The 115343-nt window shown below is 66.9% G+C and carries 93 protein-coding genes, 1 tRNA gene, 2 pseudogenes and 2 riboswitches (2 of these 98 only partly in view); of the genes and pseudogenes, 40 read left to right on the plus strand and 56 right to left on the minus strand.

What is annotated here, in order from left to right; genetic code table 11:
* The 5 genes from AC5ZH6_RS20390 to AC5ZH6_RS20410 form a co-directional block, all read left to right on the plus strand.
* Positions 1 to 193, plus strand: the end of a protein-coding gene (locus AC5ZH6_RS20390; protein WP_006368362.1) for an ABC transporter ATP-binding protein. 989 nt of this gene lie to the left of the window's left edge; the window shows 193 of its 1182 coding nt (coding positions 990-1182); the start codon falls outside the window, past its left edge; the stop codon is at positions 191 to 193.
* Positions 190 to 1575 carry an ABC transporter substrate-binding protein gene (locus AC5ZH6_RS20395; protein WP_006368361.1) on the plus strand — a complete coding sequence of 462 codons (1386 nt, stop codon included), beginning with the start codon at positions 190 to 192 and terminating at the stop codon, positions 1573 to 1575. The genes AC5ZH6_RS20390 and AC5ZH6_RS20395 overlap by 4 nt, the downstream gene beginning before the upstream one ends.
* A gap of 12 nt (positions 1576 to 1587) precedes the next feature.
* On the plus strand, positions 1588 to 2448 hold the full coding sequence (locus AC5ZH6_RS20400) for a metallophosphoesterase (RefSeq protein WP_006368360.1): 861 nt from the start codon (positions 1588 to 1590) through the stop codon (positions 2446 to 2448).
* A 152-nt stretch (positions 2449 to 2600) separates the two neighbouring features.
* Positions 2601 to 3491, plus strand: coding sequence for a carbohydrate ABC transporter permease (locus AC5ZH6_RS20405; protein WP_006368359.1), 891 nt, complete (start codon positions 2601 to 2603; stop codon positions 3489 to 3491).
* Positions 3478 to 4320, plus strand: a complete 843-nt coding sequence (locus AC5ZH6_RS20410) for a carbohydrate ABC transporter permease (protein ID WP_210739428.1) — start codon at positions 3478 to 3480, stop codon at positions 4318 to 4320. Before AC5ZH6_RS20405 ends, AC5ZH6_RS20410 begins: the two co-directional genes overlap by 14 nt.
* 40 nt (positions 4321 to 4360) lie before the next feature.
* Here the strand turns inward: AC5ZH6_RS20410 and AC5ZH6_RS20415 are convergent, their stop codons facing one another.
* The 9 genes from AC5ZH6_RS20415 to AC5ZH6_RS20455 all read right to left on the minus strand — a co-directional run bounded on the left by AC5ZH6_RS20415 (position 4361) and on the right by AC5ZH6_RS20455 (position 20930).
* Positions 4361 to 5929, minus strand: a complete 1569-nt coding sequence (locus AC5ZH6_RS20415) for a PfaD family polyunsaturated fatty acid/polyketide biosynthesis protein (protein ID WP_006368357.1) — start codon at positions 5927 to 5929, stop codon at positions 4361 to 4363.
* Positions 5926 to 8124, minus strand: a complete 2199-nt coding sequence (locus AC5ZH6_RS20420) for a hotdog family protein (RefSeq protein WP_006368356.1) — start codon at positions 8122 to 8124, stop codon at positions 5926 to 5928. The genes AC5ZH6_RS20415 and AC5ZH6_RS20420 overlap by 4 nt, the downstream gene beginning before the upstream one ends.
* Positions 8121 to 14837 carry a type I polyketide synthase gene (locus tag AC5ZH6_RS20425; RefSeq protein WP_168436281.1) on the minus strand — a complete coding sequence of 2239 codons (6717 nt, stop codon included), beginning with the start codon at positions 14835 to 14837 and terminating at the stop codon, positions 8121 to 8123. The genes AC5ZH6_RS20420 and AC5ZH6_RS20425 overlap by 4 nt, the downstream gene beginning before the upstream one ends.
* A gap of 68 nt (positions 14838 to 14905) precedes the next feature.
* Positions 14906 to 15517 (minus strand): GDSL-type esterase/lipase family protein, encoded by a 612-nt coding sequence (locus AC5ZH6_RS20430; protein WP_006368354.1) that lies wholly within the window; start codon positions 15515 to 15517, stop codon positions 14906 to 14908.
* The gene (locus AC5ZH6_RS20435; protein WP_006368353.1) at positions 15514 to 16749 is read right to left on the minus strand and encodes an NAD(P)/FAD-dependent oxidoreductase; all 1236 of its coding nucleotides are present in this window, start codon (positions 16747 to 16749) and stop codon (positions 15514 to 15516) included. Before AC5ZH6_RS20435 ends, AC5ZH6_RS20430 begins: the two co-directional genes overlap by 4 nt.
* 185 nt (positions 16750 to 16934) lie before the next feature.
* Positions 16935 to 18536: an AMP-dependent synthetase/ligase gene (locus AC5ZH6_RS20440; RefSeq protein ID WP_006368352.1), complete on the minus strand. Its 1602-nt coding sequence runs from the start codon at positions 18534 to 18536 to the stop codon at positions 16935 to 16937.
* A gap of 86 nt (positions 18537 to 18622) precedes the next feature.
* The gene (locus AC5ZH6_RS20445; protein ID WP_014361138.1) at positions 18623 to 19543 is read right to left on the minus strand and encodes a LysR family transcriptional regulator; all 921 of its coding nucleotides are present in this window, start codon (positions 19541 to 19543) and stop codon (positions 18623 to 18625) included.
* A gap of 109 nt (positions 19544 to 19652) precedes the next feature.
* Positions 19653 to 20393 (minus strand): tyrosine-protein phosphatase, encoded by a 741-nt coding sequence (locus AC5ZH6_RS20450; RefSeq protein ID WP_006368350.1) that lies wholly within the window; start codon positions 20391 to 20393, stop codon positions 19653 to 19655.
* A 9-nt stretch (positions 20394 to 20402) separates the two neighbouring features.
* Positions 20403 to 20930 carry a TIGR04338 family metallohydrolase gene (locus tag AC5ZH6_RS20455; RefSeq protein WP_006368349.1) on the minus strand — a complete coding sequence of 176 codons (528 nt, stop codon included), beginning with the start codon at positions 20928 to 20930 and terminating at the stop codon, positions 20403 to 20405.
* Positions 20931 to 21004: 74 nt separating this feature from the next.
* Between AC5ZH6_RS20455 and AC5ZH6_RS20460 the strand changes: the two genes are divergently transcribed.
* Complete coding sequence (locus AC5ZH6_RS20460; protein ID WP_006368348.1) at positions 21005 to 21958, plus strand: hypothetical protein; 954 nt, start codon at positions 21005 to 21007, stop codon at positions 21956 to 21958.
* Between the two features lie 4 nt (positions 21959 to 21962).
* On the opposite strand, the gene AC5ZH6_RS20465 is transcribed toward AC5ZH6_RS20460, so the two are convergent.
* The gene (locus AC5ZH6_RS20465; protein ID WP_006368347.1) at positions 21963 to 22805 is read right to left on the minus strand and encodes a DUF2786 domain-containing protein; all 843 of its coding nucleotides are present in this window, start codon (positions 22803 to 22805) and stop codon (positions 21963 to 21965) included.
* A 141-nt stretch (positions 22806 to 22946) separates the two neighbouring features.
* Between AC5ZH6_RS20465 and AC5ZH6_RS20470 the strand changes: the two genes are divergently transcribed.
* From AC5ZH6_RS20470 to AC5ZH6_RS20485, 4 genes are all read left to right on the plus strand, one after another.
* The gene (locus tag AC5ZH6_RS20470) at positions 22947 to 23411 is read left to right on the plus strand and encodes a hypothetical protein (RefSeq protein WP_006368346.1); all 465 of its coding nucleotides are present in this window, start codon (positions 22947 to 22949) and stop codon (positions 23409 to 23411) included.
* Complete coding sequence (locus AC5ZH6_RS20475) at positions 23408 to 23740, plus strand: winged helix-turn-helix domain-containing protein (protein ID WP_006368345.1); 333 nt, start codon at positions 23408 to 23410, stop codon at positions 23738 to 23740. Before AC5ZH6_RS20470 ends, AC5ZH6_RS20475 begins: the two co-directional genes overlap by 4 nt.
* A gap of 121 nt (positions 23741 to 23861) precedes the next feature.
* A complete protein-coding gene (locus AC5ZH6_RS20480; RefSeq protein WP_006368344.1) occupies positions 23862 to 25430 on the plus strand; it encodes an amino acid permease in 1569 nt (522 codons plus the stop codon).
* Between the two features lie 119 nt (positions 25431 to 25549).
* Positions 25550 to 25966, plus strand: coding sequence for a hypothetical protein (locus tag AC5ZH6_RS20485; RefSeq protein WP_231386606.1), 417 nt, complete (start codon positions 25550 to 25552; stop codon positions 25964 to 25966).
* 31 nt (positions 25967 to 25997) lie between these two features.
* Here the strand turns inward: AC5ZH6_RS20485 and AC5ZH6_RS20490 are convergent, their stop codons facing one another.
* Positions 25998 to 26951, minus strand: coding sequence for an L-lactate dehydrogenase (locus tag AC5ZH6_RS20490; RefSeq protein ID WP_026919912.1), 954 nt, complete (start codon positions 26949 to 26951; stop codon positions 25998 to 26000).
* A 278-nt stretch (positions 26952 to 27229) separates the two neighbouring features.
* Between AC5ZH6_RS20490 and mdo the strand changes: the two genes are divergently transcribed.
* From mdo to AC5ZH6_RS20510, 4 genes and pseudogenes are all read left to right on the plus strand, one after another.
* A complete protein-coding gene (gene mdo, locus AC5ZH6_RS20495; RefSeq protein ID WP_006368341.1) occupies positions 27230 to 28501 on the plus strand; it encodes an NDMA-dependent methanol dehydrogenase in 1272 nt (423 codons plus the stop codon).
* A gap of 172 nt (positions 28502 to 28673) precedes the next feature.
* Positions 28674 to 29849, plus strand: a complete 1176-nt coding sequence (locus AC5ZH6_RS20500) for a MadB family AAA-type ATPase (RefSeq protein ID WP_006368340.1) — start codon at positions 28674 to 28676, stop codon at positions 29847 to 29849.
* A gap of 13 nt (positions 29850 to 29862) precedes the next feature.
* Positions 29863 to 31416, plus strand: a complete 1554-nt coding sequence (gene madC / locus AC5ZH6_RS20505; protein WP_035727136.1) for a MadC family VWA domain-containing protein — start codon at positions 29863 to 29865, stop codon at positions 31414 to 31416.
* Between the two features lie 608 nt (positions 31417 to 32024).
* Positions 32025 to 33314 (plus strand): annotated as a pseudogene (locus AC5ZH6_RS20510) (HNH endonuclease).
* Between the two features lie 316 nt (positions 33315 to 33630).
* On the opposite strand, the gene AC5ZH6_RS20515 reads toward AC5ZH6_RS20510, so the two are convergent.
* From AC5ZH6_RS20515 to AC5ZH6_RS20560, 10 genes are all read right to left on the minus strand, one after another.
* A complete protein-coding gene (locus tag AC5ZH6_RS20515; protein WP_006368337.1) occupies positions 33631 to 34278 on the minus strand; it encodes a DUF5336 domain-containing protein in 648 nt (215 codons plus the stop codon).
* A 138-nt stretch (positions 34279 to 34416) separates the two neighbouring features.
* Entirely contained in the window at positions 34417 to 35076 is a 660-nt protein-coding gene (locus AC5ZH6_RS20520; protein ID WP_006368336.1) for a TetR/AcrR family transcriptional regulator, read from the minus strand.
* 66 nt (positions 35077 to 35142) lie between these two features.
* On the minus strand, positions 35143 to 35763 hold the full coding sequence (locus AC5ZH6_RS20525) for a nitroreductase family protein (RefSeq protein ID WP_006368335.1): 621 nt from the start codon (positions 35761 to 35763) through the stop codon (positions 35143 to 35145).
* A 58-nt stretch (positions 35764 to 35821) separates the two neighbouring features.
* On the minus strand, positions 35822 to 36517 hold the full coding sequence (locus tag AC5ZH6_RS20530) for a methionine ABC transporter permease (RefSeq protein ID WP_006368334.1): 696 nt from the start codon (positions 36515 to 36517) through the stop codon (positions 35822 to 35824).
* Positions 36514 to 37575, minus strand: coding sequence for a methionine ABC transporter ATP-binding protein (locus AC5ZH6_RS20535; protein ID WP_006368333.1), 1062 nt, complete (start codon positions 37573 to 37575; stop codon positions 36514 to 36516). The genes AC5ZH6_RS20530 and AC5ZH6_RS20535 overlap by 4 nt, the downstream gene beginning before the upstream one ends.
* Complete coding sequence (locus tag AC5ZH6_RS20540; protein WP_006368332.1) at positions 37565 to 38434, minus strand: MetQ/NlpA family ABC transporter substrate-binding protein; 870 nt, start codon at positions 38432 to 38434, stop codon at positions 37565 to 37567. Before AC5ZH6_RS20540 ends, AC5ZH6_RS20535 begins: the two co-directional genes overlap by 11 nt.
* Positions 38435 to 38638: 204 nt before the next feature.
* Positions 38639 to 39073: a hypothetical protein gene (locus AC5ZH6_RS20545; protein ID WP_006368331.1), complete on the minus strand. Its 435-nt coding sequence runs from the start codon at positions 39071 to 39073 to the stop codon at positions 38639 to 38641.
* 97 nt (positions 39074 to 39170) lie between these two features.
* A complete protein-coding gene (locus AC5ZH6_RS20550; protein ID WP_006368330.1) occupies positions 39171 to 41105 on the minus strand; it encodes a carboxyl transferase domain-containing protein in 1935 nt (644 codons plus the stop codon).
* Positions 41102 to 41578 (minus strand): RDD family protein, encoded by a 477-nt coding sequence (locus AC5ZH6_RS20555; protein WP_014361155.1) that lies wholly within the window; start codon positions 41576 to 41578, stop codon positions 41102 to 41104. Before AC5ZH6_RS20555 ends, AC5ZH6_RS20550 begins: the two co-directional genes overlap by 4 nt.
* Positions 41579 to 41582: 4 nt before the next feature.
* Positions 41583 to 42416 carry a hypothetical protein gene (locus AC5ZH6_RS20560; RefSeq protein ID WP_006368328.1) on the minus strand — a complete coding sequence of 278 codons (834 nt, stop codon included), beginning with the start codon at positions 42414 to 42416 and terminating at the stop codon, positions 41583 to 41585.
* Between the two features lie 147 nt (positions 42417 to 42563).
* Here AC5ZH6_RS20560 and AC5ZH6_RS20565 point away from each other — a divergent pair, with 147 nt between their 5' ends.
* Positions 42564 to 43025, plus strand: coding sequence for an SRPBCC family protein (locus AC5ZH6_RS20565; protein WP_006368327.1), 462 nt, complete (start codon positions 42564 to 42566; stop codon positions 43023 to 43025).
* 66 nt (positions 43026 to 43091) lie between these two features.
* Here the strand turns inward: AC5ZH6_RS20565 and AC5ZH6_RS20570 are convergent, their stop codons facing one another.
* Positions 43092 to 44033 carry a universal stress protein gene (locus AC5ZH6_RS20570; RefSeq protein ID WP_006368326.1) on the minus strand — a complete coding sequence of 314 codons (942 nt, stop codon included), beginning with the start codon at positions 44031 to 44033 and terminating at the stop codon, positions 43092 to 43094.
* 80 nt (positions 44034 to 44113) lie between these two features.
* On the opposite strand from AC5ZH6_RS20570, the gene AC5ZH6_RS20575 reads away from it, so the two are divergent.
* A complete protein-coding gene (locus AC5ZH6_RS20575; protein ID WP_006368325.1) occupies positions 44114 to 45073 on the plus strand; it encodes a 1-phosphofructokinase family hexose kinase in 960 nt (319 codons plus the stop codon).
* A 97-nt stretch (positions 45074 to 45170) separates the two neighbouring features.
* On the opposite strand, the gene sucD is transcribed toward AC5ZH6_RS20575, so the two are convergent.
* The gene (gene sucD / locus AC5ZH6_RS20580) at positions 45171 to 46073 is read right to left on the minus strand and encodes a succinate--CoA ligase subunit alpha (RefSeq protein ID WP_006368324.1); all 903 of its coding nucleotides are present in this window, start codon (positions 46071 to 46073) and stop codon (positions 45171 to 45173) included.
* Between the two features lie 14 nt (positions 46074 to 46087).
* Positions 46088 to 47251 (minus strand): ADP-forming succinate--CoA ligase subunit beta, encoded by a 1164-nt coding sequence (sucC, locus tag AC5ZH6_RS20585; RefSeq protein WP_006368323.1) that lies wholly within the window; start codon positions 47249 to 47251, stop codon positions 46088 to 46090.
* A gap of 406 nt (positions 47252 to 47657) precedes the next feature.
* Here sucC and AC5ZH6_RS20590 point away from each other — a divergent pair, with 406 nt between their 5' ends.
* The gene (locus tag AC5ZH6_RS20590) at positions 47658 to 48857 is read left to right on the plus strand and encodes a M23 family metallopeptidase (RefSeq protein ID WP_006368322.1); all 1200 of its coding nucleotides are present in this window, start codon (positions 47658 to 47660) and stop codon (positions 48855 to 48857) included.
* A gap of 24 nt (positions 48858 to 48881) precedes the next feature.
* On the opposite strand, the gene AC5ZH6_RS20595 is transcribed toward AC5ZH6_RS20590, so the two are convergent.
* The gene (locus AC5ZH6_RS20595) at positions 48882 to 51389 is read right to left on the minus strand and encodes a UvrD-helicase domain-containing protein (RefSeq protein WP_006368321.1); all 2508 of its coding nucleotides are present in this window, start codon (positions 51387 to 51389) and stop codon (positions 48882 to 48884) included.
* Positions 51390 to 51704: 315 nt separating this feature from the next.
* On the opposite strand from AC5ZH6_RS20595, the gene AC5ZH6_RS20600 reads away from it, so the two are divergent.
* Positions 51705 to 53309, plus strand: a complete 1605-nt coding sequence (locus tag AC5ZH6_RS20600) for a hypothetical protein (RefSeq protein WP_006368320.1) — start codon at positions 51705 to 51707, stop codon at positions 53307 to 53309.
* Between the two features lie 24 nt (positions 53310 to 53333).
* Here AC5ZH6_RS20600 and AC5ZH6_RS20605 read toward each other — a convergent pair whose 3' ends face one another.
* A complete protein-coding gene (locus AC5ZH6_RS20605; protein WP_006368319.1) occupies positions 53334 to 55292 on the minus strand; it encodes a hypothetical protein in 1959 nt (652 codons plus the stop codon).
* Between the two features lie 152 nt (positions 55293 to 55444).
* Here AC5ZH6_RS20605 and AC5ZH6_RS20610 point away from each other — a divergent pair, with 152 nt between their 5' ends.
* Both AC5ZH6_RS20610 and pgi read left to right on the plus strand, forming a co-directional pair.
* On the plus strand, positions 55445 to 55813 hold the full coding sequence (locus AC5ZH6_RS20610; RefSeq protein WP_006368318.1) for a chorismate mutase: 369 nt from the start codon (positions 55445 to 55447) through the stop codon (positions 55811 to 55813).
* A gap of 51 nt (positions 55814 to 55864) precedes the next feature.
* Entirely contained in the window at positions 55865 to 57538 is a 1674-nt protein-coding gene (pgi, locus tag AC5ZH6_RS20615) for a glucose-6-phosphate isomerase (RefSeq protein ID WP_006368317.1), read from the plus strand.
* A gap of 22 nt (positions 57539 to 57560) precedes the next feature.
* Here the strand turns inward: pgi and AC5ZH6_RS20620 are convergent, their stop codons facing one another.
* Positions 57561 to 58094, minus strand: coding sequence for a hypothetical protein (locus AC5ZH6_RS20620; RefSeq protein WP_006368316.1), 534 nt, complete (start codon positions 58092 to 58094; stop codon positions 57561 to 57563).
* An 18-nt stretch (positions 58095 to 58112) separates the two neighbouring features.
* Here AC5ZH6_RS20620 and AC5ZH6_RS20625 point away from each other — a divergent pair, with 18 nt between their 5' ends.
* On the plus strand, positions 58113 to 58853 hold the full coding sequence (locus AC5ZH6_RS20625) for a hypothetical protein (RefSeq protein WP_244421107.1): 741 nt from the start codon (positions 58113 to 58115) through the stop codon (positions 58851 to 58853).
* A 7-nt stretch (positions 58854 to 58860) separates the two neighbouring features.
* Here the strand turns inward: AC5ZH6_RS20625 and AC5ZH6_RS20630 are convergent, their stop codons facing one another.
* From AC5ZH6_RS20630 to AC5ZH6_RS20640, 3 genes are read right to left on the minus strand one after another with little or no spacing between them, the layout of a single operon-like run.
* Positions 58861 to 59604 (minus strand): SDR family oxidoreductase, encoded by a 744-nt coding sequence (locus AC5ZH6_RS20630; RefSeq protein WP_035727127.1) that lies wholly within the window; start codon positions 59602 to 59604, stop codon positions 58861 to 58863.
* Positions 59605 to 59630: 26 nt separating this feature from the next.
* Positions 59631 to 60464 (minus strand): class I SAM-dependent methyltransferase, encoded by an 834-nt coding sequence (locus AC5ZH6_RS20635; protein WP_020170307.1) that lies wholly within the window; start codon positions 60462 to 60464, stop codon positions 59631 to 59633.
* Positions 60461 to 61360, minus strand: coding sequence for an Fpg/Nei family DNA glycosylase (locus AC5ZH6_RS20640; RefSeq protein WP_094600939.1), 900 nt, complete (start codon positions 61358 to 61360; stop codon positions 60461 to 60463). The genes AC5ZH6_RS20635 and AC5ZH6_RS20640 overlap by 4 nt, the downstream gene beginning before the upstream one ends.
* 25 nt (positions 61361 to 61385) lie before the next feature.
* Here AC5ZH6_RS20640 and AC5ZH6_RS20645 point away from each other — a divergent pair, with 25 nt between their 5' ends.
* Positions 61386 to 62129: a 3'(2'),5'-bisphosphate nucleotidase CysQ gene (locus AC5ZH6_RS20645; protein ID WP_006368311.1), complete on the plus strand. Its 744-nt coding sequence runs from the start codon at positions 61386 to 61388 to the stop codon at positions 62127 to 62129.
* A gap of 1 nt (position 62130) precedes the next feature.
* Here AC5ZH6_RS20645 and cobF read toward each other — a convergent pair whose 3' ends face one another.
* From cobF to nicT, 4 genes are all read right to left on the minus strand, one after another.
* Positions 62131 to 62913 (minus strand): precorrin-6A synthase (deacetylating), encoded by a 783-nt coding sequence (cobF, locus tag AC5ZH6_RS20650; protein WP_094600940.1) that lies wholly within the window; start codon positions 62911 to 62913, stop codon positions 62131 to 62133.
* 5 nt (positions 62914 to 62918) lie between these two features.
* Entirely contained in the window at positions 62919 to 63737 is an 819-nt protein-coding gene (locus AC5ZH6_RS20655) for an SDR family oxidoreductase (RefSeq protein ID WP_006368309.1), read from the minus strand.
* Between the two features lie 268 nt (positions 63738 to 64005).
* Positions 64006 to 64078: transfer RNA gene (locus AC5ZH6_RS20660), tRNA-Arg, on the minus strand.
* 100 nt (positions 64079 to 64178) lie between these two features.
* Positions 64179 to 65330 carry a Nickel transporter NicT gene (gene nicT / locus AC5ZH6_RS20665; RefSeq protein ID WP_094600941.1) on the minus strand — a complete coding sequence of 384 codons (1152 nt, stop codon included), beginning with the start codon at positions 65328 to 65330 and terminating at the stop codon, positions 64179 to 64181.
* A 263-nt stretch (positions 65331 to 65593) separates the two neighbouring features.
* Here nicT and AC5ZH6_RS20670 point away from each other — a divergent pair, with 263 nt between their 5' ends.
* The 3 genes from AC5ZH6_RS20670 to AC5ZH6_RS20680 all read left to right on the plus strand — a co-directional run bounded on the left by AC5ZH6_RS20670 (position 65594) and on the right by AC5ZH6_RS20680 (position 70016).
* Positions 65594 to 67291 (plus strand): GMC family oxidoreductase, encoded by a 1698-nt coding sequence (locus AC5ZH6_RS20670; protein ID WP_288338406.1) that lies wholly within the window; start codon positions 65594 to 65596, stop codon positions 67289 to 67291.
* 216 nt (positions 67292 to 67507) lie between these two features.
* Entirely contained in the window at positions 67508 to 68782 is a 1275-nt protein-coding gene (locus tag AC5ZH6_RS20675) for an HNH endonuclease (protein ID WP_020170301.1), read from the plus strand.
* Positions 68783 to 69290: 508 nt separating this feature from the next.
* Entirely contained in the window at positions 69291 to 70016 is a 726-nt protein-coding gene (locus AC5ZH6_RS20680; protein WP_020170300.1) for a M24 family metallopeptidase, read from the plus strand.
* A gap of 6 nt (positions 70017 to 70022) precedes the next feature.
* On the opposite strand, the gene AC5ZH6_RS20685 is transcribed toward AC5ZH6_RS20680, so the two are convergent.
* Genes AC5ZH6_RS20685 through AC5ZH6_RS20715 form a run of 7 tightly spaced genes read right to left on the minus strand, consistent with a single transcriptional unit; the run spans position 70023 to position 78884 of the window.
* On the minus strand, positions 70023 to 71393 hold the full coding sequence (locus AC5ZH6_RS20685) for an NtaA/DmoA family FMN-dependent monooxygenase (RefSeq protein ID WP_020170299.1): 1371 nt from the start codon (positions 71391 to 71393) through the stop codon (positions 70023 to 70025).
* Positions 71394 to 71405: 12 nt separating this feature from the next.
* Complete coding sequence (locus AC5ZH6_RS20690) at positions 71406 to 72599, minus strand: LLM class flavin-dependent oxidoreductase (protein ID WP_020170298.1); 1194 nt, start codon at positions 72597 to 72599, stop codon at positions 71406 to 71408.
* Positions 72592 to 74193, minus strand: a complete 1602-nt coding sequence (locus AC5ZH6_RS20695; protein ID WP_020170297.1) for a dipeptide ABC transporter ATP-binding protein — start codon at positions 74191 to 74193, stop codon at positions 72592 to 72594. Before AC5ZH6_RS20695 ends, AC5ZH6_RS20690 begins: the two co-directional genes overlap by 8 nt.
* Positions 74190 to 75074, minus strand: a complete 885-nt coding sequence (locus AC5ZH6_RS20700; protein WP_288338068.1) for an ABC transporter permease — start codon at positions 75072 to 75074, stop codon at positions 74190 to 74192. Before AC5ZH6_RS20700 ends, AC5ZH6_RS20695 begins: the two co-directional genes overlap by 4 nt.
* Positions 75067 to 76056, minus strand: a complete 990-nt coding sequence (locus AC5ZH6_RS20705) for an ABC transporter permease (RefSeq protein WP_288338067.1) — start codon at positions 76054 to 76056, stop codon at positions 75067 to 75069. Before AC5ZH6_RS20705 ends, AC5ZH6_RS20700 begins: the two co-directional genes overlap by 8 nt.
* Before the next feature lie 6 nt (positions 76057 to 76062).
* Positions 76063 to 77691, minus strand: coding sequence for an ABC transporter substrate-binding protein (locus tag AC5ZH6_RS20710; RefSeq protein ID WP_288338066.1), 1629 nt, complete (start codon positions 77689 to 77691; stop codon positions 76063 to 76065).
* Entirely contained in the window at positions 77691 to 78884 is a 1194-nt protein-coding gene (locus AC5ZH6_RS20715) for an LLM class flavin-dependent oxidoreductase (protein ID WP_288338065.1), read from the minus strand. Before AC5ZH6_RS20715 ends, AC5ZH6_RS20710 begins: the two co-directional genes overlap by 1 nt.
* A 7-nt stretch (positions 78885 to 78891) precedes the next feature.
* Positions 78892 to 78976, minus strand: a riboswitch (SAM riboswitch).
* Positions 78977 to 79183: 207 nt separating this feature from the next.
* Here AC5ZH6_RS20715 and AC5ZH6_RS20720 point away from each other — a divergent pair.
* Complete coding sequence (locus tag AC5ZH6_RS20720; protein WP_288338064.1) at positions 79184 to 80143, plus strand: ABC transporter substrate-binding protein; 960 nt, start codon at positions 79184 to 79186, stop codon at positions 80141 to 80143.
* Positions 80144 to 80164: 21 nt separating this feature from the next.
* Here the strand turns inward: AC5ZH6_RS20720 and AC5ZH6_RS20725 are convergent, their stop codons facing one another.
* The 3 genes from AC5ZH6_RS20725 to AC5ZH6_RS20735 all read right to left on the minus strand — a co-directional run bounded on the left by AC5ZH6_RS20725 (position 80165) and on the right by AC5ZH6_RS20735 (position 83007).
* Positions 80165 to 81571 (minus strand): NAD(P)/FAD-dependent oxidoreductase, encoded by a 1407-nt coding sequence (locus AC5ZH6_RS20725; protein ID WP_020170292.1) that lies wholly within the window; start codon positions 81569 to 81571, stop codon positions 80165 to 80167.
* A gap of 19 nt (positions 81572 to 81590) precedes the next feature.
* A riboswitch (ZMP/ZTP riboswitch) is annotated at positions 81591 to 81669 on the minus strand.
* A 57-nt stretch (positions 81670 to 81726) separates the two neighbouring features.
* Entirely contained in the window at positions 81727 to 82560 is an 834-nt protein-coding gene (locus AC5ZH6_RS20730) for an SDR family NAD(P)-dependent oxidoreductase (RefSeq protein WP_026919908.1), read from the minus strand.
* 9 nt (positions 82561 to 82569) lie between these two features.
* The gene (locus AC5ZH6_RS20735) at positions 82570 to 83007 is read right to left on the minus strand and encodes an SRPBCC family protein (protein ID WP_006368294.1); all 438 of its coding nucleotides are present in this window, start codon (positions 83005 to 83007) and stop codon (positions 82570 to 82572) included.
* 157 nt (positions 83008 to 83164) lie between these two features.
* Here AC5ZH6_RS20735 and AC5ZH6_RS20740 point away from each other — a divergent pair, with 157 nt between their 5' ends.
* A complete protein-coding gene (locus AC5ZH6_RS20740) occupies positions 83165 to 83743 on the plus strand; it encodes a TetR family transcriptional regulator (RefSeq protein WP_006368293.1) in 579 nt (192 codons plus the stop codon).
* Here the strand turns inward: AC5ZH6_RS20740 and AC5ZH6_RS20745 are convergent.
* Complete coding sequence (locus AC5ZH6_RS20745; RefSeq protein ID WP_496167755.1) at positions 83732 to 85327, minus strand: GMC oxidoreductase; 1596 nt, start codon at positions 85325 to 85327, stop codon at positions 83732 to 83734. The genes AC5ZH6_RS20740 and AC5ZH6_RS20745 overlap by 12 nt on opposite strands.
* 89 nt (positions 85328 to 85416) lie before the next feature.
* Positions 85417 to 85944 carry a MarR family winged helix-turn-helix transcriptional regulator gene (locus AC5ZH6_RS20750; protein WP_172398760.1) on the minus strand — a complete coding sequence of 176 codons (528 nt, stop codon included), beginning with the start codon at positions 85942 to 85944 and terminating at the stop codon, positions 85417 to 85419.
* Between the two features lie 50 nt (positions 85945 to 85994).
* On the opposite strand from AC5ZH6_RS20750, the gene AC5ZH6_RS20755 reads away from it, so the two are divergent.
* The 3 genes from AC5ZH6_RS20755 (at position 85995) to AC5ZH6_RS20765 (ending at position 91190) form a co-directional block, all read left to right on the plus strand.
* Positions 85995 to 87131, plus strand: coding sequence for an FUSC family protein (locus AC5ZH6_RS20755; protein WP_006368290.1), 1137 nt, complete (start codon positions 85995 to 85997; stop codon positions 87129 to 87131).
* Between the two features lie 137 nt (positions 87132 to 87268).
* Positions 87269 to 89440 (plus strand): glutamine synthetase III family protein, encoded by a 2172-nt coding sequence (locus tag AC5ZH6_RS20760; RefSeq protein WP_496167757.1) that lies wholly within the window; start codon positions 87269 to 87271, stop codon positions 89438 to 89440.
* Between the two features lie 115 nt (positions 89441 to 89555).
* Positions 89556 to 91190, plus strand: a complete 1635-nt coding sequence (locus AC5ZH6_RS20765) for a PucR family transcriptional regulator (RefSeq protein ID WP_496167759.1) — start codon at positions 89556 to 89558, stop codon at positions 91188 to 91190.
* A 115-nt stretch (positions 91191 to 91305) separates the two neighbouring features.
* Here AC5ZH6_RS20765 and AC5ZH6_RS20770 read toward each other — a convergent pair whose 3' ends face one another.
* The 4 genes from AC5ZH6_RS20770 to AC5ZH6_RS20785 form a co-directional block, all read right to left on the minus strand.
* On the minus strand, positions 91306 to 92937 hold the full coding sequence (locus tag AC5ZH6_RS20770; RefSeq protein ID WP_496167760.1) for an HNH endonuclease signature motif containing protein: 1632 nt from the start codon (positions 92935 to 92937) through the stop codon (positions 91306 to 91308).
* Between the two features lie 73 nt (positions 92938 to 93010).
* A complete protein-coding gene (locus tag AC5ZH6_RS20775; RefSeq protein ID WP_496167762.1) occupies positions 93011 to 94249 on the minus strand; it encodes an ISL3 family transposase in 1239 nt (412 codons plus the stop codon).
* A gap of 411 nt (positions 94250 to 94660) precedes the next feature.
* Entirely contained in the window at positions 94661 to 95359 is a 699-nt protein-coding gene (locus AC5ZH6_RS20780) for a GntR family transcriptional regulator (protein WP_006368285.1), read from the minus strand.
* Entirely contained in the window at positions 95343 to 95918 is a 576-nt protein-coding gene (locus tag AC5ZH6_RS20785) for an HD family phosphohydrolase (RefSeq protein WP_496167764.1), read from the minus strand. The genes AC5ZH6_RS20780 and AC5ZH6_RS20785 overlap by 17 nt, the downstream gene beginning before the upstream one ends.
* A gap of 126 nt (positions 95919 to 96044) precedes the next feature.
* On the opposite strand from AC5ZH6_RS20785, the gene AC5ZH6_RS20790 reads away from it, so the two are divergent.
* From AC5ZH6_RS20790 to AC5ZH6_RS20815, 6 genes are all read left to right on the plus strand, one after another.
* On the plus strand, positions 96045 to 97088 hold the full coding sequence (locus tag AC5ZH6_RS20790) for a 2-aminoethylphosphonate ABC transporter substrate-binding protein (protein WP_006368283.1): 1044 nt from the start codon (positions 96045 to 96047) through the stop codon (positions 97086 to 97088).
* A gap of 1 nt (position 97089) precedes the next feature.
* Positions 97090 to 98268, plus strand: coding sequence for an ABC transporter ATP-binding protein (locus tag AC5ZH6_RS20795; RefSeq protein WP_496167766.1), 1179 nt, complete (start codon positions 97090 to 97092; stop codon positions 98266 to 98268).
* Positions 98265 to 99149 carry a 2-aminoethylphosphonate ABC transporter permease subunit gene (locus tag AC5ZH6_RS20800; protein ID WP_006368281.1) on the plus strand — a complete coding sequence of 295 codons (885 nt, stop codon included), beginning with the start codon at positions 98265 to 98267 and terminating at the stop codon, positions 99147 to 99149. Before AC5ZH6_RS20795 ends, AC5ZH6_RS20800 begins: the two co-directional genes overlap by 4 nt.
* A 3-nt stretch (positions 99150 to 99152) precedes the next feature.
* A complete protein-coding gene (locus AC5ZH6_RS20805; protein ID WP_006368280.1) occupies positions 99153 to 99950 on the plus strand; it encodes an ABC transporter permease in 798 nt (265 codons plus the stop codon).
* Between the two features lie 88 nt (positions 99951 to 100038).
* Positions 100039 to 101670: an L-glutamate gamma-semialdehyde dehydrogenase gene (gene pruA / locus AC5ZH6_RS20810; RefSeq protein WP_496167768.1), complete on the plus strand. Its 1632-nt coding sequence runs from the start codon at positions 100039 to 100041 to the stop codon at positions 101668 to 101670.
* Positions 101670 to 102632 (plus strand): proline dehydrogenase family protein, encoded by a 963-nt coding sequence (locus tag AC5ZH6_RS20815; protein ID WP_006368278.1) that lies wholly within the window; start codon positions 101670 to 101672, stop codon positions 102630 to 102632. The genes pruA and AC5ZH6_RS20815 overlap by 1 nt, the downstream gene beginning before the upstream one ends.
* Positions 102633 to 102647: 15 nt before the next feature.
* Here the strand turns inward: AC5ZH6_RS20815 and AC5ZH6_RS20820 are convergent, their stop codons facing one another.
* The 6 genes from AC5ZH6_RS20820 to AC5ZH6_RS20845 form a co-directional block, all read right to left on the minus strand.
* Positions 102648 to 103190 carry a hypothetical protein gene (locus AC5ZH6_RS20820; RefSeq protein WP_006368277.1) on the minus strand — a complete coding sequence of 181 codons (543 nt, stop codon included), beginning with the start codon at positions 103188 to 103190 and terminating at the stop codon, positions 102648 to 102650.
* Positions 103191 to 103221: 31 nt separating this feature from the next.
* Complete coding sequence (locus AC5ZH6_RS20825; RefSeq protein WP_006368276.1) at positions 103222 to 104805, minus strand: AAA family ATPase; 1584 nt, start codon at positions 104803 to 104805, stop codon at positions 103222 to 103224.
* Positions 104806 to 104850: 45 nt separating this feature from the next.
* Positions 104851 to 105726: a catechol 1,2-dioxygenase gene (gene catA / locus AC5ZH6_RS20830; protein ID WP_006368275.1), complete on the minus strand. Its 876-nt coding sequence runs from the start codon at positions 105724 to 105726 to the stop codon at positions 104851 to 104853.
* Positions 105727 to 105799: 73 nt separating this feature from the next.
* The gene (gene catC / locus AC5ZH6_RS20835) at positions 105800 to 106084 is read right to left on the minus strand and encodes a muconolactone Delta-isomerase (protein ID WP_006368274.1); all 285 of its coding nucleotides are present in this window, start codon (positions 106082 to 106084) and stop codon (positions 105800 to 105802) included.
* Between the two features lie 9 nt (positions 106085 to 106093).
* On the minus strand, positions 106094 to 107197 hold the full coding sequence (locus AC5ZH6_RS20840; RefSeq protein ID WP_006368273.1) for a mandelate racemase/muconate lactonizing enzyme family protein: 1104 nt from the start codon (positions 107195 to 107197) through the stop codon (positions 106094 to 106096).
* Positions 107194 to 108117, minus strand: a complete 924-nt coding sequence (locus AC5ZH6_RS20845; protein WP_006368272.1) for a LysR substrate-binding domain-containing protein — start codon at positions 108115 to 108117, stop codon at positions 107194 to 107196. Before AC5ZH6_RS20845 ends, AC5ZH6_RS20840 begins: the two co-directional genes overlap by 4 nt.
* Before the next feature lie 234 nt (positions 108118 to 108351).
* On the opposite strand from AC5ZH6_RS20845, the gene benA reads away from it, so the two are divergent.
* From benA to AC5ZH6_RS20865, 4 genes and pseudogenes are all read left to right on the plus strand, one after another.
* A complete protein-coding gene (gene benA, locus AC5ZH6_RS20850; protein WP_006368271.1) occupies positions 108352 to 109776 on the plus strand; it encodes a benzoate 1,2-dioxygenase large subunit in 1425 nt (474 codons plus the stop codon).
* A 50-nt stretch (positions 109777 to 109826) separates the two neighbouring features.
* Entirely contained in the window at positions 109827 to 110369 is a 543-nt protein-coding gene (gene benB / locus AC5ZH6_RS20855; RefSeq protein ID WP_014361207.1) for a benzoate 1,2-dioxygenase small subunit, read from the plus strand.
* A gap of 16 nt (positions 110370 to 110385) precedes the next feature.
* Complete coding sequence (gene benC, locus AC5ZH6_RS20860; protein WP_020170275.1) at positions 110386 to 113187, plus strand: benzoate 1,2-dioxygenase electron transfer component BenC; 2802 nt, start codon at positions 110386 to 110388, stop codon at positions 113185 to 113187.
* Between the two features lie 720 nt (positions 113188 to 113907).
* A pseudogene (locus AC5ZH6_RS20865) lies at positions 113908 to 115343 on the plus strand (HNH endonuclease signature motif containing protein) (it continues 150 nt past the right edge of the window).

Consider the following 115343-nt stretch of genomic DNA (forward strand, 5'->3'; position numbering starts at 1 on the left):
CGTCGCGCGTCCGTGCGGCGTCCGGGAAGGCGATTCCGTGCGGCTCGCCATCGCCCCGCAAGACGTGCACCTCTTCGACCGGGTGTCGGGACGCCGACTGCACTGGGACCCCACCCCCTGCCCTCCACCCACCCGGACATCCGATCTCACCGAACCCGCCACACCATTCGTCTCCCAAGGAGCACTGTCATGAGAACCCATCTCCCCCTTCGTCATCTGGTGAGTGCCGTCGCCGTGTGCTCGGCGGTGACGCTGTTCGCCTCCGCCTGCAGCATGGGCAGTTCATCGGACGACACGACGACCTCGGCCGTCCCCGAGCTCGGTCCCGATCAGAAGGTCTCCATCGTTTTCGAGAGCTACAACTACGGTCTGGCCGGCGCCTGGACCGACACCTTCAACACGTTGATCGCCAACTTCACCAAGCAACACCCCAACATCACCGTCAAGGCGCAGAAGCCGCAGGGCAACAGCCCGAATCCGGCCGGTGACGCCGTGTCCAGCGTGCAGAGTCAGACCGTCGCCGGTTCTCCGCCCGACGTCGCCCAACTCGGCTTCGGCGATTTCGACTTCACCATCCATCAGCTCGGCGCGAAGCCGTTGTCCACGCTCTTCGGCGAGGCAGCCGTGCAGGCCAACTTCCAGGGCGACAAGTACCCGTATGCATCGGCGGTGCGGACGTTGGGCGACTCCGGCGGGGTCACCTACGGCATCCCGTTCGTCATGTCCACACCGGTGCTGTACTACAACGCCGACCTGTTCCGAGCCGCCGGGCTCGACCCGGCCAAGCCGCCCACCACCTGGGACGAGGTCGCCGCCGACGCCAAAGCCATTGCCACCAAGACCGGAAAGGGTGGCGCCTACCTCGACTGTCTGACGAAGTCGGCGACCGATTGGTGCTACCAGAGCCTCGTTCGCTCCGCCGGCGGACAGGTGATCTCCGACGACCGCAAGACGTTGTCGTTCGCCGATCCCGCCGCACTCACCGTGACCACGATGGCGCAGAACATGGTGAAGTCCGGTGCCACCCCCGTCTACACGCAACAGCAGGGATACGAGGCCTTCGCGCGCGGCGACATGGGCATGATCCTGGAGAGCAGTTCGCTGCAGGCCACCTTCCTCAAGGGCGCCAAGGGCAAGTGGGAGCTGCGCGCCGCACCCCTGCCGGCCTTCGCCGGACACACGCCGGTACCCACCAATTCGGGTGTGGCGCTGTACACCTTTGCGAAGGACCCGGCCAAACAGCGCGCTGCCTGGGAACTGATCGAATACCTCACCGGCAATGAGGCGTTCACCACGATCGCCAAGGGCATCGGCTACCTTCCGTTGCGCACCGGACTGGTGAATGATCCTGCCTACCTCGCCGATTGGGCCTCGAAGAATCGAGCGCTGTTGACCCCGAATCTGGAGCAACTCGAGAAGATCAAGCCCTGGATGTCGATGCCGGGCAACAGCTACAAACAGATTCAGACCAATCTGATGACCGCGGTCGAGTCGTCGGTGTATCAGGGCGCCGACCCACGTGTCGTGCTCACCGACGCCCAGAACCAATCGACGCGCCTTCTCCCGGCGAGCTGAGGACGGCTTTTGATGACACCCGACTGCACCATCGTCCACCTCACCGATACCCATATCGTCGCGCCGGGTTGCCTGGTCCGCGATGTCGTCGACACCGCGGACAACCTTCGCACCGTCCTCGATCGCATCATCGCGACCGGGCGCACCGTCGATGTGCTCCTGCTGACCGGCGACCTCACCGACAACGGTGATCCACTCGCCTATCGTCGGCTTCGCGAGATCGTCGAACCGGCCGCCGCGACTTTGGACGCACAGATCATCTATGCGCTGGGGAACCACGACTCACACAGCGCTTTTCGGACTGAACTGGTACCCGAGCCGAGCAGCTCCGACCCGTCGGGGCCCTCGTTCGACACCGTTGCCGACCTCGCGAACGTGCGTGTGATCACGATGGACAGCACCCTTCCGGGCCGACACGACGGCGGACTGAGCGCCGATCAACTGTCTTGGCTGGCAGCACAATTGGCAACACCGAGCCGCTCGGGCACCACGGTGCTCGCGATGCATCACCCGCCGCTGCGATCGGCGATCGATCCCGTCGACGCGCTGCGACTGCGTGATCCCGAAGATCTCGCCGAGGTGATCGCCGGCAGCGAGGTTCGGATGATCCTGTGCGGCCACGCACATCTCACCGGCACCGGGGCGCTGGCGGGTGTTCCGATCTGGATCGGTCCGGCGATGTCGTACCGGATCGATCCGTTCGCTCCACTCGGTCGGCACCGCGGTTGGGTCGGTTACGGATTCACCAGGGTCGATGTACTCGACGGCTCGGTGGTGGCGACCGCCGTCGAGGAGACGCCGACCACCGCCGTCTACGACACCGACGAGGAGCAGACACTGGCCACACTGCGCGAACTCGCGCACGAGGTGTGAGGAGAGTGTTCGTCGAGTCACCGCCCGCGCCGAGCACCTCAGAACCCACCGACACCCGGCCCACGGACATCCGGCCCGATCCCGCGCCCACCGATCCCGCGCCTGGCGCCGACTCCGTTCCTGGCGCCGGTTCCGCAGGAAGGCGCTCGGGGGTGTCCGCGCGCGCACGACGCGTGATCGGTTCGGCCACCCCGTATCTGTATCTCACCCCCGCGCTCGCGATGCTGGTGATCTGGACCTACCGGCCGCTGGCGCAGGCCGTGCAGTTGTCCTTCTATTCCTGGAATCTCTTGCCCACCAGCCCGATGGTCGCCGTGGGCACCGAGAACTACCGACGCCTCGTCGATGTGCCGGAGGTCGGCGACTCACTCTGGCGCACAGTGGAGATCATCGTCGGGCTGCTTCCGTTCTCACTCATCCTGCCGGTGATCGTGGCGTTGGCGACCCGTCACGTGACCGGCCGGATGCGGGTGTTCTATCAGGCGATCATCTTCGCCCCGTTCCTCGTCGCGCCGGTCGCCTCGGCCGCGGTGTGGCGCTGGCTGGGCGAGCCCGAGTCCGGCGCGATCAATCGCGTTCTCGGTCTGCACGTGAACTGGATCAACGACACCCGCACCGCGCAGCTGGCGATCATCGTCATCACCGGTTGGCATGTCCTCGGTTTCGCGGTGCTCGTGGTCTCGGCCGGCATTTCCGGCATCAACCCCGACTACCACGACGCCGCCCGGGTCGACGGCGCCACCCGCGGGCAGATCGACCGCTGGATCACCCTGCCCCTGTTGTCGCCGTCGCTGGTCCTACTGGCATTGCTGACCGTGTTGCTCAGCGCCCAGTGGACCTTCCCACTGGTCGACACGCTCACCCAGGGTGGCCCATCGGGAGCCACCACCAACATCTATTACCTGCTGTGGGAGTACGGCTTCCAGACCTTCGACGCCGGCATGAGCGCGGCGGTCGGGATCGTTGTCTTCTTGTGTTTCGGCGTCCTCGCCGCCATCCTCGTCCGCCTCTCCGAACGGGTCACCTTCCATGACGACAAGTAGTCACACCACACCACACCACGACCGGGGCACCGGTGCCCGCGTGCGCGGACATCTCGTGCTCGCGAGTATCGCGCTGGTGTGCGGATTTCCCATCTATTGGCTCGTGGCGACGTCATTGCGCCGCCCCGAGGACCAGTACTCCCTGCGCCCGGTACCCTGGCCGCTCTCGTTGGAGAACTACGCCGATGCCGCCGCGCAAACACATGTGGTCACCCTGCTGGCCAACACGTTTGCCGTCGCCGCCGGGTCGACGATCGCCCAACTGCTCATCGCCCTGCTGGCCGCCTACGCCTTCTCGATGTACGAGTTCCGCGGGAAGCGCCTGCTGTTCGTTGCCTTCGTCGGGACCTGGCTGGTCCCCTTCCAGGTGACCATGCTCCCCAATTACGTTCTGCTCCAGCAGCTCGGCATGCTCAACACCCTTGTCGGCGTCATGATGCCCACCCTGTGTTCGGCGCTGGCGGTACTCATGTTGCGCCAGCACATGGATTCGTTCCCGAAGGAATTGATCGCCGCGGCCCGCATGGACGGCCGTACGTCGTGGACCATTTTGTGGACCGTCGTCGTCCCCAACCTCCGGCCGGCTCTCGCCGCCCTGTCGATCCTGCTGTTCATCAACGCCTGGAACGAGTACTTCTGGCCTGCGGTTGTCCTGCAGCGTACGAGTTCGGTTGTCCAGCTCGGGCTTCGGAGCTTCATGACCGCCGAGGGCACCGACTGGGGTGCGATGATGGCACTCGCCGGTATGTCGTGCCTGCCGGTGTTCGTACTCTATCTGCTGTTGCAGCGCCACATCGTCAACGCGTTCGTGCGCTCGGGCCTGAAGTAGACCCGAGCGCCAGCGATGTCACCGCGAGTGCGGCGACGCCTCACACCTGCGGCCGTACCGCCGTCACCGATCCGGGCAGCCGTACCCCGGCGGTGCGCAGCGCCGCCACCCGCGTGACGATCGCGGTGCCCCGCATCAGCTCTGCGGCCACCTCGGCGACCCTCCGTTCGCCGACATCACGGAGCCGGGTGTCGGCCACCCAGCGATTGAACGCCCCGAGCGCCGGACCGCACCAGATCTGATAGTCGGCGACCCGCTCGGCGTCGCCACGGATCGCCCAGCCCGACGACAGTCCCAGATACCAGCGGAAGATCAGCGCCATCCGTCGTTTCGGGTCGTCTGCGGCGCCGGCGAGTTGGCGTGGATCTCGTTGCGTGAAGTAGTCGACGCACTCTGCCCACACCTCGTCACACGGGCGTCGGAGAATGGTCTCCTCGATCTCCCGGCGTGTCTCGGGCGGCATCGACTCGATCCCGTCATGGTCACGATAGAACTCGAAGAGCCGGTTGGCCCGGGCCGCGAACATCGTTCCGCGGCGCAGGACCTGCACCTGCACGCCCATCTCGAACATGTCCGAGGAGGCGGCCATCGCCACATCGGCCACATCGGCGGTGCCGAGAAAACGCTTGGCCGTTGCCGATTGGTCGGCTTCGACGCATGCCTGGTTGATCGATCCGGTCACGACGTAGGCTGCACCCATCGCGAACGCGCCGGCCAGCGCGGTCGGGGTTCCGAGCCCGCCTGCGGCACCCACTCGGACCGAGGCGGCGGCGGGGAACTCCGATGCCACGCGATCCCGAGTCGCGATGAGGTCGGGCAGCAATACCGGTAGCGGCCGACGATCGGTGTGTCCGCCGGAGTCGGCCTCGGCGGTGATGTCGTCGGCGACCGGGATGCGCCGCGCCCACTGCCCCTGTTCGGCCGTGATGTGGCCGTCGGCGACGAGGGCGTCGATCATCGTCGGTGGCGCCGGACGGAGAAACAATTCGGCGACCTCCGAGCGGGAGACCTTGGCGATCAGACGATGTCGTGGCGTCACCCCGTCGGGGCCGAGGTGGAGTCCGGCCAATCGGTACCGGAGGATCGCCGGGGTCAGCGACATGAATGCCGACGCCTCGACGCAGCGCACCCCGTGTCGCAGGCAGGCATCGACGATGGCGTCCTCCAGAGCCGGCTCGCTGGGGCTGTGGATCAGGTTGCACGCGTAGGGAGAGTCACCGAGGGTGGCCGACAACTCGGCCAGCGCGGCGTCCACGCGTCGCGGCAGCACGCCGGCCGCGCCGTACGAGGCGAGATAACCGGCGCGCGACATCGCCACCACCATGGACACCGAGGAGATCCCGTTGGCCATCGACCCCGCCGCGTATGCCGACCGCACGCCGTGGAATCGCCGGAACTCGCTGTCCCCCAGCATCTGCGGCGGCAGTGGCGGCACCGCTGCCAGCACCTGCGCGTCTGTCGCGGCCGATGTCGCACCGAGGCCGCGTGTGCCCCGCACGATCCGGCACGGCTGCTCGAGGTCGTGCAGAACGGCTCGGATCGTCGCCGTGGTGTGGGCGATGGTGCCGTCGGCGCCCGACGGCACGCCGGAATGTGTGGTGAGGGTCATCGCTGGATGGCCTTTCGGTCATGGAGTTCGATTCCGAGATCGGTCAGTTCGTAGATGCGCAATCCCGGTTTCCACAGGGAGGCGTCGACGACGACCACCACCGCGTGCTCACCGACGTGCACCGATTTGATGTGCACCTCCACCTCGCAGTGTTCGTCGGAGGGCAGGAACTGTCCGCGGTACTTCCAGCCGAACGCGACTCCGGTGGGGATGGCGAATCCGGGTTCTGCGTAATCGCTCCCGTGGCCGGCGTCGATCATCCATTCCTGAACGGCCTGGACGACCGTCTCCACGCCGAGTGATCCGGGAATCACCGGATCGAGGTGGAAGTGCCGCTCGAAGTACCAATCGTGGGGATCGATCGGCCGGATCAGGTGAAGACAGCCCAGGCCGAATTCGCCGCCGCCGTCGACGACATCAACCCAGTCGAGCAGGGCGAGCTTGCCCACCGAACGCGGCATCCGGTCGGTGGCGCCGCGGCGCGCGGCAACGTCGATGCGCCGGGTGCGCGGCCGGATCTGTTGCGCGGCAATCCAGCTGGGACGAGTGGCGCCGGCATCGAGCCCGGTCTGGGTGGCCAGCGCCTCGTCGCTGAAGTAGCCGAACAGCGTCTCACCGCTGTAGAGGGTTTCGCCCTCGACGCTCAGCGTGTAGTCGAAGGTCTGCAACGACGATCCGGGCAGGATCGTGGTGGACAGCAATCGCGAGTGTTGACAGATCGTCTTGTCGCGGAGGTCGAGCTGACGGTGCAGTGTCGCGGTCCCACCGAGATTGCGCAGACTGGCGGTTGCGTGTGGGTCGACGAGCGTCGGCCCGGCGTAGTACCCCATCAACAGGGCCGCCTGCAGGGACGTCTCCATGAAGACGAAATGCGGCATCGACTCGTTGGCCGTGTCGGCGAAATACCACGAGTCGGCCGGCGCGTCGTACTCGGTGTTATACGCCGCAGGACCGAATTCCGCTGTTTTCCTGCTGTTCTCATTTCCCGAGTAGTCGACGACCCGGTCGACCAGCAGCAGACCCCCGGTGGGCAATCGGGTGGCGCGACGGCCGGTGTACACGCCGAACTCGGGACCGAGCGCGAGTGCCTGGTCCCCACGCGACAGGTGCGCCATGTGGAATTCGTTGAGCAGGACATGACGACCGTCCCGACTGGTCCGGGCCGACGGGGACGGCGCACCGCCACCGGCTCGGGGACCGACGTGGGTTCCGGGGCCCTCGCGGAGAAGGACCTCGACCTGACCGTGATCGTCCTGGGCCACTCCGTTATCGGTCACCCCCGCGTAGGTCACCCCGGCGTCGGTCACCCCGGCGTCAGCCGCCACGACCTCGGCGACGAGATGTGGGCGCGGAAGCAGATCGATCTCGCGGATCTCGAGCCGGAAGGGCCCGGCGGGGAGATCGTGCGACGACCTCAGGGCGACGTGAGCGGTCGGGTTCGGCAGGCAGTCCGGCAATCCGACGAGAGCCGCGAAGATCACCGCCGCGACCTTCACCGCATCCTGCGGCGCGGCTCCGCGGGCCGGTGTGGCACTCAGGGCGCCCAGGCCGCGGGAGCCACCACGCACGGAGATGTCGGTGACGACGTCGACGGCCACCGGTCCGGGGTATCCGGCCCGCGCGAGCAGTGCGGGCAGTTCGGCGGGACGCAGGGTTGTCGCCGAGGGACGGGTGAGAGGTTTGAACGCGCCTTCCGGCGCACTCGTGAGTGCTCCCGCCCGATGGTTGCCACCCGACCCGTGTGTGTCGCCCGACGCCGGCGCCGCGGGTTCAGAAGCACTGCGCGAGAATCGATTTCCGGACAGTGCGCGATCGACGAGGGCGCGCTGCAATGCCGTCTGTGCCCGTAGGGCCGCGCGATGTGCCGAGAGCACCCCCGCGGCGAGGTCGGCGACCGAACCCGTCATCGGCCCCGGCGCACCCACCGGGCCCGCTCCCCCCGCCGGACCGGTACGGGCCGCGGGGATCGGGGCGATCCGGGTGGATACCGGCTCGACGGATTCGTCGTCTCTCGGCGCCTGCGGCGAACCACCGGCGAACGGGTCGAACACCGGGCCGTCGAAGGCGATCAGGTCGAAAGCGGCGTCGTCGTCGAATGTGGTGTCGTCGAAACCGGTCTGGTCGACCGTGGTCTCATGAAGAGTGGTCTCATGAAGAGTGGTCTCGTCAAAAGTGGTCTCGTCAAAAGTGGTCATGGATTCCATTGCCTCACTGAGTCACTGAACTTGTCGGAGAGATCGGCGGTGGTGACCACCGTGACGTCACCGAGGTGCGCGAGCATCGTGTGTGCGGTGTCGTAGACGGTGACGTCACAGATCACCTGGGTGTCGGCGACCCTCGGGTGGCCGGCGACCACCAGGAACGGGTCGGTGTCGGGCAGCGGGTGGAGGTGGGTCCACGCACCCACTCCGAGCGGCAACCAGGCCCCACCACGGAGCTGATGGCCCAGCACCGGCGGTACCTGCAGCACCAGATCGGCGAGTACGGGATCGTGCAGGGCACCTCGATAGGCGTCGATGATCACCGAATCGTCCTTCGGATCGACCGGTTGCGGACGTGAGCACTCGACGATCACCGTGTCCGGGGACGGCCGCCAGATCTGCCGCATGCCCTGCAGCGAGGGTCCGTGGAACTGGACTGCATCGCAATACAATTCGTTGCCCGAGGCCCCCGTGCCGAAGTCGTCGGGCAACGCCACGACCGATCGGTCCGGTCCGGGGGCGGAGTCGAGTAGGTGCGCCCGATACCGTGGCACCGGGCCTCGATCGGCGGCGGTGGTGATCGATGCGACGAGTCGGCCTCGTGCGGGAACGATCTCGACGTTCGGCGCCTCGAGTGGAGCATCATCGAACACGATGCCGCGCAACACCTCGAATCCCTCGACGCGGCGGATTGTCCGTCCCGGCGCACTTCGTTCGGCCACGCCGATCATCGCACCGATGGCGAAGGTCGCGGGCAGAACCGGATGCGCACCGATGCGGTGTGCCAGCAGCACAGGCTGCCGCGCGAGTTCGGTGAGCGAACGAACGACCTCCACCGACCGGTCGGGTTCGATTGTGGGGCAGAGGGATGCGTCTTCCCCGACGAGGACCGCGGTGTCGTCGCGTCGGTGCTGCCCGTACTGCTCGGTGAAGGCACGCACGCCGACCTCCGGCGGTAGTAGGGTCACCCCACGCGCCACGAAGTGGGCACGAAGCGTCTCGTCGACCATCCCGGCGTCCCACGCTCCCCAGTCGATCGCGGTCACGTGACGGTCGGGGTGGCGAGCCTTCCACCGCGCGGCGAAGCGCACCAGCGCCTCGTTCGCCACGGCGTAGTCGGCCTGTCCGGCATTGCCGTACAGGCCCGCGACCGAGGTGAACAGCACCAGGCTCCGCAGTGGTGAGTCGTCGGCATCGGCACTCAGCGCATCGAGGAGGGCACCGAGACCGAGGAGTTTCGGCGCGAACACCGAGCGGATCTGGTCGCGTGTCTTCGACATCAGAGGTGCATCGGCGAGCACTCCCGCACCGTGCACGACTGCGGTGATCTCCGCTCGGAGCGGGGCCAGTGCGGCAGAAACCGACTCCGCATCGGCGATGTCGGCACTGACGTAGCGCACCCGAGGCGACGGGCCGTCGGTGCCGAGTCGGCGCAGGAGCGCGGCGATCTCACGTCCGGCCAGCACTGCGGCACAGGACCTCCCGATCTCGGCCGGTGTCGGACGAGAGGAGGCCATCGCAGCGATGGCTGCGGCACGCAGCCCGGTGTCGGCGACACCCCGCGCCCATTCCGGTTCGTCCGCGAGGGGGGTGCGGCCCATCAGGACGAACCGTGCGTCGCAGCGTTCGGCGAGCGCCTCGACACACAGCGCGGTGATGCCACGTGCACCACCACTGACCACCACCACGTCGCCGGCCGTGAGCTGGTCGACCTCCGGGTTCTCTGCGATCGGCGTCGAGGAGTGTCGGTGGTGGCCCCGGTGCGGCACCAGGGTGCGCCGCCGCCCCGCTGCGTCGATCCCCACCTCGACGACGTCGGTCGCGCCGTCGGTGATCTCGGCCAGCACGTGTCTCGCACACCCCTGCGCGTCGAGCCGCTCATCCACGTCGAGCGCCCGGACGAAGAGCGCAGGATGTTCGGCCGCAACCGTTTTCACCAGACCGCCGACTCCGGCGACACTCGCCGACACCGCGTCCGGAAGTGGGCCGCAGCCGCGCAGCACGTCGGCCGGCGCGAGCCCGAGGTGACCGTCCACCGCGGTGACGGTCACCAGCCCGGCACGACGTCCGGTGTGCTCGGCCTGTGTGACGAGCCCCTCCACCACGGTGCCGGCGGCGAGAATCGCCTCCTCGAGCCGAGCGGCCGTCTCGGCCAGTCCACCCATCGCCGACGCATCCTCATCGGTCCCGGTGGGGAGCACCATCACGCACAGGTCCATCGGTTCCCGCACCACCGAATCGTCGCTCGGGGCGCCCGAGTGGTCGGTGGCGTCGGTGGCGTCGGTGGCGTCGGGGCCGTCGGGGGCGTCGACGAACGGTCGGGTCGACTCGGCGACCCGCCAGCCGTCGGCCCGCAATGCCTCGGCGATGGCTTGCGCCCGGTCGTCGAAGACCCCGATGCCGAGGACCACGGCGACGGGCTGATCGCCGAATGGGCGGACGGCGCGATCGATCGGCGGCAGCTCCGCCGTCGCGATGAAGTGACGCCGAACAGCGGAGTCCGACGTCGGTGCCCCGTCACGCGGGGCCTCACCTTTTGGGTCGGCATCACCACCGGTGGTCAGCAGCGCGACGATCTGATCGAGGGAGCGGGCCGTACCGAGTTGTTCCGGACCCAAGCTCGGCAGCTGCGGGAACCGCGCCTGCACCTCCCCGAGAACCTGCACCCGCTTGATCGAATCCACCCCGAGATCAGCTTCCAGATCCATTGCCGGATCCACCATGTCCACCGGATACCCGGTCCGCTCGGCCACCACCTCCCGCAGCGCCGACCGCACATCGTCGGCGGTCACCACGGTCGTTTCGGCCGAATCCTCCGGCGCCATCGGTGGCGTCGGGACCGGATGATCCGGCGCCGCCGCGGTTGCCGCGTCCACCGCGAGGAGCGTGACGATCTGATCGAGGGAGCGGGCCGTACCGAGTTGTTCCGGACCCAAGCTCGGCAGCTGCGGGAACCGCGCCTGCACCTCCCCGAGAACCTGCACCCGCTTGATCGAATCCACCCCGAGATCGGCTTCCAGATCCATTGCCGGATCCACCATGTCCACCGGATACCCGGTCCGCTCGGCCACCACCTCCCGCAGCGCCGACCGCACATCGTCGGCGGTCACCGCGGTCTGCACAGCAGCCTGGTCGGGCGAGGTGGGCTCGGGCGAGGTCGGCTCCGGCGAGGTCCGTTCAGGGGGCGCCTCCTCGGGGCCGGCGGGTGAACCGACGGACGGCGCGTCGGTGGTCCGGAGACCCTGCGCCTGCGACACAGCCGGTTGCACCGCCGACGGGGCGAGGGCCGCCGGGCTCGACTCCTCCCGCATGATGTCCATCGACGGTGCGGGCGAGGTGCGCATCGGAACGGTCGGCGCGGCCCCCTGGTCCAGCGCGACGATCTCGGCAATGACCTCGCTGGCACGAATGTGCCCCTCGCTGATGGCAATTCCGTGCGTGCTGACCGCGCCGATCGCGGCGAGCGTCGCCGGGTCGGCGTGGGGTTGCGCAACCGCCTGCGCCAGTTCGCGAGCCAGGGTCAGCTGCCCTTCCAGATAGCCGCGGTGGGTGTGCAGGTGATCGGCCAGGAGCGCACCGAGGTCACCCGCCGGGGCTGCGACCTTCTCGGCCGCAGGCCGTGTCGGACTGACGGTGACGTCGGGGGCAGAGGGGATCTCCATGGTCATGTCACTCTCTGTGGGTTGTGCGAGCGTGGTGGCAGCGATCGGCGGCGCTTGTGACGAGACGTCGACGGTCGTTCCGTTCGGCCGGCCCGCCATCGACTGTGCCGCCGCTGACTGGGCCGCCGTCGACTGGGCCGCCGTCGACTGGGCCGCCGTCGATTGGGCCGCTGTTGATTGGGCACCGATGCGAAAGCCGTCGTGTAGCGCATCCTGGTAAGCCTGCTTGCGCACGGCGGGAACGTATTCCGGCGCCGACAGCGTGACCGTCATACCTGTCGACGGTCGCGGCGCCACCGGATCGGAGGCGTAACGGTTGATGTCGGTCAGGGGTGCACCCAGCACCGCGAGGTGAACGGCGGCACGCTTGAGTGCCACGTCACTGTCGCCGAGCGGACCCGCGTCGGTGGGTATCGCGACAACGTCGTCGAGAGTGCGGTCGACCAGTGACGTCAGCACCTTCTTGGGTCCGAACTCGACGAAGACATTGCACCCCGCGTCGGCCATCGCCGACAACGCCGCGGCGAACTCGACCGGCCGGCGCAACTGGCCGACCAGGGTGTCGCGGTTGCGTTCGATGTCGTCCCCGTAGTGCGCGCCAGGCGAATTGGCGTACACGACTCCGTGTGGAGCACCGATCGTCGCAGCCTCGGCCGCCGGACGAAAGGCATCGACCGCGTGGTCGACGTAGGGGGTGTGGAAGGCCGCCGACACCGGCAACTGCCGAACGTTGAGACCCGCATCGCGCGCATCGGCGGCAAAGCGCTCGACCGCGTCCGTGCCGCCCCCGACGACCACCTGGTCGGGTGCGTTGTGGTTACAGAGCCAGATGTCGTCACGACCGTCGAGCATCTCCTCCACCCGGTCGCGGTCGGCCGGAACGGCGAGCATGGTTCCTCGATCGCCGTCGCCGGACGGTGCCATCGCAGCTCCACGGGCGCGCGCGAGTGCATGGAAATCGTTGTCGCTCAACGATCCCGACGCCCACAGCGCGGTGAGTTCACCGAAACTGTGTCCCGCGAAGTCGGTGACGGCCAGACCGAGCTCGGCCAGGAACCGGAACTGCCCCGCTGCGAGGGCACCGATGGCGGGCTGCGCGAATTCCGTGCGGCGCAACATCATTTCCTGCGCCTCCCGCTCCTCGTCGGTGAATGCCGGCGGTGGAAACACCACCGAGCCCAGTCGCGTCGAAGCGCCGGCGAAGACGGCGTTGGCATCGTCGAAGGCACGGGTGAGGGTGGGCACGTTGAGTGCCGCGGTGATACCCATGTCCACGTACTGACTGCCCTGGCCGGCGAACAGCGCGGCCACTCGTAGGTCGGGCATCGCCGCAGCGGCGTAGTAGATTCCCTCGGGATGCCGCCACGACGACGCGCCGGGCTGCGCGATGAGCTGCTCGACGGCCACCTCCCGCAGGTACTCGGCGTTCGCGTCGTCGGACGAGACGAAACCCACGCGTACCTCTTCCGCCGGGACGTCGCCGTCCACCGGCGACTCCGTGCGGACCCGGTCGATCAAGGTGGCCACGTCCGGCGCATGCCACAGGTGTGCGCGAGCCACCGAGTGCAGTGGTCGGGTCGCGCCGGGCGAACCGGGCGCCTCCTCGAGTACGACGTGGAAGTTGGTGCCCCCGAACCCCATCGCCGACGCTGCCGCGCGCCGCACCGGCCGCTGGGGGTCACGAATCCACGGCCGGGTACGTGTGTTCACGTAGTAGGGGCTCTCGGCGGTGATCGCGGCGTTCGGCGCAGCGACGTTGATGGTTCCCGGCAACACCCGATGATGCAGTCCGAGAGCGAGTTTCATCACACTCGCGGTGCCCGCAGCCCCCTTGGTGTGGCCGATCTGCGATTTCACGCTTCCGACGGCGGCGAACCGGTTCTCCGACGCGTCGGCGAGAAGCTCGCCGAGAGCGGTGAGTTCGGTGCGGTCCCCGACCGCGGTCCCGGTGGCATGCGCCTCGAACAGCTCCACCGACGTCGGCGAGCATTCGGCGTCGGCGTACGCGCGCCGCAATGCGACGAGTTGTCCCTCGGCGCGCGGGGCGTAGATGCTCTTGGACCGGCCGTCGCTGGAGGACCCCAGACCACGGATGACGGCGTAGATCCGGTTGCCATCGCGCTGCGCGTCGGACAGCCGGCGCAGCGCCAGCATGGTGATGCCCTCGCCGAGCAGGGTGCCGTCGGCGTTGTCGGAGAAGGGCTTGATCGCGTCGGTCTTCGACAGCGCGCCCACCTTGCTGAAACACATGTAGATGAAGATGGAGTTCTCGGTGTCGACGCCACCGGTGATCATGGTGTCCGCGCGGCCGTCGACCAATTCGGCCACCGCGGTACGGATCGCGGCGAGAGACGCAGCGCATGCGGCGTCGACGGTACAGTTCATTCCGCCGAGACCGAGCCGGTTGGCGATACGCCCGGCCACCACATTGGCGAGCAGCCCCGGGAACGAGTTCTCCTCCCACGGCGCGAACGCCGCGGTGAACTTCTCGGCGAGACGATCGGCGTCGTCGTCGGAGATCCCGCAACTACGCGCCACCTCTTTGAGCACCGGGGTCGACAATCGTGCGGCCAGCGGATGCATCAGCGGAACGGGGCCGGTGGTGCCGAGCACCACACCGGTACGGCTCGGGTCGTACCACTCGGAGCCGGGCGCGCCCGTATCGAGCAGAAGATCGCGCGCCACACCGAGACTCAGCGTTTGCATGGTGCTGGTGACCTCGAGCTGATTGGGGGGCAGCCCGAACTCCAACGGATCGAATGCAACATCCGGCAGGAAGGCCCCGCGTCGCGAATACGTCTTGTCCGGAGCGGACGGATCGGCATCGAAGTAGTCGTCGAGGCTCCACCGTGAGTCCGGCACCTCGGTGGTGCAGTCGACGCCGTCGACGATGTTCTGCCAGTACTGGCCCAGATCGGCGGCCTGCGGTAACAGCCCGGACATACCGACGATGGCGATGGGATTGCGCGCGAGTCTGCGCTGGACATGACGATCGGTGTCGGCGCCGGTGGGCGCGCCGACATCGGCGGAAGGCACGGTGGTCACGGGTTCTCCTTGGCGAAAGTGAGTGCAGGTCAACGCGCGCACGCCGGCGCATGCGCGGTGCGGGTTGGTCAGGCGGCGACGATCGTGCCGGTACGCGCCGACACCGTCGCGACGGCCTGTTCGGCGAAGTCGGCGTGCCCGCGTGGGCTCGGATGCAGCCCGTCGGGACTCCACATCTCCGCGCGGGTCCACGCGCTGTCGGCGGCGAGATCGATCAACTCCGTGCCGGTCGTCGCGGCGACACCGGCCAACAGATGATTGGCCTCGGCGAAGCGGGCGCGCAGCAGGTCCCGGAATCGGTCGGGTACCGGCAGTCGCGCAGGAATATCCGGATAGTTGGCGGTGAACACCACCGCTCGCGTCGCGGCGAGGCGAGTGAAGATCGTCTGCAGGTTGTGTTCGAACCGTCGCGGATCGTAGTCGCTGACGAGATCGTTGACACCCACCACCACCCCGACGACGGCGGCATGGGTGGCGAGTTGGCGCACCGCATGCCCGAGTTGCTCGTCGAGCACCGTTGTGGTGGTCGCCTGGTGGGCACCCAGGTTGAGCACACGCGATGCCGGTACCCCCAATTGCCCCGCGAATCTCGGGACCCAACCGTGGAAAAGGTTGCCGCGCAGATCTCCTCGCCCCTCGACGAAACTGTCGCCGAGGGTCACCACACCCGCGCCACTCATGCCGGCACCAGATGTCGGTCGGCCTCGGGCAGGTCCACTTCGCGGTACAGCTCCGCGAGTGACTCCGGATCGAAGAACTCTTCCGCGGAGATCCCGCCACCGATGTGGCCGAAGAACTTCTTGGTGTAGCGCGGACTGTGGCTTGCGGCGCGGAACACCGAGTCGTGGTACGGCGTCAGGGAGAGGTCGGAGATGGCGACGGTGAAATCGAAGCTGTGCACGCTCGCGGCGTCGCGTTCGAGTTCGTACGATTCGAGCGCCTCGGCCATCGGCCGCGCGCCACCGAAGCCCTCGGCGATCCGATCGGCAAGCAGTTCCGCGTTCTTGAACGCGTCGGTGATACCGAGACCGGTGAATGGATCCTTGTGGTACCCGGCATCGCCGACCAACGCCCATCCGGGTCCGTGGGAACGGCGGAAGTAGTTGTCGGGGTAGAGCATCGGCCGGAAAGGCTCGGCTCGCTCACCGTTCTCGCGCAGTTGTTCGCCGTACACCGGGTCGACCGCATCGACGATCTCCTGCACACCGGCATCGGGATCGGCACGGAAGTCCCGGAATCGGTCGCGGCGGCGCATCACCGCGACCAGCGAGAGACCGTCGTTGGTGGGCCACGACCCGAACTGCTGCTCCCCGAATCCGGTCCGGTGCTGCATACCCCAGTCCAGGCCGCTGTAGTAGGAGTAGAAGATGAAACATCCGGCAGGAGCGTGCTTGTACATCTGTGCGCCAACGAGTTTGGCGACGGTCGATCCCGCCCCGTCGGCGCCGATCACCAATGGCGCCCGGAACTCGACGGATCGCCCGTCACCGTCGCGGCCACGGATTCCGGCCACCGAGTCGTTCTCCTCGAGGAGGTCGGTGACGGTGAATCCCTCCATCACCTCCGCGCCGGAGCGTCGTGCCGCGTCGACGAGTATCTCGTCGAGAACGGTACGACGCGGACAGTACACGGCGTCGATCCCGCTGATCGGGTCGGCGAAGCCGGCGAGAGTGATGTCGGTGTAGGTGAAGTTGAGATGACGGACCGGCGGACATCCCGTGGCCACCACCGTATCCAGCAGACCCCAGTCACGCAGGCGTGCCAGTCCGGCCTGGTGAATGTAATGGGTCGAGATCGTGTCGCTCGGAAAACGGGCCCGGTCGACCGCCAGCACGCGGAACCCACGGCGAGCGAGCAGCATCGCGAGGGGTGCGCCTGCCGCCCGGGCGCCTACCACAATCACGTCATACATCGGAAAGTCCTTTCGCTGTTCGGTTTTGGTCGCCCTCGGCTCGTTCGGTCCAGGCCGGTAGGGTGATGCCCACAGCATGCCTCCGGCGCAATGGGCAGGCCCGGACGAACAACGCTTGCCCATCGCACCATTGCTGCGCTCTATCGTTCCCTCGGAGGACACCCGGTGGCCCGGGCCACAGACGGTCAGGCCGTCTGTCCGGTGGCCGTCCCGTACAAGGCGTCGACGGCGTCGGAGTACGCGGCCTCGATCGCCGCCCGCCGAAGCTTGAGCGAGGACGTCAGCAGACCGGATTCGGCGGTGAAATCACCTGGTACGACCAGAAAGCCACGGATCGCCTCGGCCCGCGACACCAACGAGTTGGCGTCGTCGACACCCTGCTGGAGCTCGACGCGCAGATCGTCGTCGTCGAGGCCCGGACCGCAGCCGGTGGCCGCGCACCAGCGCTCGTGCGCAGCGGTGTCGAGCGTGATCAATGCGCTCACGAACGGCTTGCCGTCGCCGATCACGATGCAATTGCTGACGAGCCGATGCAGCCGGACCCGGTCCTCGAGGATCGTCGGTGCAACATTCTTGCCACCGGAGGTCACCAGGATCTCCTTGCGCCGACCCGTGATCTGCAGATAGCCATCGTCGATTCGACCCAGATCACCTGTGTGCAACCACTTCTCGGAATCAACCATGCGCTGCACCGATGCCGACCCCCAATAGCCGGGACTCACATTCGCGCCACGAACCAGCACCTCGCCGTCGTCGGCGATCGCCACCTCGGTGCCGGGGATCGGGCGACCCACCGTACCGATCCTGTTGGTCGACGGTGCGCTGACCGTGACAGCCGTGGCCGCCTCGGTCATGCCGTAACAGTTGAGAATGGTGACTCCGTGCTGCGCGAAGAATCGTGCCGTGGACTCGTCGAGCGAGGCGCCTCCGGAGATCACGAAGCGCAAACGAGAACCCCATCGGTCGGTCGACGGCGTACCGTTGTCGGCCTTGCGCATCTTCTCCAGCGCATACGGTACGAGAGCGAGAAAATCGGGCCGAACCGAGTCGAGCCCGGCGATCAGCTGCGGAATTCCGGGAAACAGATGAGTCGTGGTGCCCGCGAGTAGACAGGCGAACAGGATCGTCTGGCCGAATACGTGGGACAGCGGGAGTCCGAGTGCGGTCACACCGTCGAAGATGCCCTCGGTCTGCTTGACGGTGTTTGCCGCGGAGGCATACATGTTGCGGTGTGTGATCATTGCGCCCTTGGGCGCGCCCGTGGTCCCGGAGGTGTAGACGATCATCGCGAGGTCGTCGGCGCGCACCGCACCGATCCGTTCGAGCAGTTCGGGATGCCGCGTGGGCTTCCAGGCGGAGACCTCGGCGAACAGCCACGGTTGCCCGGCGCCGGCAACCCTGAGCCGTTCGAGATCGTCGTCGGTCTCGCCGAAGAACGCGGTGGCCCCCGAGTCGGCGACGATGTGCGCGATCTGGGCCGCCGAGGAGGTGGGGTAGATCGGCACGATCACGCCGCCGACAGCGAGCACCGCCAGATCGATGATCGCCCAGTCGAGTCCCGTGCGTCCCAGCACCGCAACCCGATCACCTGCTCCGACACCGCAATGCAACAGCGCGCTCGCGACGCGCTCCACCTCGGCGATCACTTCTGCGCGACTGTGACGACGCCGGCCGTCACCGAGTGACAGCTGATCCGGACCACGGCTGGACACCTTGGCGACCATCGGATACAACGAGCACGGGTCGGGTAATTCGAGTCCCGGGCCGGTGAACGAGATAGGTTTCATACCACCGATTTTCGTCGCACCCCGGCGGTGGGGCAACGGCCAAACAGCTACCGCGCGAACGAAATCGCCTATCGCCGTGGACGAATTCAGCCCACCATGCGGTGCTCGTCGGGACCGTTCACCTCGATGCAATCCAGAAAATGTGCCACTGCAGCGTTCGTCTCCTCCGCACGCCACACCGCATACAGGTCGAGCACCGGAACCGGATCGACCAGTTTCACCGCGACGGGGTCCGGTCCGGTGGCACCGAGCCCGACCGCAACAGCACGAGGCAACGACGCGAACCCCACGAGGGGTTTGGCGGTGACCATGTGGGCGGTGGCACCCGGATCGTCGGCCGACTGCGCGACGCTGACCTCGATGCCGCAATCCGCGGCCGCATTGAAGATCGCGTCGTACATCGCCGGGGTCTGGTCACGGCCGAACATCAAACACTGTTCGCCGGCCAGATCGGAGAAACGGACCACCTTGCGGCCGGCCCAGCGGTGGCTGCGGCCGACGATCGCCACGATCGGGATGTTCGCAAGAAGCCGGCGGTGCCGGAAGTGCGCCCCGTGCGGACGCCCATAGGCCAGCGCCAGATCGAGCGACCGGTCCACCAGACCAGCGAGTTGGGGCCCGGTTCGCTTCTCCCACAGCGAGATCGAGATGTCGGGATGCTCCCTGCTCATCCGTGCCATCGCGTACGGGAGGATGTAGCGACCCGCGGGCATGTTGTAGCCGACGTTCAACGAGCCGCACAGTCCGGCCGCGGTGGACTGCGCCGAGCTGGCCGCCTGCTCCATCTGCCGCATGATGAGTCGCGCGTGCGCCTCGAAATCCTCGCCCGCGGAGGTCAGTCGGACCTCGTGTGAGTTCCGGACGACGAGCTGCACCCCCAGAGACTTCTCCAGTTTCTGGAGCTGAGCGCTCAGCGACGGTTGCGTGAGATGAAGGCGCGCTGCCGCTTTGCCGAAGTGGAGTTCTTCGGCGATGGCGATGAACGAGGCCAGGTGTCTGAACTCCACGATGCCACCCCTCACGTGTCACAGTCGATTCGGATCAACCGTAGCGAGAGGTAGTAACGTGCGGTGAACAGCAGGCCAAGAACAGCTGGTGGATATCGCGTGGTTCAGGTCACACGACCACACGCTCCCGATACCGCGCGAGCGTGTCCGCGTCGACGCCACAGGCAGCCAGGTAGCCGGCCGGATCACCATGTGCGTCGATCATCGCCTCGTCGGCCGCACGCAGATACTCGGTGTGCACGCCCAGATAGTCGGCGGGGATGTCCGCGTCGGGATACCGGCGCGCGAGCATCGCCCGCAGATCCTCGACCGCGTCGTTGCTGCGCAGGTAGTCGGCTTCGATGGCGTCCTCGACGACACCCGCTGCACGCAATGCGGCCGCCACCGCCCACCCGGTGCGATCCTTGCCCGCCGAACAATGAACCAGGACCGTTCGCCCGAGCGCGACCGATTCGATGATCGTCCGGACCGCCTGCCGGGCCCCCTCGAGCGCCGGGTACGTGCGGTAGACCGCGATGAGGTGCTCGCGCGCAGCATCGGCCGAGAAGGTTCGCGACGACGTCGGGATGACCGGGTTCTGATGGAACGGCAGAACCAGCCCCTCGATGTGATCGGGCAGCGCGTCGGCGCCCTCTGCCTCACACTCTCGGGCCGATCGCAGGTCGATGACCGTGTCGACGCCGAGGCGGTCCAACGCTGCCCGGCCGGCGTCGTCGATCCGGCCGAGATGCGCCGAGCGGAACAACAGGCCGCCATCGACCGTGCGGCCGTCGGCGGTGGGCAGGCCCCCGACGTCGCGCACGTTGAAGGAACCGGGCAGCTCGATCCGACCGGGAGAAGAAACCGTCATGAACTCACGCTAAGGCATGCGCCGCGGGCTGTCGTTCCGGCGTCCTGCGCCGACGCCGGAGTCGGTCAGCACCACGCGGTAGACGAAGGCCGCCTCCGGCCCGAGGACGGCACCGACGAGGTCGGTGAGGGTGACCACGAAACCCCGGCCGTGCGCCGATCCGGTCCCGTCGTCGAGGTGATGTGCCATCTCGTGCAGGATGACCAATTCCCGGAGCGCCCAGCGCCCTTCCCGGGAGTCCGGGATGGCGATCTCACCGATGTCGCGCCGGTATTCCGCCGCTCGATGCCCTCCCCTGGCCCGGACCGTCACCGGCTCCGATGCACGCGGAAAGCGTTGTCGCACCGAGTTCATCGCCAATACCCGCTCGACGTAGGAGCGCACCGACTCCACCGAGGAGAACAGCGCCTCGATGGGCAACGTCAGCTCGGTGCCGGCGATCTGCACCGTTCGCGCCGAGCCCGCCCGATCGAACATCCGGTGCACCAGCCGCTCGGCCTCATACAGTCGGGACCGTCCCGTATCACGCGCAGTCATCGTCCCGATGCTAATCGGACCCCCGCACGCCGACGGTTACGATCTCCACAGCCACGACATGAGGGAGACGGCCGATGAAGCCAGGGGTGTCCGGCCACGTCGAGCGATGGCGTGGGCGTGCCCGCGACCTCACCGATCGGGCCCTCACACTGCCCGGCGCGTCGGTGATCCTGCGGATCGTGCGCGAGCTGGCGACGGCAAGCCTGTCGGATCGGTCGATGACGCTGTCGGCACAGGCGTTCACGTCGGTGCTGCCGATCGTCATCCTGCTCACCACCCTGCCGGTCGGCCGCACCTATCTCGACGAAGCCCTGAACAACCTGGGCGTCAACCCCACTCGACTCGACGTGTCCCTGTCGACGTCGACGACCACCGCATTCGGTGTCATCGGCGCACTGATGACGATCGCCGGTGCGACGTCGCTGGCCCGTGCCCTGGGGCGCATGTACATGCAGACGTTCCGGGTGAACAGACTCTCGTGGCGCGGCTGGTGGCGGTGGGTGGTGGTCATCTTCCTCATCCCGGTCGCGGTGATGGTGCAGGGTCTGATCACCCCGCTCGGCGACATCAGCATCTTCGGAGTCCACTACCACGGCGTCGGGCCGCTCGGTCTGGCGATCGTGGTCCTCGCCTCCTTCGTGACGTGGTGGGCGCTGTGGACGGTGGTGCCACGCCTGATGGTCTCGCATCAGGTGCCGATGCGTCTGCTCGCGGTCAACGGCGCCCTCACCGGCGCGCTGATCACGGTGTACCTCGTCGGCAGCCGAATCGTGTTGCCCGAGACCGTCCCTGCGACGCTCAATCGTTTCGGCACCCTGGGCATGGTGTTCCTCGCGATCAGTTGGTTGTACTTCTACGCCGCGATCCTCGTCGTGAGCGCCACCGTCGTGCATGCCGTCGCGACCGACGACGGCGTGTGGGGCAGACGCGTCGGAGCGTTCACCGGGGTCCCCGTCCCCGCGCCCGTGCCACCGAGCCCCTTCGCCCTGCCCGATCAGCCGGCGGCGGCCGACGATCGACATCCGTGACGAGTCATCGTTCGAGAGCTCCTCGGGGTGCCCCGAATTCGGGGTCGGCGCCGATCTTGGCGCGTCGTCCCGCCCGGTCGCCGGCGCGCCGAGCGCCCTCGGAGTATCCGGCCGAGGCACTCGTGGGACGCCACGTGCCGCGCGCCTGGGATGCACTCTTGTAGAAGTCGGTGACCTCGATCTCCTTGTTACGCAACACGATGGCCGTCGACGTCGACGGTCGGCCGTCACCCGCGGGCGTCGACTCCGCGTCGGCGGCGATCGCCTCCTGTCGCTGTTCGTCACGCGCCTGCGCCAACCTGACGCCGATCCGCTCGGCGAACGCCGACTGGAAATTGAGCCGCGCGGTGATGGGGGCCAAGGGCTTTCGCTCCACGACCTTCCGCGTGTGCCAGCCCTGACCGCGCCGCACCACCCGGGCCGACGTCTCGTTGCGGTAGTCGCCCGAGCGGAGGTAGGCATCACTGGCCGTCACCATCTGCACCACCAGGGACGTATACAGGGCCTCACACGTGTCGATGTCGGATTCGAAACCGTACGCGAGGACGAACGTCGAGTTGCCGGCGACGTCGACGGTCACATCGTTGGCCCGCGCGATCGCCACGAACAACTGCACGTAGGTCTTCAGTCCACGTTTGCCGGTCTCGCCGATGGCGATCTGCCGCGAGATCGGGGTCGTGGTTCGGGCGGCCGGATCGTGGGCCCGCGCCAGCGCCAGGTCGATCGCCGAGGCGGTGGCCAGCCGCTGTGCCGCAGCCATGAACGTCTCGGCCTCGTGTGGGTTGTCGGTGTTCTCCGCCTGCCGCAGGAGCCCCGCGATTCGGGTGAGCAGTTTGTCGTCGCGCATATGAATCAGACTATTTCGACGGCCGATCGGTTCCACTCGACGCCGAGTTTTTTCGGTCGAGTCGGTCACCCCTTGACTTTCCCAGTAGGAAAGTGAAAACTACTTTCCAGTCAGGAAACCCATGAGCGAAAGCAGGCCGCCATGTCCGACATCACTCCCGAGCAGGCACGAGCCGCACTCACCGACGTCGATTCCGCTCGTCGGCGAGTCGCCGACGAGGTCGGCCTGCCGCAGACCTATTGGTCGATCATGGGTGCCGGCTGGGTCGCTCTCGGCGTCCTGACCGATGTCGCCCCGGCGTGGGTGGTCACCGTCGCCACCGTGGCCTTCGGCGTGGGGCATTCCATCGTCGCCTCCCGCCTGCTCGACGGTCGACGCGCGCGACGCACCGTGCAACTGCGCCGCTCCGTCACCGACCGCCGCATCCCCCTGATCGTCATCGCGATCCTGCTCGTCGCGGTGGCTTGTACGGTCGGCCTCGGCTTCGGTCTCGACGCCGACGGCGCCACCCATGCCGCCACCTGGGCCGCGCTGATCGTCGGTGCCGCAATCGGCTTCGGCGGCAACACCATCTTCACCACGATCCGTCGCCGGGTGTTGCCGTGACCGTGCCACGCTTCGACGAGATCATCCACCCCAGTACCCGCCTGTCCCTCGTCGCGACCCTCGCAGCCACCGACTGGGCCGAGTTCTCTTACCTGAAAGAGCGACTGGCACTGTCGGATTCGGCACTGTCCAAACAACTCACCACTCTCGAGTCAGCCGGTTACGTCAGCACCGAGCGACCATCGACGGGGCGACGCCGTACCGTGCGCGCCCGGCTCACCCCGACCGGACGCGAGGCGTTCGACGGCCATGTCGCCGCACTCCGCGTGATCGTCGACCAGCCGCATGCCGACTCCTCGCCGAGCCCGACAGGTGAGCCTCGCCCATAAACGGCAAATCGGATCTATCGGATATCGGGCAGCGGTACTCGACTCCCGGGCTTATCGTCTGCACTGATCACCAGTGCAGCAACGGCGCTTCACCTCTCGGCCGAGACGATGGAGGCGCGCCATGCCCGAAGGGCACGAAATTCTCAACGAGGACGAGGCCCACCTCGCTCGGCTCGGCTACACCCAGGAGTTGCACCGTTCGTGGTCGGGCTTCTCCAACTTCGCGATCTCGTTCTCCATCATCTCGATCCTGTCCGGGTGTTTCACCTCGTTCGGGTTGGGCTGGAACAACGGTGGCCCCGCGGCGATCGCGTGGGGCTGGCCCATCGTGTCGGTGTTCATCCTGCTCATCGGCTTCTGCATGGCCGAACTCGTCTCGGCATATCCGACCTCCGGCGGAATCTATTGGTGGGCATCCAAACTCGGCGGCGCCAAGGCGGGTTTCTACACCGGTTGGCTCAACCTCATCGGGCTGGTCGCCATCCTCGCCTCGGTGGCCTACGGCGCAGCGACCTTCGTCGACCTCACCATCGGTACGTTCAGCGAATCATGGTTGGCCGGTTACAGTCTCACCCGGGTGTTCCTCATCTTCGTCATCATTCTCATCGCCGCGGCACTGATCAACATCTTCTCCGGGCATCTGCTGTCGATGATCAACAACCTGTCGGTGTGGTGGCACGTCTTCGGCGCCGCGGCAGTGATTCTCATCCTCTTCCTGGTGCCGGATCAGCACGCGTCGTTCTCCGACGTGTTCGCCCGCACCGTCAACAATTCCGGGATCTTCGGCGGTGCCACCTCACACGCCGGATTCATCCTGTACGTCCTGCCGATCTCGGCGATCCTGACGCAGTACACGATCACCGGCTACGACGCGTCGGCCCACATCTCCGAGGAGACCAAGGGCGCCGCCGGTGCTGCGGCCAAGGGCATCTGGCGCTCGATCGCCTATTCGGCGATCGGCGGTTGGATTCTGTTGCTCAGCTTTCTCTTCGCGGTACAGGACGCCGACGGGGTGTCCAAGAGCGGCGGCGCGGTGGCGACGATCTTCACCCAGGCCCTCACCTCCCGGTGGGCGGGTGTGGTGTTGCTGATCTCCACCGCGGGCCAGTTGTTCTGCACGGCCGCCTGCCAGACGAGTGCGTCGCGGATGATGTTCGCCTTCAGCCGCGACGGCGCCGTTCCCGGCCACCGGATCTGGAAGCAGGTGAACGCCAAGGGGATTCCCGCCTACGCCGTCATCGTGACCGCCGCGGTGGCCGCGATCATCACACTTCCGGCCCTCGTCGCCGTCGACATCAACGGCGCACCGGTCCCGGTCGCGTTCTTCGCGGTGGTCTCGATCGGCGTCGTCGGGCTGTATCTGTGTTTCGCGGTACCCATCTATTTCCGGTGGCGCGCAGGCGATTCCTTCGAATCCGGTTCGTGGACACTGGGTTCGAAGTATAAGTGGATCGCCCCGCTGGCACTTGCCGAGATCGCGCTGACCTCGATCATCGCCATGTTCCCGACGTCGTTGGGCGGCATGCCGTGGGATCCGGGATTCGCATGGAAGTACGTCAACTACACGCCACTGCTGGTCGGCGGCGCTCTCGTCGCGCTGTACGTGTACTGGCACCTGTCGGTCAAGAAATGGTTCACCGGCCCGGTGACACAGGTCACCGCCGATCCGGTCCTCATGCAGGAGACCTGACCGTCCCAGCCGCCCCGACAATCCGGGCGCCCGGCCCGGGCGCCGACCGTCGGTCGTCGCCGCACCAGTAACGTCGTGGCCGAGACAGGATGCGACGACGGGAGCACGACATGGGGTCGATGACGATACGGCGTGCGGTGGCCGTGCTGGCGATCTGCTGCGGCGCCCTGCTACCCGCGGCGTGCGCGCGCCCCGACGACCCGACGGGCGCCGACACCGCCTCGCGCAGTGTCGACAACAACGTCAATCCCCGCACGCTCACCAACACCGCCGACGAGGTGTCGAGGCAGGGTCTACCCGTCACCAATCAGCACATCGTGACCGCACAGGTCTGCCCGAGCGCGGGGTGTACCTCAGCGCTCGCGACCGATCAGTTCACCCTGATGCAGTTCCAGACCACCGGGCGCGCGGAGATCTATCTCGGCGCGCACCTGCAGTCGTTCCAGGTCCTCAACGTCGTCGTCGACTTCCCGGCCGGCACCTCCGCCGACCAGCAGAAGCGCTACCAGAACGCCATCCAGACCGCGCTCGCCTGAGCGTGGCAGGGCCGTTGCCGATCGGCGACCGTCACAAACCGAACTGCTTCTGCATGTTCCGCAGGGTGTCCGCCGAGGCCATCAGACCCGCACGCTCGGTGTCGTCGACACTGACGTCGAGGCGCTGCGCACATCCGGTGCGATCCACCAGCGACGGCAGCGACAGGCACACGTCGTCGAGGCCCTCGAACCCGGTCGCCAGCGTCGACACCGGCAGCACCCGGTGTTCGTTGTTGAGTACCGCCTCCACGATGCGGGTGGTCGCCAGGCCGATCGCGTAGTTGGTGGCACCCTTGCCGTCGATGATCTTGTACGCGGCGTGCACCACCTCGTGCGCGATGCGCCGGCGCACCTCCTCATCGATCGGCTCGTAGCCCGGTAGCGGCTTCCATTCCCTCAGCGGGACGCCACCGATGGCCGCCGAACTCCACAGGGGGATCTCCGAATCGCCGTGCTCGCCGGCGATGTAGGCGTGCACGTTCTGCACCGCCACTCCGGCGTGCTGGGCGATGAGGAACCGCAGGCGCGACGAGTCCAGTACCGTGCCCGACCCGAACAACTGATTGTTGGGCAGCCCACTGATCTTCAGGGCCGCATTGGTGACGATGTCGACCGGGTTGGTCACCATGATGAACACCGCGTTCGGCGCGGCCTCCACGGCCTCGGGCAGGATCGCCCGCGTCAGACCGATGGTCGCCTCGGCGAGTTCGAGCCGCGACTGTCCGGGCTTCTGCTTCGCACCCGCGGTGAACACCACGACGTCGGAGTCGGCGACGACGTCCATGGTGTCGCCGCCGATGATGTCGGTGCGCGGGACGAATTCGAGTCCGTGCGACATGTCCAGAACCTCGGCGGTGACCTTGGCGGTGTTGATGTCCATCAGCGCGATGGTGCGTGCCACGCCGCGGATCAACGACGCGTAGGCGACCGCCGTCCCCACCGCGCCTGCCCCGATGACCGCCAGCTTGGTACCTCGTGTGTTCATCACTACCTCCGCGTCGATCGGGCCCGGCAACGTACGTGTCCAGTCCTATCCCATCGGTCCCGACGCCGCCGTGCAACGCCCACACCCGTCATCGGCTCTTCACCCCGTCGGCAGGTCACCCACCCACGACGGCTGGCTCGCCCTGTCCGTCCGGCCAGTTCTCCACTCACCTGCTGGACTGAACATCTGATTATGTGTTCAGGTGTTCTTGTGTGAGGTGTGATGCCGACGACATCCTCGAAGTGTCACCCCACAGCGACGCAAGGAGATCGACCGTCATGGCCATCGAGCTGAACCAGATCTGGGACTTCCCGATCAAGGATTTCCATCCCTTCCCCAACGCGAAACTCGGCGTCGGCGCCCACGACATGCTCGGGGTCGAGGCCAAGAACCTCGATATGAGCCGTGTCCTGCTGATGACCACCGGTCTGCGCGGATCGGGAATCATCGAAGAACTCGTCGGCAAGATCGAATACCAAGGTGTCGACGTCGTCCTCTACGACAAGGTCGAGTCGAACCCCAAGGATTACAACTGCATGGACGCCGCGGCGCTCTATCAGAGCGAGAAGTGCGACGGCATCATCTCCGTCGGCGGCGGCTCGAGTCACGATGCCGCCAAGGGTGCCCGAATGGTCATCGCGCACGACGGCCGCAACATCAACGAGTTCGAGGGCTTCTCGAAGGCCACCAACAAGGAGAACCCCAAGCACATCGCGGTCTCCACCACCGCGGGCACCGGGTCGGAGACCTCGTGGGCCTATGTCATCACCGACACCTCCGACATGAACAAGCCGCACAAGTGGGTGGCCTTCGACGACACCTGTCTGGTCGATCTGGCCATGGACGATCCGCTGCTCTACTACAGCTGCCCCGAGCATTTCACCGCGTTCTGCGGTTTCGACGTGCTGGCACACGCCTCCGAACCGTACGTCTCGCGGCTGGACTTCGCGCCATCACTGGGCAACGCCAAGTACTCCATCGAGCTCATCCGCGATCACCTGCGCACCGCCGTCTACGAGCCCCGCAATCTGGAAGCACGGACCGGCATGATGCACGCGCAATACATTGCGGCACAGGCGTTCAACTCCGGCGGTCTCGGGCTGATCCATTCGCTCTCACATGCGGTTTCGGCGTTCTACGACAGCCACCACGGACTCAACAACGCTATCGCGTTGCCGCGCGTCTGGGAGTACAACCTGCCGAGTCGCTACGAGCGTTACGCCGACATCGCCGCGCTGCTCGGCGTCGACACCACCAACATGACCACGGTGCAGGCCGCCGACGCCGCCGTCGAAGAGGCCATCCGGCTCTCCAAAGACCTTGGCATCCCGGACAATTTCGGCCAACTCAGCGTCGGCAGCTACGAGAAGAACCGGATGAACACCGGCAAGTACGAGGGTCGCGGCGACACGATGGACACCTCCGACAAGCAGATCCGGGCGATCGCCGAGCACATGATGGACGACTGGTGCACACCCGGCAACCCGCGCGAGTGCACCGTCGAGTCGCTGATCCCGATGGTCACCCACGCCATGACGGGGAGCTACTGACCGTCGGTCGCCGGCCACACAGACCGGGAGCCTGAGCAACTCCCGCACCGTGGGTCGGCCCGGGCGGGGACGAGACCTGTCCCCTCGCCCGGGCCGACCCGCACCTCGCCCGCACGCCCTACCGAGCCGACCCACGAAGCTGATCGACGAACCCGATCCACGAAGAGGAGTCATGTCCGAACCCTCGGCCCTGCCCACCACACCGGTCTCCCTCGACACCGTCGAGGAACTCGCGGTCGACTCCGTCGAGGAACTCGCTGTCGACACCGTCGACGATCTCATCCGTGGACTCGACGAGCAGGGCTACGTCATCGATTCCGATCTCGCGGTGGTGGTCCATCTCGCAACACTGCTGGACCGACCGTTGCTTCTCGAGGGACCTGCCGGCGTCGGCAAGACCGAACTCGCGAAAGCCCTTGCCGCAGCGTCTGGTCGGGACCTGATCCGGCTACAGTGTTATGAGGGACTCGACGAGGCCCGGGCACTCTACGAATGGGACTATGCCCGGCAGCTGTTACATGTGCAGATGTTGCGCGACCGCATCAGCGCCGAACTGGCCGCCGAACCCGATCTGTCGGCCGCCTCGGCGGCGTTGACCCGCACCGACATCGGCGTGTACACCGAGGACTTCCTCGTCGCCCGCCCGCTGCTCGCCGCGATCCGGTCGGCAACACCGACGGTGTTGCTCGTCGATGAGGTCGACCGGACCGACGAGGCGATGGAGGCGGTCATGCTCGAGGTCCTCGCCGAACGACAGGTGACGGTCCCCGAACTCGGCACCTTCACCTCACGCTCCTCGCCGTGGGTGATCTTGACCTCCAACGACACTCGCGAACTCTCGCCCGCTCTCAAACGCCGATGCCTGCACTTTCAGGTCGGCTATCCCGACGTGGCCCGCGAATGCCGCATCGTCGGTGTGCGCGCACCCGACGTCGAGCAATCGGTGATCGCCGAGGTCGTCGATCTCGCACGCCGCCTACGTGACCTCCCACTGCGCAAGAGCCCCTCCATCGCCGAGGTCATCGACGCCGCGCGGGCCGCGTCGCTGCTCGGCAGCACCGGTGACGACAACCGAGCTGTCGCCGATCGCGCACTTCTGTCGTTACTGGTCAAATTCGGCAGCGACCTCGAACTTGCTCGACGAGAACTGGATTCCCCGTCGGGTGAGAACTCCGATCACGCAGAGGTGCGTACCGACGGAACCGCGGCGTCCGGGTCGGTCACGGCCACCGCGTTCGGCGCCGGACGTGCCCGCAGTTCCACGCGCCAGACATCCCAGCGCCAGACGTCCTCGCGCCAGTCTTCGCCGAGCCAGTCTTCTCAGCGCCAGTCTTCTCAGCGCCCCTGACCGGCCGACGACAATGGTTTCCCCGCAACGGCATCCGCGAGTTCCGGCCGGTCCGCGCGATGACATGCTGGATCGGCTGGCGGTCCTGTTCGGCCGCGTCCTGCGCGGATCCGGGGTCGCAGTCTCACCGGCCGAGGTCATCGAGATCCGTCGAGTACTCGATATCGTCGGTGGAGACACCGATCGCCTCCGCACGGCACTGCGGTCGGTCAGCGTCAAATACGGTTACGAGACAGACGGATTCGATCACGCCTTTGATGCCTTCTTCGGCGGCCGACGGCTCGACGGCGGAGACGACGCGCTCCCCCGACCGCGTGGCGCCGCCGCCGACCTCCCCGACGACATCGAGTGGGATGAGGACTTCGCCGGAGCCGGCCGGCGGATCGGGGCGGACGAGCACACCGACGACATCGGCGATCTCCTCGTCGACGACCCCGACGCCCGACAACGCCACGGTGAGAGCGCGCACCGCGAGGAGAACGACTTCACCGTGTCGGGGGGTACCGAATCACTGGGCGTCGACCAGGATTCCGCGTCCGTCTCGGGTGGGGTCACCTACACCATCGAGGTGGATGAGGCTGATTCGTCGAGCGTCGGTGAACTCGTCGGGAGTGCCGCACGGGTACATGGCAGCCCGCTGGGAGTCGCCGGCGCGCAGGCGATCCTCGACGCCCTCGCCGATTTCGACGCTCGACGCGCCTATGGTACCGACGGTGCCGACGGCCTCGACGCAGCTGCACGCGCCGAGTTGGAGCGGGCACTCGAGGTGTTTGTCGACGCCCTGGCTGCGCGACTGGACCTGGCGGCGCGATCGGGTGTCGATGTCGATTCCGCCGATTCGCCCACTGGTCCCCTGTGGTCGGATCAAGCCGACATCGATCGGGCCTGTCATCGGCTCGTCCAACGTATGCGTGGCGCGCCCCGGAAACTTGTTCGACGCACCGATCACGGTGGCCTCGACATGCGTCGCACCATGCGTGCGGCTGTGGCCACCGATGGTGTGCCGGTGCAACTCTGGCGGCGCACGACCCACGCCGGGCCCGTCCGTCTGCTCTTGCTGGTGGATGTCTCGTTGTCGGTGCGACCGGTGGCGGGGTTTCTGTTGCGGCTCGCGCAGACCCTGCATCGTCACGGCGAGCGCTGCGAGGTCATCGCTTTCGTCGACCGGCCGGTGCGGGTCACTGACGCCCTGCGCCGCAGCAACGACGATTCCGCACTCGCGGCAGTACTGGCCGACGACGATCTCGACCTCGCGGCCACCAGCGACTACGGCTCGATGCTGACCGAACTACTCGGCCGCCACGGCGACCTGCTCGGCTCCCGCACATCGGTGATCGTCGCCGGCGACGCTCGCAGCAACGGTTTCGACCCCCGCCCCGACCTCCTCGCCGAGGTGAGCCGCCGCGTGCACCGGCTCGCCTGGATCACTCCCGAACCGCGCCGCTACTGGAACCAAACCGGTTGCGCCCTGACCGATTACATCGAGTACTGCGATGCCTTCATCAGCGCCCGCGACGGCGCCGAACTCGTCGACCATGTCGACGAACTCGCCGCAGCCCTTCGCTGACTCCCATCAGGCCCCTTCCCTCCCGGGACACCCCATCGATGACCCCGATCGTCGAGAACCCTTCCCCTCGATGGCCAAGAACTTTCCCCCGCTGTTCGAGAACCCTTCCCCTCGATGGCCAAGAACTTTCCCCCGCTGTTCGAGAACCCTTCCCCTCGATGGCCAAGAACTTTTCCCTCGATGGTCGAGGTGCGAGCCGCGTGCGGCGAGCCTCGAGACCCGGCGAGATAACCAGTATCGCAACCACTTCCACCACCCGAAGAGCCGAACGCGAGCCGAACTCGCAGACGCCCCCGCTGCACCAGCCGCGTCTGCACATTGGGGCCGCGAACTCATCACTCCCGACGGCCAAGCCAGCCCTTCCCCCGATGGTCGAGGTGCACGGCGCGCCAAGCGCCGGGCCTCGAGACCCGGTGAGACAACCAGCCTCCCAACCACATCGAGAGCAAGACAAACGAAAAACGCACCTCCTACCACACCCCACCGACAGAAAATCGCCACCGAAAGATGTTGTCCACAAGCAGAATTGATCAAACTACCCCTTGCGTCGAACACGTTGGCGATGTACACTGGAGCCATCACACCGATCAGCCACCGGGGAGGGGCACATGATCGACACCGCTACCATTCTTGACACCGAATCCGTTGACGCCGAAGCAGTCTTCGCCAACATCGTCAACCAACTCAGCGACCTGCAATGGAATCCGGAGATGACCGGCCCCCAAGCCTTCGGTGCGATGAAACAAGTCCTGTTGTTGCGGAACCTGATCGATCATCACGCCACCACCCTCACCGGTGAGATGGATCGCCTGGGAGTGGCCGATCACAAGACCACCCGGCTACGAGAGTTGTTGATCAGCATGGGTTACGCACCCGCCGTCGCTTCGCGATATGTGCGGGTCGCCGCCACCACCGATGTGGATCTGTTGTTGGCGCACGCGGCGGACGGGTCCATCTCGTCCGAACACACCGATGCCATCGTGCGTGGGTTGGCGCACATCGACACCCGCTCCCCCGAACCCCTCGACACCGTCCAACGGTGTGAGCTCTTGCGGAAACTGCTGTCGCACTACTTCGCCGGCTTCACCCCTGCCGAGATCAACACCTACGCGCGGCAGTTGGGGAACGAGTTGGCGGCCGAGACACCGGGCGGGTTACCGGCCGCCGAAGACAAGTCGATCAACTCCTACACCGACCGCATCACCGACGACGGACGGTTGGAGATCTCGGCGAACCTCGACATCGTCGCCGGGGAGAAAACCAGAACTCTGATGGAAACCTTGTCGGCGCCCAAACCTCAACCCGATGGGTCCCCGGATCCGCGGACTCCCGAACAGATCTGCGCGGCTGCATTCGAAACGATCGTGGAGTTGGCGACACAAGGCTTGGCCGACAACACGTTCTCGGCCAAACCCACCAACGGACTGTTGTGGACCTGGTCAGCAGACAACCCGGCACTCGGCGGGGACCTGCAGAACATGGGGGCCATCACCGAAGCCACCGCCAAACTGCTGTCGTGTGACACCACGATCACGAAAATCATGCTCGATCCCAACGGGGTACCCCTCAGTGTTGGCGAGGCGAAACGCTTCTTCACCCCCGGCCAACGGAAAGCCCTACTCGTGCGTGACCGCGGATGCATCAAATGCGGTGCACACGCCGGACGCTGCCAAGGACACCACCTCACCCACTAGAGTAAGGGCGGTCCCACCGACCTCGACAACGGCTGCCTACTGTGCACCAGCTGCCACGACGATGTCCACCACCACGGATGGGACATCATCATGGGATTCGACCGGAACCCCTGGCTGATCCCACCCGCCAGCATCGACCCGAAACGACGACCGATACCGTCCTATCACCGACGCACCATGCGACTCGACGACACCGCAGCCTGACCCGAAGCGCCTCTACTACAGCCTGATTCCCTGCACCCGGCCCGGCCGGGACCGCATCTGTTGTTTGAGAACTCCATAGAGATAATCCCCACCCGATGGTCGAGGTGTCGTGTGCCCGTGGCCCGGAATCCTGTCGGCACAAGGGGTCTCGAGGCTCGTCGCTGGCGCTCCTCGGCACCTCGACCATCGGGATGGGACGGCCGTCGGGCAGGTAGGGTGGAGCATCACAGATCGATGGTCGAGGTGTGAGCCGCGTGCGGCGAGCCTCGAGACCTGTTGCGCCGAAGCTGGTTTCGGACCACCGTGGCTCAGAAGCTCAGCTCCGATTCACACCACCGAGCACCGCGGCGGCGAGAAGGAAGGCCACTTGAAGAAATCCGAAGATCAACGCAACGATGGCACCGGCCCCGACGCCGATGACGGGCACCGACGTCGTGGTCACGGCGGCCGAGAACAAGGCGAGCCACGCACCCGCCGCGATCACGGCGAGAAAGGGCACGGCCTTACGGAATCGCGGCACCAATACCACCGCTGCAGCGACACCGATCGCCCCCAGAATGATCAGGAACTTGCCGGGATTGAGCACGATCTCGTAGGAAGCAAAGCCAGGCACCCCGGAGTTTCCGTTTTCGAAGTTCTGGCCCCAGTTGTCGAGTTGATTCTCAGTGACGTTGTTGTCGACCACAACCCAACTGACAAACCCCATGAAGTAGGTGATCAGCCCGGACACCGCAGCGGCCACCAGCAAGATCGCGGCAAGCTGCGCGCGGGCGTCGAATTGCCTGCGAGGTGCAGCGGGCGGGGCACCCCATTGCTGCCCCGGCGTCGACCACTGCCCAGATGGCGTTCCCGGCTGCTGCGGGCCGAACCCCTGCGTGGGTGCCGGGCCGGCTTGCTGCCCCGGCTGCGCGGGATACCCGGCCGCCCAATTCTGCTGGGGATTGTTCGGGTCACCAGGATTCACTGCTCGTCCCTTTCGGTCGGCGAAACGCTCATACACGACATCACGTGCGTGTCAGCGTAGAGGCAGACCCCGAACTGGGGGCCAACGTCAGCGCAGATTCATTCGTCGGACCGGCACCGCCGGAGGAGTCACTCGCCGTCAGGACGTGACGGGCACTCGCAACGCCGCGAGTGCCATCGTGCGGAGCAGCGACCGCAACCTGTCGGGATCGAAATCCGGTAGGCGTGGCGAGGAATTGAGCAACCCGAACATGGCGTGCACGCGAACACGGGCCTCCTGACGTTCGAGTGCGTGGCCCTCGTCGTCGGACATGAGGACGTCGACCCAGTCCTCGACGTAGCGGCGCTGCAACCGACGCACCTCATGGTTGGCCTCCGGCGTCAACGAGGAGAGGTCACGATCCTGGACCGCGATCAGATCCGGCTTGGTGACCAGGACGTCGATGTGGAAGGCGATCAGCGCATCGAGGGTCTCGGCCGGCGAGCCGCCGCGCTGCACGACCTCTCGTCCGCCGGTGTAGAGGCGACGACTGATGTCGAGGAGCATCTCGTCGAGCAGTTCGGTTTTCGACGAGAAGTGTCGGTACATCGCCGGCCCACTCACGCCGACCGCTCCCCCGATGTCCTCGAGTCGTACCCCGGCGAATCCGCGATCGGCCATCTGACTGGCTGCGGCCGTGAGCAGCTCGGCTCGGCGGGCGGCCTTGGCAGCGCTACGACGATTCGACGGACGCTGGCCGCCCGAGGCCACCCCGGAGCCCGAATCCGGGGTGGTGTGGGCAGACTCGGCGGACGACATGGTGATTCTGAACTCTACCGGCTCACCACGGCCGCGTCGGCGACTCCGCTGCCCCGGTCACCACACTCACCACTTGTTGATGTGGAGCACCTCATCGAGGGGCTTGCGCCCGGCGGGCTTGAAGTCGGTGCCCTTCGTGTAGGCCACGGGCAGCAGAACCCCCTGGTGAACGGTGGGCGGGATACCCAGCAGCTCCGCGACCTCCTTCTCGTAGGTCAGGTGCAGGGTCGTCCAGGCCGACCCCAGACCGCGGGCGCGCAAGGCCAGACTGAGACTCCATGCGCCGGGCAGCAACGAGCCCCAGACGCCGGCTTGGTTCCCGGCGGGCAGATCGCCGCCGGTGTAGATGGCCCCGATCACCAGGGCGGGCACCTTGCCCATGATGTCGGCGAGATATTGCGCGCTCGAGGCGACACGTCGAGCGGTGTCGTCGGCGAGTGTGCGCTCGGCGGAGTACGCCGCGAAGGAACGTGCGTAGTAGGCGCCGACCTTCTCCTTGACCTCGGGATCGGTCAGCACGATCCAATGCCAGGTCTGGCTGTTGGATCCGGTGGGCGCCTGCAGCGCAACCTCCAGCGCCTCGGTGATCACCTCCAGCGGGACCGGCCGTTCGAGATCGAGCCGTTTGCGCACCGAGCGGGTGGTGGTCAACAGTTGGTCGGGGTCGAGCGGGAGTAGCTCAGTCATCGGTCACCTCGTTGTTCGCGTCTGGTCTGCGTGCGTGTGGAGCTGCGTGGCGACGGGCTCAGCGATGTCGCGCGCGGCGGGCCAGCCAGTTGCCGAAGTACTGTCCCACCTGTACCAGAATCACCAGCAACGCGATGACGACAACAGTCAGTTTCCAGTCGAACTGCTGGTAGCCGTATTGGAACGCGAAATCTCCGAGTCCCCCGCCGCCGACATAGCCGGCCATCGCCGACATGTCCACGATCGCGACGAAGATGAAGGTATAACCCAATACCAGGGGCGCGAATCCCTCGGGCACCACCACCGTCAGCAGGGTACGCACGCGGCCGGCGCCGCACGCGCGGGCGGCTTCCACCACTCCCGGGTCCACGGAGACGAGACTCTGCTCGACCACTCGGGCGATCACCACCATCGCCATCAACGTCATCGGGAAGATCGCCGCCTCGGTGCCGATTCGGGTTCCCATCACCGTCTTGGTCAACGGCGCGATGGCAGTGATGAAGATGATGAACGGTATCGGCCGGATGATGTTGACGATCACGTTGAGTCCGTTGAAGATCCATACGTTCGACCACAGGTTCCCGGGACTGGTTGCATACAGCACCACGCCGATCAGCAGTCCCAGTGCGCCACCGATCAGCAGCGTGAAGCCGACGAGCCGGAAGGTCTCCCCGATCGCCTGGAACAGCAACGGGCGCAGTTCGTCACCGAACACCCGGGTGAAGCCGTCGGCGGCCAGTGCGCTGTGGCTCATCGGCTCACCTCCTCGTGTACGACAATGCCGGTGGCGGTGCGACTTTCGTCGACGATTTCGTCAAGCGCCGAATCAGGGGCGTGTACCTCATAGGTCAGTGCCCCGAACGGGCGGCCGCCGAGATCGGCGATTCCACCGTGGATCACCGACGCGGTCCCACCGGCCCGCGCCACTGCACCGGTGAGATCGACACGGGCGGCATCGTCGCGGACCTCGACGGTGACCAGTCGGCCCGAGTGCCGAGATCGCAACGCGGTCAACGTGTCCGCGTCGGGGACGCCGGAAACGGCATGACGCAGCAAGCTGCGGGTGACCTCCGACCGCGGGTGGGCGAACACCTCATAGAGTTCGCCGTGATCGACGAGTCGCCCGTCGGCGAGAACGGCGACCTTGCCGCACACCTCGCGCACCACATCCATCTCGTGGGTGATCACCACGATGGTGGTACCCAGATCGGAGTTGATGCGACGCAACAATTTGAGCGTGTCGTCCGTGGTCTGGGGGTCCAAGGCGCTGGTGGCCTCGTCGGCGATGAGGATCGACGGCGAGGAGGCGAGCGCCCGCGCGATACCCACCCGCTGCTTCTGCCCGCCGGACAATGCCGATGGCCACGCCTTCGCCTTGTCGGCGATTCCGACGAACTCGAGGAGCTCGTTGATGCGTTGTTGTCGAGCTGATTTCGGCACGCCCGCCACCTGCAGCGCGAATCCGACATTGCCGGCGACGGTGCGCGAGTTGAACAGATTGAACTGCTGGAAGATCATCCCGATCTGGGTTCGGAAGGCGTTGAGTTCGCGCTCACGCGCCCCACCGTGGTCCCGTCCGTCGACCAGCACGTGACCGCTGGTGGGCCGTTCGAGTCCGTTGATCAGACGCGCGAGCGTCGACTTCCCCGCGCCCGACGGCCCGATGATCCCGACGATCTCCCCGGCATCGATGCGCAGACTGATGCCGTCGAGGACCGCAGGCGCATCCTTGCCGAAACGCTTTGCGACGTCCACGAACTCGACTGCAGCCGGACGCCGGGCCGCCCCGGCGGGGACAGGCTCAGGAGCCATTGGCCCGCACGTCGGCTTCCAATCCCTTCAGGGTCGCCTGCAGATCGGCAGGCGAGTTCGTCTTGATGACCCCGGAGTCGCCCAGCGACTTCTTCACCGCCGCGATCACCTCGGGATCGTGGTAGATCTGCACCAGCTTCGCGTAGGTGGCATTGTCCTTGTCTGCGGCGCGGGCGACGAACGCATTGATGTAGGGCTTGGAGGCCTCAGCATTCGGATCGTCGGAGGCGATGATCTGATCTGCGGTCAGTTTGGCCGACGTCGCGTAGTTGTTGTTGACGATCGCCGCGGTCACCGAATCGAGATTCGCGGCGGTCTGACCGGCGTCGACGGCGATGACCTTCACCTTGGATCGCGCCTGATCGATGTCGGCGGGCGTGGAGAAAGCGTTGCCCGGCTTCGTCAGCGTGATGAGTCCGGCCTGCGCGAGCACCAGCAGTCCGCGTGCCTGATTGGTGGGGTCATTGGGGATTGCGACCTGCGCCCCCTGCGGGATCTCACCGACGGACTTGTACTGAGTGGAGTACAGCGGTAGCGGGTAGACCGCGGTCGCGCCGATCGGCACCAGATCCTTGTTGTTCTTGGCATTGTAGGTCGCCAGGTACAGCAGGTGCTGGAACTCGTTGAGGTCCAACTCCCCCTCGGCGAGTGCGGGATTGGGCTGATTGTAGTCGGTGAAATTCACCAGCTCGACGTCGATGCCCGCAGCGGAGGCCTTCTGCTTGAACACGTTCCAGTAGCTTTCCGACGCGTCGGCGACCCCGATCTTCACCGCCTGCGAATCGTCCCCACCGCACGCGGTGATCACGCTCGCGGCGGCGATGAACGAGAGCAACAGGACGAGAATCCGCGATCGCACGGCAGTACCTCCACTGGACTGGTTCGAGAGACAACCTCAGGAACGCTAGCGTCCGATTCGCGCGATTGATGACGTCGCGATCGCGCGCGACCCGATGTCACCGAACCCACCTGCGACGATGGCCGTGCACGCGATTGCGTTCAGTGTGGGTCAAATCCGATGGCACCGGACGGAATGTCTGCGCGGCGCCGGTGATGCGCTCGGTCAGCTTCGTCGGAACTGAGCCCGGGTCTGCGGATCGCTGGTATCGACCGCGGAGATCGACTGGCCGGAGACGGTGAGCTGCCACTCGTTGTCGGCGCACTGGCCGTAGGTGACCGTCGCCGCGACCACGACGTGAGTGGCGTCGCGCGAGGTCTCCTTCCACGTGGCGCCACAACGGCCCGGGATGTCGATGGTCGCGAGGAACGGCTTGTCGGTGACCACGCCGAGTTGCGCGGTCTTGGTCTCCCCCACCGACGTCCACGTCCCCGTCCATGCCCCCGACAGCGCGCTCGACGTCGGCGAATCCATCGCTCCGGCACTTGAGGTCGGAGCCGTTCCCGTGGTGCTCGTCGAATCGTCACCGCAGGCACTCAGGCCCGTCGACAACGCCACCACCGCGATCAGCGGTGCCATGATGCGTCGGCTCACCGACATGCTGCCCTCCCCGGTCGACCCCGGCCACACATGCGGGCCGCTCTGTCCAATAGCGCACCGCAGCTTACCAATACGCGAGGTCTGTCCGTCACCGGCGTCACAGCAGCCCGTACCGGTCGAGATGGTCGAGCAGTCCTGGCGTCAGTGGCAGCGCACGCATCTGTCCGCGGTCGAACCACCCCGCGTCCGCGGCATCGTCAGCGGCGACGACGTCCGTGGTCAACGGGGTGGCCACGAAGTCGTGGACCTCGTAGACCACGCCGGCACGCCGATCGGGGATGTCGACCACCCAGGCCTCCCGGACGACCTCGATGGCGATGCCCGTCTCCTCGGCGATCTCGCGGATCACGGCCTGCTCCAACGTCTCTCCGGACTCGACCTTGCCGCCCGGCACGGTCCACATACCCGCCTGCGGCTCATGCCCACGCTGGACCAGCAGAAATCGGCCGGCCGCATCACGCACGATGGCGCCGACCGCCGGGATGCGCGTCATCGCCCCGGGCGGCGACGGGGCGGCGGGAACCCGGGACCGTGCAGCAGGGTCCGGCGCGGACAGCGAGTGCAGTTCGTCGGCGATCACTTCTCGTATCCGGGTCGCCGATGCGGCCACACCGTCTCCCGCCTCCCCGTCCTCCATCTCCCCGTCCTCCATCTCCCCGTCCTCCATCTCGCCGACCGCAACGATGCGGTCGAACACCCCGAGCCCGGCCAGCTCGATCGCCAGGATCTGCTGTCCCGCAGCGATACCGGCGGCATGACTGACGTCCCGATGGACGATCAGACTGGCGCCTTCGGGCGGCAGCGGGGACAGCCACGCATCCGACAGCGCGACCCGTCGATCGGTCGGGAACAGCGCGAGCGCAGCCCCACCCGATCCCTGCCCGAGCAACACCGAGACGGTCACCGTCGGCACACCCATCAGTTCGGCTGTACACCGGGCGATCTCACCGGCAAGTCCGTCCTCCTCTGCGGCGACCGACAACTCTGCGCCCGGGGTGTCGATGACGGTCACCACCGGTAGCCCGAGTTCGGCGGCGAAGGTCAGTGCGCGACGCACCATACGCAGGTGGTGCGGCCCGATCAGCTCGCCGGCACGTTGCCGGTCGGCGTCCTGTCCGATCACCACAGCGGATCGGCCACCGAATCGGCTCAACGCCACCACGATCGGCCCGCCGGCTCCCACCAGGGCAGACCCGGGCACGGCGATCAGATCCCGGACCCCGACGCGTCCGGGACGCCGGGTCGCGGTCACCGCCGACCACACCGATTCGGCACCGGGCGCCGCATGCTCCATCGGGGCATCTTGTGGAACAACAACTTCCGACTCGGCAACGGCGTCGGCGGCGATCTCGGGAGCGAGCGCGTCGAGGACGCCGCGCAACCGATCGCGGAGGTCTTCCGGTGCGACGACGTCGTCGACGATGCCGCGACGGACGAGATTCTCGGCGCGCTGGACGTCGTCGGGGATCGGCGTGCCGACGAGTCCGGCAACGACCCGCGGACCCAGGAAGCCGATGAGCGCTCCGGGTTGCGCCCAGGTGATCCCGCCGAGCGAACCCCACGACGCGAACACACCACCGGTGGTGGGATGACGCAGGTAGATGAGGTAGGCCAGACCAGCCGCACGATGCCGGGTCACCGCCCCGGTGATCGCCGCCATCTGCAGAAACGCCGGCGTACCCTCCTGCATGCGGGTGCCGCCGGAGCACGGCAGACCGACGACGGCGAATCCGTGCTCGGTGGCGCGTCGGATCGCCGTGGTGATGCGGTGTCCGGCAACATGTCCGATCGATCCACCGAGGAATCCGAACTCGCTGACGATCACCACCACCGGCGTCCCGCCGATCCGGATCAGCCCGGTCCGCACCGACTCGTCGACCCCGGATTTCTCAGCGGCACGGCGCAATTGGTCGTCGTAGGCATCGGCGACGACCGACGCCGGCGGTGAATCGTCCCACGTCTCCCACGAATCCGGGTCGGCGAGCGTGTCGATCAGCTGTGCCGCCGAGGGATGTTCCGCATGCTCGCTCACCGCGAATACACCACGCGCGTGCGCACCACCAGGTCGGCGACCGAGCGACGACGCGGATCGACGATGACCCACAATAGCCCGACCGAGAAGAACACACAGATCAGTGCGCGGATCAGCGCCACCGGAAGCCGAACGCGCGGTTTGCCTTTCCGACTGACCAGCCGCAATCCCATCACCACCGACCCCAGCGTGCGGCCGGAGACGCACCAGCACCCGGTCAGGTAGATCACCGACACCGCGACGAAGGTCGTCGCGGTGAAGAACGGGTTCGCGCTCGGCAGCGAGAACTGGTGCACGTCGTAGATCAGACGGGCCATCAGCCACCCGACGTACAGCCCGCCCATCACCGCGAGCACCAGCAGCAGGTCGAGGACGGCCGCGATCGCGCGGCTGACGATCCCGGCCGAGCGATCGGTGTCGAGGACGACGTGCGGACGAGCGATCGGGTGCCCGGCCGAATCGTGGTGTGACACTGGATCATGCACCGTTCTGTGTCCCATCGCTCTGGGTCCCATCGCTCTGTGTCCCATCGCTCTGGGCCCCACCGCTCGTGTTGTCACCGTTCTGGGAATCGTCGACAAGCCCGGCGTCGGCGACCCGGGCGGCCACCTTACGTCGGAGCAACCGGTTCACGAGATCGGCCACCGCGTCGTCGGCGCGTTCGCTGCTGCTGCGCACGTCGGTCATCACCTCGGTCGTCACCGAGGTACTCGCCTCGCGGATGATGTCGGGCAGGTCGACGCCGTCGATGATCTCGTCGGCGAGGCCGATCAAATCGATGCGGGCGATGATGGCGTCGATGTCGACCCGCTCCACGGCGCCGTCGAGATCCACGCGGGTGACGATGGCATCGATGTCGATCTTGTCCAGGATGGCGTCGATGTCGAGGTGGTCGACGATCGCGGCGACGTCGACCGCGTCGATCACCGCTGCGATGTCCACCCGGCCGATCATGGCGTCGAGGTCGAGTCGCGCGATCAAGGCGTTGATGTCGATGTCGCGGAGCACCGCGTCGAGATCCACCGCGTCGACGACCCGATTCAGATCGATGGCACCGATGAGCGGCGTGAGGTCCATCGAACTGAGCTCGTCGACGACGGCGTGGATCACCGCTCCGATCGACGTGCCCGCCGCCGCCGTGGCGAGGGTGCCGACGCCGTCGAGGACCTCGTGTGTGGTGCGCCGCGCCACACGCACGACACCACCGGCAACCGGTACGCGCTCGGCGGCGTCGGCCGCGGCGGAGGCCACCTGCCGGGGCAACTGCAGCAACGCCGCCAACCCGCCCGGTCGGGAACCCGTGTCGCTCACCGCCGGATTATCGCACGCACCACAGCCCCACCCGGAGGATTGCGCGATGACTTTCGGCGGGACGCAGGGTCATACTTGCATCCCCACACCACCCAGAACACGCAGGGTCCACCCGGGACGCCCCCGATCCACAGAACAGGAAGTCCGATGGCCGAGAACTACACCGTGGTGCGCCGCACCACGATCGCCGCGCCTGCCGCCGATATCCACGCTCACATCCATGATCTGCATCGATGGGTCGATTGGTCGCCGTGGGAGGGCCTCGACCCCGATCTGTCGAGAACCTATTCCGGAGCCGAGCTCGGCGTGGGTGCGCGCTACGCGTGGTCGGGAAATCGGAAAGCGGGCAAGGGCACCATGGAGATCCTCGAGGACACCGCGCCGACCCACGTGGCGATCCGGGTCGTGTTCGAGAAGCCGATGAAATCCACGAGCCGCAGCGCCTTCGACATCACCGAGAACGACGGCGTCAGCGAGGTCACGTGGACGATGACCGGCAAGCATTCGCTCTTCAGCCGCGTGGCCGCCCCACTGGGCTTCTTCGACAAACTGCTCGGCAAGGACTTCGAGAAAGGACTCGCGCGGCTCAAGGCCGTCAGCGAATCGTGACCGCACCGGCTGCACACGCGCTGCAGTCGAGGCGCTATCGCATCAACCGCGGTGTGACAACGTCTTTCACCGGCTGCGTTCGGAGTGCACGATCATCACCGGGCACGATGCGGTGTGCAGGACGGCTTGACTGGTCGATCCGAGCAGTAACCCCCGGAAGCCGCCACGCCCCCTGCTCCCGAGCACGATCAGTTGGGCATCACCTGCGGCCTCGATGATGCGCGGCGCGGGATCGCCGGCGACCACCGCGGTCTCGACGGACACGGTGTCGGCGGCGGGATGGTCGCGACGGTGCTCGGCGACCTGACGTTCAACGGATTCGGTGGTCCCGTCCCGGAATTGAGCCAGCACCTCATCCTGGTCGTAGAACCCTTCGCCGGAGAATCCCGGATAGGTGCTGACGACCACCAACGACGTGCCGAGTTCGGCGGCCTGGGTGAAGGCGGCGCCCAGGGCTGCCTGCGAGATCGCCGATCCGTCGACGCCGACCACCACCGGACCGGTCTGAGGTACGGGACCCGAGACCACCACCACCGGACAATCGGCGTGTGCGGCGACGTCGGAGCTGACCGAACCGAGCAACAACCCGGCCACACCCCCGCGGCCACGACGACCGACGACGAGAAGGTGTGCACCACTGGATATCTCACGCAGGACGAGGGCCGGCCTGCCCTCGCGGACCTCGCCCTCGGCGTCGACGTCCGCCGACACCTTGGTGGCCGCGGCGATCGCCTCGTCCACCGCCCGGCGGGCATCGGCGTGCAGTGCCTCGGCCACCGCCGGGGTCATCAACACACCCGGCGCATATCCCGCTGCGACGGTCTCGACGACGCCGACCACGCGCAGGGATCTGTTCTCCCGCACCGCGGCCAGAGCACCCCACCGGAGCGCCTCGAGCGCCGTGTCCGACCCGTCGACCGCCACCACTATCGGGGCATTCACTGCCATGACCCGCTCCTTGCCGATCTCCTCGTCGACCGACTCGCCAACCGAGTCCGTCACCTCCATTGGACACCACCGCACGGCGGTGACAAAAGGGCCAAAAGCATCTGCCGCCCGACATATTCGCGGGGCACCATGGAGAGGAGATGAAGTCACCAGCCACACCACACATCGTGACCGTCACGATGAATCCTGCGCTCGACATCCACAGCTCGGTACCGATCCTGCAGGCGACGGAGAAGATGCGATGCTCGCGCCCCCGATACGATCCGGGTGGCGGCGGGATCAACGTAGCCCGGGCAGCGGTTCGGCTCGGTGTGCCGGCCACCGCGGTCTTCACCAGCGGCGGCCCCACCGGAGCACGCATCGAGGCACTTCTCGCCGCCGAGGGCATCGCAACGGGCCCCCTCGGCATCACCGGAGCAAGCCGCGAATCGTTGACCGTCCGCGAGGTCCGGACCGGCCAGGAGTACCGCTTCGTGTTGCCCGGCCCCGACCTCACTGCCACCGAGGAGCAACACTGCCTCGCCGCCATGGACGAGTATGCGAGCACCGCAACGCATCTCGTGGTGAGTGGCAGTCTCCCACCGGGATGTTCGGACGGCTTCTTCCCGGCGGTGTCGGCCATCGCGGACCGGCACGGGTGCACACTGATCGTCGACACCCACGGCCCGGCTCTGCTGCGGGTGCGGGGTGCCGCAGTGATCAAACCGAGCCTTCGCGAACTCCGTGAAGCATTGGATCTGCCTCTGCCGGAGACCGACTCACAGATCGACGCCGCACGAGCCCTGATCGCCCGGGGCATCACCGACGCCGTCGTCGTCTCCCGCGGGGCGGCGGGCGCACTGGTGGTGACCACCGATCAGGTGACCGACGTCGCCGGAGTCCCGGTCGGGTCCGGGTTCGGCAGTGGTGTCGGGGCGGGCGACAACATGGTCGCCGGGATCACCGTCGCCCTGGCCCGCGGCCGGCCACTACCCGACGCCGTCCGATACGGTGCCGCCGCCGGTGCCGCGGCGACACTCACCCCGGGAACCGAACCGTGCCGTCGGCACGACGTCGAACATCTCTACCGAGCCGCACCCGACTCCGGAGCGCAGAAATGACCACCGCAACCATTCACCGGTGTCGCACAAACGAAAAACCCGCCTGCACACGAGTTCTCGCGTGCAGGCGGGTTTCGGGATGATCTCCGACCGCGGGTCAGAGAGCCTCGTAGAGCTCCCGGGCCAGCGTGGCGGTCTCGCTCGGCGTCTTGCCGACCTTGACGCCCGCAGCCTCGAGGGCTTCCTTCTTGGCCTGGGCGGTGCCGGAGCTGCCGGACACGATCGCGCCGGCGTGGCCCATCGTCTTGCCCTCGGGCGCAGTGAATCCCGCGACGTAGCCGACGACCGGCTTGGAGACGTTGGCCTTGATGTAGTCGGCCGCACGCTCCTCGGCGTCGCCACCGATCTCACCGATCATCACGATGACCTTGGTCTCCGGATCCTTCTCGAACGCCTCGATGGCGTCGATGTGGGTGGTCCCGATGACCGGGTCGCCGCCGATGCCGATGGCGGTGGAGAAACCGAGATCGCGCAGCTCGTACATCATCTGGTAGGTCAGGGTGCCGGACTTGGAGACCAGGCCGATCGGACCCTTGCCGGTGATGTTGGCCGGGGTGATGCCCACCAGCGATTCACCCGGGGTGATGATGCCGGGGCAGTTCGGCCCGATGATGCGGGTCTTGTTCCCCTTTTCGACGTTGTAGGCCCACGCATAGGCGCTGTCCTGCACCGGGATTCCCTCGGTGATGACGACCAGCAGCGGGATCTCCGCGTCGATCGCCTCGATGATGGCGTCCTTGGCGAACTTCGGCGGGACGAAGGCGATCGAGGTGTCGGCCCCGGTCTCCTTGATCGCCTCGGCGACACTGCCGAAGACGGGCAGCTCCACGTCGGAGCCGTCCTTGGCGGTGTGGGCGACGGTGGTGCCGGCCTTGCGGGCGTTGACGCCGCCGACGATGTTCGAACCGGCCTTGAGCATCAGTGCGGTGTGCTTGGTGCCCTCACCGCCGGTGATGCCCTGGACGATGATCTTGTTGTCTTTGTTCAGGAAGATCGACATGTTTCTCTAGCCCCTCACTTGCTCGCCAGTTCGGCGGCCTTGTCGGCGCCGGAGTCCATCGTTTCGGCGAGCGTCACCAAGGGGTGATTCGCATCGGCCAGGATCTTGCGGCCTTCGTCGACCTTGTTGCCGTCGAGGCGGACGACGAGCGGCTTGTTGGCCTCGTCGCCGAGCTTGTTCAGCGCGCCGACGATGCCGTTGGCGACAGCGTCGCAGGCGGTGATGCCGCCGAAGACGTTGACGAAGACACTCTTGACCTGCTCGTCGCCGAGGATGACGTCGAGACCGGCGGCCATCACCTCGGCCGAGGCGCCGCCACCGATGTCGAGGAAGTTCGCGGGCTTGACACCCTTGTGCTTCTCACCGGCGTAGGCGACCACGTCGAGGGTGCTCATGACCAGCCCGGCGCCGTTGCCGATGATGCCGACCTGTCCGTCGAGCTTGACGTAGTTGAGGTCGTTCTCCTTGGCCTTGAGCTCCAGCGGATCGGTGGCGTCGCGGTCGGCGAAGGCCTCGTGGTCGGGATGCCGGAAGTCGGCGTTCTCATCGAGGGTGACCTTGCCGTCGAGGGCCAGGATCTGGTCGTCGGGGGTACGGACCAGAGGATTGACCTCCACGAGGGTGGCGTCCTCGGCGATGAACACCTCCCAGAGCTTTTGGATGGTGTTGGCGGCGGCGTCGAGCACCTCGGCGGGCAGCTTGCCCTTCTCGGCGATCTCGCGAGCGAATGCGAGGTCGACACCCTTGACGGCGTCGACCGGGACGCGGGCGAGCGCGTCGGGGTTCTGCTCGGCGGTCACCTCGATCTCCACGCCGCCCTCGACCGAGCACATGGCCAGGTAGGTGCGGTTGGCGCGATCGAGGAGGAAGGAGATGTAGTACTCCTCGGCGATGTCGCTGGCCTCGGCGACGAGGAGTTTCTTGACGACATGGCCCTTGATGTCGAGACCGAGGATGTTCTCGGCGTTCGCCTGCGCCTCGTCGGCGTCCTTGGAGTACTTCACGCCGCCGGCCTTGCCACGTCCACCGACCTTCACCTGCGCCTTGATCATGACGGGCTTGCCGATTTCCTCGGCAATCGTGCGCGCGTCGGCGGCAGAGTCGGTTACACGACCGGGTGTGGTCGGAACTCCGTGCTTGGCGAACAGTTCCTTCGCCTGGTATTCGAAGAGATCCATTCAGCTCACCATTTCGTAGATTTGCCCGCTCGTCTGGGTGTAACGCGGGCCATACGGGACTTTAAACCTGCCGCATATCCGGTTTGGGTACACCTCCTCACCTTGTGCGACAGATCACTCGCTCGGTCGGGACACGCGCGGGTGCCGACCCGGCGCCGTCAGCCATCCGGCCGGGCGCATTGCGGCGAATCCGCCAGCCAATACCGCAAATTCAGCACAGTGTGAACCTCGTCATCGGCCTGTGACCCAGCTCACTTTATCCCGGGTTTTCACTCCCCAGGGTTGGACTTGTCGCAATCATTTCGTTACCGTCGGCAAGCAGTCTCAGGTCGTAGTGGTCCATCGCGCCACATCCGTAACGCCGAAAGAACGCGGGCACCTGGGTGTATCGCAAACGTGAGGTGAGGTGGACGACTTGGCGGAACGTGGTTTCCCAGGCGGGTCGGTATCCGGTACCGCGGTCGTCGGCGGACGTCGACGCCGCGACGAGCGGATCAATGATCTGACCGCCGAGGAGATGACCACGATCATCCCCGTCGACCGCAGCGACATCTACTACAGCGACGAGACCACGTACGGCGACACCGCCGACTTCGAGTGGGACGTCGATGACTGGGCCCCCATCGAAGACGGCTCGGCCTCGGTCGGTCGCCGACGCTCCACACGCCGCACCACCACCTCGGAGATCACCCAGGACATCCTCATCCCCGAGGGTGAGTTCGACGAGTACCGCCATGACGAGCCCTTCGACGTTCTCGGCGCCACAGTCGACGAATACGCAGGCAACGAATACACGGTCGATGAGTACGAGACCGACGAGCGGGTCGGGACGGTCACCGCGGAGCCGACGTTCCGTCGCGTCCCGGCGGGTGCGACACGGCGATCGCGCGGCAAGCACCGCATCGCCGCTCCCCCGACCGCGCTGCGCAGCGGACGCGTCGCCCTGGTGGCCGTCGCCGCCGGTGCCGCGCTGGCCGCCGCCGCGGTGCAGATCAACTCCGACGACGACGCCGGGTCGGCCACGCCGGTACCCACCGCCGACGTCGGTGGCGCCGCAGCCGCCGACACCGGGCCCGGGATCGCGCCCGCGTCGGCGAACACCCCCGACACGAGCATGTACGGCCAGCAGTTGCAGGTCGGCAAGCAACTCGCCGATGCCGAGGCCGCACGAATCAATGCGATGTTGCCGCCGGAGTTCGTCTCACCTGTGCCGCTGGGGCAGTATCAGCTGACCTCGCTGTATGCGATGCGCTGGGGCGTCATGCACGCCGGTCTGGATTTCGCGGCGCCGCTGGGCACCCCGATCCACGCCGCCACCGACGGTGTGGTCCTCGAGGCCGGTCCGGCGTCGGGCTTCGGCAATTGGATTCAGGTCAAGGCCCCCGACGGCACCGTCACCGTGTACGGCCACATGTATTCCAATGGCGTCCTCGTCCACAAGGGCGAGACCGTCAAGGCCGGGCAGGTCATCGGTCTGGTGGGCAGCGACGGCCAATCCACCGGCCCGCACTGCCATTTCGAGGTGTGGCTGAACGGCAAGACCAAGATCGACCCGGCACCGTGGCTCGCCGAGCACGGTGTGCGGCTGTCGAACTACGTCGGCTGACCCGCCCTCACCGCTCGGCGTCCGTCACAGCTTCTCGCCGGGAATCCCGCCGATCGTCAGCAGCGTGATGCGGCCGGTGTTGCCACCGTAATCGATGACGACCCGCTCGGTCGCCCCGCTGCCCTCCTTGCCGACGACCTTGCCCATCCCGTACTTGGGATGATTGTGCCGATCGCCCACGTCGAGCTGAATCTGCTTGTTGCGCCCTCGATTCGGGTCCGCGGAGAACGACGAACGCCCCAGCGCACCGCTGGAACCACGATCGTCGCCACGGCCGAACACCCCACCCGAGGATCCGAAGCCGCGTCCGGGACGCCGCCGTTCGGTCTGCCGCCAATCGAGCAGATGCTGCGGAATCTCTTGCAGGAAGCGGGATTCGGGGTTCGACACCGGCTGACCCCAGGATGCGCGGGTGACCGCACGGGTCAGATACAACCGCTGCTTGGCGCGGGTGATACCGACGTAGGCGAGGCGTCGTTCCTCGCTGAGCTCCGCCGGATCGCCGAGGGCCCGCAGATGGGGGAAATGCCCGTCCTCCCAACCGGTCACGAAGACCACCGGGAACTCGAGCCCCTTGGCGGTGTGCAGGGTCATGAGCGTGACCACGCCCTCACCCTCGTCGGGGAGCTGATCGGCATCGGCGACCAACGACACCCGTTCCAGGAAGGCGGCCAGCGAACCGGGTTCGGGCTCACCCTCGCGCAGTTGCGCCGCCTCCTCGTCGATGCCGTTGTCCACCTCGGCTTGCGCGGCTTCGGCCGCATCGCGGCTGAATTCCTTTGCCACCGAGATCAATTCGTTGAGGTTGTCCAGCCGGGCGCCGTCCTGCGGATCGTGGGATCCCTCGAGCTCGGCGCGGTATCCGCTGCGGTCGACGATGGCGTCGACGAGTTCGCCGATGTCGGCACCCTCTTCGGTGGCGTCGGCGACGGCGACGTCGGAGCCCTCCGTACCACCCTCACCGAAGGTGGTCAGGAAGTCGTTGCGCAAGCCCTCGATCAGGTCGACGAAGCCGCCGATCTGCTTGACCGCGCGCGTGTTCAGCAACCCGACCTGACCCTGCGCCCCCTCGATCAGCGCCTGGTAGAACGAGATCCCGCGGTTCTCCGAGTGCACGGCGACGCACGCCTCGGCCCGGTCCCCGATGCCCCGACGCGGCGTGTTCAGGATGCGCCGCAGACTGACCGAATCCTCGGGGTTGGCGACCACCCGCAGATACGCGACGACGTCGCGCACCTCTTTGCGCTCGTAGAAACGGGTACCGCCGACCACCTTGTACGGGATGCCGTGACGGACGAACACTTCTTCCAGCGCGCGCGATCCGGTGTTGGTCCGGTAGAACACGGCGATGTCGGAATAGCTGTTGGACTGTGCGCCGCCGATGGTGTGGTCGGTGAGCCGCTCGATCTCGGTGGCGATGAACGTCGCCTCCTCCCGATCGGAGTCGGCGACGTATCCGACGATGAGCTCGCCGTCGCCGGAGTCGGTCCACAACCGCTTGTCCCGACGATTCGGATTGCGCGCGATGACCGCGTTGGCCGCCGAGAGGATCGTCTGCGTCGAGCGGTAATTCTGTTCCAGCAGAATGGTTTCGGCGTTCGGGAAGTCGCGCTCGAACTCCTCGATGTTGCGGATCGTCGCCCCGCGGAAGGCATAGATCGACTGGTCGGCGTCACCGACCACGCACAGTTCCGACGGCGCCAGCCCCGATGACGTGGCCTCGCGGCCGACGAGTTCGCGCACGAGCACGTACTGCGCGTGGTTGGTGTCCTGGTACTCGTCGACCATGACGTGGCGGAAACGACGACGGTAGTACTCGGCGACGTCGGGGTGGCTCTGCAGCAGGGCGACGGTCTCACCGATCAGATCGTCGAAATCGAAGGCGTTGGCCGCGGAGAGCCGGCGCTGATACTCCGCATAGATCTCGGCGATGGTGCGCGCGGTCGGCTCCTCACCGGCGGCGGCGTGCGCGTCGTCGGGATCGGACAGTTCGTTCTTGAGATTCGAAATGCTCACCGCGACACCGCGCGGACTGAACTTCTTCGGGTCGACGTCGAGATCGCGAATGATCATGCCCAGCAGACGTTTCGAGTCGTCGGAATCGTAGATCGAGAAGTTGGAGTTGCGGTTTTCCAGCAGCGCCGACTGGGCGCGCAGGATGCGCACACACGTCGAGTGGAAGGTGGAGACCCACATGTAGGCCGCGCGCGGGCCGACGAGACCGATGACGCGCTCGCGCATCTCCGCGGCCGCCTTGTTGGTGAAGGTGATCGCCAGGATCTGGCCCGGCGTGACATCGCGTGCCGCGAGCAGGTAGGCGATGCGGCGGGTGAGCACCGCGGTCTTACCCGACCCGGCACCGGCGACGATCAGCAGCGGCGGACCGCTGTGCACCACCGCCGCGCGCTGCTGCGGGTTCAGCCCCTCGAGGAGCCGTTCGACGCGCTCGTCGGCAGCCGACGAGGCGGCGGGCGGCGCGGCGGCTGCGGACGCGGTGGCGGGTGCGGAACTGGGTGCGGAGCTGGTGGTCATCGGTATCTCAGGCTACTCCGGCCCACCGACACGATTGTGCGGGGCGAAGCCGCCCGGATGGCCTCCGCTGTCGGACGAACCGGTTACGATGACCCTCGCACCGAGTCCGGGGGGGCCTGCGGTGCGAGACGATGCGGATTCCCCCCCACGTGGTCAGGGGAGGCACGGGTGAAGGTGCGCAGCACTGGAGTCATTCATTCGTCCCATGCGGCCTCCCGAAGCCGGGCCGGAGATGTCTAGTGTTGTCATCATTCGGCCGAAAACGGACATCGCCGTGATCTCACGCCCGATGACCCTTGCCCCGGGAAGCGAGCGATGAAGAACACATCGAAGGTCACTGCACTGGTGTTGACCAGCGTCGGGGCGGTGGCGGTGATCGTCGCCCTGATCCTGTCGTTCATCCCATGGAGCAACTCCGGATCGGCCGAGCCGACGGCCGCGTTCCGGGCGCAGAACAGCCTGGACCAGACGGCTTTTCAATACGGCAGCAGCCCGGGCGCCAAGTACAAGGGGACGTTGACGCGCAAGTACGGCGACGGCACCACCCTCACCGTCGAGTTCTCCGACCTGCAGGTGGCGCTGTCGGGCAACGTCAGTGGCTCGATCACCGTCAACGGCCAGCAGGGCGACTACACCCAGATCGGCAACTACTACTTCACCAAGGCTCCCGTCGCCTTCTGGAAGGCGGTACTCGGCGGCACCACCCCGGACAACGTCGACATGTCGCCGGTCGACAACAAGTGGGCCTCCGCGGAGTGGAGCCTGCCCAACCTCGGGTATGCGCTGTCACCGATCGTGCTGGCCGGGCGCCTGGGCAACAACGACCTCGTCAATCCGCCGTCGCTGGGCGCCCCGCTGCCCTCTCCCAACAAGGACACCCCCGACGCCCGCTTCTGGCCCACCTCGGATCCGGCGATCACCTCGCTCGCCGACAACAAGGTCAAGGCCGGGGACTGGGAGATCACCTTCGCCTCCGACACCAAGGCGATCAGCCATCTCAAGGGGCAGTACCGCGACGGTGACGTCACCACCACCATCGACACCGACGTCACACCGCTGTCCTTCGATCAGATCTCGCCGATCTTCGCCCAGCAGAAGGGCCTCACCAACGATCTCGGGTCGGTGCCGGTACCCGGTATGACGATCGACGACCTGCCGGGCGGACAACTCGACCAGGTCGGCTGGAAGCAGACCGGTGACTGCTCGAATGTGGCGTGCGGTTACGACCTCACCGTCAACGGCACGCCGCGGCGCGGATCCGACAACAAGCCCGGGCATGTGAACTACGGCCTGACCGTCAACTTCATCGTCAACGGCCAGCCGGCCGGGGCCCTCGGCGGCACCTGCACCCCGGTGATCCGGGTCGACTTCAACAAGACCGCCACCACCCGTTGCACCGCAACCAATCTCGGTTCCGGAGGCGGTTCGATCCGACCCAACGTGACCTTCTCCTACCTCCCGTTCATCGACTACGGCGCCGATACCCTCAGCGACTACCTCGACGACAACACGCAGGCCACGCAGCGTCAGTTCACCATGGTGCGCACCGGGACCAAGCAGCCCGCTGCGGCGACCTACGCCTCCGAACACACCGGCCTGCCGAGCAGTTATGCCGTCAAGCGCGGCGACTATCTGTTCGACGGGTACGGCCCGGCCGGTGCATACCTGGTGACCTTCGCACCCGGATACGCCGCCCATGTCACGGGCACCACCTTCGACCCGAGTTGGGCGGGCACGGCCACCCTGCGCGATCAGATGAGCAAGCAGGTGCAGGCCATCGGCGACGACGGCCGCATCGCGTACTACGTGGCCGAGCAGTCGACCAGTGACGCGCTCACCGCGCTGGTGGCCCAAGCCGGGTACTCGAGCAAGATCTCGGTGTACTACGACGCGCCGGAGTCGTCCGACACGAGCGGCTGAGACGTCACCGGCGCGGCGACGCTCTCACTGGCCCAGCAGCCGGGCGTCGACCACCTCACCGACCCGTCCGTCACCGGTGTGCAGTGTCAGACCCCGGGTGAGCGGCCGGATTCGGAGTTCGGTGCCGTGACCGTCGAGTTGCACGTAGACCACATGCAGACCCGCCTGCAGCGGAACGCGAACGGCTGGTCCGCCGTCGAGGGACATCTCCACGTCGCCCGCGGCGTTGGCGCAGTAGCCGAGCGCAATGGTCCACCGCCAGTTGATCAACGGGCCGTCGAGCCGCAGTGACGTCGGTCCGGTGAGTTCCGGTCGCGCGCATGTCCCGCGGCCCGCCTCGACGGTCCGTCGCGGGGTCACCGCGCCGGGTGTGAGGTTGCCGGCGTTGTCGAGGACGAAGAGCCGGTCGGTGGTGTCGCCGAACGGCGAACGGTCGGTGACACGGCCGAAGGTGGCGCTGATCTGGTTGTACGGGTAGGCCACCGGCAGCAGTACCTCGAGCGGCAGCGCCTGATCGAACATCGTGTGGTCCCGGTTGTCGGCGAGCGCGCGCTTGGCGTTGGCCAGATAGGCGCCGGTCGGATCGTCGGTCCAGGACGACTGGTACGACGCGGTCGAGATCAACGACGACGCGAACGCCAACACCGCGGTCACTGCGGCGAGGACGCCGACTGCCGTACCCACTGTCCGACCGCGGCCCACCGTCTCCTCGTCGGCCTCGGGAGCGGCATGGCGCCCACCCGACGGTGGGACCGAGTTCACCGAACGCCGGGGCGCGGCGACGAGCAGGGCGAGCGCGGCGGTGAGTACGACCGCCGAATCGGGCAGATACCGCAGGGTTTGGGCCAGTTCGAGCGCAGTGTTGGCCGATGAGCGATTCCACATCACCGGGATCTGCGCGACGACGACATAGAGCGCCGCACACACGAGTACCGCCACCGCACCGATCCGGGTACGAACGGCCCAGATCACCACGGCGGCCACCACCAGCCACCCCAGCACGACCATCCACACCGCGGAGAACCCCATCGGCGGGCTCGGCACCCAGCGTTCCCAGTCCCACGGACCGCCGACAAGGGACGGGATGACACCACGATTGATCGACCGCCACACGAGTTGCGCGGTCTGCGACACCGAATGTTGACCGGCGGTGGCGTCGGACACCGAGAAGAACAGCAGCGCCCACGCCACGAAGATCACCGACAGCGGTGCCCACAGCCGGCGGGCGTGGACGAATGCCGTTCCCAGCGGGCCCATCTGGACGGCGGCGGTGTCGGCCGCGGCAGATTCATCGGCATCGACATCGGCATCGGCATCGGCAACGTCCGCCGACCGGGACCCTGTGCGGTTCACCAGACCTGTGCGGCTCACCAGAACCGCGGCGACGAATGCCACCGGCAGGATGAACAGCGACTTCTCGAAGAAGGCGAGGGAGAGGACGAAGATCACCGACGAGCGGAGGACGATCAGCCGCGTGCGCCGGCGGTCGGCGCCCCCACGGGCGAGCAGCACCGCGTCGGCGACGATCCAGGCCATCGCCGCCTGCATCGGCAACGTGTTGAGGCCGGCGGCCCACCACACGAAGGACGGCACCGTCAGCGGGGTGAAGAGGTAGAAGGCCAGCGCGCCGACCGAGGCGATCTCGACGGCAGCGCTGCGTGACCGCCCCTCCCCGGGATCGGTCAGGACCCGGATCATCCGCCACACGCACACCGACGCGAGTCCCTGTAGCACCACGAGCGTGATCGCCGGCGCCACCCAGTTCAGCGGTGCGAGCACCGTCGAGATCCCCGCGACCAGGAACGCCGCGGGCATGAAATGGCCGTCGTGGCTGTGGCCGAGGTAGTCCCACGACCAGATCGACGTGGTCGAGGCCCGGCCGACGAGAATGAGGTCGTCCCAGTAGAAGTTGCCGGTGGCCACCAGCCAGCCGCGGACGATCAGTTGCGCGACGATCAGGGTGATCACGGCCGGTACGACCATCTGCGCCACCCGGCTCGCCGGGGCGCTCACCTCTCCGGCGGGCCGGGTCGGACCGGTGTCTTCGGGATCTCGGGAGGGGTCGATGCTTGCCCGGGGTCTCGGCATGGCCACCAGTGTCCACGGCACGGTGTCTGCGTGGCAAAATCGACACGGTGACCGACCCCAGCGACTCGTCGACCAGCCCGGACAACACCGCACCCGCCCGCACGGGTGGCGCTTCCTTCGCCGATTCGATCGATCTCTCCTCCTACGAGCTCGAACACGATGTGTCGGGTCTGCCCGACGACATCGAGGTGTTGCGACACGAGATCGACCGCCTCGACGCGATCATCCTCGCCGCGGTGAAGCGCCGGTCTGCGGTGTCGAAGAAGGTCGGAGCCGCACGCATGGCCTCGGGCGGACCGCGACTGGTGCACAGCCGCGAGGTCAAGGTGCTCGACCGGTTCGCCGAACTCGGTCAGGAGGGTCATACGCTCGCGATGCTGTTGCTGCGTCTGGGTCGGGGCCCGCTCGGCCGGTGACGGTGTGCGCCGGTGCATGCGGGCCGCCCACCCACCACATAGGGTGGTCGTATGAGTGACCTCGATGGCAACGAGCACGACATCACCGGCACCCAATCGTGGCAGGCGCTCTCGGCGCATCAGGATCACGTTCACTCGATGCATCTGCGGGAGGTCTTCGCGGCCGACCCCGATCGGGGCCGCGAACTGACCGTCGACGTCGGCGATCTGCACATCGATTACTCCAAGCATCGCGTGCTGCGCGAGACGTTGGAGTTGCTGTTCAGCCTGGCCCGTGAGGCCGGTCTCGAGGACAAGCGCGACGCGATGTTCGCCGGCGTCCACATCAACACCTCCGAGGATCGCGCCGTCCTGCACACGGCACTGCGCCTGCCGGCCGACGCCGAGTTGGTCGTCGATGGCCAGAACGTGGTGGCCGACGTCCACGAGGTCCTCGACGCGATGGGCGCCTTCACCGACAAGCTCCGCAGCGGAGAGTGGAAGGGGCACACCGGCAAAGCGATCACCGACGTCGTCAACATCGGCATCGGCGGCTCCGATCTGGGACCGGTGATGGTCTATCAGGCGTTGCGCCACTACGTCGATTCGCCCATTCGCTGCCATTTCGTCTCCAACGTCGACCCCGCCGACCTGGTGGCCACGCTTGCCGACCTCGACGCCGAGACCACGCTGTTCATCGTGGCGTCCAAGACCTTCGGCACGCTGGAGACGCTCACCAACGCCGCCGCCGCCAAGCGGTGGCTGCTCGCCGGCCTTGGCGCTGCCGATGACGCCGTCGCGAAACACTTTGTGGCCGTGAGCACCAACGCCGACAAGGTCTCGGCGTTCGGCATCGACACGGTCAACATGTTCGGCTTCTGGGACTGGGTCGGCGGCCGGTACTCGGTGGATTCGGCGATCGGCCTGTCGGTGATGGCGGCCATCGGCAAGGACCGCTTCGGCGAGTTCCTGCACGGCTTCCACCTCGTCGACGAACACTTCCGCACCGCGCCGCTCGAGCGCAACGCACCGGTCATCCTGGGCTTGATCGGGCTGTGGTACTCCAACTTCTGGGACGCCCAATCACGGGTGGTACTACCCTATTCCAACGACATGGCGCGGTTCGCGGCCTATCTGCAGCAGTTGACCATGGAGTCCAACGGCAAGTCGGTCACCGCACACGGGCATCACGTCACCACCGACACCGGCGAGGTCTTCTGGGGTGAGCCGGGCACCAACGGACAGCACGCGTTCTATCAACTGCTCCATCAGGGCACGCGGATGATCCCGGCCGACTTCATCGGATTCGCCGAGCCCACAGACGATCTCACCACCGCCGACGGCACCGGGTCGATGCACGATCTGCTGATGAGCAACTACTTCGCGCAGACCAAGGTGCTGGCGTTCGGCAAGACCGCCGACGAGATTGCCGACGAGGGCGTGGACCCACATGTGGTGCCGCACAAGGTGATGCCCGGCAACCGGCCGTCGACGTCGATCCTCGCGCCCGAACTCACCCCATCGGTCATCGGCCAGCTGATCGCGCTCTACGAACACCAGGTCTTCGTCGAGGGCACCATCTGGGGTATCAATCCCTTCGACCAGTGGGGCGTCGAGCTCGGCAAGACCCAGGCGATGGAGTTGCTGGGGTCGATCACCGACTCGCAACCACCTGCGGCACTGGGCGATTCGTCGACCGACGAGTTGGTGCGGTGGTATCGGTCGCGGCGCGGCCGGCAGGCCTGAGCATTCCCCGGATGCGGCGCGCTCACTCCCATCGGGTGGCGTCGAACACCTCGTCCGGGATGTCATCGCCGGGTGCCAGACCGAGTTGCTCGATGCGGCCCATCAGCGCTGCGCAGCTGGCGATGTGGGAGACCAGCGACAGCGGTTCGACGGCGCGTTCGGCGGGGTCACCACCGATGAACTCCGGCAGCGACGGCGGCACACAGTCGCCCACGGCGATGCCGTCGACCCCGGTCGCCGCGCGCCATGCGTCGAAGCTCTCGGCGTCGACCGCCTCGGCGATGTCACCGTCGGCCACGGCGGCCATCACCTCCTCGAGGGTGGCCAGTGGCCCGTGGCTGCCGCTGGACGCGTCGAAGCCCACGACGGTCGAGGCGTCGACCTCATCGTCGTCGGCCAGGGTGAAGTACACGATGCCGCGCCAATCGGCGCCGATCGTCGCGATGTCGTTCCGCCCGAACACATCGCGGAGCAGTTCGTCGACGGGTTCGGCGTCCCCGGTTCCGAGGACCTGGAAGGCGCCATGGGCGACCGCTTGACTGTGGTGAATCGACACATCGGTTACCTTACGCAGGTGAGTACGTCACCGTCGTCGCGCGCGCCGCGATCCCTCATGCGCCTGCCACGACCCCTGATCCGGCCCCGACGATCCCGCGGTTCGATGACCATGCGCGTATCCGGTGCGCTTCTCGCAGCTGTCGCGGCCGGCTCGGCACTCACCGCCTGTTCGTCGTCGACGCCGTCGTCGGCGCCCGGCACCTCGTCGTTCCCGACCTCCGTCGCGGTGTCGGTCCCGCCCGGCGCCCCGGCGCGGACGGCACCGGGCACCGCCCTGCGCTTCGGCGATTCGGCGGTGCTGCCCGCCGACGCGTTCCGTCCGTCCGGCCCGACCGCGATGTACACGGTCACCGGCATCACACCCGGTGAGGGAGTTCCCGATTCGGCGACACAGGGCGGCGCGGCATTCTTCGTCTATGTGACGGTGACGTCGCTGGCCGCACACTCGTCCGCCGCACCGACGGTCGTGGGGCTGGCGGGCAGCGTGGATGGCCGCACTCCGGCTCTGACGCTGCCGCCGCCGGTGGCCCTCAAGGCGTGCGGCAATCCGTCGCCCCCGGAGCAGATGAAGCGCGGCGACTCCTACGCCACCTGTCTGGTGGCCTACGCCGACGCCGGGCAGAAACTCACCAGCGTCATCTATTGGGCCGAGACGACCACGTCCGACGGCTTCGACTTCAAGGCCTCGCCGGTCGTGTGGGGCACCCCGACCCCGGCCTCGTCGACCGCCCCGGCCTCGACCACCGCAGCCGGTTGAGACCGGATCAGATCAGTCGACGCGTGATCGACGCCGGCAGTAGTCGCAGGGCCGCGGCGATCGGCACCCACGGCCACGCGGGCACCGGCGCCGAGGCCTTCTCGGCCTCGATGGCCGCCACCATGGCACGCACGCCGGAGTCAGTGTCGGTCATGAGTGCGGTCGTGACGCTGCGGTTGATGTCGGTCTCGATGTAGCCGGGCAGCACGATCGACACCGTGATCGGCGAGTGCGCGAACTCGGCCTGCAACCCCTGCCCGATCGCGGTCAGCCCGGCCTTCGACGCCGAATAGGCCGTCTGCGCCTTGGGTAACCCGCGGACGGCGCTCATGGAACTGATCAACACGAGGTGCCCGTGATCCTGGGCACGGAAGATCTCCAGTGCCGCCTCGATCTGGGCGAGCGCCCCGATGAGGTTGGTCTGCACGGTCTCGATGTTGGCGTGCATCTTGCCGGTGCCCAGCGGTGCACCCTTACCGAGCCCGGCGTTGACAATGACGCGATCGAGGCCGCCGAGCTCGTCGCGCAGAGCCCCGAACACGACGGGAACGGTGTCGACGTCGGTGACGTCGAGGGCCGCGGTCGCGACCGTGCCTGCATGGGGCCGCAGTTCGGCGGCGAGGGCATCGAGGCGGTCGAGGCGTCGTGCGGCCAGTGCCAGTGAGCGGCCCATGCCGGCGAATTCGCGGGCCATGCCCTCGCCGAGTCCCGAGCTCGCGCCGGTGATCAGGATCTTGTCGCGGTGCGTCACGTCCGCCAACTTACCCGAGGGTCAGATCAGCCGGGCATCGTCAGCGCCAGTACCACGGTGCGGGAGTCGTCGGTGGCATAGAGAACGGGGCGGGCGAAGAGGACGGGGCGGGCGAAGTGGACGGGGCGGGCGAGAGCCGCTGTTGGGAAACGATCGTCCGGATCCGTGACCATCTGCGCCTGCTCCTCGTTCATCTCGATCGCCAGCACGCCGTCGGCGGCCAGCCATCCGGGCGCCTGCGCGATGAGGGTGCCGATGTGGTCGAGTCCATCGGCGCCGGCCAGCAGTGCCCGGCGGGGTTCGTGGTCGGCGGCCTCGTGCGGCAACAACGCGAGCGCCGCGTCCGGTACGTACGGCGGGACGGCCGCGATCACGTCCACCCGTCCGCGCAGCGCTGCGGGCAGCCCGGCCAGACCCGAGCCGCGCAGCACCCCGGCGTCGGCACCGAGGTTGCGGCGCGCACATCGCAGTGCGACGTCGTCGATGTCGGTGGCGTACACCCGCGCGGTCGGCATCCAGGCGCCGACGGTGGACGCCAGTGGTGCTGCACCGCAATAGGGTTCGACCATCACCGGGCGCTGCCGGGATGCGGCGGCGCCGACGGCAACGGCGGCGAGCAGTTCCGACCGTCGACGCGGCACGAAGACCCCGGGCCCGACCGCCAGGCGCCGGCCCGCGAACTCCACCCAGCCGACGAGATGCTCGATCGGTTCACCGGCCACCCGGCGTGCCACGAGCCGGGTCAGATCCGCGTCGTCGGCGGCGGCCTCGCGCAGGATCGTCGCCTCCTCCTCGGCGAACACGCACCCGGCCGCCCGCAGTTGCGCGACCACACCGTCTTCGGACAGTTCTTGCCTCACTTGAGGAGTCGCGACATCCGGCGGTCGGCGAGAACCTTGCCACCCGTCTGGCAGGTCGGGCAGTACTGGAAGGATCGGTCGCTGAAGGCGACCTCACGGATCGTGTCCCCGCACACCGGGCACGGCAGACCGGTACGGGCGTGCACCTTGAGCCCGGTCCGCTTCTCCGACTTCAGCTTTGCCACGCCCTGGCCCTCCAGACGCCCGATCGCGTCGGTCAGCACGTCGCGCATCGCCTCGTAGAGGGTGTCGATCTGTTCGCCGGTCAGGGTTTTCGCGGTGGCGAACGGAGAGAGCTTCGCGGTGTGCAGGATCTCGTCGGAGTAGGCGTTACCGATCCCGGCGAGCACCCGCTGATCGGTGAGCACGTTCTTGATGCGCGCGCCGGTGCCGGTGAGGATGTCGGCGAACTCGTCGCGATCGAGCGCGAGGACGTCGGGCCCCAATGTCGCGATGCGCTCGACCTCGGTGATGTCGCGGACGATCCACACCGCCAACCGCTTCTGCGTTCCGGCCTCCGTCACGTCAAAACCCTCGCCACCGGTGGCGCTGGGAATCCCGCAGTGCACCCGCAGCGCGATCGGGCTCTTGCCGCCGGGTCGAAGGGGTTTGGGTGAGAGATCCTCGCTCCATCGCAGCCAGCCCGCCCGGGACAGGTGGATGACCAGGTTGATGACCGGTTCGGGATCGGTCTCGGAACCCGGGACGGTGCGGATGATCAGGTATTTGCCGACTCTGCCGACGGATTCGACGAGCCGCCCCGTCAGGGCCGTGTACGGGGGGTCGGCGGTCTTGAGCACCGACAACGATGCGATGTCCACCCGCCGGATCGGTAGTCCGGCGGTACGTCCGTCCACGAAATCGGCGATCGCGGCAACCTCGGGCAGTTCGGGCATGACACCAGTGTGCTCTAGTGAACAGATGAGTTCCGGTCTTTCCGACGCCGAGCTGGCCACACGCATCGCGGTCGGGGCCGGGGAGATCCTGCTGGGGGTGCGCTCCGGCGACCTGTTGGTTGGGCGGTTGCTCGGCGATGCCGGTGACGCGCTCGCCCAGGCGTGGATCGGCACCGTCCTGCGCAGGCACCGGCCGCGGGACGCGGTGTTGAGCGAGGAGGCCACCGACGTCGGCGACCGCGCTGTGGCACAGCGGGTCTGGATCATCGATCCGCTCGACGGCACCAGCGAGTTCGCCGCGGGCAGCGATCAGTGGGCGGTGCACGTCGCACTCACTGAGAACGGTGCGGTCACCGACGCCGCCGTCGCATTGCCGGCGATGGGTGAGGTCTTTCGTACCGACACCGTCGACGCCGTGCCCGCCGACGCGTCGGGCCGCATCGCGACCTCACGGTGGGGCACGAGTTACGAGGTGGCCGCGGTGGCGCGCCGGCTCGGGCTGCGCCCGGTGCCGATCGGTTCGGCGGGCGCCAAGGCGATGGCGGTGGTGCGCGGTGACGCCGACGCCTACGTCCATTCCGGAGGGCAGTACGAGTGGGACAACGCGGCACCGGTCGGTGTGGCGCTCGCCGCGGGGCTGCACTGCAGCCGGCTCGACGGCACCCCGATCGTCTACAACCAGCCACAGCCGTACATGCCCGACTTCGTGATCTGCCGCCCCGAACTCGCCGAGGACATCCTCGACGTGGTCGGCGAGGTGTGGTGGTGACCTATCCCGGGGCGTCCCCCGGAGCCTGTCGCGCCGCGCGGAGCAGGTAGATGTCCATGATCCAGCCGATTCGGGCGCGGGCCGCGGCACGCGTCTCGACGATCTCGTCGGTGACGTCGCCGACCCGGCCGCTGATGAGGATCTCGTCGGGCGTCCCGAGATAGGCGCCCCACCAGATCTCGTCGTCGGCGGCGGCGGTGTGGCGGAAACCGAGATCGGCGTCGAGCATCACGATCTGGTTGGCGTCGGCACCCGGCGGGGTCTCGGCGAGGCGACGCCCGGTGGTGATGTGGATGGGCTCGCCCACCCGGTTGGCGACGATCCCGTGGGCGGCGGTGAGCGCCGACGCGCTGGTGACGCCCGGGATCACCTCCACAGCCACCTGCATGTCGTCGCGTGCGGCGAGGTCGTCGACGATGCGCAGGGTGGAGTCGTAGAGTGCGGGGTCGCCCCAGACGAGGAATGCCGCCACCCCGTCGTCGGGGACGTCGGCGAGGATCGCCCGGGCGAGCAGTTCCGCACGGGCGGCGTGCCAGCGGCGGACCTCGGCGCCGTAGTCGGCGGGACGTCTGTCGCGGGGCGGATCGGGAATCTCGACGAGCGAATAACCTTGCGGTACATGGTGTTCGAGGATGTCGCGGCGAGCCTGCAGCAAACCGCCCTTGGCGTCGCCCTTCTCGAGCGCGAGGAAGACGTCGACGCCGGCCATGGCGTCGATGGCCTGCAGCGTGATCTGCCGCGGATCTCCCGGTCCGATACCGATGACGCGGATGGTGACCTGCACGGCGCTCAGATCTTCACGCGCGGAAGCCCGTGTTTGCGCGCGGTGACATCGAGGATGATCTGGCGCGGCACCAGCCGCCGCAGCGCGAAGACGATGGCCGCGTTGTTTCCCTTGGCGTAGAACGGTTTCGGATGCTCGGCGAGCGCGGCCTCGACGATGACCCGCGCCATCGTCGGCGCGTCGATTCCCGCGTCCTCGTTGCGTCGGGTGGCGGCGGCGAGGGTCTCGTACTCGGCCGCATACGGCGATCCGTCATCGATGTGGATGCTGCGCCGGCCCCCGATACCGGTGGCGATGGTCCCCGGCTCGACGCTGATCATCCGGATTCCGTAGGGCGCCACCTCTCGTCGGGTCGCCAGCGCGAAGGCCTTGAGCGCCGACTTGGTGGCCGCATAGTTGGAGCGGAATGCGACGGGGAAGCTCGACAGCATCGACCCGACCATGATGACCGTGCCGTGGCGCCGTTGCCGCATGCCCGGCAGGACCGCCTTGGTCAAGGCGACGGGCCCGAACACGTTGACGCGGAACAGATCCTCGATGGCACTCATCGGGGTGTCCTCGAGCGCACCGGCCTGCGACTCACCGGCGTTGTTGACGAGGATGTCGACGTCGCCGACCTCTGCGGCGCACGCATCCGCCGAGGCGTAGTCGGCGTTGTCGAGGCGCACGTAGGCGACACCGGGAATCGGGTCGGAAACCTTGTCGGGATGACGGCTGGTGCCGTAGACGCGGTGCCCGAGCGCCGCCATCTGCCGTGCCACCTCGGCGCCGATTCCGCTGGTTGCGCCGGTGACGAGAACTGTCTGAGGTTTCCGCGAGTCCACGATGCTCACCGTAGCGCAGCGCCTCGATGACCAGGTCACCCGTCGACGCGGCGCGAACGCCGGGCGAATGTGCCGACGCGGTCGGTGCACCGCGGGCGTTGGCATACTCGGACGGCGTTCGTTTTGCGGGTGCGCCTCCGTGGATCTCTTTCAAACACAGCAGGCGCACACCGGCCGGAGGCCGGAAGGGATGTCACAGTGCGCCTCCGTGGATCTCTTTCAAACACAGCAGGCGCACACCGGCCGGAGGCCGGCAAGGATGTCACAGTGCCCCAGGCAGGATTCGAACCTGCGACCCTTCCTTTAGGAGAGGAATGCTCTATCCCCTGAGCTACTGAGGCGGGCGGCGACACCCAGACGCAGCGGGTCGACGCCACGGGAAGTCTACGTCAGCGACTGTGGGGCGACGCACCGAACCTCACCGGACCCGGTGCACCGCGACTATTCGACACGCTCGGCCACGGTCGCCGGCGCCAGCGCCCACCGCTGCTCGATTCGCCCGACGCGCCAGATGACCACGGCGACGAGCCAGGTGACGATGAACAGACCGACGATGGCGTAGCCGACGATGTTCAGATCGATCCCGGAGACGTCATCCCAGAACGGGCCGCTCCAGCCGAACTCGTCGGCCAGCAGTCCGAGGATCTCGATGGTGCCGATGACGAAGGCGACCACGACCGACAGTCCGGTGATGGTGAGGTTGTAGTAGACCTTGCGCACGGGGTTGGCGAAGGCCCAACCGTAGGCGAAGTTCATGAACGTGCCGTCGATGCTGTCGAACAGGCTCATACCCGCGGCGAACAGGACCGGCAGGCACAGGATCGCGTACCAGGGCAGTCCGGCGGCGGCGCTACTGCCGGCGAGGACGAGCAGGGCGACCTCGGTCGCGGTGTCGAAGCCCAGCCCGAACAGGACCCCGATGGGGTACATCTGCCACGGCTTGGTCACCGACTTCATGAAGCGACCGAGGATGCGGTTCATGAAACCTCGATTGTTCAAGTGCTTTTCGAGTTCATCCTCGGAGTAGTCGCCCTGACGCATCGCGCGGAAGACCTTGACGATCCCGAACAGGATCACGATGTTGATCGCGGCGATGAGGTAGAGGAAGCCGCCGGAGACCGTGGTGCCGATGAGACCCGTGTAGTGGTGCAGCGCCGACGAGTCGTCCTCGACCGGCCCCGCGAGTGCCCGCACACCGAAGGAGAGCAACAACGCCAGCCCGAAGACGATTGTGGAGTGCCCCAACGAGAACCAGAATCCGACGGTCATCGGCCGCTGTCCGTCGCCGAGGAGTTTGCGGGTGGTGTTGTCGATCGCCGAGATGTGGTCGGCGTCGAAGGCGTGACGCATACCCAGGGTGTAGGCGGTCAGCCCGACGCCGAGGCCCAGGGTCTTCTGCCCGACGCTGAAGTCGTGCGGTGCCACGAAGACGACCAGGGTCACCCATCCGATGATGTGCAGGGCTGCCACGACGGCGACCATGCCGCCGATACTGGCCCATTCGGCCGGGGTCAGCGACCGGCGGAGCTGAGCGAGTCGACCACCGAACGACGGACGTCCGGTTTGTCCTTGTTGAGCGAATTGCGTTGCCATGCAGCCGAACTCCTCATCAGATGATCTGTTCATCTCAACAGATGAATTGCCCGGACGTGAGCGTTTCGGGCGAGCGAGATCCGACTGTTCTCCACAGATCCCCTGCGCCGCAAGAGCGAATCGTGCACTTCGGACACAGTAGGGCCACCACACCAGGCCACCACCTACCCGACCGGACAGCCTCGATGTCGCACTTGTCCGGGTCAGATCAGGCTTACAAGCAGTCTGGACTGTTTCTATGATTGTCGTTAGCATCACATCCCATGACGCCTCCCGACGCACCCGCGCACGACCCCGATCGTTTCGACGTCCTCGTCGTCGGCTCGGGTTTCGGCGGCTCGGTCGCCGCACTCCGGCTCACCGAGAAGGGCTATCGCGTCGGCGTCCTCGAGGCCGGACGCCGATTCGCCGACCACGAGTTGCCCACGACCAGTTGGCGACTCCGGGACTATGTATGGGCGCCGGCACTGGGCCTGTTCGGCGTCCAGCGCATCCATCCGCTCCGCGACGTGCTGGTCATGGCCGGCGCAGGTGTCGGCGGCGGATCGCTCAACTACGCGAACACGCTGTATCGCCCGCCCGCGGCGTTCTTCGACGATCCGCACTGGAGCGCGATCACCGACTGGGCCGCCGAGCTCGACCCCTTCTACGACCAGGCCACCCGCATGCTCGGCGTGACGACCTTCCCGGGTGTCACCGCCGCCGATCGCGTGATGCGATCGGTCGCCCACGGGATGGGAGTCGCCGACACCGTCGTCGCGGCCCCGGTCGGTGTGTTCTTCGGGACGCCCGGCGTCACGGTCGCCGACCCGTACTTCGGCGGAGCCGGACCACAACGCACCGGATGCACACAGTGCGGCGCGTGCATGACCGGATGTCGCGTCGGCGCAAAGAACACCCTGGTCAAGAACTACCTGTATCTCGCCGAACAGGCCGGGGCACAGATCATCCCGATGACGATGGTCGACGGCCTCCACCCGCACGGCGATGGCTATGAGGTCAGCACCCACCGCACCGGCGCACCGTGGCGAGGACGCCGGACGCTGTATGCCGACCAGGTCGTGATGGCCGCCGGTACCTACGGCACCAACAAACTGCTGCTCGAGATGGCGCGCTCACGACGACTGCCGGATCTGTCGCCCCGACTCGGGACGGTGGTGCGCACCAACTCCGAGGCCGTCCTCGCCGCGACGGCCCACACCACCGACGTCGACTACACCGAGGGTGTCGCCATCACGTCGTCGTTTCATCCCAACGATCACACCCACATCGAGCCGGTCCGATACGGCAAGGGCAGCAACCTGATCGGGCTCCTGCAGGCCGTTCTCGTCGACGGCGGCGGACGCATGCCACGGCTGCTGCGCGCGGTACTGACCATGCTCGCGCACCCGATCACCGCCGCCCGCTCGCTGTCGGTGCACCGCTGGTCGGAGCGGACCATCATCGCGCTGGTGATGCAGACCGTCGACAACTCGATCGAATTACACGCGCGGAGAGGACGATTCGGCCCGATCCTACGGAGCCGACCGGGCGGCGGCGATCCGCCCCCACGGTGGATTCCCGAGGGACACACGGCCGTCCGGGCCGCGGCGCGCCGCATCGACGGCGATCCGGGTGGGTCGATCCTCGACCTCGTCGATATCCCGATGACCGCCCACTTCCTCGGCGGCTGCGCCATCGGGGACGATCCCGACGACGGCGTCGTCGACGCCTATCACCGCGCGTTCGGTCATCCGGGACTGCACATCGTGGACGGATCCACGGTCTCGGCGAACCTCGGCGTGAACCCGTCGCTCACCATCACCGCCCAGGCCGAACGCGCCATGGCGTTCTGGCCCAACGCCGGAGAGACCGACCCGCGACCGCCGCTCGGCGCACCGTATCGCCGCATCACCGCCGTCGCACCGCAGCATCCCACTGTTCCCGACCACGCGCCAGGCGCGCTTCGGCTGTACGCGTAGCGAGAGGCAACAAGCGTCCCAACCACAACGGCATCTCGGTCACGGAGGCCGCACCTCTACCACACCCCACCGACAGAAAATATCAGCCAGCCCATCACCGAAACCCGTTGTCCACAAGCACCTTTGCCTCCCCACAACCATCGAACACCCTTGCCTTGATCCCTATGTTCGAGTAATGTGGAGTCATCACACCGATCAGCCACTGGGGAGGGGCCCATGATCGACACCACTGAAGCTCTTGATGCCGAGGCAGTTTTCGCCGGAATTGTCACCCAACTCAGCGACCTGCAATGGAATCCGGACATGACCGGGCCACAAGCCTTCGGTGCGATGAAACAAGTCCTGCTACTGCGGAACCTGGTTGATCATCACGCCACCACCCTCACCGGCGAGATGGATCGCCTCGGCGTCGCCGACCACAAAACCACCCGACTGCGGGAACTGTTGATCAGCATGGGTTGCGCACCCGCCGTCGCAAGTCGATACGTGCGGATCTCGGCCACCACCGATGTGGATCTGCTGCTCGCGCACGCCGCGGACGGGTCCATCTCCTCCGAACACACCGACGCCATCGTCCGCGGATTGGCGCACATCGACACCCGCTCCCCCGAACCCCTCGACACCGTGCAACGGTGTGAATACCTGCGGAAACTGCTGTCGCACTACTTCGCCGGTTTCACCCCCGCCGAGATCACCACCTACGCGCGGCAGTTGGGTAACGAGTTGGCGGCCGAGACACCGGGCGGGTTGCCGGCTGCCGAGGACAAGAAGATCAACTCCTACACCGACCACATCACCGACGACGGCCGGTTGGAGATCTCGGCGAACCTCGACATCGTCGCGGGTGAGAAAACCCGTACTTTGATGGAGACCTTGTCGGCGCCCAAACCTCAGCCCGATGGGTCCCCGGATCCGCGGACTCCCGAACAGATCTGTGCTGCCGCGTTCGAGACGATCGTGGAGTTGGCGGCACAAGGTTTGGCCGACACCACGTTCTCGGCGAAACCGACCAACGGGTTGTTGTGGACGTGGTCGGCGGACAACCCCGCGCTCGGCGGCGAGTTGCAGAATATGGGTGCCATCACCGAAGCCACCGCCAAGTTGTTGTCGTGCGACACCACCATCACCAGAATCATCCTCAACCCCGACGGCGTACCCCTCGACGTCGGACTCAAAGAGCGCTTGTTCACCCCCGGCCAACGCAAAGCGTTGTTGGTGCGTGATCGCGGGTGCATCAAATGCGGAACACACGCCGGACGCTGCCAAGCACACCATGTGCACCACTGGGCCGATGGTGGGCCCACCGACCTCGACAACGGCTGCCTGCTCTGCACCAGTTGTCATGACGATGTGCACCACCGCGGCTGGGACATCATCATGGGTTTCGACCGGCACCCCTGGCTCATCCCACCCGCCACTGTGGATCCGCAACGCCGGCCGGTGCCGTCGTATCACCGACGGACCATGCGACTCGACGACGCAGCAGCCTGACCTACGCTGCACCACTACCTGATTCCCTGCACCCGGCCTGGCCGGGACCGCATCTGTTGTTTGAGAACTCCATAGAGACAAACCCCACCCGATGGTCGAGGTGTCGTGCCGCCCGCGGCCCGGAAGCCCTTCGGCACAAGGGGTCTCGAGGCTCGTCGCTGACGCTCCTCGGCACCTCGACCACCAGGATGGGAACGGTCCCCCCCGATGGTCGAGGTGCGAGCCGCGTGCGGCGAGCCTCGAGACCGACTGCGCCGGCGCTGTATTCGGACCACCGAGGACCGGATACCCATCGACACAACAGGTCTCGAGGCTCGCCGCTAGCGCTCCTCGGCACCTCGACCACCGGGATGGGACGGCCGTGGGGCGGGAAGGGCGGAGCATCATAGATCGCTGGTCGAGGTGCGACCCGCGTGCCGCGAGACTCGAGACCATCGGGGCAATGGGCAGCGGAACGGGAATGAGTAGCTCACGACCAAGAGTTGCCCGGGTGTGCGAGCATGGACGGGTGACGACAGTCGACGCCTCCCCCGAACTCGGCGACTCCCCGGATGAGGACGCCAGGGTTCGTCGGCTTCTCGACGCCCAGGCCAAGGCTGAGCAACTCTTCGCCGAGATCACCGAGCGCGGGATGATCCGACCGGGTGTGGGCGAACGAGAACTGTCCAATGAGATCCGCGACCTCGCCGCCGACATGTTCGGCGTGACCCGGCACTGGCACAAACGGATCGTGCGCGCCGGCGAGAACACCCTGCAGACCTACCGTGCCAATCCGCCGGACCGAATCCTCGCCGACGACGAAATCCTCTTCCTGGACTTCGGTCCGATCTTCGAGGAGTGGGAGGCCGACTTCGGCCGCACGTTCGTCCTCGGCGACGATCCGACCAAACATGCGCTGCGCGCATCGCTGAGCCAGGTGTGGGAGGCCGGACGCGAACACTTCCGCACCCACGCCGACATCACCGGAGCGCAGCTTTATGACCGCGTGGTCGAACTGTCCCGCGAGGCAGGCTGGGAGTTCGGCGGCGACATCGCCGGGCATCTCGTCGGCGAGTTCCCGCACGAGAACATCGACGCCGCCGAGATCGAGAGCTACATCGCCCCCGGTTCCGAGGGGCCGATGCGTCGCACCGACCGCGCCGGCCGGCAATGCCACTGGATTCTCGAGGTGCACCTCGTGACCCCGGATCGCCGCTTCGGCGGCTTCTGCGAGGAACTGCTCGACCTCCCCTGAGTTCCTTCAGGACGCGGCGCGCCCCGACCCCTGCGCGACGCGGTCGATCCCGAGATGGTCGCGCAGCGTCGTACCGGTGTAGTCGGCACGAAAACTCCCGCGCTCCTGCAGGATGGGCACCACTTCGTCGACGAACCGGTCGAGCCCGCCGGGCGTGATGTGCGGGACGAGGATGAAGCCATCGCTGACATCGTTCTGCACGGCGTGATCCAGGCGCTCGGCGATGGTCTGCGCGCTGCCGACGAAGGCCTGCCGGCCGGTCACCTCGATGATGAGTTCGCGGATCGACCAATTGTTGGCCTCGGCACGTTCGCGCCATTCGCGCGCGGTCTGCAGCGGATCACGGTATGACCGCACGCTGGCCCGTCCGCGGGCGATGGTGTGCTCGCCGACGACCGGATCGAACTGCGGCAGCGGACCGTCGGGGTCGACGTCGGAGAGATCCCGGTTCCACACCTGCTCCAGGAAGCGCAGCGCGGTGGCACCGCTGACCTGCGCGAGACGCACCTCGTGAGCGAGGTCGGCCGCCTCGGCGTCGGTGTCGCCCAACACGAATGTGGCCGCCGGCAGGATCAGCAGCTGCTCACGGCGACGCCCGTACCTGGCCAGCCGGGACTTGACGTCACGGTAGAACTCACGTCCCTCCTCGTAGGCACTGTGCCGGGAGAAGATCGCATCCGCCTTCGCAGCGGCGAACTCACGGCCCTCCTCGGAGTCACCGGCCTGGAAGATCACCGGCCGACCCTGCGGGCTGCGTGGCACCGAGAATCGTCCCTCGATGTCGAATTGCTCACCGCGGTGCGCGAATTCGCCGACCGCGCCGTCCTGCAGGAACCGGCCGGATGCCCTGTCGGCGACGATCTCGTCGCCACGCCAGGACTCCCACAGCTCGATCGCGGTGTCGAGGAACTCCTTGGCCCGCGAATAGCGTTGGGAGCTCGGCAAATATCCGCCACGTCGGAAGTTCTCCCCGGTGAACTCGTCCCACGAGGTGACCACGTTCCAGGCGGCACGTCCGTCGGTGAGGTGATCGAGGCTCGCGAATTGCCGTGCCACCTCGTAGGGTTCGTTGAAGGTGGAGTTGATGGTGCCGGTCAGGCCGAGCCGATGGGTGACGGCGCCGAGTGCTGCGAGAATCGAGAACGTGTCCGGCCGCCCGACGACGTCGAGGTCGTAGATGAGGCCGTTCTGCTCCCGTAGCCGCAACCCCTCGGCGAGGAACAAGAAGTCGAATTTGCCGCGTTCGGCGGTTCGGGCGAAATGTTCGAAGGACTCGAATTCGATATGACTGCCCGAGGCGGGATCGCTCCACACCGTGGTGTTGTTGACGCCGGGAAAGTGCGCGGCGAGATGGATTTCCTTGCGGGGTGCGGTCATGGCGGTCTCCGATCAGGCTGCGTAGCGGTTGGCGGGGCGGGTGAGTCCGAGGTGCCCGCGGAGGGTGGTTGCGGTGTACTCCGTGCGAAAACGTTTGCGGCGACGCAACTCCGGGACCAGTTGGCCGGTGATCGCGAACAGGTCGTCGGGCAGCACCGCGGGGCGCAGCCGCACCCCGGCGAGCGCGTGCCCCGGGTCGGCGGCGGGGACAAGCTCCTCGATGAGGTCGGCGAGACCGGTGGCGGTACCGACGAAGATCGGTGCATCACTGTGTAATTCGACGCCCGCGAGCTCGTCGAGTCGTGCCGCTCGGGCCGTGGCCTCGGCGTCGGTGTCGCCGAGGATGACGAGTAGATCGTCGAACACCCGCACCGGATCGGCACGCCCCGCCGACACCCGGGCGGCGTCGATCTCGGCGACGGCCGCGGTAGCGGTGGCCGCATCGCGCGCGGTGATGAATCCGAGGTCGGCGACGCGGCCGATCAGGTCGTAGGCCGAACTGTTGTGTCCGAGTGCGGCGATGGGCGGTTGCCCCTGTGGGGGACGCGGGGTGATCGACGGTCCACGCACACTGAAGTATTCACCCTCGAAGTCGATGTAGTGCAGTTTGTCGCGGTCGATGAAGCGCCCGGTGGCGGCGTCGCGTATCTCGGCGTCGTCCTCCCACGAATCCCACAGTCGGCGCAGTACTTCGGCGTAGTCGGCGGCCTCGGTGAACAGCGCGTCGAGGATCACCGGGTCGGGGTCGGCAGGCACCAGGTCGGGCAGCGTACGACGGCCGAACAACTGCGCATCGGCGGCCGATCCGTCCACTCGCAGCTGCACCCCGGCACGTCCGTGTGCGACGTAGTCGAGTGTGGCGATCGCCTTGGCGGTGTGGAACGGTTCGGTATGGGTCGTGATCGCCGCCGGGATCAGGCCGATCGCACGTGTGGTGGGCGCCACCCGGTTGGCGACGAGGACCGCATCGAGCCGTCCACGAACCCGATCGGTCCGATCGTCGGGGCGTAGCGGATCGTCGCGCTGCAGTCCGAGACCGTCGTCGAGGGTGACGAGGTCGAGGGCGCCGGATTCGGCTTCGCGCACCAGATCTGCCCAGTAGCGGCCGGTGAGCAGTTCGGTGGGGCGCGCACCGGGCTCACGCCACGCGCCGGGGTGCCAGCCGGCATCGGACAACGCGACGGCCAGGTGGATCTGATCAGGCATGAGCGGACTCCTTGGGAAGGTTGGTGGAGGAACCGGCGGTACGGCCCGCTCCGGGGATGGCGGCGAGGAGTGCGCGGGTGTAGTCGTGGCGCGGGTCGTCGAAGACGTCCTCGACCGGCCCCTCCTCGACGATCCGGCCGGCGCGCATGACCGCCACCCGGTGGCTGATCTGCCGGACGACGGCCAGGTCGTGCGAGATGAACAGATAGGCGATGCCGTGGTGGCGTTGGAGGTCGGCGAGCAGTCGCAGGACCTGCGCCTGGATGGTGACGTCGAGGGCGGAGACCGGCTCGTCCAGGATGAGTAGCTTCGGGGTGGTGGCCAGGGCACGCGCGATCGCCACCCGCTGGCGCTGTCCACCCGACAGCGCGGTGGGCAGTCGGCGCGCATGACCCGGTTCGAGTGCGACCGCCGCGAGGAGTTCGTCCACGCGACGTCGGCGCTGTGCTCGGGGGACCCCACGCAGCGGTTCGGAGATGATCTGTTCGACAGTCAGTTTCGGGTTCATCGACGAGAAGGGGTTCTGATAGACGAAGCCGACATCCCCGCGACGGTCACCGGCCTCGACGACGCCGGAATCGTGGGTCTCCAGACCGGCCAGGATGCGGGCGGTGGTCGTCTTGCCCGACCCGCTCTCCCCCACCACCGCCAAGGTTTGCCCGGCGCGCACCGCCAGCGACACGTCGTCGACGGCGGTCAACCCGTTGCCACGACCGACCCGAAACGACCTCGAGATGTGTTCGGCGCGTGCGATGACCGGTGCGTCGTCGTCGCGGGGTGCGGCCAGGGTGCCCGAGGTGAGTGCGGGTGCATCAGCGATCAGTCGCCGGGTGTAGGCATGACGCGGCTCGGTGAGAATCTGTGCTGTCGAACCACTTTCGACGATCTGCCCGCCGGACATGACGACGAGCCGATCGGCACGGTCGGCGGCCACCCCGATGTCATGGGTGATCAACAGGATCGAGGTGCCGCTATCGGCGGCGCGGGCGGCAAGGTGATCGAGGATGCGGCGCTGCACGGTGACGTCGAGGGCGCTCGTGGGTTCGTCGGCGATGATCAGCTCGGGTTCGCACGCCATCGCCATCGCGATCAGCACACGCTGCCGCTGTCCGCCCGAGAGTTGGTGCGGTAGTTGGTGGTAGCGCACCTCCGGATCGTCGATGCCGGCGTCGGCGAGGTGCTCGAGCGCGTGGATGCGGGCCGTCTTGCGGGCGGCGCGACCGTGGATGCGCAGGACTTCGGCGACCTGATCACCCACGCGTTGCACGGGATTGAGTGCGGTGCCCGGGTCTTGCGGAACCAGGCCGATCCGTGCGCCCCGAATCCGGTTCATGGCGCGGGAGCCGAGCTCGTCGATCCGCAGATCTCCGAGGTGCACGCGACCGGTGGAGTGCGCCGTGCGCGGTAGGAGTCCGATGATCGCGTGCGCCACCGATGATTTCCCGGATCCGGACTCCCCGACCACGGCAACGGTCTCGCCCCGCGCCACCGTGAGATCGACTCCGCGGACCGCCTCGGTCTCGATGCCGTTGGTTCGGTACGCCACGCGCAGATCGGTCACGTCGAGGACAGGGAGATCGGATACCGGGCTCATCGGTGATCTCCCGCCGAGATGCGGTGGCCGACGGTGTGCGCCGCGAGCACGACGGCCACGATCGCCAATCCCGGCAGTGTGGTCATCCACCAGGCGGTGGCCAGATAGTCACGGCCGTCGGCGATCAGGGATCCCCATTCAGGAGTCGGCGGGGTGGCGCCGAAGCCGAGGAACGACAGCGACGAGATCAGCAGGATCGCCATCCCGAATTCGGCGGCCGCCAGGGCGAGCACCGGGGCGTAGGAGTTGCGCAACACGTGTCGGACGAGCACGACCGGGGCCGGGACCCCGAAGGCACGCGACGCCTCGACGAACGGGGCGTGGCGGACCCGCAGCACCTCGGCGCGCATGACCCGCGCGAAGCTCGCGACGAGCACCACCGCCACCGCGATCGCGACCTTGGTGGTGCCGAACCCCAGGGCCGCGACGATGGCCAGGGCCAGCAACAGTTGTGGGACGGCGAGCATCACGTCGATGGCCCGCATGATCACCCCGTCGGCGACGGCCCCTGCGGTACCGGCGAACAACCCGAGGATCGCCCCCACGAGCAACGCGACCCCGACGGCACCGATGGTCGCCGTCAGCGACAGACCCGCCCCGTGGACGAATCGCGCGTAGACGTCGCGGCCGAGGTTGTCGGTGCCGAACCAGTGCGCGGCGCTCGGTGGTGAGAGTTTCTCCGAGGGCACGGCCAGCAGGGGGTCGCGTCCGGTGAACAAGCCCGGGGCCACCGCGAATCCGACGGCGAGTGCGAGGACGATCACCGCGAGTGTCACCGCGGCATTGGACCGCAGCCACGCCCACACCGCCGCGGGCCGCACCGCCGTCGGACTCCACGACCAGGACGGCACCGACACACCGGTGTCGGATGAGTCAGACATTGATCAGCTCCGTCCGGGAGTCGTTGTCGCGCGCCGTCGGCTCCCGTCGGCGCGCACCGCTGAGGATGCGGGGGTCGAGGAACGGGTAGACGACGTCGACGAGCAGGTTGATGGTGACAAAGACCAGCGCCGAGAGGGTCACCAGCGCAAGCACGACCGGGATGTCCTGTGCGAGAACGGCGGATTGGGCGAGCTTGCCGACACCCGGTCGGGAGAACACCGTCTCCACCACGACCGCCCCGCCGAGGAGGTTGCCGACGACGACGCCGGCCACCGTCAGCGCCGGCAGCGACGAGACCCGCAGGATGTGTCGGGTGATGACGCGCCCGCGGCTCGCACCCTTGGCGGTGGCCGTCTGCACGAACGGCGCCGCATCGGTGGCGGTCATGCTGGTCACCAGCACCTGCCCGAGTACCCCGGCATACGGGATGGCCAGCGTCACCGCGGGCAGCACGATCGACCCGGGTCGGGTGTCCCCGAATGCCGGGAACCACGGCAGACGAAAGGCGAAGACCTGCAACAGGACCAGTCCCACCCAGAACGTGGGCAGGGCCACCACCAGCGGCGGGATGGACAGCAGGCCCCGACGCAGCAGCGTCGAGCGGGTCCAGGTCGCCAGCACCGCGAGTCCGACCCCACCGACGACGGCGAGCGCCACTGCGGTGAGCGTGAGCGCCACGGTACCGGGCAGGGCGTCGGCGATCACGTCGGTGACCGGACGCCCCTGGGAGATGGACAGCCCGAAGTCACCGTGCAGCGCGCCGGTCAACGCCGACCAATACTGTTGCCACACCGAACGATCCAGTCCGTAGCGGGCCTTGAGGGCGGCTACGGCGGCCGGGTCGGCGGGGATCGAGGCATCCGAGGTTGCGATCGACACCGGATCCGAGGGCAGCAGGATCAGGATGATGAAGGCGACGGTGAACGCCGCCCACAGCACCCCGATGGCCGAGGCGATGCGGATCGCGAGATAGCGGATCATCGCCGGTCACCGACCCGAGAGCCAGGTGTCGTGGAACTGCAGGCGTGCCGAGGCGTCGAAGGACACCTGGTGTGCGGTGCCCGCGGTACCGATGGCCTGCGAGAGTTCGATAGTGGGCAGGAACAGTCCGTGCTCGATGATCTGGGTCTGGGCGGTGGCCAGGTCCGCGTTGCGTGCGGCGGTGTCGGTGGTGCTCTGCTGCTGAGCCAGCGCGGTGTCCAGCGCGGGAATCGGCCCGCGCCGGTTCAGGTTTCGGGTGGTCAACCCGAACTGGGTACGCAGGATGTCACCGTCGGCGCGTGTCACGTTGTAGTAGATCGCGTCGTAGTCGCCGGAGTTTTGTCGGACGGTGGCCTCGGCTGCGGGTACCACGTCGAGCGCCATGTCGACGCCGGCGTTCTTCAGCTGCTGCTGGACGAGTTCGAGGATCGCCTGGTTGCCGGCGAACACCGGACTGTAGAGCACCGAGAACGACAGGCGCCGGCCGTCTTTGACGCGAATGCCGTCCGCGCCGGGCCGCCAGCCGGCGGCGTCGAGTAGCTGCCGGGACTTGGCGGCGTCGAAGGCCAGGGCCGCCGTCTCGGCATGGAATCCCGGGGTGTTGGCGGCCAGCACCCCGGTCGCCGGGTGGAAGTCCTTGTCGAGCACGGTGTCGACGAGTTCGGTGCGGTTGATCGCCGGGAGCAGTGCAGTGCGGACCTGCTCGTCGGCGAGTACTCCACGGGAGACGTTGGGCTGCAGGCCGAATGGCACGCCGGGGTTCACCGCGGTGAGTACCTTGCCACCGGCCGAGGAGATCTGTGCCTTGTCGTTGGGGAGGGCATCGCTGATGACGTCGAGCTGACCGGAGCCCAGTGAGCCGGTGCGCACACCCGACTCGGGGACGACGGTGAAGTCGATCCCGTCGAGGTAGGCGTCGCCGGTATGGGTGAACACCGCCGAGCCCCATTGATATCCGGTGCGTTTGCGCAGGGCGGCCGAACGGCCTTGTTGCCATGCGGAGTACGCGAACGGCCCGGAGCCGATGTTGGTGCCCTGGCACCGCTGTTCGGGTGTGGCGGCGACGGTCGCGTCGGCCTGGATGCCGAGCTGCGGAGTGGAGGTCGCCTGCAGGAACTGCGCGTTCGGTGCGGAGAACTCGACCCGTGCGGTCAACGGGTCGACAACGGTGGTACCGGTGTAGCCGCTGAGATATGTTGCGGCCAAGGGCGCCTTGGCGCCACCAAGGGTGGTGACGATGGCGTCGAAGTTCTTCTTGACCGAGTCGGCGGTCAGCGGGGTGCCGTTGCTGAAGGTGACGTCGGGCTTGAGGTGGAAGGTGAAGGTCTTGGCGTCGGGGCTGACCTCCCAGCTCTGCGCCAGCCACGGTTTCAGGTCACCGCTCCCGGGTACCTGGTCGGTCAGTGAGTCGACGATCTGACGGGTCACGTAGATCGTCTGGTTGGTGGCGCTCTGGGCGGGGTCGGAGCAGGTGGGCGCGTCGGAGAGGCCGTAGCGCAGCGTGCCACCGGAGACCGGCGGGCCGGCGTCGTCGGACTGCGAGGAGCCCCCGCCGCATGCGGCGAGGCCGAATACGGCCAGCGCGGCAACGGATGCCGTCGCGGTACGGGCGACGGTGGTGGTGATGCCACGCATCAGATGAGGCCCCATTTCTTGGCGAGGAGTTCGTGCGAGCGCAGCCGGTCACCGTGATCATGGGTGACCGAGGTGATCACGAGTTCGTCTGCATCGGTCAGCTTTCCGAGCGCAGCCAAGCGCTCGACGACGGTGTCGGGGCTGCCCACGAACTGGGTCTCGAGGCGGTCGGCGACCAGTGCGCGCTGCTCGTCGTCCAGTGGTGGCGCGGTGGCCGGATCCGGGTACTCGACGGCACCGTGGCCGCTGCGGATGCTGTACACCCAGTGCCCGTAGGTGGAGGCGAGATGGCGTGCGGTGTCGTCGTCCTCGGCGACCACCACATCGGCCGAGACCACCACGTACGGTTCGGCGAGTACCGCCGACGGCCGGAAGGCGGCGCGATAGGCCTGCACCGCTTCGAGCGTCGTGCCGGGGCTCACGTGATAGTTGGCGACGAAGGGCAGTCCGCGCGCGCCGGCCACCTGGGCGCTCTGACCCTTGCTGCTGCCGAAGATCCAGAGCTCGACGTCGGCGCCCTCACCGGGCACCGCATGCAGTTGGAGACCGGACGGGCTGCGATAGGTGCCCTCGAGCAATGCGGCGATGTCGGCGACCTGCTCGGCGAAATCGGGGGTCTGCGCACCGGGCTGGGTGAGTACCTCGAAGCTGCGTGCCAGACGCGAATTCGCCAGCAGCGCCGACACATCGAACGGTTCGGGGAGCACCACACCGTCGACGACGCGACTCGGGCGGGGAATGCTCGGCAGGGTCACCGCAGGTGTCGAAGGCGTGGGTGTCGACGGCGTGGGTGTCGACGGCGTGGGTGTCGAAGGCGTGGGTGTCGCCGTGACCGCTTCCGCGCGCCGCTGACCGGAGCGTCCGAGACCCAGGTCGATGCGGCCGGGATGGAAGGCGTCGAGCAGACCGAAGGACTCGACGACCGAGACCGCGGTCGTCTGGCCGACCTGAACCGCCGCCGACCCGACCCGGATGGTGGTGGTGGCACCGGCGATCTGACCGATCAGGACGGCCGGATTGGAGCCGGCCACCGCGACGAAGTGATGTTCGGCGACCCAGTAGCGGCGATACCCCCACTGCTCGGCGTGCTGCGCGAGGTCGATCGTGTTGGCCAGTGCGGCAGCAGGATTGGAGCCCTCACTGATCGGCGCGAGATCGAGCACCGACAACGGGGCATGGTCATGAAATGGCACGAGCCGACTCCCATCGATCCCGGCGTTAGCACCCTCCTCTGGGGTTGCTGCGACGTCGACGAGCCGGGTCTCTCGGTCGCTCCAGATGGTCGATTCACGGTAGGTCGGCGGCGCCGCACACGGCAAGAAAGTCAGGAGCTGCTCGAGTACGTCGACGGCGTCCGGGCGCGTACGCGGCACAGACTTTCGGTCACCGTGGGATTAACCCGAACGTCCGGACGGCATCGGTGGCGAGCAATGGCGTCGTCACGCCCGCGTCGACCTTGTCCGATACGGGCGATTTAGCCTAACCTAACGAGATGTGTGCTCGTGGAGTTCTCGCCGGCCTGTTGACCCTGGTGTTCGTCGCCCTTCTCGGGTGCTCCTCCCCCGACGACCCGGCCGGGTCCGCGGGAGAGACCGTGACCGTCGAGCACCAGTACGGATCGACGACGATTCCGAGCGATCCGACCAAGGTCGTGACCTTCGGCGGCGCGTGGTCGGATTCGCTGATCCGCCTCGGAGTCCCGATCACCGCGGAGTTCCTCGCGCAGGGGTATTCGGGCCCGAACAATCGCTTCGCCTGGACGCCGGAGCACTCGTCGACGATCGTCACCTATGACGTGGAGGCCGGTACCCCCGACGTTGCCGCAATCGCGCGGTTCGCCCCGCAGGTGATCCTCGCCGGATACCTGCCCGACCGCGCGGCCTACGACCGCCTGACGCAGATCGCCCCCACGATTCCGGTGATGGCCAAGAACACCGTCACCGACAGCTGGCAGGACGTGATGACGACGGCCGGCCGGATCTTCGGCAAGCAGCAGCAGGCCGATGAGGCCGTCGCCGAGGTCGAGCAGCAGATCGCGGCCACCAGGGCGAAATACCCGGCGAGCCAGGGCAAGACGTTCACCTTCGGACAGCTGACCCCGCAGAATCAGTTCGGTGTGGTGACCAGCGACACCGACCCCTCCGCGAAACTGCTTGCCGAACTCGGACTGGTTCTCGACCCGGCGGTCAAAGGGCTCGCGCCCGGTGGCGCACGCACGATCGTGTCGGCCGAACGTATCGACATCTTCGCTTCGGACCTGCTGATCTTCTGGCCGCTGGTCGGCGGGCCCGAGGCGTTCGATGCGATACCCGGCTGGGATTCGCTGCCCGCGGTGCGCCGCGGCACGACGGTGTTCCTCACCAACGACACCGCGTCGGCGTTCGGCGGACCCACGATCTACTCGGTGCCGTGGGCGATCGACAAGCTGACGCCGGCGTTGGCGAAACTGTAGGCGCTCGCCCCCGGCGGCGCCTCAGGCGGCGCCGCGTTCCTCGATCTCCTCGAGCCGGTCGATCACGGTGCGCGCGAACACCTGCTGCTCGGTGACCGCGAGTTGGTTGCGGCTGCGCGAGGTGAACGCGAAGAGCCAATCGATCAGCGTGGTGAAGCGGTTGCGAAATCCGACGAGGTAGATCAGGTGCAGGAACAGCCATCCGAGCCAGGCGAGATAACCGGAGAACTCGATGTGCCGCGACGTCCCGGGGATCGGCACGCTGGCGACCGCCGAGTACCGCGAGACCGTCGCCATCGACCCCTTGTCCCAGTAGGAGAACGGCTTTCGAGCCCGCAGACTGCCGTTGAGCCGAGCGATGATGGTGTCGGCGGCGTACCGCGCGGACTGGTTCGCCGCCGGGGCCTGGCCCGGCACCCCGTCGAGTGCCATCATGTCGCCGACGACGAACACCTCGGCGTGGCCGGGCAGACTGAGATCTGGCTGCACCCGGACCCGTCCGGCGCGGTCGGTCTCGGCCCCACTCTGCTCGGCGAGATGGCGGCCGAGTGGGCTGGCCGCGACACCCGCCGACCACACCTTGCACTGGCTCTCGATGCGTCGGGTGGTGCCGTCGGGGTCTTTGACCACCAGCCCGTCGTAATCCATGTCGACGACCATCGACCCCAGTTGGACATCGACTCCCAGTGAGCGCAAACGCTTTTCAGCCCGTCCTCCGAGCTTGCGCCCGAACGGCGGAAGTACCGACGGCGCCGCGTCGAGGAGGATGACCCGCGCCTGCGTCGGATCGATGGAGTCGAAGGCGCCGCGCAGCGTCTTGGCCGCCATCTCCGCGATCTGCCCGGCCATCTCCACCCCGGTCGCACCTGCGCCGACCACCACGAACGTCAGCAGGCGGGCGCGCTCGTCGGGATCGGTGGACAACTCGGCCTGTTCGAAGGCGCCGAGGATACGTCCGCGGAGTTCGAGGGCGTCGTCGATGGTCTTGAGACCGGGTGCGAACTCCGCGAAATGGTCGTTGCCGAAATAGGATTGGCCGGCACCCGCGGCGACGATGAGGCTGTCGTAACCGGTGGTGAGTTCGCGGTCGAGCAGACGCGAGGTGACCCTGCGCTGCTGGAGGTCGATGCTCTCCACGTCGCCGAGGACGACCCGCGCGTTGCGCTGATTGCGCAGGATCACCCGCATCGGTGGGGCGATCTGGCCTTGCGAGATGAGCCCGGTGGCCACCTGATACAGCAGCGGCTGGAACAGGTGGTGGGTGGTGCGGGCGATGACCGTGACGTCGACATCGGCGTGGGCGAGTCGGCGAGCCGCGGCGAGCCCGCCGAAACCCGAGCCGATGATCACCACGTGGTGGCGGCCGGTCTGCGCGGGGTGTGCGGCATCGCTGGGATGTGCGGCAGTGATGGGTTGTGATCGGGCCATGGCACGTTCCTTCGTCGGGGATCGACACCCAGGCGGACGATGTCTCCGAACGTGCTCCTTGCCGGTCGATTCCGGCTGCGCCAGTCGCACTGCCGAGGTTAGCGCACGATCACGCCCGGCGCGAGGGCTTTGTTACGAGCTCGGTCCCGGTGCGCTCAGGTCAGGGAGCGCATGGCGCGGTCGGCGACCGCCGGTGAGAGGTAGTCGAGGACGGGCAGCACCGCACGCAGGGCCGCGGGTGCGACCTCCTCGGGCTGGTGGGTGATCGCGCGGACGATCCAGTTCGCTGCCTCGGCCACGTCGAGCGCATGTACGTCGTCGTATTCCGCTGTGGGAGCGATCATCTCGGTCCGCACCAGTGGGTAGTAGACGTTGGTGGCGCAGACGCCGGGGTGTGGACGTTCGGCGTTGAGGCTGCGTCCGAAGATCCCGAGGGCGTTCTTGGACGCGGCGTAGGCGGAGAAGCGTGGGAACGTTCCCGCCATCAGGCCCCACGTGCAGATGTTCACGATCTGGCCGGATCCGCGCTCGACCATCCCGGGCAGCAGACCCAGCGAGAGTTGGACCGCGGCAAAGTAGTTCAGTGACATCGTCCGCTGATAGTCGTGCAGCCGATCGGTGGAGTCGAGGATCGACCGGCGGATCGATCGTCCCGCGTTGTTCACCAGGACATCGATCCGCCCATCACCGAGTTCGTCGAGAAGCGCTGCCACGCCGGCCTCGGCGGACAGGTCGGCGACGATGTGGTCGCATCCGGTCTCCGACGCCAATGACCGCAGCTCGTCGGAGCGGCGGGCGACGGCGATGAGATGGGCGCCGCGCGCGGCGAGCGCACGCACCGCTTCGCGCCCGATACCTGCCGAGGCACCGGTCACCAGCACCGTCAGGCCGGAGACATCACGACCGGGTCCGGTCACCGCGTTCTCCACCGGGCCCGGCAACAGCGATCGCCGCTGCGCCAGGTCGAACAACGTCGCGGCCACATTCACCACGCGCGACTACTCCGCGAGCGCCGAGCGCAGCTTGGCGTCGGTGTGCTTGATCGCCTGGGCCGCGAACGGATCCATGATCGCGCCCAGCGCTTTTCCGGCCAAACCGCCGGGCAGGATGTACTCGAATTCGGCGTCGACCTTGGTACCGCCCGCATCCAGGTCGGCGAAGCGCCAGGTGGTGTTGGCCTGGAAGCCCTCGATGGCCCTGAGCACGATGAGTTCGTTCTCGACCCACTCGACGGTCTCGACCGTGGACTTGAGGGTCTTCGGTCCCGCCTTGATCGCGACGTCGAAGACCGAGCCCTTGCCGCTGGTCAGGTCTGTCCGCGGAGTGAACTGATGAATCCCGAACATGTACTCCGGAACGTTCTCGTAGTCGTTGATGTAGGTGAACACGCGGTCGCGTGCCACCTCGATCGTGGACGAATGGCGCACCACACTCATTGGTCTGGACCTCCCCTGTCGACGTGAGCCGAGACCCGCCGGTGGCGGCAGGTCGTGCAGCCCACAGTAGGCGGTCGGTGCGCAGGCCCGGCACACAACCCACCGGCCCAGCGTGGCGCGGCAGGGCGGGTGCGGACGCGGCGTCATAATCGAGGGCATGCGTTCGAGAGGGAAGATCATCGACGCGACGCTCAGCCTGATCGCCACTGAGGGTTTTGCCGGGGCGAGTATCGCGGCCGTCGCCGCGTCGGCGGGCGTGTCGAGGCAGACGGTGTATTCGATCTTCGGTTCCCGCGAGGATCTCGTCTCCCAGGCGCTCGGCGAGCTCGCGATCACCGCGATGGGCGCCATCCACGCGCGGCTCGAGGGCATCACCGATCTGACCGACTACCTCGTCGAATTCATCGTCGCCGGCCGTTCGATGGCCGCGGCCGATCCGGCTCTGTCGATGCTCATGACCTCGCAGGAAAGCCATCCGTTCTTCGATGACGGCGCGATGTCGAGGACCCGCGAGGTCGCCACGCAGATCCTGCACCCGATCATCGTGGCGTCGCCGCAGTACGCACCGCACGTCGACGACATCGTCGACATGACGGCCCTGCTGAGCCTGTCGCTGGTGGTCGTCGACGACGCCGCCCGCACCGACGCCGAATTGCGCGCTTTCCTCGACCGCTGGCTCCGGCCCGCCCTCGAGGCCATGCCCACCGCGGCGGCGTCGACACCCTCAGATGAGTGAGCCGACGTCGGTGGCGACGATGCGGTCCAGCGCGCGTTCGGCGACCGCGGCGATGGTCATCGACGGGTTGCAGGCGGCGCAGGTGCCGGGCATCAGTGCACCGTCGACGACGTAGAGTCCGCGTTGGCCGTGCACCCGACCTTCCAGGTCGCACACGGTGCCCATGGACGCGCCGCCGAGCGGATGCCAGGTCGACGGGAGCACCGCGTTGGTGTCGATCAGGGTGGAGTCCGGTCCGGCGATGCGGTTCACCGCCGGGGTGATGTAACGGTTTTGGAGTATCGAGTCCCCTTCGTGCGGCCATTGCAGGACCGCTTGGTCGGTGGCGGCGTCGTAGGTGAAGTGTCCGCGCCCGGCGCTGACGCCGTAGGCGACCATCATCGTGGAGTGGGTGTTGACCGGGATCGGCGGGATGGACGCCTGGATGACAGTGAACGCGTGCTGCGGGTCGGACCAGTTGAGGCTGCCGTACACAACCGGGCCCCCTTGCGCCGCACCGAAATCGGCGGTGGGGGCGTTCCAGATGTAGATTCGGTCGGCGTTGGTGCCCCAGCCGGTGCCGACGGCGTCCGGGAGATCGGTGATCGCTCCGGTTGCCCCGGCGCGCACCAGCATTCGGCTGGTGTTCATCGAGCCGGCGGCGAGGAACAACGTCGGGGTGGACAGGATCACGGTCTCGAGGACCCGGCCGGTCTCATCGGTCCGGTTCGCCGTCACGCGCCAGCGGCCGGTCGGTTCGCGGTGGATCTCGGTGACGTCGTGCAGGATTCGGGCATCGAGAAGTCCGGTCTGTTCCGCCTGCGACAGGTAGGTGACGTCGACGCTGTGTTTGCCGCCGTTGTTGACGCCGATCGCGCCGTCGCCGTTGGTGTAGGACGGGCGCATCTTCCCGGCCACCTCGGCCAGCGCATAGTTCCAGTCGATCGGCATCGGGATCTTCTGCACCGGCAGTCCGGCGCGCCGCACATGGGCGGCGAACTCGCGGACGACCCGGTAGTTGGGGGTGCGGATCAATGCGTCGGGGGCGACCTGCGCGCCGAGCATGCGTGCGACCCGCGGATAGTAGGTGCCGTTCATCGACGGCCAGTCGAGACCGGCGGGGAAATGCGCGCCGAACACTTCTTCCGACGGTTGCAGGGTCATGCCCTGATAGACCAGTGAGCCCCCACCCCAGCCGGCGGCGACCATGGGTGTCATGTTCTGTCCGGCAATCGATTCGAACAGGCCCACATAGGGTTCCACCGACAGCGGACGACCGAAGACCTGTGGTGTCGACTGGTGCCAGAGGATGCGCTTGTCGGGATGGGTGGCACTCGGGAAGGTCGTCGAATTCGGTCCGGTCGGCCAGCGTCGTCCGCGTTCGAGGAGCACCACCGGCACCCCGGCACGGGTCAGCCGTAAGGCCGTGACTCCCCCACCGAATCCGGAGCCGATCACCACGACGCGGTGTTCCTCGCGTGTGGTCGGAACGGCTCGGCCCGGCGTCGCGAAGCCGCGGCCGACCCCGGCGGTGGAGGCGATCACCCCGGTGACCCCGGCGCCGGCGGCACCGGCGAGCACCTGACGGCGAGAGAATGTGCGCATGAAACCCCTGTCGGACAGCAACGTCGAGTGTTGCGAGAAAACTAGACAGTGTTTCCAGATTGTGTCAAGAACTTGCGTGTAAGCGGCGGTCAGCCGCCGACGACGAGCGAGATCTTGCGCAGCAACGCCGCGAGCGTCGCCCGTTCCCGGTCGGTCAATGCCGCCAGTGCTTCCTCGTCGTCACGTAGGCGGCGTGGCAACTCGGCATCGACAAGCCTGCGGCCGGCGTCGGTGGGCCGCAGCAGCACGACCCGACCGTCCCGCTCGGACTTCTTGCGCTCCAAGAGCCCTCGCCGAGAAAGACTTTCACTGATCTTGGTGATCGATGCACCACTGAGTGTCGTCGTCGAGACGACCTCACTGGCTCGCAGCGGCCGCCGGGCGCGCACCAGCGCACCGAGGACGTCGAACTCCGATCGACCGATTCCGTGCTCCTCGAGATTGCGGTCGAGTTGGGCATTGGAGATCGCAGCGATGCGCTGAACCCGACCGAGTACGCCGATGGGGGCGACGTCGATATCGGGAAAGGCCTGCGCCCACTCGTCGATGATCCGGTCGACCAGGTCGCGGGGGCCCGCATCCCGGGCTGCGTCGGCGGCGTCGGTCACGCGGCTCATCGTAGTCGCGATCACATAGTTTACTAGTAAAATAGTGATAAAGTAATTTCATGTCCACGGCCTCTCCCTACCTCGCCCTGCCCGCTCGCCCCTCCCGTCGGGCCGCACTGCGCCACGCGGTGAGCGTGCGGGCGTGGCGGGAGGCGTTGTCGGTGGACACCAGCCGGATCGGCTACGCCGCACCACTGCGGGTGGGCATGGCCGTCGGCGTGGTCCTGGTGATCGGCGGACTGACCGGTCATCGGGACATCGCCGGACTGGCCGCTCTCGGCACACTGATTTCGGCGTTCTGCCGGCCCGACCCCTATCCGGTACGTGCGGGCCGGCTGGGCGTGCTTGCCGTCGCGATCACCACGGCCGTCGGTATCGGTGCCGCGCTCGGCGCATTCTCCGGATCGTTGGTGGTCGAGATCGGCGTCATCTCGGCCCTCGCCGGTGCCGCCGCCTATCTGGTGTCGGCGCTGCACATCGTCGGCCCGGGAGGCATCATCTTCGTCTTCGCGGCGACCGGAGCGGCCGGCTTCGCGGGCGATCTCTCCGACGTCGGCCGGGCTGTCGCGGCCACCGCCCTGGGCTCGGTGATCGGCTTGCTCGCCGCGTTGGCGCCCTGGCTGATCGCGATGTCGACCGGCCGGGGCCGCACCGAGATCCCCGGATCGGCTGCGCGGGAATCCCTGTGGACGCAACTGTCCGGAGGTCACTCCTCGCACACCCGACGCCATCTGCTGATCTCGGCGGCCCGCATCACGGTGGCCGCGGCGGCGGCCGCGGGAGTCGCCGCGGCGGCGGGGCTCGCGCACCCGATGTGGGCCGCGATGGGAGCGATGGCCGCCATGCAGGGGGTGAGCTACCACCACACGGTCAGTCGCGGGGTGGCCCGGTTGCTCGGCAACATCGGCGGTGCGGCGATCGCCGCGGCATTGCTCGCGCTGCCGCTCGGCTATTGGGGCGCGGTGGCGGCCATCGTGGTCCTGCAGACGTGCGCGGAGATCTTCTCCACCGTCAACTACGCGATTTGTTCACTGGCGGTGACCCCGATGGCACTGCTGCTCACCGGGTTGGGCGCCGGCCTGTCACCCGAGATGGCGGTGGACCGAGTGCTCGACACCGGCATCGGCATCGTGGTGGGCATCGTCGTTGCCGCACTCGCCATCACCTCACGTGACCTGCACACAACAGGAAACTGAACCGAGTTTTCACGTACGTCACATTGGCGCAACGATGCGGGTACCTGTCACTCATAGCTTCGTATCGCTCGCACAACGCCCCGGCCCGACCACGACACCCAGTCGACGATCCGGGGCACCCAACCCAGGAGTACCCCATGAGTGGCAGCATGTCGCGCCGTCAGGCCATCGAGGCCGTGACCACCTACGAGATGGAGACCGACGGCTTCCCCGAGCCGTTGGCCGACACCTTCGGCCGCAACGTCTTCACCCTGTCGGTGATGAAATCGCGTCTCCCCAAGCACGTGTTCAAGGCCGTGTCGGCCACCATCGACAAGGGCGCGCCGCTGGACCCGACTCTCGCCGACTACGTCGCCTCGGCGATGAAGGACTGGGCGATCGAGAAGGGTGCCTCGCACTACGCCCACGTCTTCTACCCGCTCACCGGGTTCACCGCCGAGAAGCACGACTCGTTCCTCGAGCCCGACGGCTCCGACGGTTCGCTCGCCGAATTCCAGGGCAAGACGCTGCTGCAGGGCGAGCCGGATGCATCGTCGTTCCCCAACGGCGGTCTGCGTGGCACCTTCGAGGCCCGCGGCTACACCGGGTGGGATGTCACCAGCCCCGCCTACATCCTCGAGAACCCCAACGGCAACACGCTGTGCATTCCCACGATCTTCATCTCGTGGACCGGTGAGGCCCTGGACAAGAAGACACCGCTGCTGCGCAGCCAGCAGGCCATGAGCAAGCAGGCCATGCGACTGTTGAAGTTGTTCGGACACAAAGACGTCGACACCGTCGTCTCCTATGCCGGAGCCGAGCAGGAGTACTTCCTGATCGACCGTCATTTCTATTTCGCCCGACCCGACCTGATGACCGCCAACCGCACCCTGTTCGGCGCCAAGCCGTCCAAGGGCCAGGAGTTCGACGACCACTACTTCGGGTCCATCCCGGATCGTGTGCTGGCGTTCATGATCGAGCTCGACCGCGAGTTGTTCAAGCAGGGCATCCCGGCCAAGACGCGGCACAACGAGGTCGCTCCCGGCCAGTTCGAGTTGGCGCCGGTGTTCGAGAAGTCCAATCTCGCCCATGATCATCAGCAGCTGATGATGACGACGATGAAGAAGGTCGCCGAACGCTACGGCATGGTCTGTCTGATCCACGAGAAGCCCTTCGCCGGCGTCAACGGTTCGGGCAAGCACGTCAACTTCTCGCTGGGTAACAGCAATCAGGGCAACCTGCTCAATCCGGGCGACACCCCGCACGAGAACGAGCAGTTCCTGGTGTTCTGCGCGGCCATCATCCGCGGTGTGCACAAATACGGTGGCCTGCTGCGCGCGTCGGTGGCCTCGGCGTCCAACGACCACCGCCTCGGCGCCAACGAGGCACCGCCCGCGATCATCTCGATCTTCCTCGGCGAGCAACTCGCCGACGTCTTCGACCAGATCGCCAAGGGCGGCGCCAAGGAGAGCAAGCAGACCGGTGTCCTCGAACTCGGCGTCGACACCCTGCCCCCGCTCAAGGCCGACGCCGGCGACCGCAACCGCACCAGCCCGTTCGCCTTCACCGGTAACCGTTTCGAGTTCCGTGCGCCCGGCTCCAACCAGTCGATCGCCGACCCGATGGTCGCCATCAACGCGATGCTCGCCGATTCACTGGACTACGTGTGCACCTTCCTGGAGACGGAGACCGCCGCGGGCACGAAGTTCGATGCAGCAGTGCAGAAGTTGCTCGAGGCGATCGTCACCGATCACGGCAAGGTCGTGTTCAACGGCGACGGCTACTCCGATGCGTGGCAGGAGGAGGCGGCCGCTCGTGGTCTGCTGAATCTGCGCACCACCGTCGACGCGATGGCCCAGCTCGACGAGCCGGAGATCAAGGAATTAATGTCCAAGTACGGCATCCTGTCCGAGCGGGAGCTCAAGGCCCGCAAGGAGGTCGTGCTCGAGCAGTACGCGCTTGCGCTGCTGGTCGAGGCCAAGGAAACCCTGGAGATCGCCAAGACGATGATCCTGCCGGCCGCGACCCGCTACATGGGCGAGTTGGCGTCCACCGCGGCGAGCCTGAAGGCCGCGGGCATCGACATGGAAACCCCGGCGTTGTTGACGATGACCACCTCGGTCAAGGCGCTCAACAAGAAGATGGACGCCCTCGAGGAGGCCATCGCCGGATTCCACGGCGACACCGTCGAAGCGGAGTCGGAATACGCGCTCACCTCGCTGATCCCGCCGATGGCCGAGGTCCGGACCGCGTCGGACAAGCTCGAGACCATCGTCGCCGACGATCTGTGGCCGCTGCCCACCTACAACGAGATGCTCACGATCCTGTGATCGCCTCGCACCGATCCACCTCGTACTGATCCACTCTGCAGCCCCGCATGTGCCCGCCGGGATTCGTTCTCGGCGGGCACGTGTGTATTCATCGGCCGGGCCGTAGATTCGAGCTATGGACGAGGCGCGGATCGGGCTGGGGCGGCTGGTGCTCGCCCTCGACGCGACGCTCGTGACGCTGGTGGAGGCACCACGGGGTCTCGACGTCACCGTCGGATCGGTGGCTTTGCTCGACCCCGACGACCTGCGTCTGCCGTTGGGTGCGGCCGCGCGCGGCGCCGACGTGTTCCTGATGGTCGGTGCGTCGGAAGCCGATGTGGTGCACTGGCTTCCGACGATCGCTGCCGCACCGCCGATTGCGGTGATGCTCAAATCCCCGGGTTCGGGAGTGACCGAGGCGCTCGCCGCAGCGGGGATCGCGGTCATCGACGTCGACCCGCACGCACGGTGGGAGCGGATCTACCAGTTGTTGATTCGTGTCCTCGACACCGCAGCAGGTGTCGGGGACCCCGATGCATTGGCGTCCGGGGCGTGGGCGTCGGGCACAAGCGGCGACCTGTTCGAACTCGCCGCCGAAGTGGCCCGACGTACTCACGGCCTGGTCAGCATCGAGGATCAACGTTCACACGTGTTGGCCTACAGTCGCGCCGGTGACGAGGCCGACGAGCTACGGCGATTGTCGATTCTCGGTCGCGAGGGGCCACCGGAGATGTTGGCGTGGCTGCGCCAGTGGGGGGTGATGGACGCCCTGCGCACCTCGCACGGGGTCGTGCGGGTGGCCGCGCGCGCCGACCTGGGTCTACGGCCGCGGATGGCTGCACCGATCCGCTCCGGTCCGGACTTCCTGGGAGTCGTCTGGCTACAGCAGGGCGACTCGGAGTTCGCCACCGACGCCGAGACCATCCTTCGAGGGGCCGCTGCCGTTGCGGCACGGGTGATTTCGCGACGCCGGGCGGCGGGGACCGGCCACGACGAGATCGTTCGGCGGCTCCTCGGCGCGCATGGCGAGAGCATCGACGCGGGATATCTGGGGGCGCAACTCGGCATCGCGTCCGACGCACCGGTGATCGTTGTCGGCTTCGCCGGTCGCGGGCCGAGCGTCGGCGAGGTCGCGGGTTCGGGCATTCCGGCGGGTGTCGTGTCGGCATTGACGTTGCACGCCAGCGCTTTGCGGCCGCTGTCGGTGACCACCACCCTCGGGGCGCGTGCCTACGTGGTGCTGCCGGGCGACGGGTCGGAGGCAAACGGCCCCGGCGTCGACTCGGTCCTGGCGTGGGCCCATTCGGCGGTCGAGGCCGCCGACCGGCAATTTCAGACATCGGTGCGCGCCGTCGTCGCCGGACCGGCAGCAGGACTGTCCGAGGTCCCCGAACTACGCCGACTTGCCGATCGGGTTCTCGATGCGGCACAACGGGAGTCCGACCTCATCGACCCGGTGACGACGGTGTCGGCGTCCCAGACCGGGGTGCTGCTCGGCGAGATCGTCGCCCTGCTCTCGACCAACCCCGACCTGATCGACAGACGCGTCGTCGAACTCGCCGACCGCGACACCGAATCCGGCGGCGACCTCACCGCGTCACTGCGCGCCTATCTCGATCATTTCGGCGATGTACGCACAGCATCCGAGGCACTCCACATCCACCCGAATACGTTGCGCTACCGCATCCGTCGCATTCGCGACCTCACCGACATGGACCTCGACGACCCCGCCACCCGACTGGTGGTGGCGCTGTCACTTCGCGCCCGGTAGTGCTTTTCGTGGTGGTCGAGGTGCCTTTTCATGGTGGTCGAGGTGCGACGAGCGCCAGCGAGGAGCCTCGAGACCCGGTGAGCCACAGCTGGTTCCATCCCACAGCGAAACCCCGTCACCGTGGGTAGGTGACAATTACCTGCCCGCTCCGTCGGCTTCGCCACTCCACCCGCCGATCGGTGTAGAGCGTCGGCACCCACTCCGCGAGATGCTTGCGTTGATGATCGGCGCGACACAGTGGGATGAGGTCACCGAGTACCGTCCACCCTCCGGCCTCGGGGTCGGTGTGGTTGAAGGGTCGCCAATGATCGAGGTCGCACAGGTGTGACGGCCTGCTGCAGTACGGGTATCGGCACCAGGCATCATTGGCCAACACCTCAGCGCGCAAGGTGGCGCTGGGTGCATATGTCAATGCCCCAGGTGATGGCACGGTGTGACCTCCGTGTCCGGTCGGATCGGCCGGTGGTGCTTGGGGCCGGTCGGAGATCTGCGGGATCAACGGACCAGCCGTCCGTACGGATTCGGGGTAGTGGATGGTCTTCGCCACGTCGGCGAGGGTGGTGGCGTAGTCGCGGTCGATCGGCCCGTATCCCTGCAACCGAGGCACGAGAATCCCGTCCGGATCTTTCAACACCGTCAGGACGGGTGCACCGGGTACGACCAGGGCCCGTCCGAACGCCACCGCCACCTCAGGAGGGGTGGAAGGTTCAGTCGGGTCGGGGATCTCGGGTTCCGCGACCGGCTCCACCAGCTCAACTGAGTCATGCTCATCGGAAGCTTCCGGCGCACTGGAAGGTTCGATGTCCTCGACTTCAGGTACATCGGCGTCGACAGGTTCGGGCATCAGGTCGTCCCACGCTGCCGCATCCGCAGCGTCAGCGGGTGTCTCCGCCGACTCGTCACGGGCAGCACCGCCTTTCGCGCAGTCGTCCTGTCCGCATTCACAGTCGAGGTGCGCTCCCGGCACACCGGTAATCTCCCCAAGTGCGATCACCCGCAGCGACCCCACTCGACGCGGGTCCTCACGGCAGGTCCGTTCATCGATGAGCGCGTTGATCTGCGTTGTGAGAAACACCCCGTAATGGGCGGGAACAACCGCATCCAGAGAGGAGTGCCCCGCAACATCAGGGGTGATGGTCACGTTCCCCACCAGGTCGGTGATGGTGTCGCGGTCCTCGATGACACTGTCGGGGTTCATCGAGATCAGTGCGGCGTCGAGTTGTTGCGACAGCACTGGATCGGTGGTGGCGCGGGACCCGTAGTCCAGGACGATCTCCTCGAACGACATCTCGGACTCGTCACCGGTATCGACGCTGTCGCTGTCGCTGTCGGTGTCGATGTCCGCGCCACGTTGGGCGGCGCGCGCCATGATCGAGACCCGGTTGGTCGAGTGCTCTCCATTGAGATAGGCGGCACGGATGAGGGGGAACTTCTCCAACAGATCCGCCAGCGCTATCCAGCTGCCGGCTTTGCTGCGGGAGACCTTGAACTGCAGAGACACTTCGGCGCGTGCGAGTTTGTCGGCGTGCTCGATCACCGAGCCCCACACCTCGACCTCGGACTGGCCCGCCAAACGCTCGCGGTACACCCGCTCCGCCAGCGCGGCGGCAGCAAGCACCGTCCGGGCTTCGTATTTGCGGGACTCGCGTAGCAGGTCCGGGCCGGTCTCGGTGAGCTCATCGCGCGACATGGCTGCGATCGCGGCGGCATCGGCACCCGGATCGGTGAACGTCAACGTCGTCGACACCCGAAACCTCCCCTCCCGCGATCGGTGATCCAACCTATGGGCACAAGTGTGGCTCTCCTCACCCAAAAGTGGGTCAGTTTTGTTGTGGCAGGGCCGGACACGCACCGCCTCGGGTCAGTGTTGCCATCGCGATGAGCGCCTCGGGACTGTGAAATCCGTACGACCGCTTTGTCAATGCGCGTAGGTGAGTGTTGTTGGCTTCCACACGACCGTTAGACATCTCACAGGTGACAGCGTTGTAGATCTGTATTTCGCGGGCCCGGACCGACCGAGCGACCGTCTGCATCTCACTGATGCCGCTATTGTCAGCCTCGGCGAGCCAGCGCCGCAACCGTTGCCAGGTACGGCCGAACTTCCTCGTAAGTATCTGACGGAGAAGCTCTTTGAGCTGATAAGCCCGCGCCAACACATCGTTTGCGGCAGTGATGACAATCTGGCGGGCATGTTCCTGCTCAGCGGTCAGATCTTCCGGATTCTTCAATAATGCCCAGCGCAGACGTTTGCGATCGGCCTGCGAGAGTCCGTCAATCCGGCTCAACACCCGCGACCGACACCGATCCATGGCTTGAGAAACCCACTGCAACACGTGAAACGGATCCATGCACACGTAGACCTCAGGTGCTCGTTGCGCCAACACGGTAGCGATGAAATCGGCTCCATCGGCACTGACATGGGTAAGCTCCCGGGTCCGCTGCGGCCCGAGTTCATCAAAGAATCGGTTCAAGGTCTCCTTGGTCGCTCCTTCGCCGGCCCAGACCATACGGCCGGTGTCGTGATCAACAACGACAAGCAGATAACGCCGACCCTTGCGATAGGAGATCTCATCGATACCGATGCGCCGCAAACCATTCAACCGGTCAGTCCGACCAAGGTGATCAGCGACGACGCGATCTACGATCCGCGACACCGTCGCCCATGACACGCGCATCATCTCCTGCACCGACGACATCGGAGAGTGCGCCACCAGCCATGCCACCTGATCGTCAAATGCCCTGGTCATCCGCGCCCCAGCCCGCGCCCACGGCACAGATTCGGTCACCACACCATGTGACGGACACGACACCCGAACACACACCATCTCGACGAAGCACCGCCATCCTCCCAGGTCCAGATGCCGCCACCGCCGATTCGCACCACGCTGGTCGTAACGACCACAACGCTTCTGGCAGTGCGGACACCGCCCAGCGGACCGTTGATGCAACTGCACCGTGAAGACAATAAGTTCGCCACCGTCATCGGTGTCGAACCGAACACCGACCACACGGGATTTCTGCAATCCCAGGACCTTCTGCAGTACACTCACAGTGCGCAACGCCGACTCCTCTAGGTATTGATCTTCGCAACTCAAAACCTATGTGAGAGAAGGCGTTGCGCCCGTTAGGCGCGCTGTGCATAACCCACTTCAACATGAGAAGCGCCACAAGTGTACGAAGGGGTACCGACAAAACCGGTCCGGCGGAGATGAGGCCGACAAAATCTGTGGACAACTTTTTTCGGGTGCGTCGGCTGGGCGTCGATGTGGTTGCGATACTTGTCATCTCACCAGGGTCTCGAGGCTCGCCGCACGCGGCTCACACCTCGACCATCGGAGGGAAGGGTCGACCATCGGCCAGGAACGGCCGTCGTTCTACTCCGATGGTCGAGGTGCCGAGGAGCGCCAGCGACGAGCCTCGAGACCCCGCTCGCCGAGCATTGTCCGCACCACCGAGGAAATCGCGGCGCGCTACTCCCGCAGGACCGCCTCGAAGGCGATGCGGTCGCCGCGGTAGAGGGAACGGACCTTTTCGATCGGGCGGCCGTCGGAGTCGAGAGATCGCCTGTGCAACAGGATCATCGGCATGGACGTCGTGGTTTCGAGGAGCGCCGCCTCGCGAGGAGAGGCGAGCGCCGTCTCGATCCGTTCGTGGGCGGAGGCGAAATCGACGCCTGTCGCACGGACTGCCGCGTAGAGAGAGGTGGCGGGATCAAAGGTGGTCAAGAAGTCGCCGAAGCGATCGACGGGCAGATAGGTGATCTCGAGGCCGAGTTTCGCTCCGTCCGCAAGCAATACACGTTCGAGGTGCAGCACGCGCGAGCCTGGGGGCAATTGGAGGTCATCACAAAGGGCGTCGTCGGCATCAACCTCGATGAACTGCACCAGATCTCGACTCGGAGTCCGTCCGTGCTTCTTCGCGCCCTCGGTGTAGGACTGCAATGACAACGGCTGCACCAACTTCGGAGCCGACACGACGGTGCCACGACCGCGCCGCGCGATCCGCCCCTCGACGAGCAGATCATGCAGGGCTTGTCGGACGGTCTCGCGTGCAACGGCGAACTCCTCGGCGAGCGCGCGCTCGGCCGGCACCGGATCACCCTCTTCGAGGCCGGCGAGCTTCTCCTCCAGTCCGGTGCGCACCTGGTAGTACTTAGGAGTCTCGCGCACCGAGCGCCTCCTGCGTCGCCACTGCTCGTTCGGCGACCGATCCGGCGATACGACACAGTTCGTCGACGCTGATCGCCTGCGCACCAGGAACTTTCGCCGCATCGTCGAATCGGCGGAGCCGTACCGCATCCGACCACCAGCGGTGGTCCGTCCACTCGATCCCGACGTCGCCTGCGCCGCCCTGATGCTCCAAGGAGTCAACGGATGTATCACTGAGCGACTCCGCATAGCCCGGTTCGGTCGCGGCCAGATGACGTTTGGCCGCCACGTGCGCGCCGGCCAGCCACGCCACCCGCTCGCCGAATCGTGGTGCCAACCAAGCACATGCGGCGCGGTCGTGATGAGCATGGTCATCGATCAGCGGACTGTGCCCGATGTCGTGGAGCGCCGCGGCGAGCACAAGTTCGTCGTCGGCGCCGTCCACCCGCGCCTGCCACGCAGCTTGCGTCGCATGCTCGAACTCGTCGACGGCGAGCTCGTCGTAGACACCGTGGAGCGAGTCGAGCAGGGCGGTCACCTCGGTGACGATCTCTGCTGGAGAAGTCATGCCCGCAAGCATACCGGGTTCGGTCTAGACCAAAAGTTAACCGAACGTTTTCCTGGCAGACCTTCTTTGGTCTAGACCAAACGGTGATGATGGTGGAGCACACGCCCCGATCGCAACTTGTCCAGACCAGGAGCACCCATGCGAGTTCGACACCTCACCCGCGCCGTTGCAGTCGCTGCTGCAGCGGCCGCCCTCACTCTGACCGCCGCGTGCGGCGGCACCGGCACCCAGTCGTCGTCGGGCGCCACGACGCTCACCGTGTACAGCGCCGACGGCCTCGGCAGCTGGTACAAGAGCCAGTTCGCGGCGTATCAGAAGCAGACCGGCGTCGCCGTCAACGTCGTGGAAGCCGGCTCCGGCGAGGTGGTTTCGCGCGTCCAGAAGGAGCAGTCCAACCCGCAGGCGGACCTGCTGGTCACACTGCCGCCGTTCATCCAGCGCGCCGACGCCGACAAACTCCTGCAGTCCTCCGGCGTGCAGGATGCCGCAATCGCCCAGGGCAACAATGCCGCCGACGGCAACTATGTCGCCATCGTCGACAACACGCTGAGCTTCATCGCCAACCCCTCCGCCCAGCCCGCACCGCGCACGTGGGATGACCTGCTCGCATCGCAGTACAAGGGCAAGATCCAGTACTCCACACCCGGGCAGGCCGGCGACGGAACCGCGGTGCTCCTGCTGTTGCAGCACCTGATGGGCAACCAGCAGGCCCTCGACTACCTCGCCAAACTCCAGACCAACAATGTCGGTCCGTCCAGCTCGACCGGCAAGCTGCAGCCCAAGGTCAGCAACGGAGAACTGTTGGTGGCCAACGGCGATGTGCAGATGAATCTCGCCTCCATCCGCGACGACGGCTCGAAGTTCTCCCTGTTCTTCCCGGCCATGCCCGACGGCACCCGCACCACCGTCTCGCTCCCCTACTTCGCCGGTGTCACCAAGGGTGCACCGCATGCGGAAGAGGCCAAGAAACTACTCGCCTACCTGGTCAGCAAGGACGTGCAGAACACCGTCGCCACCGACGCGCTGGGTATCCCGGTCCGCACCGACGTGACCGCACCGAACGGCCCCGACAGCCCCGTCGCGGCCATCAAGGGTGTCACCGTGTGGCGGCCCGATTGGAATGCGGTGCTCAGTACTCTCGACGCCGACGTCGCCGCCTACCAGAAGGCCACCGGGAACTGACATGAGCGACAACCCGATCCGCCGCTCGGCACTTGCCGGCCGCGCCACCGACACCGATGCCACGACAGCCGTCAAGGCACCTGAGCGCATCGTGTTCAATCGTGTGTCGGTCACCTATGGCCGCGGCAAGAAGTCGACCGATGCACTCCGCGATTTCACCCTTCGGGCTCGGCGTGGCGAGACCATAGCGCTCCTCGGTCCGAGCGGTTCCGGCAAGTCCACGGCGCTCAAGGCGCTGGCGGGCTTCGTCCGGCCGAGCGCGGGTCAGGTCTTCCTCAACGGCGACGACATCACCGATCTACCGCCCGCCAAACGCGGCATCGGCGTGGTCGTCCAGTCCTACGCGCTGTTCCCGCACATGCGGGTCGCCGACAACGTCGCATTCGGGCTGAAGGCACGACGCCTGCCGCGCAAGGTCATTGCCGAACGCGTCGAGGAATCGCTGTCGATGGTCGCGATGGGCGAGTACGCCTCCCGGCTCCCCCGCGAGTTGTCCGGTGGCCAGCAGCAGCGCGTCGCGATCGCCCGTGCCCTGGCCATCCGGCCCGAGGTCCTGCTGCTCGACGAGCCGCTCGCCGCCCTTGATGCCGCATTGCGGTCGTCGATGGTCGTCGAGTTGCAGCACCTTCGGGATGCGTTGCCCGACACCACGATGCTCTACGTCACCCATGATCAGACCGAGGCGCTCGCACTGGCCGACCGAATCGGCGTCATGCGGGACGCGAGCCTGGTGGATCTGGGCACCGCCGACGAGTTGTGGTCGCGGCCACCAACCGATTTCACTGCCGGATTCCTCGGCGGCGCCAACCTCATCCCGTGCACCGTGGGTCGGGTCTCCGGCTCCACCGCGCTGGTGGAGGCGGGCGGAAAGATGTTCTCCACCAACGCACCCGAACCTGTCCAGCGGTGGGCACCGGGGTCGCCGGCGCTGATCTGCGTGCGGCCGCACGACGTCGAGGTGGCGCCGGCCGGCGCACACGGCTCGATGTGGGCGCGGGTGGACGGGTCGGTGTGGCGGGGCTCGACGACGCGCGTCAGCCTGGCCGTCGAAGGACTGCCCGATCAGCTCATCGACGCCGACGTCGTCGGTCACGTCGACTACGCACCGGGTTCGGTTGTCGGCGTGCGCTTCCCGGACCCCATCGGCGTCCTCGTCGCCTCCGAGGGCACCCCGCGATGAGCGCCGGCGCACTACTCACCGACGACGCCACGTCCACGCCACCACCGCAACCGAACCGCCCCCTGCGATCGCGCAGCGCAGTCTGGGTGTGGCCACCGCTCGTGATCGTGCTGATCATCGCGGTGTACCCACTCGTGCGGGTGCTGACCGAATCAGCGGGCGGCACCGGTGAAAGCACCTGGGGTGCAGTACTGTCCAGCGAGATCTTCCGGACCGCGCTCCTGCGGACCGCGCAGGTCGCCGTCGCCTCGACACTGGGGGCGCTGATCCTCGGTACCTTCCTGGCGATCGTCCTCGCCTTCGTGCCGTTCCCCGGCTCCACGATCGTGGCGCGACTCATCGACACCGTCCTCGCACTGCCGTCGTTTCTGATCACGCTGGCGTTCACCTTTCTCTACGGCACGGCGGGTGCGGTGAACGCGATCATCGCCGACGTCACCGGCAGCCGTCCGCTGAACTTCCTCGCCACGCCGTGGGGGGTGATCGCTGCGGAGATCACCTTTTTCACCCCGTTCGTCGTCCGGCCGCTGCTCGCGTCGTTCGCGACGCTGTCCACCGATCAACTCGATGTCGCCGCGAGTCTCGGGGCCTCCCCGTGGCGGGTGTTGCGCTCGGTCATCATGCCCGAGGCGTGGCCGGCGTTGATGGCCGGCGGCAGCCTGGTTCTCCTGTTGACGCTCAACGAGTTCGGCATCGTGTTGTTCACCGGCGCCAAGGACGTGATCACGCTGCCGGTACTGATCTACACCCGCGGCATCGTCACCTTCGATCTCGCCGGCGCCGCGGTGATCGCCACCGTCCAGGTGGCCCTGTCATTGGCCCTCTACGGCATCTACCGCCTCATCTTCGCCCGGATATCCGGCAAGCGGAAAGGACTGTGAGACATGCTGTTCTGGAGTCGTGGCGGCCGCGCCGCCGTATGGATGATCTTCGCCGTCGTGGTGCTGGTGGTGTTCGTCGCCCCCATCGCCACCGTGGTTCTCGCCGGATTCGCCGGGTCCTGGACCGGCCCACTGCCCTCCCATCTGGGTCTGACACACATGGGTGACGCACTCTCGGGCGAGAACGTCGCCTCGTTGTCGGTGAGCCTGCAGACCGCGGTCATCGCCGGCGCCCTCGCCCTGATACTCGGCACCTGGGCGGCGCTGGCGATCCGGGATTCCGCGGGACCGCTGCGCCGGATCACCGACGCCGTCTTCCATCTGCCGATCGCGGTGCCGTCGGTGGCGATCGGCCTGGGCCTGTTGATCAGTTTCAACTCGCGCCCGTTGCTGCTCGGGGGCACCAAGTGGATCGTCGTCGTCGCCCACACCGTACTGGTGCTGGCCTTTGCGTTCAGCGCGGTCTCGGCCGCCTTGGATAGGCTCGACCCGGCATATCGACAGGCCGCCGAATCGCTCGGCGCGTCACCGCTGCGGGTGCTGACCCGCGTCACCCTGCCGCTGCTCCTCCCCGCGCTCGGCGCGGCCGCAGGTCTCTCGGTGGCCCTGTCCATGGGTGAACTCGGTGCCACGGTGATGGTCTATCCGGCGACGTGGAAAACGCTGCCGGTCACCATCTTCGGGCTCTCCGACCGCGGCGATGTATTCTCCGCCGCCGCCTGCACGACCATCCTGCTGGTCACCACGATGCTCGCACTGGTCCTCCTCGGACGTATCCGGTCACGCGCCGTCGTCCGCTGACCCGCTTGTCCGATCAGCCAACCATCAACGTCGATGATTGGCTGATCGGACATATCGCAGGTGTCGCCGTCTTGGTGGACTGACGGGTATGGACGCGATCACCCTTCCCCCACGCCCGGCGAACGAGCCGGTTCACACCTATGCGCCGGACACTCCGGAACGTGCCCGCATCGTCGCGGAACTGCGCGCACAGTCACAGGCCGACCCCATCGACCTCCCCCACGTCATCGGCGGCCGTGCCCGGATGGGCGACGGCGACCGCATCGACGTCGTGCAACCGCACGCCCACGCCGAGGTGCTCGGCACCTTCACCAATGCCGGCCACGACGAGGCACGAGCGGCCGTCGATGCCGCTCTCGAGGCCGCCGACGCCTGGGCACACACCAGCTTCGACGATCGTGCCGCGGTGCTGCTGCGCGCCGCCGACCTGCTCTCGGGACCGTGGCGCGAACGGATCGCCGCGGCCACCATGCTCGGACAGTCGAAGACCGTGCAGCAGGCCGAGATCGACGCACCCTGCGAGCTCATCGACTTCTGGCGCTTCAACGTGGCCTTCGCCCGCGAGATCCTCGCCGAACAACCGATCTCCTCGCCGGGCGTCTGGAATCGCCTCGACCATCGCCCCCTCGACGGATTCGTCTACGCCATCACACCGTTCAACTTCACCGCCATCGCCGGCAACCTGCCCACCGCGCCGATGTCGATGGGCAACACGGTGGTGTGGAAGCCGTCACCGACACAGGCCTACGCCGCGCACCTGACCATGGAACTGCTGCGCGCCGCGGGAATGCCCGACGGGGTCATCAACCTCGTCCACGGCGACGGCATCGCGGTCTCCGATGTCGCCCTCGCCGATCCACGTCTCGCGGGCATCCACTTCACCGGGTCGACGGCGACATTCCAGCATCTGTGGCGCGAGGTCGGGGCGAATATCGACCGCTACCACAGCTATCCACGTCTCGTCGGTGAGACCGGCGGCAAGGACTTCATCGTCGCCCACCGCTCGGCCGACCCGGATGTGTTGCGCACCGCCCTGATCCGCGGCGCCTTCGAGTACCAGGGGCAGAAGTGCTCGGCCGCCTCCCGCGCCTACATCCCGCGCTCGGTGTGGGATCGGATGGGCGACGACTTCCTCACCGAGGCCAACGAATTGACCTACGGCGACGTCCGCGACCTCGGCAACTTCGGAGGCGCCGTCATCGATCGGCGCGCCTTCGACAAGCACGTCGCGGCCATCGATCGCGCCAAGACCGTGCCCACGATGACGGTGGCCGCCGGTGGACACTGCGACGACTCGGAAGGCTACTTCGTCCGCCCGACCGTCCTGCTCGGCGACGACCCGACCGACGAGGCGTTCGCGACCGAGTACTTCGGCCCCATCCTCGCCGTGCACGTCTACCCCGACGCCGACTATCCGAACATCCTGCGGATGGTCGATTCGAGCGCGAAGTACGCGCTGACGGGATCGATCATCGCCTCTGACGGCGCCGCGGTCGCCACCGCATCGGATGTTCTGCGCAATGCCGCAGGCAACTTCTACATCAACGACAAGCCCACCGGTGCCGTCGTCGGTCAGCAACCCTTCGGTGGCGGCCGGGCCTCGGGCACCAACGACAAGGCCGGGTCGAAGGCCAACCTGATGCGCTGGAGTTCCACCCGCACCATCAAGGAGACCTTCGTGCCGCCCACCTCCTCCGCCTACCCCCACATGGAGCAGTGATGAGTACGGTCTTCGACGCGGTTCTGCGGCCGGTGATCATGAAAGCCGCTGCCAGCGAACGGATCAAGGAAGCATCGGTGCGGCTGCCGATCACCGAGCGCGTGGTGAACCGGTTCGTGCCGGGCGAGACCCTCGACGACGTACTCGCCGCGATCCGCGGATGCCTCGACGAGGGACTCTCGGTCACCATCGATCACCTCGGTGAGGACACCACCGACGAGAGCCAGGCGAGCGCCACCGTCGACGCCTATCTCGCACTCCTCCAGGCAATGTCGACGCAAGAAATGTCGCCGCTCGACGTCGAGCCCGGCAGGCTCGAGGTGTCGCTCAAACTCACCGCGCTCGGCCAATCACTGCCCCGACATGGCCGCAAGATCGCCGAGGAGAACGCGCACACGATCTGTGCCGCGGCGCGGAGGGCCGGGGTGCTGGTCACCGTCGACGCCGAGGACCACGGCACCGTCGACGAACGGTTGCAGATCGTCCGCTCCTTGCGCGGTGAATTCCCCGAACTCGGCACCGTCCTGCAGGCGTATCTGCGTCGCACCGAGGACGACTGCACCGAATTCGCGGCATCCGGCGCGCGAATCCGGTTATGCAAGGGCGCCTACGCCGAGCCGGCGGCGGTCGCCTATCCCGACCGCTCCCAGATCGACGAGGCCTACCTGCGGTGTCTGCGAATCCTGATGAAGGGCAACGGATATCCGATGGTCGCCAGCCACGACCCGACGATGATCGCAGCCGCCCGCCACCTTGCCGCCGAGGTCGGTCGCGCCCCCGACAGCTGGGAACACCAGATGCTCTACGGGATTCGCGCCGATGAGCAACATCGTCTCGCCGCCCAGGGCGCGCGGGTGCGCGTCTACATCCCCTACGGCCAGGAATGGTACGGCTACTTCGTCCGGCGTCTCGCCGAGAAGCCTGCCAACCTCGGGTTCTTCCTGAGGGCGCTCGCGGGGTAATCACCGGCCCGCTACTCAGAGCGGCTGCGCGCGCCGGACCTGATCGGCAGCGCGGGCCGCGTCGAGGTCGACGTCTGCGGTGATCACCGCCGGTCCAGCCCGGAGGACCCCCGAGGTCAGCGGCTGGGCGCGCAGTCCGCCGCGCCCGATGAGGGCCTTGCGCACGCCGTCGCCGGCCATGGTGTCCATCCAGGAACACGGATGTGCCGGCCGGCCACCGCGGAACCGGATGGGGCCGTCGCCGGTGTCGACCTCGAATTCCACGCCGCGTAGCGGATCGAGCTCGAGACCGCGCACAACGATGTTGCGCCGGGCCAGCACCGGGTCGGCGTCACCGGCCGCGGCCTGCCACGCCTCGATCGCGAGGAACGTCACCGCGGCCTCGGTGTGGGCGCGCACGCCGAAGAACCGGTCGCCGCGAATCCCTTTGTCGGCGACCACATCGACGTGATCGGGGGTGTGGGTCGCCACGTCGTCGGCGGGACCGTCCTTGGGCCGGCCGAAGTAGGCGTGTCGGGGTGACACGACCAGCGACTCGATCTCGACGTCATACCGCACCCCACCCAGCGTAGGCGCACCGAGGTATGCGCTACCGCCGATCCTCCGGCGGGATGTAATGCAACCCGCGGAACACCGCGCTGCCGGCGAACACCGAGGCATCGAGATCGACCCCGCGATGTCTGGCCATCCGCAACGCGAGTCGCAGCAGCATCTTGATGTCGCGCGGGGTGATGTCGGGGAAGCCGCCGACGAGGTCGTCGAGTAGATCCTCCCCAAGGATGACGTCGTTGCCCGCGGCGAGGATCTGCCACACCTGGCGGGCGTCCTTGGGTCCGGGTGGCTGGTATTCGATGACCGCGGCACACCGGGCGAGGATCGCCTCGTCGACGCCGTCGATCCGGTTGGTGGTGAGGAACAGCAATCCGTCGAAGTACTCGAGGGTGCGCAGGAACTCGGCGACGATCGCGTTCTGCGACAGGTCCATTCCGCGTTCCATGACGAAGACGTCGGCCTCGTCGAGCAGCAACACCGCATCCCACCGCTTGGCGCGGTCGAAGATCACCTCGAGATTCTTGCGCACCAATTCCGGTGTCACACCCAGTGATCCGGAGTGGATCGAGTACAGCGGACGTGCGGTGACCTCGGCGTACACCTCGGCGGTCAGCGTCTTGCCGACGCCGGGGCGTCCCTTGGCCAGGATCACGTTGCCCGCCGATTTCCCGTCGATGATGTCACCGGTGAACACCGAGATGTCGGTGGTGAGGATGTTGAGGAGTTCTCGCTGATCGTCGGGCAGCACCAGCTTGTCCTGCAGGTGCGCATCGTAGGCGTAGTCGACGAGGTCGCCGGTGTTGACGTCGAGGAAATCCTGTGCGCCCAAATCGAACACGCGCACCGCGGTGATCACCGGGACCGGCCCGTACTCATCGGGGCCGAACAGGATCGACGGCGCCACCATGCGCAGCGCCGCGATCTCGCTCGGTGCGACGTCGTGGACCACCTTGCGGTTCTCCCGCTTGTTGGGCGCCCGGTAGTCATCGGTGCGGATCACCCGGCCGGTGTAGCGGTACTGCTTACCGAACCCGTCGTCGATGATCCGTTGATACTGCTCACGGCGAGTCTGGTACTCCTCCTTGAGTTCCGGGGTTTCCTTGTAGGCACCGCCGGCGGCCAGGACGTCACCGGGGGTCTTGCCGACCACCTCGGTCTCCTCGAAGTAGAGCACCTTCGGTTTGCGCGACGGACGCTTCACCGTGGCGTTGTCGGCCTCCATGGTGAACTTGATCCGCGGACCGTGGGTGCGGTCGGCATGTTCGAGAGTCAGGTCCATGACGAGGTACGGATGCAGATATCCATCGGATTCACGGACGTAGAGCCAACCGTCGATGAGGTCGTGGCGCAGGAAGGTTCGGAAGATCTCGGTCGCCGCGTCGATGTGCGGGATGCGCGGAAAGCTACCGGCGCGGGCCGAGATGATCGCGGTGACCGCCCTGGCGAAGGAGTCCTCGCCCGCACCACCGGCGGTGTCGACGAGATCGGCGAGCGCCGCGTCGGTGAGATCGCGGTCGGTGATCCCGATCTCGGCCGAACGCCACGAACCCGCTTGTGCGCGTACCGCGGTGAGGTCCGGTGACGAGGTAGCCGCGACAACGGCGGTGGGTGCGACGAGCACGGTGGACTCCTTCGCTTCTGGTGAGGTCGGTCTTATTTCCTGCGATCAGGCCTGCGGATCGAGGACGAAATCGTATTCGGTGATGTAGCCCTCGCCGTTCGGGTTGTCCTTGACGTCGAGCATCAGTTCGGGCTTGACCGCCGAGGCGATGTCGTCGCCGTTGTGCGGGTCGCCGGGGAAGTACAGCTGCGAGGTGATGAGCTGATGGCCGGGCGCGCTGACCTTGAAGTGCAGGTGAGCCGGACGCCAGGCGTGCCAGCCGGCGGCGGCGATGAGCTGGCCGCACGCGCCGTCGGTGGGGATCATGTACGGCGCCGGACGCAGCGTGTGAATCTCGAAACGCCCGTCCTCGTTGGCGATCCAGGTGCCACGCAGGTTCCACTCGGGCAGGCCCGGGGCGAACTGCGAGTAGAAACCGAGATCATCGGCGTGCCACAGCTCCAGGCGCGCACCGGCGAGCGGGGCGCCGTCGACGGCGCGCACCTGCCCGGCGAACACCAGCGGATCACCGGGCTCGTCGTCGCGCATGGGAATGGTTCCGTTCCACGGCAACTCGGGTGATCCCTCAATGTAGTAGGGGCCCTCGATGGTGCCCTTGCTGCCCTCGCGGTGCTCGTTGGCGACCTCTTCCACCGAGTGCTCGAGCCACACATCGAGGAACAGCGGCCACTCACCGTCGGTGCCGACCTTGATCAGCCACGCCTTGAGCGCGTTGTACTCCTCGTAGGACACCTTGTCCTCGAGGACGATGTCGTTGAGTCCCTTGATCACCTTGCTGGCAAGGTAATTCACGCGTGCGGTGTCGATGACGCCGGAGCGGCCGCCCGCGGTGGCCATGCGCTCGGCGAAACGCGCCGACGCGTTCGCGCCGGATTCGGCGGCCTTGGCGTTGACCTCGGTGTCGAAGCTGGTGTCGGTCATGATGCGTACTCCTTGTTGATGGGGCTGGATTGATGGGGCTGGATGATGTTGGGCTTGTTGGGCTTACGGGTGATCAACCCGCGTTGATGTCAGAGGGGTGGGTGGCCAGCGGGGTCACCGAGATGTCCATGTAGGCGAAGAGCGGGAGTCCGGACAAGATCGTGTGCAACTCGTCGTGGTCGGCCACGTCGAAGATCGAGTAGTTGGAGTACTCGCCGACGATCCGCCAGATGTGCGGCCACTTGCCCGACCGTTGCAGCTCTTGTGAATACGCCTTTTCACGCGCCACGGTGTCGGCCCGCACCTCGGGGTCGAGATCGTGGGGGATGTTGACGTCCATCCGGACGTGATAGAGCATGCGCGTCTCCTATCGGTCGACTCGGTAGCGGGCGAGTTTGTCGGGGTCGATCTCGATGCCGATGCCGGCGTTCGGGCTGGTGTGCAGGTAGCCGTCCCGGATCTGCAGGGGTTCGGTGAGCAGGTCGTCGCTCATGTCGAGGAAGTTCGACAGCTCGCCGGCGTAGCGGGAGGTCAGTTCGTGGGCCGCGCCGAACGCCAAGGTGCAGGCGGTGCCGACCTGACCGTCGATCTGATTGCCCATCACCACGTCGATGCCGAGTCCCTCGGCGAGGTGATGTACCCGCCGTGACCACGTGAAGCCGGTGCGGGCGGTCTTGATGCTGATCGCGGTGGCCGAGCCGCCGAGGATCTCGCGGGTGACGTCGGCGGCGGTGGGCACCGACTCGTCGGCGATGACCGGGACGTCGAGGTGCTCGACGAGCCAGCGCCGGCCGACGACATCGTCGGCGGGGCACAGTTCCTCGGCGAAGAGCAGATCGAGGTCGGCCATGTCCTTCATGGCGCGCAACGACTCCGACGACGACCAGCCGCGGTTGCCGTCGACGTAGAGTTCGATCTCGTCGCCGAATCGCTCACGCAACGCGCGGACGACGGCGGTGTCGAGGCCGATCGGTCGGCGCCCGACCTTGACCTTGAAGGTCGCGATCCCGTAATTCTCGCGCATCTTCTCCGCCTCGGCGACCATGGTGGCCGGCTCATCGAAGCCGAGCATGTGACTGACCCGCAGGCGATCGGTGTAGCGGCCGAGCAGGTCGGTCACCGGCATCTGCAGGGTCTTGCCGAGCGCGTCCCAGATCGCCATGTCCACAGCGGCTTTCGCGGTGGGATTGCCGATGGTCCGGTTGAGACGGGCGACCATCATCTCGCGGTCGAGCAGCGTGAGCCCGGCCAGTTGCGGGGCGAACACGGTCTCGATGACGGCGACGATCCCGCGCTGGGTCTCGCCGTAGGTGAACGGACGCGGGGGCGCCTCGGCGACACCGATGATTCCGTCGTCGGTGTGGACGCGAACCAGGACGTGCTCGGCGACGGACACCTCGCCGGAGGCGAACCGCAGGGGTTTGCGGTAGGGAATGGCGAACGGAATCGCCTCGATCTCGATGATTTTCACAGTTTCTCTCCCAGCGGGGCGGACGAGGGAAGCACGGCGGACAGGTCGAAGGCGTTGCTGATCACCCGGGCCACCGATTCGACGACCGGGTTGGTCTCACCGGCGTTCCAGGCCAGGGCGACCTCGGTACTGCCGGCGTCGGCGAGATCGCGGATCACCAAGCCCTCCATGGGAAGTGCGCGGACCGAGGCCGGCAGCACGGCAACTCCGAGACCCGCCGCGACCAGCGCGAGCAGGACCGGGGTGCCCGACGCCTCATGCGCACGTTGCGGCACGAAACCGGCTCGGCGGCAGGCGCGCAGCGTCGCGTCGTTGACCGCGGAATCACGGCTGTCGTACATGACGAACGGCTCGTTGCGCAGATCGGTGGTGGCGATGACGGGTTCGACGGCGAGGCGGTGATCGGCGGAGACCACCAGGACCACCGACTCGACGTCGATGGTGCGCAGTTCGATACCGTCACCGACCACCGGTGGGCGCAACACACCGAGGTCGATCTCGCCCGACTGCAGCGCCGCGCACTGCATCGGGGTGAGCATGTCGGAGGAGATCTGCAGCTCCACGTCCGGCAGGGCCTGCTTGACCGCGCGCGCGATTCGCGGCAGGTGTGAGAAGGCGGCGATGCCGGTCAGTCCCAGACGCACCAGTCCGCTGCGTCCGGCCGCGATGCGCCGTACGCCTTCCATGGCCGCATCGACGTCGTCGAGGATGCGCGCGGCCTCGCCCTGCAGATACTCCCCTGCCGGGGTCAGCGCGACCTGGCGTGTGGTGCGGGCGAAGAGGGTGACATCGAGTTCGGATTCGAGCTGGCGGATCGCATACGACAGCGCCGGCTGGGCGACGTGCAGCAATGCGGCCGCCTGCCCGAAGTGGCAGGTCTCGGCGACGGCGGCGAAATAGCGGAGATGACGGAGCTCCATGTCGTCCTCCTTCCCTGTCTCGAGTGAACGAACCTGATCAATCGGCCGTATGTGATCGACACCACGTATCAATCATGATAGATCCGCGATCCATACGAGACAAGGACACGTATTCCGTCGATTGAGAGGACTTGTTTATCAATCAGATGCCTGGTCAGGACTGGGGTTAATGCCGGTGTGATGGGTGACACGTGCTGCGAGAGTCGAAGCACAGCCCACATCCAGGAGGTAGCCATGACCGTCACCGATCGGCCCGACCACTCGACCCCCGAGGCGTACTCGAGCGTCGTTCCCGCGGCACCGTCGGAGCACGTCCGCTCGGTACTGTCCGAGGCCGTCATCGACGATCGCGACGCCGGCATCTACCGGGCGAACCGACGCATCTTCACCGACGAGGAGATCTTCGAGCTCGAGATGCGCCACATCTTCGAGGGCAACTGGATCTATCTGGCCCACGAGAGCCAGGTCGCCAACCCCGGCGACTACTTCACCACCTACATCGGCCGCCAACCGGTGATGATCACCCGCGGCAAGGACGGCGAGCTGCACTGCCTGATCAACGCGTGCGCACACCGCGGGGCGATGATCTGCCGCCGCAAGACCGACAACCGGATGACGCTGACGTGCCCGTTTCACGGGTGGACCTTCCGCAACGACGGGACCCTGCTCAAGGTGAAGGATCCCGACGACGCCGGCTACCCGGACACGTTCAACGTCAACGGTTCTCACAATCTGACCAAGGTGGCGAAGTTCGGCAACTATCGCGGTTTCCTGTTCGGCAGCCTCAATCCCGACGTGCTGCCGCTCGAGGAGCATCTCGGCGACACCCGCACCGTCATCGACATGCTCGTCGATCAGTCACCCGAGGGCCTCGAGGTGCTGCGCGGCTCGTCGACCTACACCTACGACGGCAACTGGAAGGTGCAGGCGGAGAACGGCGCCGACGGCTATCACGTGACGGCGACCCACTGGAACTATGCGGCGACGACCTCACGGCGCAACACCGGCGAATCCAAGAACGACACCAAGGCCCTCGACGCCGGCGGTTGGGGCAAGTCCGGTGGCGGGTACTGGTCGTTCCCGCACGGACACCTGTGCCTGTGGACGTGGGCGGCCAACCCGCAGGACCGTCCGCTGTGGGACAAGATGGATGACCTCAAGGCGAAGTTCGGCGACGCCAAGGGCGAATTCATGGTGAAGGGGTCACGCAATCTGTGCCTGTACCCGAATGTGTATCTGATGGACCAGTTCTCGACGCAGATCCGCCACTTCCGGCCGATCGCGCCGGACAAGACCGAGGTGACGATCTACTGCATCGCACCCAAGGGTGAGAGCGATACCGCCCGCGCGCATCGTATCCGTCAGTACGAGGACTTCTTCAATGCCTCCGGCATGGCGACCCCGGACGATCTCGAGGAGTTCCGCTCCTGCCAGTTGACCTTCCGCGCCACTGCCGCCCCGTGGAACGACATGAGCCGCGGTGCGCAACACTGGCTCTCGGGCCCCGACCCGGTGGCGCAGAGCCTGGGCATGACCGAGATCGTCTCGGCGGGAAAGAAGAACGAGGACGAGGGGCTCTATCCCGTCCAGCACGGCTACTGGCTGGAGACCATGCGTGCCGCCGTCGCCGAAGAAGAGGCCGCCACGCGTCAGGCGTGAGCGACGAGCCGACCACCCAGCCCACTTTCGTTCGCAGAAGGCAGATCCCAATGACCACCGAATCCCTGTCCACCCCCTCGCCATCCACCAAGGCCGGCACCACGCTGATCACCCAGAACATGATCGAGCAGTTCCTCTACCGCGAGGCCCGCTACCTCGACGACCGCGAGTTCGAGAAGTGGCTCGAGTGCTACGCCGACGACGTCGTCTACTGGATGCCTGCGTGGGACGACGATGACCGTCTGGTGGAGAACCCGCAGCGCGACATCTCACTCATCTACTACGCCAACAAGGGTGGCCTCGAAGATCGGGTGTTCCGGATTCGCACCGAGCGGTCCTCGGCCACCTCGCTTCCCGAGCCGCGCACCAGTCACAACATCAGCAACGTCGAGGTCATCGAGCGGCGCGGCGATCTCGTCGACGTCCGATTCAATTGGCATACCATGTATTTCCGGTATCACACGGTCGACCCGTACTACGGCACCTCGTTCTACACCGTCGACTTCTCCGGGGAGTCGCCGCTGATCCGTCGGAAGACCGTCGTACTCAAGAACGATTACATCCACCACGTGGTGGACGTCTACCACTTCTGAGAAGGCCGGTGCCACCATGACTCTCACCACTGACCAGACGACGTCGGCGAGTCCCCCGACCGGCGCTCAGGCTCCCACCCACCAGGTGGCGCTGACCTTCGAGGACGGTGTGACCCGGTTCGTCACCTGCCGCGAGGATCAGACCGTCGCCGACGCCTCCTACCGTCAGCGGATCAACATCCCACTCGACTGTCGCGACGGGGCCTGCGGAACCTGCAAGGCATTCTGCGAATCCGGCGAGTACGACGGCGGCACCTACATCGACGACGCGCTGTCGGCGGCCGAGAGCGCGGACGGCTATGCGCTGCCGTGCTGCATGAAGCCACAGTCCGATCTCGTCCTGCAGATCGCCGCGACCTCCGACATCGCCAAAACTGCCGCGGGCGATTTCACCGGCACCATCATCAGCCTCGAACGGCTGTCGGAATCGACGATGCGCGTGGGGATCGAGATCGGTAACCGCGGGGATCTCGCATTCCTGCCGGGACAGTACGTCAACATCGCCGTACCGGGCACCGAGGCACTCGACGCCGACGGCACCGGGACCGGTCAGCCGTTGCGGCGGTCCTATTCGTTCGCCAACGGGCCGCACGAGGAACGGCTGATCTTCATGGTGAAGCTCACGCCGGGCGGCGCGATGTCGGACTATCTGACCGACCGGGCGCAGCGTGGTGACGAGATCACCTTCACCGGGCCGCACGGCTCGTTCTTCCTGCGCGAGGCCACCCGGCCGGTACTTCTGCTCGCCGGCGGCACCGGTCTCGCCCCGATCCTGTCGATGCTGCGAAAGATGCACGACGACAACAGCGCCCGCAAGGTGCATCTCATCTACGGCGTCTCCACCGACACCGACCTGGTCGCGCTCGACGAGATCGAGTACTTCGCGCGGGAGCTGTCGGGATTCACCTGGGACCATTGTGTTTCCGACCCGAACAGCTCGGCGGTGAACAAGGGTTATGTGATGACCCTGATCCGGCCCGAGCATCTCTACGACGGGGATGTCGCGATCTACCTGTGTGGACCGCCGCCGATGGTCGAGTCCGTACGCGCCCATGTAGCCGACGCGGGTATCGAGCCGGTCGGCTTCTACTACGAGAAGTTCGCGCTTGCCGTCCCCGCAGCCGCGACGCAGGGCGCCCTCATCGGTGACGGCGGTGACTCTGCGACGCAAGAGATCTCGACGATCACGTCGATCGCCGACGCGGATCCGATGATCCCCGCCCCCGACGCCCGTGGCATCGCCGGTCAGCAGGTGCTCGCACCGCGCGACATCGGCCCACACGAGCAGCGCGCCGGCGCAATCGACGACGATGGCGCCATCGCGCGTATCGCCGGCCAGCAGGTGTGGAGCGCGAGCGGAGCCGGCGTCGACCTCGACCCGGACGGCGGCGACCTGCTCTCCGTGAGCGAGGCCCGGGGCATCGCCGGGCAGAGGGTTTTCGCGGAGGCCGACACCGCGCCATTGACCACGCCTGCACCGTTGACCGGGACTACGCCGGTCGAGGTTGAGCCCGTCGACGAGACCGTGCCGACCGTCACCGAGCAGGGCTACGAAATCGGCGAGGAGCATCCGGGTATCCACGAATCCGATGCACTGTTCGAGGCGCGCGCGGCGCTCGAACTCGGTGCGCTGGAGCTGACTCTCGGCAGGATGACCAGCCGCCAGTTGGCCGGCTACCGGCTGCTCGCCGAGGCGACACTGCCCTACGTCAAGGGTGATTCGTTCGTCGATGCCGCCGAATACACCGAGACCAACGCCGCCTTCCACGATTACCTGTTCGGGCTCACCGGCAACGATCACCTGCTCGCCGCCTACCAGGCGCTCGGCGTCAAGGGCCGGATGGGTGAGGTGCTGCGCAATGCGACGTGGTGTCATCCGTTGTGCGCGCAGGACCACATCGACATCGTCGAGGCGTTCGCGTCGGGCAACCGCGACCGGGCCCGCGGATTGATCTCCGCACATGCCGAGCGGTCCAAGCAGACGATGCGACGTGCCATGGCCGACGAGATGGCCTCGCGGCGGCCACGTTTCATCACCCCGGGTCGTTTCGCCGGCAAAGTGGTGATCGTGACCGGAGCCGCGCAGGGTATCGGCGCGCACACCGCGCGGCGCATCGGCGCCGAGGGTGGTCGGGTCGTGTGTGCTGATCGCTCGGAATTCGTCAACGAAATCGTCTCCGACGTCACCGACCTCGGCGGCCAGGCCGTCAAAAGCATCGCCGATCTCGAAACCTATGACGGCGCAGCATCTGTCGTCGCCACCGCGATCGAGACATACGGCCGGGTCGATGTGTTGATCAACAACGTGGGCGGTGCGATCAACTTCAAACCGTTCGTCGAGTTCACCGACGAACAGATCCGCGCCGAGATCGATCGGTCCCTGATGACGACGCTCTACGCGTGCCGTGCAGCTCTGCCATCGATGGTGGCCCACGGATCGGGTGTGATCGTCAACGTGTCGTCGGCGGCGACCCGCGGCATCCATCGCATCCCGTACTCGGCAGCCAAGGGCGGCATCAACGCGATCACCGCGTCGCTGGCAATGGAATACGCCGACAACGGCATTCGTGTGGTGGCCACCGCCCCCGGCGGCACCGAGGCCCCGCCGCGGCGGATCTCCCGCGGCACGCCCACCCCGCAGAGCGAGACACAGCAACAGTGGTTCGACGCTCACATCGAGCAGACAATCTCCTCGTCGCTGCTGAAACGGTACGGCACCCTCGACGAGCAGGCCGCCGCCATCTGCTTCCTCGCCTCCGACGAAGCCTCCTACATCACCGGATCGGTTCTACCGGTCGCCGGCGGAGATCAGGGGTAGCCCCGCCGGGTCGAGATCTCCCCCGGGTCATCGATCCCTTCCACCCTCCGGCGTTTATCCTTCCCCCGGTGGTCGAGGTGCGAGCCGCGTGCGGCGAGCCTCGAGACCGCCTGCGCCGGTGCTGGTTCGGTTCGACGGGTGGTGCGGAAACTGATCGGTGAGAGGGGTCTCGAGGCCTCGTCGCTGGCGCTCCTCGGCACCTCGACCATCGGATGGAAAGGTCCAGGGTAGAACGACGGCGCATTTCCTGACCGATGGTCGACCCTTCCCCCGGATGGTAGAGCGCTTCCACCGCCGACACTCGACCGTTTTTCCCGATGGTCGAGGTGCGAGCCGCGTGCGGCGAGCCTCGAGACCGCCTGCGCCGGTGCTGGTTCCAGCTCGGCGGGTGGTGCGGATACTCATCGGCGAGCGGGGGTCTCGAGGCCTCGTCGCTGGCGCTCCTCGGCACCTCGACCATCGGAAAGGATCCCCCGGTGGTCGAGGTGCGAGCCGCGTGCGGCGAGCCTCGAGACCTGGTGAGATGACAAGTATCGCAACCACATCCACTACCCACTCGACGCAACAGAGCGCCCGGTCGACGTAATTCGACGCCCGGTCGATGAGTGGAGAATAGTTGTCCACAGATTTCTCGAGCCGCGCGATCGCCGGACCGGTTTTGTCGGTACCCCTTCGTACACTTGTTCTCATCACGTCCGATCGTGGGAGGGGAGGTACCTGGTGTTGAGCACGTTGACGTTCACCGATCCGGATGCCGACGCTGCCGCGATCACGTCGATGTCGCGCGACGAGCTCATCGAGACCGGCCCTGAGTTGTTGCGCCAATCGCGCAAGTACGAGGCCCGGACGGTCCTGGCAGCCGCTGCTCTGGCGGAGCGGGTGTTTCGTGAGCATCTGGCCGGGCGGCCCGAGACCGGTGTGTGGGGTTCGGTGGTCGAGCATGCCGAGAGACTCGCACGCGCCGAGGTGTCGTTGCAGTTCAAGGTCTCTCGCAGCAAGGCCGGGAGTTGGGTGGCGTTGGCGGAGCTGTTGGAGAAGTTCCCCCTGATCCGTGCCGCCTATTTGAATGGGGAGCTCTCGACGAATAGGGCCTCGATCATGGCGCGCGCTGCACAGCGTGGCGCGGACACCGAGACCGACACCGACAGCGACAGCGACAGCACCGACGGTGACGAGTCCGGGATGTCGTTCGAGGAGATCGTCCTGGATTATGGGTCCCGCGCCACCACCGATCCGGTGTTGTCGCAGCAGCTTGACGCCGCGTTGATTTCGATGAACCCCGACAGCGTGATCGAGGAACGCGACACCATCACCGACCTGGTCGGAAACGTCACCATCACCGCCGATGCTGCGGGGCACTCCGCTCTGGATGCGGTTGTCCCCGCCCATTATGGGGTGTTCCTCACCACCCAGATCAACGCGCTCATCGATGAACGCACTTGCCGCAAGGACCCGCGCCGCGTGGGGCCACTGCGGGTGATCGCACTGGGTGAGATCACCGGCGTGCCCGGCGCGCACCTCGACTGCGAATGCGGACAAGATGATTGCCCGAAACGAGGAGGCGGCACCGACAGCAACGGGTCGGCCGAGACACCCGCTGACGCCGAGGACGCGGCAGCGTGGGACGACCTGATGCCGGCGCCTGCCGATGCCGATGTGCCCGACGTCGAGTTGGTGGAGCCCGTCGTCGAACCCGAGATCCCCGACCCGATGAATCCACCGACGCCGGATGAGGTGCCGGTGGCATTCGGACGGGCCCTGGTCGTACCCGGCGCACCCGTACTGACGGTGTTGAAGGACCCCGACGGGATTCTCGTCCCCCGGTTGCAGGGATACGGGCCCATCGACCCCGACTACGCCACCACCCTCGCCCAGATAGCGAAAACCATCCACCACCCCGAATCCGTACGTACGGCTGGACCACTCATCCCGCAAATCTCCGACCGGCCGCAAGCCCCGCCCGCGGATCCCACCGGACACGGCGGTCACACCGTGCCACCCCCTGGGGCATTGACGTATGCACCCAGCGCTGCGTTGCGCGCTGAGGTGCTGGCCAACGATGCGTGGTGCCGGTTTCCGTTCTGCGGGATGCCGTCACACCTGTGCGACCTCGACCACTGGCGGCCGTCAACCATGCCGACCCCGAGGCCGGAGGC

The sequence above is a fragment of the Gordonia sp. YC-XJ4 genome (genome assembly GCF_059511865.1).

What these genes read in the sequence shown, in the direction of transcription:
- AC5ZH6_RS20430 (WP_006368354.1), bottom strand. Translation starts at nt 15,517, where the DNA reads ATGAGTGGCGCGGGTGTGGTGACCCTCGGCGACAGTTTCGTCGAGGGG.
- AC5ZH6_RS20725 (WP_020170292.1), bottom strand. Translation starts at nt 81,571, where the DNA reads ATGGCCCGATCACAACCCATCACTGCCGCACATCCCAGCGATGCCGCA.
- AC5ZH6_RS20685 (WP_020170299.1), bottom strand. Translation starts at nt 71,393, where the DNA reads ATGACCGCACCCCGCAAGGAAATCCATCTCGCCGCGCACTTTCCCGGC.
- AC5ZH6_RS20745 (WP_496167755.1), bottom strand. Translation starts at nt 85,327, where the DNA reads ATGCGCACATTCTCTCGCCGTCAGGTGCTCGCCGGTGCCGCCGGCGCC.
- sucC (WP_006368323.1), bottom strand. Translation starts at nt 47,251, where the DNA reads ATGGATCTCTTCGAATACCAGGCGAAGGAACTGTTCGCCAAGCACGGA.
- AC5ZH6_RS20640 (WP_094600939.1), bottom strand. Translation starts at nt 61,360, where the DNA reads ATGCCCGAACTGCCCGAGGTTGCCGCGATCGCCGATTTCGTGGACGGA.
- AC5ZH6_RS20440 (WP_006368352.1), bottom strand. Translation starts at nt 18,536, where the DNA reads ATGAAACCTATCTCGTTCACCGGCCCGGGACTCGAATTACCCGACCCG.
- AC5ZH6_RS20545 (WP_006368331.1), bottom strand. Translation starts at nt 39,073, where the DNA reads ATGTCGGTGAGCCGACGCATCATGGCACCGCTGATCGCGGTGGTGGCG.
- AC5ZH6_RS20460 (WP_006368348.1), top strand. Translation starts at nt 21,005, where the DNA reads ATGAAGCCAGGGGTGTCCGGCCACGTCGAGCGATGGCGTGGGCGTGCC.
- AC5ZH6_RS20435 (WP_006368353.1), bottom strand. Translation starts at nt 16,749, where the DNA reads ATGTATGACGTGATTGTGGTAGGCGCCCGGGCGGCAGGCGCACCCCTC.
- AC5ZH6_RS20710 (WP_288338066.1), bottom strand. Translation starts at nt 77,691, where the DNA reads ATGCGTGGCATCACCACCACCGTCGCCCGTACCGCGACGGCATCCGTT.
- AC5ZH6_RS20490 (WP_026919912.1), bottom strand. Translation starts at nt 26,951, where the DNA reads ATGAACACACGAGGTACCAAGCTGGCGGTCATCGGGGCAGGCGCGGTG.
- madC (WP_035727136.1), top strand. Translation starts at nt 29,863, where the DNA reads ATGGTTTCCCCGCAACGGCATCCGCGAGTTCCGGCCGGTCCGCGCGAT.
- AC5ZH6_RS20415 (WP_006368357.1), bottom strand. Translation starts at nt 5,929, where the DNA reads ATGACCCTCACCACACATTCCGGCGTGCCGTCGGGCGCCGACGGCACC.
- AC5ZH6_RS20450 (WP_006368350.1), bottom strand. Translation starts at nt 20,393, where the DNA reads ATGACGGTTTCTTCTCCCGGTCGGATCGAGCTGCCCGGTTCCTTCAAC.
- AC5ZH6_RS20805 (WP_006368280.1), top strand. Translation starts at nt 99,153, where the DNA reads ATGCTGTTCTGGAGTCGTGGCGGCCGCGCCGCCGTATGGATGATCTTC.
- AC5ZH6_RS20740 (WP_006368293.1), top strand. Translation starts at nt 83,165, where the DNA reads ATGCGTTCGAGAGGGAAGATCATCGACGCGACGCTCAGCCTGATCGCC.
- AC5ZH6_RS20795 (WP_496167766.1), top strand. Translation starts at nt 97,090, where the DNA reads ATGAGCGACAACCCGATCCGCCGCTCGGCACTTGCCGGCCGCGCCACC.
- AC5ZH6_RS20700 (WP_288338068.1), bottom strand. Translation starts at nt 75,074, where the DNA reads ATGTCTGACTCATCCGACACCGGTGTGTCGGTGCCGTCCTGGTCGTGG.
- AC5ZH6_RS20455 (WP_006368349.1), bottom strand. Translation starts at nt 20,930, where the DNA reads ATGACTGCGCGTGATACGGGACGGTCCCGACTGTATGAGGCCGAGCGG.
- AC5ZH6_RS20485 (WP_231386606.1), top strand. Translation starts at nt 25,550, where the DNA reads ATGACGATACGGCGTGCGGTGGCCGTGCTGGCGATCTGCTGCGGCGCC.
- AC5ZH6_RS20605 (WP_006368319.1), bottom strand. Translation starts at nt 55,292, where the DNA reads ATGGTCGTACCGGCCGTGATCACCCTGATCGTCGCGCAACTGATCGTC.
- AC5ZH6_RS20595 (WP_006368321.1), bottom strand. Translation starts at nt 51,389, where the DNA reads ATGACCACCAGCTCCGCACCCAGTTCCGCACCCGCCACCGCGTCCGCA.
- AC5ZH6_RS20800 (WP_006368281.1), top strand. Translation starts at nt 98,265, where the DNA reads ATGAGCGCCGGCGCACTACTCACCGACGACGCCACGTCCACGCCACCA.
- AC5ZH6_RS20470 (WP_006368346.1), top strand. Translation starts at nt 22,947, where the DNA reads ATGTCCGACATCACTCCCGAGCAGGCACGAGCCGCACTCACCGACGTC.
- benB (WP_014361207.1), top strand. Translation starts at nt 109,827, where the DNA reads ATGACCACCGAATCCCTGTCCACCCCCTCGCCATCCACCAAGGCCGGC.
- AC5ZH6_RS20565 (WP_006368327.1), top strand. Translation starts at nt 42,564, where the DNA reads ATGGCCGAGAACTACACCGTGGTGCGCCGCACCACGATCGCCGCGCCT.
- benA (WP_006368271.1), top strand. Translation starts at nt 108,352, where the DNA reads ATGACCGTCACCGATCGGCCCGACCACTCGACCCCCGAGGCGTACTCG.
- AC5ZH6_RS20400 (WP_006368360.1), top strand. Translation starts at nt 1,588, where the DNA reads ATGACACCCGACTGCACCATCGTCCACCTCACCGATACCCATATCGTC.
- AC5ZH6_RS20395 (WP_006368361.1), top strand. Translation starts at nt 190, where the DNA reads ATGAGAACCCATCTCCCCCTTCGTCATCTGGTGAGTGCCGTCGCCGTG.
- AC5ZH6_RS20705 (WP_288338067.1), bottom strand. Translation starts at nt 76,056, where the DNA reads ATGATCCGCTATCTCGCGATCCGCATCGCCTCGGCCATCGGGGTGCTG.
- AC5ZH6_RS20720 (WP_288338064.1), top strand. Translation starts at nt 79,184, where the DNA reads ATGTGTGCTCGTGGAGTTCTCGCCGGCCTGTTGACCCTGGTGTTCGTC.
- AC5ZH6_RS20675 (WP_020170301.1), top strand. Translation starts at nt 67,508, where the DNA reads ATGATCGACACCACTGAAGCTCTTGATGCCGAGGCAGTTTTCGCCGGA.
- AC5ZH6_RS20420 (WP_006368356.1), bottom strand. Translation starts at nt 8,124, where the DNA reads ATGACCACTTTTGACGAGACCACTTTTGACGAGACCACTCTTCATGAG.
- nicT (WP_094600941.1), bottom strand. Translation starts at nt 65,330, where the DNA reads ATGGCAACGCAATTCGCTCAACAAGGACAAACCGGACGTCCGTCGTTC.
- AC5ZH6_RS20480 (WP_006368344.1), top strand. Translation starts at nt 23,862, where the DNA reads ATGCCCGAAGGGCACGAAATTCTCAACGAGGACGAGGCCCACCTCGCT.
- benC (WP_020170275.1), top strand. Translation starts at nt 110,386, where the DNA reads ATGACTCTCACCACTGACCAGACGACGTCGGCGAGTCCCCCGACCGGC.
- AC5ZH6_RS20525 (WP_006368335.1), bottom strand. Translation starts at nt 35,763, where the DNA reads ATGACTGAGCTACTCCCGCTCGACCCCGACCAACTGTTGACCACCACC.
- AC5ZH6_RS20785 (WP_496167764.1), bottom strand. Translation starts at nt 95,918, where the DNA reads ATGCTTGCGGGCATGACTTCTCCAGCAGAGATCGTCACCGAGGTGACC.
- AC5ZH6_RS20530 (WP_006368334.1), bottom strand. Translation starts at nt 36,517, where the DNA reads ATGAGCCACAGCGCACTGGCCGCCGACGGCTTCACCCGGGTGTTCGGT.
- AC5ZH6_RS20760 (WP_496167757.1), top strand. Translation starts at nt 87,269, where the DNA reads ATGAGTGGCAGCATGTCGCGCCGTCAGGCCATCGAGGCCGTGACCACC.
- catA (WP_006368275.1), bottom strand. Translation starts at nt 105,726, where the DNA reads ATGACCGACACCAGCTTCGACACCGAGGTCAACGCCAAGGCCGCCGAA.
- AC5ZH6_RS20520 (WP_006368336.1), bottom strand. Translation starts at nt 35,076, where the DNA reads ATGTCGTCCGCCGAGTCTGCCCACACCACCCCGGATTCGGGCTCCGGG.
- AC5ZH6_RS20670 (WP_288338406.1), top strand. Translation starts at nt 65,594, where the DNA reads ATGACGCCTCCCGACGCACCCGCGCACGACCCCGATCGTTTCGACGTC.
- AC5ZH6_RS20645 (WP_006368311.1), top strand. Translation starts at nt 61,386, where the DNA reads ATGAGTTCCGGTCTTTCCGACGCCGAGCTGGCCACACGCATCGCGGTC.
- AC5ZH6_RS20410 (WP_210739428.1), top strand. Translation starts at nt 3,478, where the DNA reads ATGACGACAAGTAGTCACACCACACCACACCACGACCGGGGCACCGGT.
- AC5ZH6_RS20690 (WP_020170298.1), bottom strand. Translation starts at nt 72,599, where the DNA reads ATGCCTGATCAGATCCACCTGGCCGTCGCGTTGTCCGATGCCGGCTGG.
- AC5ZH6_RS20845 (WP_006368272.1), bottom strand. Translation starts at nt 108,117, where the DNA reads ATGGAGCTCCGTCATCTCCGCTATTTCGCCGCCGTCGCCGAGACCTGC.
- AC5ZH6_RS20750 (WP_172398760.1), bottom strand. Translation starts at nt 85,944, where the DNA reads ATGAGCCGCGTGACCGACGCCGCCGACGCAGCCCGGGATGCGGGCCCC.
- sucD (WP_006368324.1), bottom strand. Translation starts at nt 46,073, where the DNA reads ATGTCGATCTTCCTGAACAAAGACAACAAGATCATCGTCCAGGGCATC.
- AC5ZH6_RS20465 (WP_006368347.1), bottom strand. Translation starts at nt 22,805, where the DNA reads ATGCGCGACGACAAACTGCTCACCCGAATCGCGGGGCTCCTGCGGCAG.
- AC5ZH6_RS20790 (WP_006368283.1), top strand. Translation starts at nt 96,045, where the DNA reads ATGCGAGTTCGACACCTCACCCGCGCCGTTGCAGTCGCTGCTGCAGCG.
- AC5ZH6_RS20695 (WP_020170297.1), bottom strand. Translation starts at nt 74,193, where the DNA reads ATGAGCCCGGTATCCGATCTCCCTGTCCTCGACGTGACCGATCTGCGC.
- AC5ZH6_RS20815 (WP_006368278.1), top strand. Translation starts at nt 101,670, where the DNA reads ATGAGTACGGTCTTCGACGCGGTTCTGCGGCCGGTGATCATGAAAGCC.
- AC5ZH6_RS20600 (WP_006368320.1), top strand. Translation starts at nt 51,705, where the DNA reads ATGAAGAACACATCGAAGGTCACTGCACTGGTGTTGACCAGCGTCGGG.
- pgi (WP_006368317.1), top strand. Translation starts at nt 55,865, where the DNA reads ATGAGTGACCTCGATGGCAACGAGCACGACATCACCGGCACCCAATCG.
- AC5ZH6_RS20570 (WP_006368326.1), bottom strand. Translation starts at nt 44,033, where the DNA reads ATGGAGGTGACGGACTCGGTTGGCGAGTCGGTCGACGAGGAGATCGGC.
- AC5ZH6_RS20755 (WP_006368290.1), top strand. Translation starts at nt 85,995, where the DNA reads ATGTCCACGGCCTCTCCCTACCTCGCCCTGCCCGCTCGCCCCTCCCGT.
- catC (WP_006368274.1), bottom strand. Translation starts at nt 106,084, where the DNA reads ATGCTCTATCACGTCCGGATGGACGTCAACATCCCCCACGATCTCGAC.
- mdo (WP_006368341.1), top strand. Translation starts at nt 27,230, where the DNA reads ATGGCCATCGAGCTGAACCAGATCTGGGACTTCCCGATCAAGGATTTC.
- AC5ZH6_RS20735 (WP_006368294.1), bottom strand. Translation starts at nt 83,007, where the DNA reads ATGAGTGTGGTGCGCCATTCGTCCACGATCGAGGTGGCACGCGACCGC.
- AC5ZH6_RS20535 (WP_006368333.1), bottom strand. Translation starts at nt 37,575, where the DNA reads ATGGCTCCTGAGCCTGTCCCCGCCGGGGCGGCCCGGCGTCCGGCTGCA.
- pruA (WP_496167768.1), top strand. Translation starts at nt 100,039, where the DNA reads ATGGACGCGATCACCCTTCCCCCACGCCCGGCGAACGAGCCGGTTCAC.
- AC5ZH6_RS20575 (WP_006368325.1), top strand. Translation starts at nt 44,114, where the DNA reads ATGAAGTCACCAGCCACACCACACATCGTGACCGTCACGATGAATCCT.
- AC5ZH6_RS20500 (WP_006368340.1), top strand. Translation starts at nt 28,674, where the DNA reads ATGTCCGAACCCTCGGCCCTGCCCACCACACCGGTCTCCCTCGACACC.
- AC5ZH6_RS20765 (WP_496167759.1), top strand. Translation starts at nt 89,556, where the DNA reads ATGGACGAGGCGCGGATCGGGCTGGGGCGGCTGGTGCTCGCCCTCGAC.